103 protein-coding genes and 1 riboswitch are annotated in these 98,677 nt (G+C 76.4%); of the genes, 56 read left to right on the forward strand and 47 right to left on the reverse strand.

The window, feature by feature from the left end:
* Window positions 1-288 precede the first annotated feature (288 nt).
* The gene (locus VER05_RS00075) at window positions 289-882 is read right to left on the reverse strand and encodes a helix-turn-helix domain-containing protein (protein ID WP_324843368.1); all 594 of its coding nucleotides are present in this window, start codon (window positions 880-882) and stop codon (window positions 289-291) included.
* Window positions 883-1,027: 145 nt separating this feature from the next.
* Here VER05_RS00075 and VER05_RS00080 point away from each other — a divergent pair, with 145 nt between their 5' ends.
* Genes VER05_RS00080 through VER05_RS00095 form a run of 4 tightly spaced genes read left to right on the forward strand, consistent with a single transcriptional unit; the run spans window position 1,028 to window position 6,307 of the window.
* Window positions 1,028-2,680: an ABC transporter substrate-binding protein gene (locus VER05_RS00080; protein ID WP_324843369.1), complete on the forward strand. Its 1,653-nt coding sequence runs from the start codon at window positions 1,028-1,030 to the stop codon at window positions 2,678-2,680.
* A gap of 5 nt (window positions 2,681-2,685) precedes the next feature.
* On the forward strand, window positions 2,686-3,738 hold the full coding sequence (locus VER05_RS00085; protein ID WP_324843370.1) for an ABC transporter permease: 1,053 nt from the start codon (window positions 2,686-2,688) through the stop codon (window positions 3,736-3,738).
* Window positions 3,735-4,655 carry an ABC transporter permease gene (locus VER05_RS00090; RefSeq protein WP_324843371.1) on the forward strand — a complete coding sequence of 307 codons (921 nt, stop codon included), beginning with the start codon at window positions 3,735-3,737 and terminating at the stop codon, window positions 4,653-4,655. The genes VER05_RS00085 and VER05_RS00090 overlap by 4 nt, the downstream gene beginning before the upstream one ends.
* On the forward strand, window positions 4,652-6,307 hold the full coding sequence (locus VER05_RS00095; RefSeq protein ID WP_324843372.1) for an ABC transporter ATP-binding protein: 1,656 nt from the start codon (window positions 4,652-4,654) through the stop codon (window positions 6,305-6,307). The genes VER05_RS00090 and VER05_RS00095 overlap by 4 nt, the downstream gene beginning before the upstream one ends.
* Window positions 6,308-6,440: 133 nt before the next feature.
* On the opposite strand, the gene VER05_RS00100 is transcribed toward VER05_RS00095, so the two are convergent.
* On the reverse strand, window positions 6,441-7,364 hold the full coding sequence (locus VER05_RS00100; RefSeq protein ID WP_324843373.1) for an NADP-dependent oxidoreductase: 924 nt from the start codon (window positions 7,362-7,364) through the stop codon (window positions 6,441-6,443).
* A gap of 126 nt (window positions 7,365-7,490) precedes the next feature.
* Between VER05_RS00100 and VER05_RS00105 the strand changes: the two genes are divergently transcribed.
* The gene (locus VER05_RS00105) at window positions 7,491-7,955 is read left to right on the forward strand and encodes an SHOCT domain-containing protein (RefSeq protein ID WP_324843374.1); all 465 of its coding nucleotides are present in this window, start codon (window positions 7,491-7,493) and stop codon (window positions 7,953-7,955) included.
* A 13-nt stretch (window positions 7,956-7,968) separates the two neighbouring features.
* Here the strand turns inward: VER05_RS00105 and VER05_RS00110 are convergent, their stop codons facing one another.
* Together VER05_RS00110 and VER05_RS00115 are read right to left on the reverse strand one after the other, a co-directional pair.
* Window positions 7,969-8,508: a potassium channel family protein gene (locus VER05_RS00110; protein WP_324843375.1), complete on the reverse strand. Its 540-nt coding sequence runs from the start codon at window positions 8,506-8,508 to the stop codon at window positions 7,969-7,971.
* Window positions 8,509-8,697: 189 nt separating this feature from the next.
* Window positions 8,698-9,111 carry an ATP-binding protein gene (locus tag VER05_RS00115; protein ID WP_324843376.1) on the reverse strand — a complete coding sequence of 138 codons (414 nt, stop codon included), beginning with the start codon at window positions 9,109-9,111 and terminating at the stop codon, window positions 8,698-8,700.
* A gap of 256 nt (window positions 9,112-9,367) precedes the next feature.
* Between VER05_RS00115 and VER05_RS00120 the strand changes: the two genes are divergently transcribed.
* Window positions 9,368-9,970, forward strand: a complete 603-nt coding sequence (locus tag VER05_RS00120) for a hypothetical protein (RefSeq protein ID WP_324843377.1) — start codon at window positions 9,368-9,370, stop codon at window positions 9,968-9,970.
* 7 nt (window positions 9,971-9,977) lie between these two features.
* Here the strand turns inward: VER05_RS00120 and VER05_RS00125 are convergent, their stop codons facing one another.
* Window positions 9,978-11,303, reverse strand: coding sequence for a hemolysin family protein (locus VER05_RS00125; RefSeq protein WP_324843378.1), 1,326 nt, complete (start codon window positions 11,301-11,303; stop codon window positions 9,978-9,980).
* Between the two features lie 300 nt (window positions 11,304-11,603).
* Here VER05_RS00125 and VER05_RS00130 point away from each other — a divergent pair, with 300 nt between their 5' ends.
* Together VER05_RS00130 and VER05_RS00135 are read left to right on the forward strand one after the other, a co-directional pair.
* Window positions 11,604-13,541: a penicillin-binding transpeptidase domain-containing protein gene (locus tag VER05_RS00130; protein ID WP_324843379.1), complete on the forward strand. Its 1,938-nt coding sequence runs from the start codon at window positions 11,604-11,606 to the stop codon at window positions 13,539-13,541.
* Window positions 13,542-13,712: 171 nt separating this feature from the next.
* Window positions 13,713-13,788, forward strand: a riboswitch (cyclic di-GMP riboswitch).
* 13 nt (window positions 13,789-13,801) lie between these two features.
* On the forward strand, window positions 13,802-13,972 hold the full coding sequence (locus VER05_RS00135; RefSeq protein WP_324843380.1) for a hypothetical protein: 171 nt from the start codon (window positions 13,802-13,804) through the stop codon (window positions 13,970-13,972).
* A gap of 88 nt (window positions 13,973-14,060) precedes the next feature.
* On the opposite strand, the gene VER05_RS00140 is transcribed toward VER05_RS00135, so the two are convergent.
* A complete protein-coding gene (locus tag VER05_RS00140; RefSeq protein WP_324843381.1) occupies window positions 14,061-16,628 on the reverse strand; it encodes a lysylphosphatidylglycerol synthase transmembrane domain-containing protein in 2,568 nt (855 codons plus the stop codon).
* A gap of 190 nt (window positions 16,629-16,818) precedes the next feature.
* Between VER05_RS00140 and VER05_RS00145 the strand changes: the two genes are divergently transcribed.
* Window positions 16,819-17,424 (forward strand): HdeD family acid-resistance protein, encoded by a 606-nt coding sequence (locus VER05_RS00145; protein ID WP_324843382.1) that lies wholly within the window; start codon window positions 16,819-16,821, stop codon window positions 17,422-17,424.
* 15 nt (window positions 17,425-17,439) lie between these two features.
* Here the strand turns inward: VER05_RS00145 and VER05_RS00150 are convergent, their stop codons facing one another.
* Window positions 17,440-18,273 carry a CPBP family intramembrane glutamic endopeptidase gene (locus VER05_RS00150; RefSeq protein WP_414647526.1) on the reverse strand — a complete coding sequence of 278 codons (834 nt, stop codon included), beginning with the start codon at window positions 18,271-18,273 and terminating at the stop codon, window positions 17,440-17,442.
* A 245-nt stretch (window positions 18,274-18,518) separates the two neighbouring features.
* On the opposite strand from VER05_RS00150, the gene VER05_RS00155 reads away from it, so the two are divergent.
* From VER05_RS00155 to VER05_RS00175, 5 genes are all read left to right on the forward strand, one after another.
* On the forward strand, window positions 18,519-19,214 hold the full coding sequence (locus VER05_RS00155; RefSeq protein WP_324843383.1) for a hypothetical protein: 696 nt from the start codon (window positions 18,519-18,521) through the stop codon (window positions 19,212-19,214).
* Window positions 19,211-19,513 (forward strand): transcriptional regulator, encoded by a 303-nt coding sequence (locus VER05_RS00160; RefSeq protein ID WP_147794996.1) that lies wholly within the window; start codon window positions 19,211-19,213, stop codon window positions 19,511-19,513. The genes VER05_RS00155 and VER05_RS00160 overlap by 4 nt, the downstream gene beginning before the upstream one ends.
* Complete coding sequence (locus tag VER05_RS00165) at window positions 19,510-20,463, forward strand: ABC transporter ATP-binding protein (protein ID WP_324843384.1); 954 nt, start codon at window positions 19,510-19,512, stop codon at window positions 20,461-20,463. Before VER05_RS00160 ends, VER05_RS00165 begins: the two co-directional genes overlap by 4 nt.
* The gene (locus VER05_RS00170; RefSeq protein WP_324843385.1) at window positions 20,460-21,254 is read left to right on the forward strand and encodes an ABC transporter permease; all 795 of its coding nucleotides are present in this window, start codon (window positions 20,460-20,462) and stop codon (window positions 21,252-21,254) included. Before VER05_RS00165 ends, VER05_RS00170 begins: the two co-directional genes overlap by 4 nt.
* A gap of 65 nt (window positions 21,255-21,319) precedes the next feature.
* Window positions 21,320-22,060, forward strand: a complete 741-nt coding sequence (locus VER05_RS00175; protein WP_324843386.1) for a hypothetical protein — start codon at window positions 21,320-21,322, stop codon at window positions 22,058-22,060.
* An 86-nt stretch (window positions 22,061-22,146) separates the two neighbouring features.
* Here the strand turns inward: VER05_RS00175 and VER05_RS00180 are convergent, their stop codons facing one another.
* The 12 genes from VER05_RS00180 to VER05_RS00235 form a co-directional block, all read right to left on the reverse strand.
* Window positions 22,147-22,899, reverse strand: coding sequence for a copper homeostasis protein CutC (locus VER05_RS00180; RefSeq protein ID WP_324843387.1), 753 nt, complete (start codon window positions 22,897-22,899; stop codon window positions 22,147-22,149).
* 119 nt (window positions 22,900-23,018) lie between these two features.
* Window positions 23,019-25,616 carry a heavy metal translocating P-type ATPase gene (locus VER05_RS00185; protein WP_324843388.1) on the reverse strand — a complete coding sequence of 866 codons (2,598 nt, stop codon included), beginning with the start codon at window positions 25,614-25,616 and terminating at the stop codon, window positions 23,019-23,021.
* Window positions 25,613-25,846, reverse strand: a complete 234-nt coding sequence (locus VER05_RS00190; protein ID WP_324843389.1) for a heavy-metal-associated domain-containing protein — start codon at window positions 25,844-25,846, stop codon at window positions 25,613-25,615. Before VER05_RS00190 ends, VER05_RS00185 begins: the two co-directional genes overlap by 4 nt.
* Window positions 25,847-25,878: 32 nt before the next feature.
* Window positions 25,879-26,160, reverse strand: a complete 282-nt coding sequence (locus VER05_RS00195) for a metal-sensitive transcriptional regulator (RefSeq protein WP_203666717.1) — start codon at window positions 26,158-26,160, stop codon at window positions 25,879-25,881.
* Between the two features lie 242 nt (window positions 26,161-26,402).
* Entirely contained in the window at window positions 26,403-26,687 is a 285-nt protein-coding gene (locus VER05_RS00200) for a hypothetical protein (RefSeq protein ID WP_324843390.1), read from the reverse strand.
* Between the two features lie 47 nt (window positions 26,688-26,734).
* Window positions 26,735-26,983: a hypothetical protein gene (locus VER05_RS00205; RefSeq protein WP_324843391.1), complete on the reverse strand. Its 249-nt coding sequence runs from the start codon at window positions 26,981-26,983 to the stop codon at window positions 26,735-26,737.
* 420 nt (window positions 26,984-27,403) lie between these two features.
* Window positions 27,404-28,549 carry a type 2 isopentenyl-diphosphate Delta-isomerase gene (gene fni / locus VER05_RS00210; RefSeq protein WP_324843392.1) on the reverse strand — a complete coding sequence of 382 codons (1,146 nt, stop codon included), beginning with the start codon at window positions 28,547-28,549 and terminating at the stop codon, window positions 27,404-27,406.
* Window positions 28,546-29,673, reverse strand: a complete 1,128-nt coding sequence (locus VER05_RS00215) for a phosphomevalonate kinase (RefSeq protein ID WP_324843393.1) — start codon at window positions 29,671-29,673, stop codon at window positions 28,546-28,548. Before VER05_RS00215 ends, fni begins: the two co-directional genes overlap by 4 nt.
* Window positions 29,670-30,665 (reverse strand): diphosphomevalonate decarboxylase, encoded by a 996-nt coding sequence (gene mvaD, locus VER05_RS00220; protein ID WP_324843394.1) that lies wholly within the window; start codon window positions 30,663-30,665, stop codon window positions 29,670-29,672. Before mvaD ends, VER05_RS00215 begins: the two co-directional genes overlap by 4 nt.
* On the reverse strand, window positions 30,662-31,684 hold the full coding sequence (mvk, locus tag VER05_RS00225) for a mevalonate kinase (RefSeq protein WP_324843395.1): 1,023 nt from the start codon (window positions 31,682-31,684) through the stop codon (window positions 30,662-30,664). Before mvk ends, mvaD begins: the two co-directional genes overlap by 4 nt.
* Window positions 31,681-33,033, reverse strand: a complete 1,353-nt coding sequence (locus VER05_RS00230) for a tripartite tricarboxylate transporter permease (protein ID WP_324843396.1) — start codon at window positions 33,031-33,033, stop codon at window positions 31,681-31,683. Before VER05_RS00230 ends, mvk begins: the two co-directional genes overlap by 4 nt.
* A gap of 95 nt (window positions 33,034-33,128) precedes the next feature.
* Entirely contained in the window at window positions 33,129-33,389 is a 261-nt protein-coding gene (locus tag VER05_RS00235) for a hypothetical protein (protein ID WP_324843397.1), read from the reverse strand.
* 228 nt (window positions 33,390-33,617) lie between these two features.
* Between VER05_RS00235 and VER05_RS00240 the strand changes: the two genes are divergently transcribed.
* Window positions 33,618-34,511, forward strand: coding sequence for an SDR family oxidoreductase (locus VER05_RS00240; RefSeq protein WP_324843398.1), 894 nt, complete (start codon window positions 33,618-33,620; stop codon window positions 34,509-34,511).
* Between the two features lie 85 nt (window positions 34,512-34,596).
* Here the strand turns inward: VER05_RS00240 and VER05_RS00245 are convergent, their stop codons facing one another.
* The 4 genes from VER05_RS00245 to VER05_RS00260 all read right to left on the reverse strand — a co-directional run bounded on the left by VER05_RS00245 (window position 34,597) and on the right by VER05_RS00260 (window position 37,192).
* The gene (locus VER05_RS00245) at window positions 34,597-35,340 is read right to left on the reverse strand and encodes a uracil-DNA glycosylase (protein WP_324843399.1); all 744 of its coding nucleotides are present in this window, start codon (window positions 35,338-35,340) and stop codon (window positions 34,597-34,599) included.
* Between the two features lie 11 nt (window positions 35,341-35,351).
* The gene (locus VER05_RS00250) at window positions 35,352-35,972 is read right to left on the reverse strand and encodes an L-threonylcarbamoyladenylate synthase (RefSeq protein WP_324843400.1); all 621 of its coding nucleotides are present in this window, start codon (window positions 35,970-35,972) and stop codon (window positions 35,352-35,354) included.
* 71 nt (window positions 35,973-36,043) lie between these two features.
* A complete protein-coding gene (locus VER05_RS00255) occupies window positions 36,044-36,643 on the reverse strand; it encodes a class I SAM-dependent methyltransferase (protein ID WP_324843401.1) in 600 nt (199 codons plus the stop codon).
* An 84-nt stretch (window positions 36,644-36,727) separates the two neighbouring features.
* Window positions 36,728-37,192, reverse strand: a complete 465-nt coding sequence (locus VER05_RS00260; protein WP_324843402.1) for a DoxX family membrane protein — start codon at window positions 37,190-37,192, stop codon at window positions 36,728-36,730.
* Between the two features lie 190 nt (window positions 37,193-37,382).
* On the opposite strand from VER05_RS00260, the gene VER05_RS00265 reads away from it, so the two are divergent.
* Together VER05_RS00265 and VER05_RS00270 are read left to right on the forward strand one after the other, a co-directional pair.
* Window positions 37,383-38,321, forward strand: coding sequence for an aldo/keto reductase (locus VER05_RS00265; protein ID WP_414647524.1), 939 nt, complete (start codon window positions 37,383-37,385; stop codon window positions 38,319-38,321).
* 19 nt (window positions 38,322-38,340) lie between these two features.
* The gene (locus VER05_RS00270; protein ID WP_324843404.1) at window positions 38,341-38,751 is read left to right on the forward strand and encodes a MerR family transcriptional regulator; all 411 of its coding nucleotides are present in this window, start codon (window positions 38,341-38,343) and stop codon (window positions 38,749-38,751) included.
* 22 nt (window positions 38,752-38,773) lie between these two features.
* Here the strand turns inward: VER05_RS00270 and VER05_RS00275 are convergent, their stop codons facing one another.
* The 3 genes from VER05_RS00275 to VER05_RS00285 all read right to left on the reverse strand — a co-directional run bounded on the left by VER05_RS00275 (window position 38,774) and on the right by VER05_RS00285 (window position 42,399).
* A complete protein-coding gene (locus VER05_RS00275; protein WP_324843405.1) occupies window positions 38,774-40,855 on the reverse strand; it encodes an elongation factor G in 2,082 nt (693 codons plus the stop codon).
* Between the two features lie 123 nt (window positions 40,856-40,978).
* Window positions 40,979-41,908, reverse strand: coding sequence for an FKBP-type peptidyl-prolyl cis-trans isomerase (locus VER05_RS00280; protein ID WP_324843406.1), 930 nt, complete (start codon window positions 41,906-41,908; stop codon window positions 40,979-40,981).
* Window positions 41,909-42,003: 95 nt separating this feature from the next.
* A complete protein-coding gene (locus tag VER05_RS00285) occupies window positions 42,004-42,399 on the reverse strand; it encodes a helix-turn-helix domain-containing protein (protein ID WP_324843407.1) in 396 nt (131 codons plus the stop codon).
* Window positions 42,400-42,518: 119 nt separating this feature from the next.
* Between VER05_RS00285 and VER05_RS00290 the strand changes: the two genes are divergently transcribed.
* The 7 genes from VER05_RS00290 (at window position 42,519) to VER05_RS00320 (ending at window position 48,811) form a co-directional block, all read left to right on the forward strand.
* Window positions 42,519-43,382, forward strand: coding sequence for an SDR family oxidoreductase (locus tag VER05_RS00290; protein WP_324843408.1), 864 nt, complete (start codon window positions 42,519-42,521; stop codon window positions 43,380-43,382).
* A 149-nt stretch (window positions 43,383-43,531) separates the two neighbouring features.
* Window positions 43,532-44,542 carry a TIGR03557 family F420-dependent LLM class oxidoreductase gene (locus VER05_RS00295; protein WP_324843409.1) on the forward strand — a complete coding sequence of 337 codons (1,011 nt, stop codon included), beginning with the start codon at window positions 43,532-43,534 and terminating at the stop codon, window positions 44,540-44,542.
* A 61-nt stretch (window positions 44,543-44,603) separates the two neighbouring features.
* Entirely contained in the window at window positions 44,604-44,969 is a 366-nt protein-coding gene (locus tag VER05_RS00300; RefSeq protein ID WP_324843410.1) for a hypothetical protein, read from the forward strand.
* Window positions 44,970-45,130: 161 nt separating this feature from the next.
* Window positions 45,131-46,261 carry a VIT1/CCC1 family protein gene (locus VER05_RS00305; RefSeq protein ID WP_324843411.1) on the forward strand — a complete coding sequence of 377 codons (1,131 nt, stop codon included), beginning with the start codon at window positions 45,131-45,133 and terminating at the stop codon, window positions 46,259-46,261.
* A gap of 102 nt (window positions 46,262-46,363) precedes the next feature.
* Window positions 46,364-47,305 (forward strand): siderophore-interacting protein, encoded by a 942-nt coding sequence (locus tag VER05_RS00310; protein ID WP_324843412.1) that lies wholly within the window; start codon window positions 46,364-46,366, stop codon window positions 47,303-47,305.
* 70 nt (window positions 47,306-47,375) lie between these two features.
* Window positions 47,376-48,023 (forward strand): hypothetical protein, encoded by a 648-nt coding sequence (locus VER05_RS00315; protein WP_324843413.1) that lies wholly within the window; start codon window positions 47,376-47,378, stop codon window positions 48,021-48,023.
* Window positions 48,020-48,811 (forward strand): hypothetical protein, encoded by a 792-nt coding sequence (locus VER05_RS00320; protein WP_324843414.1) that lies wholly within the window; start codon window positions 48,020-48,022, stop codon window positions 48,809-48,811. The genes VER05_RS00315 and VER05_RS00320 overlap by 4 nt, the downstream gene beginning before the upstream one ends.
* A gap of 99 nt (window positions 48,812-48,910) precedes the next feature.
* Here VER05_RS00320 and VER05_RS00325 read toward each other — a convergent pair whose 3' ends face one another.
* Together VER05_RS00325 and bsh are read right to left on the reverse strand one after the other, a co-directional pair.
* Window positions 48,911-50,386 carry a DUF4041 domain-containing protein gene (locus VER05_RS00325; protein ID WP_324843415.1) on the reverse strand — a complete coding sequence of 492 codons (1,476 nt, stop codon included), beginning with the start codon at window positions 50,384-50,386 and terminating at the stop codon, window positions 48,911-48,913.
* 70 nt (window positions 50,387-50,456) lie between these two features.
* The gene (gene bsh, locus VER05_RS00330; RefSeq protein ID WP_324843416.1) at window positions 50,457-51,404 is read right to left on the reverse strand and encodes a choloylglycine hydrolase; all 948 of its coding nucleotides are present in this window, start codon (window positions 51,402-51,404) and stop codon (window positions 50,457-50,459) included.
* 182 nt (window positions 51,405-51,586) lie between these two features.
* Between bsh and VER05_RS00335 the strand changes: the two genes are divergently transcribed.
* Window positions 51,587-51,763 carry a hypothetical protein gene (locus VER05_RS00335; RefSeq protein WP_324843417.1) on the forward strand — a complete coding sequence of 59 codons (177 nt, stop codon included), beginning with the start codon at window positions 51,587-51,589 and terminating at the stop codon, window positions 51,761-51,763.
* 27 nt (window positions 51,764-51,790) lie between these two features.
* Here the strand turns inward: VER05_RS00335 and VER05_RS00340 are convergent, their stop codons facing one another.
* The 5 genes from VER05_RS00340 to VER05_RS00360 all read right to left on the reverse strand — a co-directional run bounded on the left by VER05_RS00340 (window position 51,791) and on the right by VER05_RS00360 (window position 55,559).
* Window positions 51,791-52,705 carry a sensor histidine kinase gene (locus tag VER05_RS00340; protein ID WP_324843418.1) on the reverse strand — a complete coding sequence of 305 codons (915 nt, stop codon included), beginning with the start codon at window positions 52,703-52,705 and terminating at the stop codon, window positions 51,791-51,793.
* A gap of 23 nt (window positions 52,706-52,728) precedes the next feature.
* A complete protein-coding gene (locus tag VER05_RS00345) occupies window positions 52,729-53,454 on the reverse strand; it encodes a response regulator transcription factor (RefSeq protein ID WP_324843419.1) in 726 nt (241 codons plus the stop codon).
* Window positions 53,451-53,735: a DUF4190 domain-containing protein gene (locus VER05_RS00350; RefSeq protein WP_324843420.1), complete on the reverse strand. Its 285-nt coding sequence runs from the start codon at window positions 53,733-53,735 to the stop codon at window positions 53,451-53,453. Before VER05_RS00350 ends, VER05_RS00345 begins: the two co-directional genes overlap by 4 nt.
* A gap of 73 nt (window positions 53,736-53,808) precedes the next feature.
* Entirely contained in the window at window positions 53,809-54,357 is a 549-nt protein-coding gene (locus VER05_RS00355; RefSeq protein WP_324843421.1) for a DUF3060 domain-containing protein, read from the reverse strand.
* Complete coding sequence (locus VER05_RS00360) at window positions 54,354-55,559, reverse strand: OmpA family protein (RefSeq protein ID WP_324843422.1); 1,206 nt, start codon at window positions 55,557-55,559, stop codon at window positions 54,354-54,356. The genes VER05_RS00355 and VER05_RS00360 overlap by 4 nt, the downstream gene beginning before the upstream one ends.
* A 132-nt stretch (window positions 55,560-55,691) precedes the next feature.
* On the opposite strand from VER05_RS00360, the gene VER05_RS00365 reads away from it, so the two are divergent.
* From VER05_RS00365 to VER05_RS00390, 6 genes are all read left to right on the forward strand, one after another.
* Window positions 55,692-56,729 (forward strand): LacI family DNA-binding transcriptional regulator, encoded by a 1,038-nt coding sequence (locus tag VER05_RS00365; protein ID WP_324843423.1) that lies wholly within the window; start codon window positions 55,692-55,694, stop codon window positions 56,727-56,729.
* A gap of 158 nt (window positions 56,730-56,887) precedes the next feature.
* Complete coding sequence (locus VER05_RS00370) at window positions 56,888-58,144, forward strand: ABC transporter substrate-binding protein (RefSeq protein ID WP_324843424.1); 1,257 nt, start codon at window positions 56,888-56,890, stop codon at window positions 58,142-58,144.
* 73 nt (window positions 58,145-58,217) lie between these two features.
* A complete protein-coding gene (locus tag VER05_RS00375) occupies window positions 58,218-59,186 on the forward strand; it encodes a sugar ABC transporter permease (protein WP_324843425.1) in 969 nt (322 codons plus the stop codon).
* The gene (locus tag VER05_RS00380) at window positions 59,186-60,070 is read left to right on the forward strand and encodes a carbohydrate ABC transporter permease (RefSeq protein ID WP_324843426.1); all 885 of its coding nucleotides are present in this window, start codon (window positions 59,186-59,188) and stop codon (window positions 60,068-60,070) included. The genes VER05_RS00375 and VER05_RS00380 overlap by 1 nt, the downstream gene beginning before the upstream one ends.
* Window positions 60,067-61,374 carry a family 1 glycosylhydrolase gene (locus tag VER05_RS00385; protein ID WP_324843427.1) on the forward strand — a complete coding sequence of 436 codons (1,308 nt, stop codon included), beginning with the start codon at window positions 60,067-60,069 and terminating at the stop codon, window positions 61,372-61,374. The genes VER05_RS00380 and VER05_RS00385 overlap by 4 nt, the downstream gene beginning before the upstream one ends.
* A 54-nt stretch (window positions 61,375-61,428) precedes the next feature.
* A complete protein-coding gene (locus VER05_RS00390; protein ID WP_324843428.1) occupies window positions 61,429-62,160 on the forward strand; it encodes an NYN domain-containing protein in 732 nt (243 codons plus the stop codon).
* Window positions 62,161-62,199: 39 nt separating this feature from the next.
* Here VER05_RS00390 and VER05_RS00395 read toward each other — a convergent pair whose 3' ends face one another.
* Both VER05_RS00395 and VER05_RS00400 read right to left on the reverse strand, forming a co-directional pair.
* Complete coding sequence (locus VER05_RS00395) at window positions 62,200-62,745, reverse strand: hypothetical protein (protein ID WP_324843429.1); 546 nt, start codon at window positions 62,743-62,745, stop codon at window positions 62,200-62,202.
* Window positions 62,736-63,284: an RNA polymerase sigma factor gene (locus VER05_RS00400; RefSeq protein ID WP_324843430.1), complete on the reverse strand. Its 549-nt coding sequence runs from the start codon at window positions 63,282-63,284 to the stop codon at window positions 62,736-62,738. Before VER05_RS00400 ends, VER05_RS00395 begins: the two co-directional genes overlap by 10 nt.
* Before the next feature lie 154 nt (window positions 63,285-63,438).
* On the opposite strand from VER05_RS00400, the gene VER05_RS00405 reads away from it, so the two are divergent.
* The 6 genes from VER05_RS00405 to VER05_RS00430 are packed head-to-tail and all read left to right on the forward strand — an operon-like array spanning window position 63,439 to window position 66,006.
* Window positions 63,439-63,927: an Asp23/Gls24 family envelope stress response protein gene (locus VER05_RS00405; protein ID WP_324843431.1), complete on the forward strand. Its 489-nt coding sequence runs from the start codon at window positions 63,439-63,441 to the stop codon at window positions 63,925-63,927.
* On the forward strand, window positions 63,924-64,304 hold the full coding sequence (locus tag VER05_RS00410) for a hypothetical protein (RefSeq protein WP_324843432.1): 381 nt from the start codon (window positions 63,924-63,926) through the stop codon (window positions 64,302-64,304). Before VER05_RS00405 ends, VER05_RS00410 begins: the two co-directional genes overlap by 4 nt.
* Window positions 64,304-64,486: a DUF2273 domain-containing protein gene (locus VER05_RS00415; protein ID WP_217614830.1), complete on the forward strand. Its 183-nt coding sequence runs from the start codon at window positions 64,304-64,306 to the stop codon at window positions 64,484-64,486. Before VER05_RS00410 ends, VER05_RS00415 begins: the two co-directional genes overlap by 1 nt.
* Window positions 64,479-64,853, forward strand: coding sequence for a hypothetical protein (locus tag VER05_RS00420; protein WP_324843433.1), 375 nt, complete (start codon window positions 64,479-64,481; stop codon window positions 64,851-64,853). The genes VER05_RS00415 and VER05_RS00420 overlap by 8 nt, the downstream gene beginning before the upstream one ends.
* A complete protein-coding gene (locus VER05_RS00425) occupies window positions 64,850-65,419 on the forward strand; it encodes a DUF6286 domain-containing protein (RefSeq protein WP_324843434.1) in 570 nt (189 codons plus the stop codon). Before VER05_RS00420 ends, VER05_RS00425 begins: the two co-directional genes overlap by 4 nt.
* On the forward strand, window positions 65,416-66,006 hold the full coding sequence (locus VER05_RS00430; protein ID WP_324843435.1) for a hypothetical protein: 591 nt from the start codon (window positions 65,416-65,418) through the stop codon (window positions 66,004-66,006). Before VER05_RS00425 ends, VER05_RS00430 begins: the two co-directional genes overlap by 4 nt.
* 22 nt (window positions 66,007-66,028) lie before the next feature.
* Here VER05_RS00430 and VER05_RS00435 read toward each other — a convergent pair whose 3' ends face one another.
* A complete protein-coding gene (locus VER05_RS00435) occupies window positions 66,029-67,129 on the reverse strand; it encodes a DNA glycosylase AlkZ-like family protein (RefSeq protein WP_324843436.1) in 1,101 nt (366 codons plus the stop codon).
* Window positions 67,130-67,246: 117 nt separating this feature from the next.
* Between VER05_RS00435 and VER05_RS00440 the strand changes: the two genes are divergently transcribed.
* Both VER05_RS00440 and VER05_RS00445 read left to right on the forward strand, forming a co-directional pair.
* Window positions 67,247-68,353: a DUF418 domain-containing protein gene (locus VER05_RS00440; RefSeq protein WP_324843437.1), complete on the forward strand. Its 1,107-nt coding sequence runs from the start codon at window positions 67,247-67,249 to the stop codon at window positions 68,351-68,353.
* 40 nt (window positions 68,354-68,393) lie between these two features.
* Window positions 68,394-69,875 carry an FGGY family carbohydrate kinase gene (locus VER05_RS00445; RefSeq protein WP_324843438.1) on the forward strand — a complete coding sequence of 494 codons (1,482 nt, stop codon included), beginning with the start codon at window positions 68,394-68,396 and terminating at the stop codon, window positions 69,873-69,875.
* 13 nt (window positions 69,876-69,888) lie between these two features.
* Here VER05_RS00445 and VER05_RS00450 read toward each other — a convergent pair whose 3' ends face one another.
* Window positions 69,889-70,314: a pyridoxamine 5'-phosphate oxidase family protein gene (locus VER05_RS00450; protein ID WP_324843439.1), complete on the reverse strand. Its 426-nt coding sequence runs from the start codon at window positions 70,312-70,314 to the stop codon at window positions 69,889-69,891.
* A 177-nt stretch (window positions 70,315-70,491) separates the two neighbouring features.
* On the opposite strand from VER05_RS00450, the gene VER05_RS00455 reads away from it, so the two are divergent.
* The 12 genes from VER05_RS00455 (at window position 70,492) to VER05_RS00510 (ending at window position 84,588) form a co-directional block, all read left to right on the forward strand.
* Window positions 70,492-71,064 (forward strand): pyridoxamine 5'-phosphate oxidase family protein, encoded by a 573-nt coding sequence (locus VER05_RS00455; protein ID WP_324843440.1) that lies wholly within the window; start codon window positions 70,492-70,494, stop codon window positions 71,062-71,064.
* 50 nt (window positions 71,065-71,114) lie between these two features.
* Window positions 71,115-71,675, forward strand: coding sequence for a dienelactone hydrolase family protein (locus tag VER05_RS00460; RefSeq protein WP_324843441.1), 561 nt, complete (start codon window positions 71,115-71,117; stop codon window positions 71,673-71,675).
* A gap of 37 nt (window positions 71,676-71,712) precedes the next feature.
* Entirely contained in the window at window positions 71,713-72,660 is a 948-nt protein-coding gene (locus tag VER05_RS00465) for a pseudouridine synthase (protein WP_324843442.1), read from the forward strand.
* Window positions 72,661-72,730: 70 nt separating this feature from the next.
* Complete coding sequence (gene nirB / locus VER05_RS00470) at window positions 72,731-75,322, forward strand: nitrite reductase large subunit NirB (protein WP_324843443.1); 2,592 nt, start codon at window positions 72,731-72,733, stop codon at window positions 75,320-75,322.
* On the forward strand, window positions 75,319-75,672 hold the full coding sequence (gene nirD, locus VER05_RS00475) for a nitrite reductase small subunit NirD (protein WP_324843444.1): 354 nt from the start codon (window positions 75,319-75,321) through the stop codon (window positions 75,670-75,672). Before nirB ends, nirD begins: the two co-directional genes overlap by 4 nt.
* Window positions 75,669-76,976: a uroporphyrinogen-III C-methyltransferase gene (gene cobA / locus VER05_RS00480; protein WP_324843445.1), complete on the forward strand. Its 1,308-nt coding sequence runs from the start codon at window positions 75,669-75,671 to the stop codon at window positions 76,974-76,976. Before nirD ends, cobA begins: the two co-directional genes overlap by 4 nt.
* Window positions 76,973-77,701 carry a sirohydrochlorin chelatase gene (locus VER05_RS00485; RefSeq protein WP_324843446.1) on the forward strand — a complete coding sequence of 243 codons (729 nt, stop codon included), beginning with the start codon at window positions 76,973-76,975 and terminating at the stop codon, window positions 77,699-77,701. The genes cobA and VER05_RS00485 overlap by 4 nt, the downstream gene beginning before the upstream one ends.
* A 56-nt stretch (window positions 77,702-77,757) precedes the next feature.
* Window positions 77,758-78,468: a helix-turn-helix transcriptional regulator gene (locus tag VER05_RS00490; protein WP_324843447.1), complete on the forward strand. Its 711-nt coding sequence runs from the start codon at window positions 77,758-77,760 to the stop codon at window positions 78,466-78,468.
* Between the two features lie 14 nt (window positions 78,469-78,482).
* Window positions 78,483-79,745, forward strand: coding sequence for a hypothetical protein (locus VER05_RS00495; protein ID WP_324843448.1), 1,263 nt, complete (start codon window positions 78,483-78,485; stop codon window positions 79,743-79,745).
* Window positions 79,742-82,444 (forward strand): multicopper oxidase domain-containing protein, encoded by a 2,703-nt coding sequence (locus VER05_RS00500; RefSeq protein WP_324843449.1) that lies wholly within the window; start codon window positions 79,742-79,744, stop codon window positions 82,442-82,444. Before VER05_RS00495 ends, VER05_RS00500 begins: the two co-directional genes overlap by 4 nt.
* 77 nt (window positions 82,445-82,521) lie before the next feature.
* The gene (locus VER05_RS00505; RefSeq protein WP_324843450.1) at window positions 82,522-82,884 is read left to right on the forward strand and encodes a DUF3817 domain-containing protein; all 363 of its coding nucleotides are present in this window, start codon (window positions 82,522-82,524) and stop codon (window positions 82,882-82,884) included.
* A 57-nt stretch (window positions 82,885-82,941) separates the two neighbouring features.
* Window positions 82,942-84,588 (forward strand): ABC-F family ATP-binding cassette domain-containing protein, encoded by a 1,647-nt coding sequence (locus tag VER05_RS00510; protein WP_324843451.1) that lies wholly within the window; start codon window positions 82,942-82,944, stop codon window positions 84,586-84,588.
* A gap of 58 nt (window positions 84,589-84,646) precedes the next feature.
* On the opposite strand, the gene VER05_RS00515 is transcribed toward VER05_RS00510, so the two are convergent.
* The 3 genes from VER05_RS00515 to VER05_RS00525 form a co-directional block, all read right to left on the reverse strand.
* Entirely contained in the window at window positions 84,647-85,228 is a 582-nt protein-coding gene (locus VER05_RS00515) for a hypothetical protein (RefSeq protein WP_324843452.1), read from the reverse strand.
* 235 nt (window positions 85,229-85,463) lie between these two features.
* A complete protein-coding gene (locus tag VER05_RS00520) occupies window positions 85,464-87,893 on the reverse strand; it encodes a glycosyl hydrolase 53 family protein (RefSeq protein ID WP_324843453.1) in 2,430 nt (809 codons plus the stop codon).
* 197 nt (window positions 87,894-88,090) lie between these two features.
* On the reverse strand, window positions 88,091-88,564 hold the full coding sequence (locus tag VER05_RS00525) for an ATP-binding protein (RefSeq protein WP_324843454.1): 474 nt from the start codon (window positions 88,562-88,564) through the stop codon (window positions 88,091-88,093).
* A 155-nt stretch (window positions 88,565-88,719) separates the two neighbouring features.
* Here VER05_RS00525 and VER05_RS00530 point away from each other — a divergent pair, with 155 nt between their 5' ends.
* On the forward strand, window positions 88,720-89,343 hold the full coding sequence (locus VER05_RS00530; RefSeq protein WP_324843455.1) for a sugar O-acetyltransferase: 624 nt from the start codon (window positions 88,720-88,722) through the stop codon (window positions 89,341-89,343).
* A gap of 16 nt (window positions 89,344-89,359) precedes the next feature.
* On the opposite strand, the gene VER05_RS00535 is transcribed toward VER05_RS00530, so the two are convergent.
* Genes VER05_RS00535 through VER05_RS00560 form a run of 6 tightly spaced genes read right to left on the reverse strand, consistent with a single transcriptional unit; the run spans window position 89,360 to window position 93,514 of the window.
* A complete protein-coding gene (locus tag VER05_RS00535; RefSeq protein ID WP_324843456.1) occupies window positions 89,360-89,857 on the reverse strand; it encodes a GNAT family N-acetyltransferase in 498 nt (165 codons plus the stop codon).
* A gap of 38 nt (window positions 89,858-89,895) precedes the next feature.
* Window positions 89,896-90,714, reverse strand: a complete 819-nt coding sequence (gene ppk2 / locus VER05_RS00540; RefSeq protein WP_324843457.1) for a polyphosphate kinase 2 — start codon at window positions 90,712-90,714, stop codon at window positions 89,896-89,898.
* Window positions 90,715-90,756: 42 nt separating this feature from the next.
* Complete coding sequence (locus VER05_RS00545; protein WP_324843458.1) at window positions 90,757-91,110, reverse strand: type II toxin-antitoxin system PemK/MazF family toxin; 354 nt, start codon at window positions 91,108-91,110, stop codon at window positions 90,757-90,759.
* On the reverse strand, window positions 91,107-91,346 hold the full coding sequence (locus tag VER05_RS00550) for an antitoxin (protein ID WP_324843459.1): 240 nt from the start codon (window positions 91,344-91,346) through the stop codon (window positions 91,107-91,109). Before VER05_RS00550 ends, VER05_RS00545 begins: the two co-directional genes overlap by 4 nt.
* A complete protein-coding gene (locus VER05_RS00555) occupies window positions 91,333-92,100 on the reverse strand; it encodes a nucleotidyltransferase domain-containing protein (protein WP_324843460.1) in 768 nt (255 codons plus the stop codon). Before VER05_RS00555 ends, VER05_RS00550 begins: the two co-directional genes overlap by 14 nt.
* 4 nt (window positions 92,101-92,104) lie before the next feature.
* Window positions 92,105-93,514 (reverse strand): APC family permease, encoded by a 1,410-nt coding sequence (locus tag VER05_RS00560; RefSeq protein ID WP_324843461.1) that lies wholly within the window; start codon window positions 93,512-93,514, stop codon window positions 92,105-92,107.
* A 141-nt stretch (window positions 93,515-93,655) separates the two neighbouring features.
* Between VER05_RS00560 and VER05_RS00565 the strand changes: the two genes are divergently transcribed.
* From VER05_RS00565 to lipA, 4 genes are read left to right on the forward strand one after another with little or no spacing between them, the layout of a single operon-like run.
* Window positions 93,656-93,985 (forward strand): YtxH domain-containing protein, encoded by a 330-nt coding sequence (locus VER05_RS00565; protein ID WP_324843462.1) that lies wholly within the window; start codon window positions 93,656-93,658, stop codon window positions 93,983-93,985.
* A 26-nt stretch (window positions 93,986-94,011) separates the two neighbouring features.
* Window positions 94,012-95,625 carry an FAD-dependent oxidoreductase gene (locus VER05_RS00570; RefSeq protein ID WP_324843463.1) on the forward strand — a complete coding sequence of 538 codons (1,614 nt, stop codon included), beginning with the start codon at window positions 94,012-94,014 and terminating at the stop codon, window positions 95,623-95,625.
* Between the two features lie 37 nt (window positions 95,626-95,662).
* Window positions 95,663-96,361 (forward strand): lipoyl(octanoyl) transferase LipB, encoded by a 699-nt coding sequence (gene lipB / locus VER05_RS00575; RefSeq protein ID WP_324843464.1) that lies wholly within the window; start codon window positions 95,663-95,665, stop codon window positions 96,359-96,361.
* Window positions 96,358-97,341, forward strand: a complete 984-nt coding sequence (gene lipA, locus VER05_RS00580) for a lipoyl synthase (protein WP_414647525.1) — start codon at window positions 96,358-96,360, stop codon at window positions 97,339-97,341. Before lipB ends, lipA begins: the two co-directional genes overlap by 4 nt.
* Before the next feature lie 73 nt (window positions 97,342-97,414).
* Here the strand turns inward: lipA and VER05_RS00585 are convergent.
* Window positions 97,415-98,677: gluconate:H+ symporter (locus VER05_RS00585; RefSeq protein WP_324843465.1), on the reverse strand; the 1,263-nt coding region annotated here is incomplete at its 5' end.

Here is a 98,677-nt window from a genome sequence, read left to right on the forward strand (position 1 = left end):
GAAGACGTCGATGGCGGTCGGGGCCACCCCGGCCGCCGCCATCTTGTCCTGGGCCTGCCGCAGTCCGGTGTCGCTCATGGGGTCGATCCTAGGAACACCGGGTGAGAGGTGGCCACATGCCGAGGTCCCGGCGCGCGGCGCTTCCCCCTGACGAGCGGATCGGTCTTGAGGCGGCCGTGGACGCGCCGCTAGCCTGGGGCCAGCTCGTCGCACTAGCGGCGGGAAGTGGACCCGAGACCCCTCCGGACGGTGTGGGCGCTCGGGTCTCGCGCCGCCGGGGCCGGGGTCTCAGGCCAGCGCGCCGCGCACCGGGGTCAGCGCCCGGTCCAGCAGGTCCGGCAGCCGCGTCCGCGAGGCGCCCGCCAGCGCCCACGCCTCCACCGCCGCCACCAGCGCGCCCGCCCAGGCCGCTCCGGCGACCCGCGCGTGCAGCGGCTCGACCCCGCGCCCGGCGGCGTAGGCCGCGATCGCGGCGCCGAGGTCCGCGGTGCGCCGCGCGGTCGCCAGCCGGAGGTCCTCGCCGAGGCCCATGGTGTCGGCCTGGGTGAAGGCGAGGGCGACGTGCTCGGCGGGGAGCCGGGCGGCGAGGTCCTGCAGGGCCGCCTCGACGACCGCGCCCGGCGTCGCTCCCGTCCCTGCGTCGGCGAGCGACGCGCGCAGCGCCTCGACCCGCTCGTCGAACGCCGCCCACAGCAGGTCGGACTTCGCGGTGAAGTAGTTGAAGAACGTGCTGCGGGAGACGCCGGCGCGCTGGGTGATGTCGGCGACCGAGGTGGTCGCGTACCCGCGCTCGAGGAACAGCTCGCCCGCCGCCTCCTCCAGCATCGCCCGCGAGGAGGCGTGCGGGCGCCCGGACCTGCGGGGGGCGGCGGGGCGGGGCACGCGCCCATGCTAGGCGGGCCGTGGGACCGGGATCACAGCCGGCGGGGCGGGATGCGCGCGGCACCTGCGCCTATTGTTGGACGCAGTGCAACAAACCGGTCGGCGGACGAGCCGCGGCCGGACCCCCGACGCCCGAGGTGGACCCGTGCCCCACGCCCTCCGTCCCGCCCGCGCGCGCACCGGCGCCGCGCTGGCCGCCGTCGCCGCCCTGGCCCTCGCGGCCTGCACCGGCTCCGGCGGGGACGCCGACGACGCCGCGTCCCCCCGGGACGGCGGCACGCTGGTCTACGCGACCGGCGACGCCGAGCCCACCTGCCTCGACCCGCACGTCGGCGGCAACTACCCGCAGGCGCTGATCAGCACGCAGTACCTGGAGCCGCTGGTCGGCCGGGACGCGGACGGCACGATCCTCCCGTGGCTGGCCAGCGAGTGGTCTGTCAGCGACGACCTGCTGACCTGGGACTTCACGCTCGTCGACGACGTGACGTTCACCGACGGCACGCCGTTCGACGCCGCGGCGGTCAAGGCGAACATCGAGCACCTGCAGGACCCCGACACCGGGTCGTCGACCGGCTACCTCGCGGTGCAGAAGGTCGAGTCGGTCGAGGTCGTGGACGCGACCCACGCCCGGTTCCACCTGACCGAGCCGGACTCCGCGCTGCTGGAGTCGCTGAGCCAGCAGTGGACCGCGATGGAGTCGCCCGCGGGCATCGAGCGCGGCACGGACGAGAACTGCGCCGCCCCGGTCGGCACGGGGCCGTTCGTCGTGGACGAGTGGGTGCCGCAGCAGCAGGTGACGCTGGTGCGCAACGACGAGTACGTGCCGCTGGACCCGCAGGCCGAGCACGACGGCCCCGCGTACCTGGACGAGATCGTCTGGCGGTTCATCCCGGACGCGGCCACCCGCTACGCGGCGCTGCGGTCCGGCGAGGTGCAGGTGATCGACAACCCGCAGCCCGACGCGATCGCCCAGGCCGACGCCGGCGGCGACATCACGCACGTCGACGCCCCGCGGCCCGGCTCGTCCAACCGCATCGAGCTGAACAGCGCGCAGCCGCCGTTCGACGACGTGCGGGTGCGCGAGGCGTTCGTCCGCGCGGCCGACCCGGACCCGGGCATCGAGACCCTGTTCGCCGGCACCGCGACCCGGTCGTACTCCCCGCTGTCGAGCGTCGAGCCCACCGCGTACGGCGACGAGGACCTGTTCACGACGGACACCGACCGCGCCGAGCAGCTGCTGGACGAGGCCGGCTGGACCGGCACCGACGACGAGGGCTACCGCACCAGGGACGGCCAGCGCCTGACCGTGCGGTTCCCGGTCAGCACCAACCAGTCGGTCGCGGCCGAGCAGTCGCTGTTCGAGCAGATCCAGGCGAACGCCAAGGCGGTCGGGTTCGAGGTCGTGCTGACGCCGTCCGACCTGTCCGCCTGGTACGCCGCGCTCGGCGCGAACGAGTACGAGGCCGTGTCCGCGCCGTACACGAAGGTCGGCCCGGACGTGCTGCGGATCCTCTACCACTCGGACGGCACCGTCCCGGCGCCGAGCGGCTACTTCGCCAACCACGCGCAGGTGCAGGACCCCGCGCTGGACGACCTGCTGGACCGCGCGTCAGCGACGGCCGACGACGCCGAGCGCGCCGACCTGTACCAGCAGGCGCAGCAGATCGTGCTGGAGGGCTACTACATCCTCCCGCTCTACGACCAGCAGAACCACTTCCTCACCCGCGGCGTCACGGGGATGCGGACGCTGGACACCGTGTCCACGCCGACGTTCCTCGACGCCCGACTCGGGTCCTGACCGCCGTGCGCGCCGTCGCCGCCGCGGCCCGGGCGGTCCGCCGCCCGTGGCTGCGGTGGCTGCTGGCGCGCGTCGGCGCGGCCGCCCTCGTGGCCTGGGTGGTCGCGACGGTCGTGTTCTTCGCGCTCCGGGCGGCCGGCGGCGACCCGACCGAGGCGATCCTCGGCGGGCCCGGCTCCCAGGCGGGGCCGGACGCGGTCGCGGCCGCGCGGGCGCAGTACGGGCTCGACCAGCCGCTGGTGGTGCAGTACCTGGTGCAGCTGTGGCGGGTGGCGACGTTCGACCTCGGCGACTCGTACGCGCGCCGGGTGCCGGTGTCGGACCTGCTCGCCGAGCAGCTGCCCGGGACGATGCTGCTCGCCGTGCTGTCCCTCGTCCTGGCGTGGGTGCTGGCGCTCGCGGTGGCGACGCTGGCGGTGCGGGCGACCGGGCCGGTCGGCCGGGCGTGCGCGGCGGCGCTGCGCGGGGCCGAGGTCGTGGCGGCGGTGCTGCCGCACTTCTGGCTCGGCGCGGTGCTGATCGTCGTCTTCTCGTCGACCCTCGGCTGGTTCCCCGCCACGAGCAGCGGCACCGACCCGGCGGGCCTGGTGCTGCCGACGGTGACGCTCGCGATCCCGGTCGCCGGGTTCCTCGGGCAGGTCATGCGCGACTCGCTCGAGGAGGCCGCTGTGGCGCCGTTCGCGACCAGCGCGCGGGCCCGTGGGGCGTCGCCGGTGCGGGTGCTCTGGCGGCACACGCTGCGGCACGGCGTGCTGCCCGCGGTGTCGCTGTCGGGGTGGGCGTTCGGCTCCCTGCTCAGCGGGGCCGTGGTCGTCGAGACGCTGTTCGGCCGGCCCGGGCTCGGGCGGCTGCTGCTCGACGCCACGATGCAGCGCGACGTGCCGGTGGTCGTCGGCGCCGTGGTGGTCGTCGCGCTGGCGTACGTCCTGGTGATGCTGCTCGTCGACGTGGCCGAGCGGCTGCTCGACCCGCGGCTGCGCGGCGCCGTCGAGGTGCCCGGGGCGCCGGGCGGGGCGGCACCGGCCGCGCGCGCGGGAGAGCCGGCGGTGCTCGGGTGACGGCCGTGGCGGCGGAGCGCCGGGGCGCGGCGGGCGGCGGGCGCGGCGGGCGCGGCCCGGGCGGCGCGGCGCGGTCCCGGGGCGCCGGCGCGCGGGTCGCGGCGGCGGGCGGCCGGGTCGTGCGCGGGCTCGGGGTGCCCGGCGTCCTCGCGGCGCTCGCGGTGCTGTGGATGGCGGTCGCGGTGCTGTGGCCCGACGTGCTCGCGCCCGGCGACCCGAACGCCATCGACGCGCGCGCGGCGTTCACCGCCCCGGAGCCCGGCCACTGGTTCGGCACCGACGAGTCCGGCCGCGACGTCTACACCCGCGTCGTGCACGGCGCGGCGGCGTCGCTCGGGATCGGCGCGGCGGCGACGGCGATCGGCGTGGGCGCGGGGCTGGTGCTCGGGTTCGCCGCGGGGCTCGGGCCGCGCTGGCTGGACGCCGCGATCGGGCGGGTGCTCGAGATGCTGTTCGCCCTGCCGACCCTGGTGCTCGCGCTGCTGCTGGTCGCGGTGCTCGGGGCGGGCGTCGAGGCGTCGGTGCTGGCGGTCGGCGCGGCGACGGCGCCCGGCTACGCGCGGATGCTGCGCGCGCGGGTGCGGTCGGTGGCGACCAGCGGGTACGTGGAGGCGGCGCGGCTCGAGGGGCACCCGCCGCTGACCGTGCTGCGCCGGCACGTGGTGCCGAACACGCTGTGGCCGCTGGTCTCGGTCGCGACCCTCGGCATCGGGCAGGCCGTGGTGTGGGTGTGCGCGCTGAGCTTCCTCGGGCTGGGGACGTTGCCGCCGTCGCCGGAGTGGGGCGCGATGCTGAACGCCGGGCGGGTGTACATCGACACGGCGTGGTGGCTGACGGTGTTCCCCGGGCTGGCGATCACGGTGACGGCGGCGGCGCTCACGGTGCTCGGCCGGCGGGTCGGGGCGGTGGCGTCGTGACGGGCCGGGCGGGGGCGGCCGGGGTGGCCGGCGGGGCCGACGCGGCCGGGGTGGCCGGCGGGGCGCCGGTGCTCGACGTCGCCGGGCTGCGCGTCGGGTTCCCGCGCGGCGGCGAGGTGCTGCACGGCGTCGACCTGCGGGTGGCCGCGGGGGAGTGCGTCGCGGTCGTCGGCGGGTCCGGCGCGGGCAAGTCGGTGCTGGCGCGGACGCTCGTCGGCCTGGCGGGCGAGGGGGCGCGCGCGGACGTCCGGGCCGACCGGCTGACCCTGCTGGGGCGGGACGCGCTGCGCTTCTCGGAGCGGGACTGGCGCGCGGCGCGCGGGCGGGACGTCGGCCTGGTGCTGCAGGACGCGCTGGGCTCCCTGGACCCGCTGCGCACGGTCGGGGCCGAGGTGGGCGAGGCGCTCGCGGTGGGCCGGCCGAGGGAAGCGGGGGCGCCGCGGGTCTCCCGGGTCGAGCGCGCCGAGCGCGTGATCGCCGCGCTGGACGAGGCCGGCCTGCCCGACCCCGCGCTGCGCGCGCGGCAGCGGCCCGGCGAGCTGTCCGGCGGCATGCGGCAGCGCGCGCTGATCGCGTCCGCGGTGGTCGCGCGGCCGCCCCTGCTGGTCGCCGACGAGCCCACGACGGCGCTCGACGCCACGGTCGCGGCCCGGGTGCTCGCGCTGCTCGGAGACCTGCGCGACGCGGGCACGGCGGTCGTGCTGGTCACGCACGACCTCGGCGCGGTGGCGCGGGTCGCGGACCGGGTCGTGGTACTGCGGGACGGGCGGGTCGTGGAGCAGGGGCCGACGGCCGCCGTGCTCGGCGCGCCCCGCGAGGCGTACACCCGCGAGCTGGTCGACGCGGCCAGGCTCGGCGACGGGCCGGGCGCGGTGCCGGAGGCGGGGGCGCCGCTGCTCGAGGGCCGTGGGCTGCTCCGGGCGTTCCCGCTGCCGGGCGGCGGCGCGGTGACCGCGGTCGACGGCGTGGACGTCGCGGTGCGCGCGGGCGAGGCCGTGGGCCTGGTGGGGGAGTCCGGGTCGGGCAAGACGACGCTCGCCCGGCTGCTGCTCGCCGCCGACGCCCCCGACGCGGGCGAGGTGCTGCTGGACGGCCGGCCGTGGTCGGGGATGCCCGAGCGCGACCGGCGCGCGCTGCGGTCGGGCGTGCGGCTGGTGCCGCAGGACCCGCTGGGGACGGTCGACCCGCGGCTGACGGTGCGGGCGGTGCTGCGGGCCGCGCTCGCGACGGGTCCGCGGCCGCCGGCGCGGGCCGACCGGGACCCCGCGGCCGCCGCGCTGCTCGCGCGGGTGCACCTGCCCCCCGAGGTGCTCGACCGCCGGCCCCGCACGCTGTCCGGGGGGCAGCGGCAGCGGGTGGCGATCGCGCGGGCGCTCGCGTCGGGGCCCCGGGTGCTGCTGCTGGACGAGCCGGTGTCGGCGCTCGACGTGCAGGTGCAGGCGGCGATCCTCGACCTGCTGGTCGAGCTGCGCCGGGACACCGGCGTGGCGATGGTGCTCGTGTCGCACGACCTCGGCGTGATCCGGCGGGTGTGCGACCGGGTGCTGGTGATGAGCGCCGGCCGGGTGGTCGAGCAGGGGCCGGTGCCGGACGTCTTCGGCGCCCCGGCCCACCCGGTCACCCGCGACCTCCTGGCGGCCCGCGCGGTCTGAGACGCGCGCCGGTCCAGCCGTTCCACCACTCCCGCCGAGATAGGACCGTGGTCGGCTATCTCGCGCGGGAGGCCCTATCTCGGCGGGTCAGGCGGCGCGCGGGCGGGTCAGGCGGCGCGCGGGCGGCGCGGCGTCAGACGGTGACGACGATCTTGCCGCGTGTGTGGCCCGTCTCCAGGGCGCGGTACGCCTCGGCGGCCTCCTCGAGCGGGTACGTCGCCGCGACCTCGACGCGCACGACGCCGCGCGCCGCGAGGTCGGCCAGGTGCGCCAGGTCGGCGCTGTCCGGGCGGACCCACACGTACTGCCCGCCGAGCTCGTCCCGGGCCCGGGCGTCCGTGATCGACGCGATCGTGCCGCCGGGGCGCAGCAGCGCGGGCGCGGTCTCGATCGCCTGGCCGCCGACGTAGTCCAGCACCACGTCGAACCCCTCCGGCGCGGCGGCGCGCGCGGCCTCGACCAGGCCGTCGCCGTACGCGACCGGCTCGGCGCCGAGCGAGCGCAGGTAGTCGTGGTTGCGCTCGGAGGCCGTGCCGACGACCCGCGCGCCCGCGTGCACGGCGAGCTGCACCGCGATCGAGCCGACGCCGCCGGCCGCGGCGTGCACCAGCACGGTCGACCCCTCGGCCACGCCCGCGCGCCGGATGCTCTGCAGCGCGGTGAGGCCGGCGAGCGGCAGCCCGGCGGCCTGGTCGAACGGCAGCCCCGCGGGCTTCTTCGCGGCGGTGCGCACCGGCACGGACACGTACTCGGCGAGCGTGCCGTCCTGCACCACGTCCTTGCGGGCGTAGGCGAGCACCTCGTCGCCGACCTCGAACTCGGGGGTGTCCAGGCCGACCTTCACGACGGTCCCGGCGACGTCCCAGCCCGGCACGGCCGGGAAGCGGGTGTCCATCAGGCCCTGCAGGTGGCCCGCGCGCAGGTGGTAGTCCACCGGGTTCAGGCCCGCGGCGGCCACCTCGACCACGACCGTGTCCGCGCCGATGTGCGGCTCCGGACGGTCGACGACCCGGAGCACGTCGGCCCCGCCGAACTCCTCGTACACGACAGCTCTCATACCGGTGCGAACCCGCCGCCGCGCCGCGGCATTCCGGGTGGTGGCGCGGCTCACGGCTCATCCCGACCGGGTGGTCCGGGCCGGGGGCGCCCGTCCTAGCGTCGGGAGCGCGGAGATCCTGACGGCGTGAGGAGCGTGGTGGCGGTGGAGTTCTGGTCCGACTTCTGGGACATCATCTGGTGGTTCGTCTGGGCGTTCGTGTTCATCGCCTACCTGTTCGCCCTGTTCGCGATCATCACGGACCTGTTCCGTGACCGCGATCTCAGCGGGTGGTGGAAGGCGGTGTGGCTGATCTTCCTGCTGGTGCTGCCGTTCGTGACCGCGCTGGTGTACCTGATCGCGCGCGGCCGCGGGATGGCCGAGCGCAGTGCCCGGTCCGCGGTCGCGGCGCGGAAGGCGGGCGACGCGTACATCCGGGACGTCGCCGGGTCGGGGTCGCCCGGGCAGCAGATCGCGCAGGCCAAGGCGCTGCTGGACGAGGGCGCGATCAGCGCGGAGGAGTTCGCCGCGCTCAAGGACCACGCGCTGGGGCAGGTGCGGGTCGCGGGCGCCGGGGCGGACGGGGCCGGCGCGCACCGGGCGCCCGCCTGACGGCGGGGCCGGGTCAGCGGCCGGCGGCGGGCGGCGCGGCGGGGGGTCGGGCGCCGCCCCCCGCGCCCCCGCCGCCCGCGCTCGCGCCCCCGCCGCCCTCGTCCCCGTCCTGCGCCCGGCGCACCGCGGCCAGGAACTCCCGCCCCACCAGCGCCGCGAACGCGAACCCGCAGATCATCTGCAGGGTCACCACGACCCGGGCGGGCCCGGTGACCGGGGTGATGTCGCCGAACCCGACCGTCGCCAGCACGGTCATCGTGAAGTAGATGGCGTCCAGGCGGTCGACCGGCTCGGTGAACGCCCCGGGCGTCGCGTCGGAGAGCGACGTGTACCCGGCGGCGAACAGCACGACGAAGAGCACGGTCGCGGTCACGAAGGCCTCGATCGCGCGGAGCACCGGGTACGGCGACCGGACCACGCTGCGGATCTGCCAGCCCAGCAGCGCGACGAGCAGCGTCAGGCCCGCCACGAGCAGCACGAGCGTCGCCGGGGTCGCGCGGTCGAGCGGGCGGCCGAGGTACAGGCCGACGATCAGCGCCGTGCTGCCGACCATGCGCAGCGCGGTGCGCAACCGGGCGCGGCGCCCCGACGGACGCCGGGCGTCGTGCGGCCCGGGTCGCGGTGCGGACGGTGCGGGCGTGGCCGGCTGCGCCTCCATCCGGCCATCGTGGCGGCGTGCCCGCGCCCGCGGCATCGCCCGCTGCGGGCGGTGTCGCCCCGGCCCGAGCCTCCCGCGCGACCGTCAGGCGGTGAGCCCGTGCCCGCGGGCGCCCGTGCCGGTCTCGAACCAGACGGTCTTGCCGCGCCCGGGGTGCAGCTCGATGCCCCACGCGGTGGCGAGCGCGTCGACCAGCCGCATGCCGTGGCCGCCGATCCGGCGGGCGTTCCCCGGCTTCACCAGGGGGAGCGTGGGGTCGGGGTCGGTGACCTCGACCCGGACGCAGTCGTCGTGGCACTCGGCGGTGAGCGCGATGTGCCGGTGCGCGCGGGTGTGCACGACGGCGTTGGTGAGGATCTCGCTGGTCAGCAGCTCGACGGTCCGCGCCGCCTCGGCGGTGGCGTGCCCGAGCTCGGCCTCGTGGGCGGCCCAGCGCCGGCCGGCGGCGACGGACCCGGGCTCGGGGTCGAGGACGAGGCGGTGCGGTCGGTGGCCCACGCGCGCTCCCTCCTTCTCGAGCCTGGTCCCGGCTGGCTGGGGACCAGGGTGGGCCAGGCGGGGCGCGCGCGCATCCCGAGCGCCCGGGGGGCGCCGCGCCGCACGGCGTCCGCACAGGTCCGGCCCGTTTCCTGTGCCGGACCTGTCGACCACCTGTCGATCACCTGTCGGTCGCGCGCGGACGCTGCACGCGCGCCCCGCGGGGCCGATGGGGCGGGCGTGCGGCGGACGGTCCGCCGCGCAGGAGGAGGTCACCATGAGCGTCGACGCCGTCAGCACGTCGTCCGCCCTCACCGCGCTGCTCGCCGCCCGGTCCGGCAGCACCGGCACGTCGGCGTCCCGGGCCGCCCCGCCCGCCCCGCCCGCGGGGGCCGTCGACGGCACCGCCACGTCCCGCGTCCCCGGCCACGTCGAGGCCGCCGCGGAGGCGCTCGGCCTGTCCACCGACGAGGTCGTCGAGGCGCTCCAGGACGGCGCGAGCCTCGCGGACCTCGCCGAGGAGCAGGGCGTCAGCCGGGACGACCTGGTCGCGGCCCTGGTCGCCGACGCGCCCGCCGACCTGCAGGCGATGGACGGCGTCGAGGACATGATCGGCGAGCTCGTCGACACGGCCGGGACGGCGGGCCCCGCCGGACCGCCGCCCGGCGGGTCGTCGGGCGTGTGGGGCGAGGCGCTGACCGCCGACCAGTCCGAGGCGCTGGACGCGGTGGCGTCGCTGCTGGGCACCGACGCGCCCGCCCTGCTGGACCGGCTCTACGGCGGCGCCTCGCTCACGGACCTGCTCGCCGACGCCGGCGTCTCCGCGTCGGACCTGTCCGGCGCGGTCACCGGCGGCCTGCTCATCGACACCACCGCCTGAGCCGTCGTCAGCCCGGGTCCGCCGCGGACCCGGGGCCCGCCGCCGCCGGCTCCTCCGGCGGCGGCACGACCCGCACCCGCGCGATGCGCCGGCCGTCGACGGCCGTGACCTCGACCCGGTGCCCGTCGACGTCGACCGCGTCGCCGACCTCGCCGAGCCGCCCGAGCTGGGCGATCACGAACCCCGCGACGGTCTCGTACGGCCCGTCGGCGAGCGGCACCCCGGTGAGCTCGGTGAACTCCTCGATGGTGATGCCCGCGTCGTAGGAGCCGGGCGCGCCCTCGCGGGCCTCGGCGCCGGAGGACCCGGGCATGTCGTACTCGTCGCGGATGTCGCCGACGAGCTCCTCGACCAGGTCCTCGAGCGTGACGATGCCGTCGGTGCCGCCGTACTCGTCGACGACGACCGCGATGTGCACGCCCTCGCGGCGCATCGAGGACAGCGACGGCAGCAGCTTGTTGGTGCCGGGCAGCACGACGATCTCGCGCATGACGTCCCGGACCCGGACGCCCGTGCGGTCGGTCGCCTCCAGCAGCTCGCGGATGTGCAGGAAGCCCAGCACGTCGTCGAAGTCCTCGCCGATGACGGGGTACCGGGACCAGGGCTGGTCGCGGACCCGGTCGAGCGCGTCGGCGAGCGCGAGGTCGGCCTCCAGGAAGTGCACCTCGGGCCGCGGGCGCATCACCTCCGCCACCGAGCGGTCGGTCGCGGCGAACACGTCGCCGAGGATCCGCCGCTCGTCCTCGGGCAGGCCCTGGTGCGCGATGACCAGGTCCCGGAGCTCGGCCTCCGACATCTCCTCGCTGGTCGCGTGCGGGTCCCCGCCGAACAGCCGGACGAGCAGGTTGGTCGACGTCGACAGCAGCCAGATCACCGGGCGCATGAGCGTCGCGAACCGGTCGAGCGGCGGCGCGACGGCCAGGGCCACCCGGCCGGACTGCTGCAGGGCGATGCGCTTGGGGACGAGCTCGCCCAGCACCAGCGACAGGTACGCGATGACGAGCGTCAGCACCACCAGGGCGATGGTGCGGGACAGCGCCTCCGAGGCGCCGAGCGCCTCGAAGACGGGCGCGAAGTCGGGCGCGATCGTCGACGCGCCGTACGCGGCGGAGAAGAAGCCGGCGACGGTGACGCCGATCTGCACGGCCGCGAGGAACCGGTTCGGGTCGCGGGCCACGGAGGCGACGCGCGCGCCGCGGGCGCTCTGCCGCTCGAGGCGGTTGATCTGGCTCTCCCGGAGCGAGACGAGCGCGATCTCCGTCCCGGCGAACACCCCGCCGATCAGGATGAAGAGCAGGACGAGGGCGATGTTGCCCCAGGTCTCGGAGTCCATCAGCGGCGAGCCCCCGTGCGGTCGGCGCGGGCCGCCGGGCCGGTGCGCGGGGTGGTGCGGGCTCGCCGCACGGGACTGCAGGGCTGGTCAGGAGGCGACATCGCACCATTCCAGGGGCGCCGGGGGCGATCGTCAACCGCAGGCGCGCCGGGCTCCGCGCACACAGGACGCGCACAGCACGTCCCGGCGATCACCGCCCGGAACGGCCCGTGCGTGTCGGGCGCGGTCCCTAGGCTGACCGTGCCGGCGGCGCGTCGCCCCGGGAGGCAGCGGGACGACGGGGTGAGGCGTGTGAGGTCGGTGCGGGTCGCAGGGGGTCGGGGAGCCGCGCGGCGCGGGGTCGCGGTCGGCGTCGTGCTCGCGCTGGTCGGCGTGCTCGCCGCGTGCTCGGGCGGGGGCGACGACCGGCAGCGGACCGCCGACGCCCTCGCCGACGCCCTCGCGTCGGGCGACTTCGCGGACGTCCCCCTGGACGGCGCCACCGCCGCCGAGGCGGGCGAGGCGCGCACCGCCGCCTACGCGGCCCTCGACCCGTGGCAGCCCGAGGTGGCGGCCGGTGACGTCGTGGCCGCGGCGGACGACGACGCGGCGGCGTCGGTCGAGCTGACCTTCACCTGGGACGTCGGCAGCAGCGCCGCGGCGTGGACGTACACCACGCACGCGAACCTGGCGAAGGTGGACGACGAGTGGCGGGCCCGCTGGTCGACGATGCTGCTGGCGCCGGACCTGGCGGCCGGCGAGACGCTCCAGGTGCACCGGGTGCAGGCCGAGCGCGCGGACGTCCTCGGCGCCGGGGACGCGGTGCTGGTGGAGTCCCGGCCGGTGTTCCGGATCGGCATCGACAAGACCCGGATCCCGGCGGAGCAGGCGGACGGGGCGGCGCGCGAGCTCGCGGCGGCCCTCGGCCTGGACGCCGAGGCCTACGCGGCCCAGGTCGCGGCGGCAGGCGAGAAGGCGTTCGTCGAGGCGATCGTCGTGCGCGCGGACGACCCGGCGTACGACCGCGGCGCGCTCGCGGTGCTGCCGGGCGTGAACATGATCGAGACCGCGCTGCCGCTGGCGCCGAACCGCGCCTTCGCCCGCCCGGTGCTCGGCACGGTCGGCCAGGCGACGGCGGAGGTCGTCGAGGACTCGGACGGCGCGGTCGTCGCCGGCGACCTGGCGGGCCTGAGCGGCCTGCAGGCGCAGTTCGACGCGCAGCTGCGCGGCGAGCCCGGGCTGACGGTGGTCGCGACGGCCGGCGGCGCGCAGGAGCGGCAGCTGTTCCACGTGGAACCGCAGGTGGGGGAGCCGCTGCGCACGACCATCGACCCGGCGGTGCAGCAGGCCGCCGAGGACCTCGTCGCCACGGTCACCGGCAGCGCGAGCGCGATCGTCGCGATCCGGCCGTCCACCGGCGACGTCCTCGCGGCGGCGAGCGGGCCGGGCGGCGGCGGCATGTCGACGGCCACGCTCGGCCTGTACGCCCCCGGGTCGACGTTCAAGGTCGCGTCGTCGCTCGCGCTGCTGCGCGCGGGGCTGACCCCGGACAGCACCGTCACCTGCCCGGAGACCGCCACCGTGGACGGCCGGTCGTTCCAGAACTACCCGGGGTACCCGGCCGACGCGCTCGGCGACATCACGCTGCGCACCGCGGTCGCCGAGTCGTGCAACACCGCGTTCCTCACCGCGGCGGGCACCGCGCCGCAGGAGGCGCTGGCCGACGCCGCGGCCTCGCTCGGCCTGGTCGCCGGCGCGGACCTCGGCTTCGCGGCGACGCTCGGCGAGGTGCCGGCCGAGGCGACCGGCGGCACCGACCACGCCGCGTCGATGATCGGCCAGGCCCGGGTGCAGGCGACGCCGCTCGGCATGGCGACGGTCGCGGCCTCGGTGGCCGCGGGCGCGCGGGTCACCCCGCGGCTGCTGCTCGGCACCGCGGGGGAGACCGCCACCCCGGCGCCGGACCCGGCGCAGCCGCTGACCACCGGCGAGGCCGACGCGCTGCGCTCGATGATGCGGGCCGTCGTGACCGAGGGCGGTGGCGACTTCCTGCAGGACGTGCCGGGCCCCGAGGTGATCGCGAAGTCCGGCACGGCGCAGTACGGGTCGGGCGACGACCTGCAGAACCACGCGTGGATGATCGCGGCGCAGGGTGACCTCGCGGTCGCGGTGTTCGTCGAGACCGGCGACTTCGGCTCGACGACGTCGGGCCCGCTCCTCGAGGCGTTCCTCCGCGCGGTGGCGGTGCCGGCGGCCTGATCCGGGCCCTGACCTGCGGGTCCACGGGAGCGACGCGGCCGGCGCGCGCCGACCCCGTCGCCGGTGCGTTTTGTCCGCTATGGCCCGAGTGGGTGAAATGGGTGTTCTGGGATGAAGTTTCCCGTCCGCCCCCTTCCGCTGCGCCCGGCGCCGGGCCTACAGTCGGGCTGTCAGCGACAAGGGCAAACCCTCCGCGAGGAGGGGACGCAAAGCCACGGGACCCCCGCAGGTCAGCCGGGCTGCCGAACGAAGGATCTCCCATGGAACAGCGCGGCTTCTTCGAGCCGGCCGAGCGCGACCGCTCGGACCTCCGCTCCGACGTGACGGGGCGCAGCGCGACCCGCCTCTCGTCCTGGTCCCGCATCGCGGCGACCCTCGCGACGCACGGCGACCTGGTCCCCGCGCAGCGCGAGTGCACCTCCGCCTCCTGACCGCACGCCCCCCGGGCGCCTGCGCCGGGCGCCCGTCGGCGTGCCCGGGCCCGGGCGCCCGCGCCCGGCGTGCCGGCCGCGGCCCGCGTCAGAGCTCGCCGACGCGCTGCATGTAGCGCATCGCGGCCCAGCCGACCGGGATGCGCAGCCAGTACGTGAGGACGCGGAACAGCACGGCGACCGAGGTCGCGACGCCGGGGTTCACGCCGATCACCGTGAGCGCGCCCGCGAGCGCGATCTCGGTCGTCCCGATGCCGCCCGGCGTCGGGGCGATCGAGCCGGCCGTGTTGCCCGCCAGGTAGACGATCGCGACCTGCACCAGCGACAGGTGCTGGCCGAACGCCAGCAGGCACACCTCGAATGCGAGGATGTAGCCGAACGTCGTGATGAGGTTGCCCGCGAGGCCGACCGCGAGCCGGAACGGCTGCCCGACCACCTCGATGAGCCGCGGCCAGGTCTGCTGCACGGTCGGCAGCGTCTTCGCGGCCACCCACTGCCGCACCTTCGGGATCAGCATCGCGGCGCCGATCATCGCCGCGAGCACGCCGACCACCACGACGACGGTCGGGGACACCGTGAACCGCTCGAGCTGGTTCGTGCCGGACGCGACCGACAGCACCAGCAGCATCGGCAGCGTCACGACGAAGTGCGACACCTGGACCAGCGCGACGGTGGCCGTCGCCAGCGACGCGGAGGTGCCGCGGCGGGTGAGCAGCCGGAGGTTGATCGCCGCCGGGCCGATGCCGGCCGGCGCGGCCAGCGCCACGAACGTCGACGCCGACTGCGCGACCGTCGCGCGCCACAGCGACAGCTTCACGGGGGAGAACGCGACCAGCGACAGCGCCGCCCCGAACAGCGTCGCCATGCCGAGCAGGAACGCCAGCACGCTCAGCCGCCAGTCCGTCGTCGACAGCGCGCTGAGGATGGTCTGCAGGTTGATCGACGTCAGCAGGATGATGACGGCGGCGGTGGTGAGCAGGATGGTCAGCACGGCGCGCGCGCCGAACCGGACCAGCTGCACCGGCTCGACGTCGGCCTCGGGCAGCCGCGCCACCAGCGCGGACCGGAGCTCGGCGAGCACCTCCTTGTGCGCGCGCAGCTCCTCGCGGGTGCGGCGGGGGAGGGTGATGGTCTGGAGCAGCGGGCCGATCGCGGCGATGTCGCCCTCCGGCAGCACCGCGACGGCCGACTCCAGGGCGCGGGCGGGCCCCACGCGGAGCGCGAGCAGCGCGACCATCTGCGTCCGGTCCATGCGCTGCGCGAGCTCCGAGGAGGCGACGTCGCCCTGGTCCCAGCCGACCAGCCAGACCGTGGGGTCGTCCGGGCCGTCGGCGACCAGGATCACGTCGCTGGTCAGCGCGCGGTGCGCGAGCCCCGCCTCGTGCGCCGTGCCGAGCTGGCCCCAGATCGCGCGGAGCACGTCGTCCGTGATGGCCTCGGGGTCGAGCTCGGCGAGCGACGTGGCCGCCGGCACGGGGTCCTGGACCAGCAGCATCGACGAGTCGGCCTCCGCGATCCCGCGCAGCGCGGGGTTGCGGACGCCCGCGGCGGTCGCGGTGTACGACAGCAGGGCGGCGCGCTCGGCGGCCTGGCGCAGCGAGACGACCGACCGGCCGTCCAGGCCGCGCAGCCGCAGCGAGCGCCAGAACCGGCTGAGGAAGCCGATCACCTGGCGGTCGCCGTCGAGCACGAGCACGTCGAGCTCCCGGCCGTCCTCGGTGACCATCTCGTAGGCGCGGTGCTCGGCGTACCGGACGGCCGCGCGGGCACCGGCGCTGGCGGGGACGGCGGGGGTGCCGGGCCGCGCCCCCAGCCCCGCGCGGCGGTGGTCGGCGTCGTCCGCCGCGTCGTCGTCCTCGTCGGGCACCCGGACCAGCACCCGCGGCTGCCAGCCCGCCCGTCGCACGCCCGCGACGAGGCTGGCGCCGTAGGCGCGCTCCGAGCGGACGCCCGACACGTACCGCACGGCGAGGCCGGACGCGCGCCCCAGCAGCAGCGCGACGGCGACGCCCGGCAGCGACGCGCCCGCCGTGATGACCATGACGCCGACCGCGACCCAGACCAGGTTCCACGACCAGGAGACGGTCCGCCGGCGGCTGCGCGGGCCGGTCGCGGTGAGCAGGCCCGCGATCAGCGCGAGGTACTCGGGGATGGACAGCGTCAGCTGGCCGTTGAGGCGCACCGACAGGCCCGCGACCAGCTGGTCCGACCCCAGGTGGTCGACGAGCCAGGCGACGCCCGCCGCGGCGAGCACCGCGACGATCGCGGCGATGGAGGCCTCGACCATCTGCCGGCCCAGCCGGCGCAGGGCGAGCTCCGCCAGCACGGCGATGGGCACGAGGTAGGTGACGACGGTCTCGAGCAGCGTGACCGGCACGACGAGGATCTGCCGGAGCAGCGAGGCGAAGCCCTGCACGTCCTCCGCGACGCCGGACGTGGTGTTGTGCGCGTAGGTCGCCAGCGCCATGACGGCGACGGCACCGAGCAGGCTGAGCACGACGCCGAGCAGGTCGCTCGGGTGGTGCACCCGCACCGCCGGGGTGTCGAGCACCTGGGGGCGGCCGAGCCCGTCGAGCGGCACCGGTGTGCGCTCGGCCGCGGCGGGCCCGTCGGGTCGACCGGGCGCCGCCGGCGCGCTGGTCGAGGCGTCGGGCATGGTCGCGAGTCTAGGCAGCGAGGGTCGTCCTGGGTGGCGCGTGCGCGCCCGTCGCGCGGAATCCGTCCTGGAGGATGACGCCTCCCGGGCGCGCTCTCCGTCGCGAGGATGACCCCCGGGGGCTAGCGTGACCGGCAGGGACGCCGCCGGACGGGCGGCGGGCCCGACCCTCGAGGACCGGGAGGCGCGCGTGGCTCAGGACGTGGAGGGCCGGGTCGCGGCGGTGCTGCGGTCGGTCTGGTGGCTGCCGGTGCTCCGGGGCGTGCTGATGATCGTGCTGGGCCTGCTGCTCCTGGTGGAGCCGCTCGGCACCCTGGTCGCGCTCGTCTGGGTGTTCGGCGTGTTCGCCGTCGTCGACGGGGCGGTCGTGCTGATGCAGGCGCTGCTCGCGCGCGGGCGGCCGGGGTTCGGCTGGCTCGTCGCCGAGGGCCTGGTCAGCATCGCGTTCGGCGCGCTCATCATGCTGTGGCCCGACGTCACGGCGCTGGTGCTGTTCTACCTGCTCGCGCTCTGGGTGCTGGTGCTGGGCGTCACCGCGGTGGTCGTCGCCGTCACCCAGTACCGGGCGCGGGACCTGGCGTGGTCCGGGACGCTGGTCTTCGGGCTGATCGGGTTCCTGTTCGGGCTGCTCCTGGCGATCAAGCCGCAGGGCACCGTGGACGTCATCCTCACCGTGTACGGGCTGTTCGCGTTCGTCGCCGGCGTCGTGATGCTGGTCTCCGGCTTCGCGACCCGGTCGCTGAGCCGGCAGCTCGCGGCGGACGGCCGCTCGGCGGGGTCGGCGCCGCTCTCCTGACGGCGGGCCCCGGCGTCAGCGGATGCCGAGCGCCTCGCGCCACGCCACCGGGATCAGCGCGTAGCCCACGAACGCGACCACGTCGAGCACCGTGTGCGCCACCACGAGCGGCATGGTCCGCCGCCTGCGCCGGTAGTACTCCGCGAACACCAGGCCCATCACGACGTTGCCCACGAACGGGCCGATGCCCTGGTACAGGTGGTACGACCCGCGCAGCACCGCGGACGTGACCAGGATGGCCGGGGTCCGCCAGCGCAGCTCGCGCAGCCGCTCCATCAGGTACCCGACGACGATCACCTCCTCCAGCAGCGCGTTCTGCAGGGCGGAGAGGATCAGCACCGGCACGGTCCACCACGCGGCGTTCAGCGCGGCGGCCTGCACCTCGACCGTGATGCCGACGGCCCGGCCGGCCACGTAGAGCGCGAGGCCCGGCAGCCCGATCAGCGCGGCGAGCCCGAACCCGACGCCGAGGTCGCGGCCCGGGCGCGAGCCGTCCATGCCGATCCGGCGGGCGGCGCTCCGGCCGTTCGCGGACAGCAGGTACAGCGCCAGGGCGACCGGGACCAGGGCGAACCCGATCGACAGCAGCTGGTAGGTCAGGTCCAGGTACGGCCGGGCGGACCGGCTGGCGTTGAGCGTGGCGCTCTGCGAGGCGAGCGGGGTGCCCGCGGTGAGGCGCGCCGCGATGTTGACGACGGCGTACACGGCGGACTGGCCGAGGGACAGCCCGAGGACGATCCAGATCTCGGCGGTGAGGCGGCGGCGCCGGGCGCGCTCCGAGACGGGCGGGGTGCCGGGGGCGGTCGCCGGCGCGGTGGCCGTACCCGGGGCGGGCGCCGTGGTCGCCACGAGCGCGGGCGGGGTGGCGCCGGGCCCCTCCGGGGCGGGCTCGGCGGTCGGGCGCGGGTCGCGGGCGGTCACGCCCGGCAGCGTAGGCCCCGCGGCTGACCGTCGGCTGGACGTGCTCTGTGCCGGTGGGCCTTGTGGTCGGGGGCGGCCCGCCGCTAGGTTTGCGACGCAAAGTAGTTGGCGAGCCGACCGGCCCGGTCGGTCCGCCGCCCCCAGCCGCACCGAGCGCACCGAGGACAGCCGCCATGCCGCACCCCGCCGACGCGCCCGACGCGCCCCGCGCCGCCGACGCCGCGGACCTCGCCGACGGCCCGCTCGACCCCGCGCTCGCGCGGGCGATCATCGAGGCCCAGCGCACCCGGGTCCGCACCACCGCCTACACCGACGACCGCGTGATCTTCGGCGTCTGGGCCGCCGCGTGGCTGGTCGGCTACGGGGTGCTCTGGGGGACGAGCGGCGACGGGGTGGCGGCCATCCCGTGGTGGGCGTGGGCGGTGTTCGGCGTCCTCATCCTCAGCGGCGTCGCCACGACCGTCCTGCACTCGGTGCGCCGGATGTCCGGGATGGACGGCGTGAGCCGTCGCACCGGGCAGCTCTACGGCTGGTCCTGGTTCGTCGCGTTCGCCGCGGGGCAGACGCTCGTCGGCGGGCTCGCCGGCGCGGGGCTGCCGGACGAGGCGGTGACCCTGGCCGCCAACGGCATCTCGGCGCTGATCGTCGCGGTGCTCTACATGGCGGGCGGCGCGCTCTGGCAGGACCGGGCGCAGTTCGCCCTCGGGGTGTGGATGGCCGTGGTCGCCGCGGCCGCCACCGTGGTGGGGCTGCCCGGCACGTTCGTCGTCATGGGGCTGGCGGGCGGCGGCGGGATGGCCGTCGGGGCCCTGCTCGCGCACGTCGCGCAGCGCCGGGGCCGCGCGGCCCGCCGCGGGGCGGTCGCGTGACGGACGCCGACCTCGACCCGGTGATCCACGCGCAGTCCCGGCTGCGGGTCGTCGCCACCCTCGCGGCCCTCGCCCCCGGCGACCGGCTCGCCTTCCCCCGGCTGCAGCAGCTCCTCGAGATGACCGCCGGCAACCTGTCCACGCACCTGCGCAAGCTGGAGGAGGCGGAGTACGTGACCGTCGAGAAGACCTTCGAGGGCCGCACGCCGGCCACGTACGTCGAGCTGTCGCCGGAGGGCCGGGCCGCGTTCGCCCGGTACACCCGCGCGCTCACCGACCTGCTGGGCGGTGCCCGGTGACCGCCGGCGCGCTGGTCGAGCTGGACGGCGTCACCCGCCGGTACGGCGACGTGGTCGCGCTGGACGACGTGTCGCTGGCCGTCGGCGCCGGGGAGATGGTCGGCCTGCTCGGCCCGAACGGTGCCGGGAAGTCGACGCTGCTGTCCCTGGTGAGCGGTCTGCGCCGCCCCGACGCCGGCACGGTGCGGCTGGCCGGGCGCGACCCCCGCGACCCCGCGGCGCGGGCCGGGCTGGGCACCACGCCGCAGGAGACCGGGCTGCCGTCGACGCTGCGGGTCGGCGAGGTCGTGGACCTGGTCGCCGGGCACTACGCCGACCCCATGCCGCGGGGCGAGGTGCTGGAGCGGTTCGGGCTCACGGACCTCGCGCGCCGGCAGACCGGTGGCCTGTCCGGCGGGCAGCGGCGCCGGCTCGCCGTGGCGCTGTCGCTGGTCGGGCGCCCGCGCGTCGTGCTGCTGGACGAGCCGACGACCGGGCTCGACGTCGAGGCGCGGCACGTGCTCTGGGAGGCCCTGCGCGACTACCAGTCCGGCGGGGCGACCGTGATCGTCACCAGCCACTACCTGGAGGAGATCGAGGCGCTCGCCCGCCGGGTGGTCGTGGTCGGCGCCGGCCGGGTGCTCGCCGACGACGACCTGCCGACGATCCTCGCGATGGCCGCCGCGCGCCGGGTGCTGGTCGAGGTGCCGGAGGCCGAGGAGCCCCGGCTCCGCGCGCTGGCCGGCGTGCTCGACGTGCGGCGCGAGGGCCGGCGCACGGTGCTGCTGGCCGGGGACGCCGACGCCGTCGTGCGGGCGCTGGTCCGCGAGGACGTGCCGTTCCGCGACCTCGAGGTCCGGGGCGCGTCGCTCGAGGAGGCGTTCCTCGCGCTCACGTCCGCGGCGTCGGCCGAGCCCGCGCCGTCCACGTCGGCCGCCACGTCCGTCACCACCGACCGGGAGCCCCGATGACCGCCACCGCGCCCGCCGCCCCCGCGTCCGCCGGGACCCGCTCCTGGCTCGCGCTCGCCCTGCTGCACACCCGGTTCCAGCTGCTGGAGTCCGTGCGGGTGCCGATCGCCGTCATCGGCAACCTGCTGTTCCCGTCGCTGGCGCTGCTGTTCTTCGTGGTGCCGCAGCGCGCGGTCGCCGACGACCCGCTGGCCTCGGTCGCGGCCGTCGCCCAGCTCGGGACGTTCGCCGTCATGTCGGCGTGCCTGTTCACGCTCGGCGCCGGGGTGTCCGAGGACCGGCAGCTCGCGTTCGACCCGTACGTCCGCACGCTGCCCGCGGGCGCCGGGCCCCGGCTGGCCGGGCGGATCGTCAACGCGATCGTGTTCTGCCTCGGCGCCCAGGTGCCGGTGATCCTCATCGCGGTGCTGCTGACCTCGGCGTCGGTGACCCCGGCGCGCGGCCTGGGTGGGCTCGCGATGGTGCCGGTGGTCGCGGTGCCGTTCACGCTGCTCGGCCTGGCGATCGGCTACGCGCTGTCGGCGAAGGCGGCGATCGCGGTCGTGCAGGCCGTGCTGTTCCCGCTCGCGTTCGCCGGCGGCCTGTTCCTGCCGCCCGAGGCGTTCCCGTCCTGGCTCGACGCGCTGTCCCAGGCGCTGCCGTCCCGGGCCGCCCGCGACCTGGTCGTCGAGGTGACGACCGGCATCGAGGGCTCGCCGTGGGCGCTGCCGGTGCTGCTGGCGTGGACGGCGGTCTTCGCGGCCCTGGCGGTCCTGGCGTACCGCCGCGACGAGGGCCGCCGCTTCCGCTGAGGGGGTGGCGCTGCCGGGTTGCTGAGCCCGCCGTAGGTGGTCACCTGGAGCCATAGCCTGACGTGATGACGCGGCGAGGTGACCGGGCGATCCGTTCATCGGCGACGGCGGCTCTGGCCGCGACGACGGGCCTCGTGGCGCTCGTCGGCTGCGTGGCATCGAGCGGAACCCTCGACGCCCCGATCGACTGGAGCACCGTCGACGGGAGCCCGGGCGAGTCGGTGTGCGGTCTACCGGCCGGCGACCAGAGCCCCCCGGAGACGCCCCCGGCGGTGACCTGGCAGGAGCGTGATGGCGTCGAGATTCCCGTGAGTCCGACGCTCGGGCCTGGGGACACCAGCGTGATGAACCGGTGCTACGCGCACTCACCGAGCGGAGCCCTGCTGGCTGCGGTGGGGCTGAGGGCGGACGAGATCCGGCACGGGAACGGCACCGTCATCGTCAACCGGGCGGCCAGGACGGGCGAGAGGCTGAGCGCCCTCGTCGACGGCGAGATACCGGACGTCTCGGATCTGCCCCACGACGCCACCGGGGAGCTCATCGGCTACCGGTTCGAGTCGGCACGCGACGACGACGTGACCGTGTCCCTGGCGTGGGCGTCCACCACGAGCGGCAGGTCGACGTCCGCGCGCATCCGCTTGCTCTGGGAGGACCAGGACTGGAAGGTCGTGATGCAGCCGAGCAACGGGATGTGGTCGGAGATCACGGCGGACGACCCGTTGGACCGCTTCGTCCGGTGGGGTGGTTCCCCGGGAGACTCGACCGACGCCCGAGCCTGGGCACCAGCAGCGCGCCCCGTGCGGTGAGGTCGTCACGGCATGACGAGGTCGGCGGAAACGAGTGACGACCTCGCGCGGTTGTGACGACCTCGCGAACTCGCGCGCGCAGCGGGTCAGGCTCGGGCGAGCGCCGCGACCGCCTGGGCCACGGTGTCCGGGTCCGTGACCGTGTGGCCGCCCGCGGCGCCCCCGCCGCCGGGGCCGCCGTCGCCGGCCACCGCGCGGCTCGCGGACAGGTGCACCGCGTCGACGCCGGCCGCGACGAGCACCCCGATGTCGACCGGCCGCACCCCGCCGCCGGCCATCACCTGCACGGCCCCCGCGGTGTGCTCGACCATCGCGGCCAACCGCCGCACGCCGTCGATGCTGCGGGCCTCGCCGCCCGAGGACAGCACGCGCGTCACGCCGGCGGCGGCCAGGGCGTCCAGCACCGCGAGCGGGTCCGCCACGGAGTCGACGGCCCGGTGGAACGTGACCTCGCGGCCGTCCGCGGCGGCGACCAGCGCGGCGAGCGCCCGATCGTCGACCCGGCCGTCCGCGGTCAGCGGGCCGACCACCACGCCGTCGACCCCGAGGCCGACCGCGGCGCGCACCTCGCGCACCTGGACGTCGAGCTCGTCGGCGTCGTAGACGAACGACCCCGGCCGCGGCCGGACCAGCACGTGCACGCCCGTCGGCGTGGCGCCGCCGGCGGCGCGGGCCTCGCGCTCGGCCACGAGAGCCGCGAGCAGGCCGGCGCCCGGGGTGAGCCCGCCGGTCGCGGCGAGCGCGGCGCACACCTCGACGCGCGCGGCTCCGGCGTCGGCGGCCACGCGGTAGCCCGCCAGGTCCTGGACGGCGATCTCGAGGACGGGACGGGTCGGCACGGGCTGCTCCTGGCGGGCGCGGGGCGGCGGTCGGTGCTGACGGTAGCGCCTCCGCGCGCGCCGGCCCCGGGACGTCCGTGGGGACGCCCCGGGGCCGGGGGTGCGGCGGGTGGCCGCGGTCAGGCGAACCGGCGCAGGCGGAGCGAGTTCGCCACCACCAGCACCGAGGAGAACGCCATCGCCGCGCCCGCGATCATCGGGTTCAGCAGCCCGAGCGCCGCGAGCGGGATCGCCGCGACGTTGTAGGCGAAGGCCCAGAACAGGTTCTGCTTGATGACCCGGAGCGTGCGGCGCGCCAGCCGGACCGCCTGCGGGGCGGAGCGGAGGTCGCCGCGGACGAGGGTCACGTCCGCGGCCTCGATGGCCACGTCCGTGCCGGTGCCCATCGCGAGGCCCAGGTCCGCGGTGGCGAGCGCCGCGGCGTCGTTCACGCCGTCGCCGACCATCGCGACCCGCCGGCCCTCGGCCTGCAGCCGCCGGACGACGTCCACCTTGTCGGCGGGCAGCACCTCGGCCACCACGTCCGCCTCGGGGATCCCGACCGACCGGGCCACCGCGCGGGCGGCACCCGCGTTGTCGCCGGTCAGCAGGACCGGGCGCAGCCCGAGGGCCCGCAGGTCCTCGACCGCGCGCCGGGAGCCGTCCTTCACCGGGTCGCGCAGGACGAGCACGCCACGGGCGGCGCCGTCCCACGCGACCAGCACGGCCGTGGCGCCGTCGGCCTCGGCGGCGGCGAACCGCGCGCCCAGATCGTCGTCGGCGGGCACGCCCTGCTGGGCCAGCCAGGCGGGCCGGCCGACCAGCACGCGCCGCGCCAGCCCGACGCCGGCGTGCGCCGTGCGGACCACGCCGCTCACGCCGCGGCCGGCCTCGGCCCGGAACTCGTGCACCTCGTCGGTGCCGATCCCGACGCCGTCGCCGCCGACGCCCGCCGCCCCCGGGGCGAGCCCGGCCGCGGCCTCGGCCACCGCGCGGGCGATCGGGTGCTCGGCGAGCGCCTCGACGGCGCCGGCGTACCGGAGCACCTCGCGCTGGGCCGCGGTGCGGGCCGGGCCGTCGGCGCCGTCCCCGGTGTCGGCGGTCGCGCCGGCGTCCCCGGGCGCGAGCAGGCCCACGAGCGCCATGCGCCCCTCGGTGACCGTGCCGGTCTTGTCGAGCACGACGGTGTCGACCGCGCGGGTCTGCTCGAGGATCTCCGGGCCCTTGATGAGCACGCCGAGCTGCGCGCCGCGGCCGGTCCCGACCAGCAGGGCCGTGGGCGTGGCGAGCCCGAGGGCGCAGGGGCAGGCGATGATCAGCACCGCGACCGCGGCCGTGAACGCCGTCTGCGCCGAGGCGCCGGACAGCAGCCAGACGGCCAGGGTCCCCGCCGCGAGCACGAGCACGATCGGCACGAACACGGCCGAGATCCGGTCCGCGAGCCGTTGCACCGGCGCCTTGCCGGTCTGGGCCGCCGCGACCAGTCGGCCGATCTGCGCGAGCCGGGTGTCCTCGCCGACGCGGGTCGCCCGGACCACCAGGTGGCCGCCGGTGTTGATCGTCGCGCCGGTCACCTCGTCGCCGGGGCCGACGTCGACGGGCACGGGCTCGCCCGTCAGCAGGCTGGTGTCGACGGCGCTGGTGCCGGTGACGACGACGCCGTCCGTGGCGACCTTCTCGCCCGGGCGCACGGCGAACTCGTCGCCGACGCCGAGCCGGTCCACGGGGACGCGCTGCTCGGTGCGCCGGCCGTCGGTGCCGGTCACGATGAGCGCGACGTCCTTGGCTCCGAGGTCCAGCAGCGAGCGCAGGGCGTCCCCGGCGCGGCGGCGCGAACGGTGCTCGGCGTACCGGCCGGCCAGCAGGAACGTCGTGACGACGGCCGCGACCTCGAAGTACAGCTCGGGCATGTGCGCGCCCGTGCCGTCGTCGGCGGCGGGCCAGAGCGTCGGCGTCATGGTCATGCCGAGCTCGCCCGCGCCCCCGAGGAGCAGCGCCCACAGCGACCAGCCGGTGGCCGCGACGATGCCGATCGACACCAAGGTGTCCATCGTCGAGGCGCCGTGCCGCGCGGCGCGGACCGCCGCGCGGTGGAACGGCCAGGCCGCCCAGGTGGCGACGGGGAGCGCGAGGACGGTGACCAGCCACTGCCAGCCGGTGAACTGCCACGCGGGCACCATCGACAGCAGCAGCACGGGGACCGTGAGGACGGCCGCGACCCGGAGCCGGCGGCGCAGGTCGGTGCCGCGCGCGTCGGTCGGCGCGGAGGTGTCCTCGTCGGGGTCCATGTCGTGGCCCGGGGCCATGCTGTGGCCGGACAGGGCGTGCTCGGTCGGGTCCGTGCCGGCCGTGCCGTGGCCGGCGTGCGGCGTGTCGGGCGGCGTCGTCGTGCCGTGCCCGGCGTGCTCCGCCGCGGACGCGGTCGTGGTCGCGGCGGGGCGCCCGGCGGGCGCCGCCAGGTCCCGGCGCCCGGTGACGGTGGCGTCGTACCCGGCGGCGCGCACCGCGGCCACCAGCGAGTCGACGTCCGGCGTGCTGCCGTCCTCGGCGGGGGACACCTCGACGTGCGCGCTCTCGAGCGCGAGGTTCACGGTCGCGCGGGCGCCCGGGACGCGGTTGAGCCGCTTCTCGACACGCGCGACGCAGGACGCGCAGGTCATGCCCTCGACGGCCAGGTCGACGGTGCCGACCGGCGCGACGGGCAGGTCGGCGGGGGTGCGCGGGTCGTCGGCTGTCACAGCAGCGACTTCCGCGGCGTGACGGCGTAGCCGGCCTCGTCGACGGCGGCGGCGATCGCCTCGTCGGTCAGCGGCGCGTCCGAGATGACGGTCACGGGCGACGACCCGCCGGCGACCAGGTCGACCTGCACGTCGGTGACGCCGGGCAGCGCGGTGAGCTCCTCGCTCACGTGGCGGACGCAGTTGCCGCAGGTCATGCCGTCGACGGAGAAGCTGGTGGTCTGGCTCATCGTGGTTCCTCTCGCGGTGCCGGTCGGGGGGTTCAGGAGCGGACGAGCCGGGCGATGGCCTCCGAGGCCTCGCGGACCTTCTCGGCGCCGGCCTCCGGGGACTGCCGGGCCGCGTCGACGACGCAGTGGCCCAGGTGGTCCTCGACGAGGCCGATGCTCACGGCCTGCAGCGCCTTGGTCACGGCGGCGACCTGGGTGAGGACGTCGATGCAGTACACGTCCTCGTCGACCATGCGCGCGATCCCGCGGACCTGGCCCTCGATGCGCTTGAGGCGCTTGAGGTAGTCGTCCTTGTCGCCGCTGTACCCGTGCATGTCCGCTCCTTCCGGGCGGGGCGCGACCGCACCCCGTCGTGGTCGGAACGCTATACCCCCTGGGGGTATTCCGCGAGGACCGAGGTCCCGGTCAGCCGAGGGCGAGGAAGTCCTCCAGGTAGACCGCGACCTCGGTCAGCGTGGCGGCGTCCGCGTAGCCGGCGCGGCCGGTGACCGCGACAGCCGGACCCACACGAGCTCGCCGTGCACGAGCGGGTCCACGCCGGTGCCGGGGAGCGTCGTCACGCGCGGGCCGAGCCGTACGGCGGCTCGCTCGCGAGCCCGTCCGCGGACACCGCGTCCCATGCCGCGGTCTCACGGCGGTAGGACTCCGCGAGGTCGTCGGAGGTCCGCGCCATCGCCTCGCGCATCGCGGCGAACCGCTGGTCCCGGAGCCACCGCTCGAAGAGCAGCTCCACGAACGACCCCGCCGTCACGCCCTGCTCGCGCGCCACCCCGTTGATCCGGTCCCGCAGCTCGGCGTCGATCCTGATCGTCGTCATGGTCATGGTCATGGTCATGGTCATGCGTCGAGGATGCGATCGGTATACCGGGTGCGTGGCTGTGCCGGCACCTACTCGGCCGGCGACGGCGAGGCGCGGATGCGGGCCGCCCACTCGTCGAGCGTCTCGACCTCGCGCGCGCCGGGGTTCTCCTCGAGCCGGCGGAGCAGCCGGAAGTCGTCCACCCCGATGAGCACGGCGACCAGCTCGCCGTACCGCCACAGCCCGACCCGCCCGCTCCCGAACGCGACCTCGTTCACCATCGACGCGAGGTGGGACCGGAACTCCCGCGCCGTCGCTTCCCTCGTGATCGTGTGCATGCCTCGACGCTAGGGCCCGCGAGCGGCGCGACGGCGGTCGTCCACAGGCCGACTTCGCGGGTGGCGGCGGTGCTGCGGACGGCTGCCGGTCGACCGCGTCCACGGTGTACCCCGGCGGGGGCGGGGTTCATTCTGAGCTTGAGTACACCGGGTACGCGGTGTACGCGCGCTCGGAGCGTGGTCTGGTTCTGGTGGGGTACGCGGTGTACGCACGCCGAGAACGGGGTCCGGTTCTGGCGGGGTACGTGGTGTACGCACGCCCGAGCGCGGTCCGGTTCTGCTGGGGTACGTGGCGTACGCGCGCCCGAGCGCGGTCCGGTTCTGCTGGGGTACGTGGTGTACGCGCGCTCGGAACGGGGTCCGCTTCTGGCGGGGCCCCCCGTACGCGTGCCCCGTCGGCCCGCGGCGGCGGCCGCGGGGCTAGAGCCCGCTGCGGCGCGCGTACGCGCGGGCGTCGACGCCGCGCAGGTCGCAGAACTCGCGCACGGGGCCGGTCAGCAGCAGGTCCACGTGGCGCAGGTCGGCCACGGTGCGGGCGCCCAGCAGCGTCATGATGTCGCCCACCTGGGTCAGCCAGGACTCGATGCGGGCGACCAGGGCGGCCTCGCCGTCGGTGAGCAGGGTGCGCAGGAAGCCGCCCGCGACGCCGACCGCGGTCGCCCCGAGGGCGAGCGCCCGGACGACGTCGAGCGGGTGCCGGACGCCGCCGGACGCCAGCAGGTCGACGCCGTCGACGGGCGAGGCGTCGAGCAGGCCCTCGACGGCGGACTGGCCCCAGGACGCCAGGTAGTCCATGCCGCCGTCCGTGCGGCGGGCGGACTCGATCGCGGTGAAGTCGGTGCCACCGCGGCCCGAGACGTCGACGGCGGCGACGCCGAGGTCGCGCAGCCGCGCGACGGTGCCGCGGCTCATGCCGGCGCCGACCTCCTTGACGACGACCGGGACGTCCACGCCGTCGACGATCGCGGCGATGTTGTCGGCCCAGCGCGTGAAGTCGCGGTCGCCCTCGGGCATGACGATCTCCTGCGCAGGGTTCACGTGCACCTGGAGGCCGTCGGCGCCGAGGATCTCGACCGAGCGGCGCGCCTGGGCGGGCGTGAGGTTCGCGTTGACGTTCGCCAGCACGAAGCCGTCGGGGTTGAGGTCGCGCAGGACCCGGAACGACGGGATGGCGGCGGGCTCGCGGTGCAGGATGCCCGTGGACCCGGACGCGATCGGGACGCCGGTCTCGCGGGCGGCGATCGCGAGGGCCCGGTTGATCGTCGCGGTGTGGGCGGTGCCGCCGGTCATGCCGTTGATGTAGAGCGGCACGGGCCAGTCGAGCACCCGGCCCGTGGCCCGCAGGGACACCCGCGCGCGGTCGCCCGCGGCGAGCGGGTGGTTCATCGGGCGCACGTGGTCGAAGTCGCTCGGGCCGGGCTCGGCGTGCTGGGCGACGGCCAGGCGGACGTGGTCGTCCTTGCGGCGGGCGTCCTGCTCGGCGGGCGTCGCGCCGGCGGCGGCCCCGTGCTCGGTCCCGGCCGCCGGCTGGTCCTGACCGGACAGGTGTGCGTCGTCGCGGGTCATCGGGCGTCCCCGGCGTCGCACGGCTGCTGGACCCGCAGCGACAGGTGCCGCACGTCGGACAGCTCCCAGTCGCGCAGCATGGGCGCGAGGTCGGTGTCGGCGTCGACCAGCACGATGCCGCAGTCGCCGCCGCCGGCGCCCGACGACTTGGCGGCCGCGCCGACGCTCTCGGCGGTCTCGCACAGCGTGCGGAGCGCGGGGGTCTCGATGTCGACGCCGGCGGCGCGGGCGAGGGAGGTGAGCAGGCCGCGGGCGCGGTGGATCTGCGCCTTCGCGGCGGGGGCGTCGTCGCGCTCGATGGCGTCGGCCAGCGCGTCCACGCACTCCCGGGAGGCGGCGAGGAAGTCGGGGTAGTGGCTCTCCGCGGCCCCCTTGCGGGACTGCATGCGCTCGACGAGCCGGGTGGTCGACGCGGGGACGCCGGTCCAGCCGACGACGAGGCGCATGGTGCGCGGGGTCGGCAGCCGGCGGACGGACAGGCCGGGCCAGTCGGCGTCGAGCAGCGCGGACAGCGGCCGCACGGCGCCGGAGGACTCCGCGGCGGCCTGGGCGGTGCGCAGCCAGTCGCGGTCGAGCGCGGCGTACCGGATCCACCCGCCGTACAGGCTCGCCGCGACGTCGCCGCCGGAGCCCATCGGGTTCACCGCGACGGTCGCGAGCAGCGCGAGCCGCAGCAGCCGCTCGGTCGGCAGGTCGAGCGCGTAGAACCGATCGAGGGCACGCACGGTGGCCGCGGTGACGGCGGCCGACGAGCCGAGCCCGAACTTCCGGCCCGACTGGTCGTCGAGCTCGGAGGTGATCGTGATGTCGTAGAAGCCGAGCTCGCGGCCCTGCTCCGCGGCGAACCGCTCCACGACGTCGATGGCCGCGAGCACGTAGTCGAACGGGCGGCTGTCGTGGTCGAGCACCACGCGGCCGCCGTCCCGCCGCCACACGACCGGCAGCCGGCCGTACTGGTCGGACGCGATGGACCCGGCGCCCTCGGCGCGCGCGAGCCGCACCGTGACGTGCCGGTCGACGGCGACGAGGACCGCCGGGTAGCCGGCCTCGACGACGGCGTACTCGCCGGCGACGAACAGCTTGCCGGGGGCGCTGACCTCGATGGGGGCGGTGGGCGTGGTCACGCGGCACCCCCCGCCGTGACGCGCAGGTCCGGCCCGGGGCGCGCGGTCACCACGCGGCGGGTGCCGCCCTCGGACAGCGCCGCGGCGACGGCGGGCAGGTCGCGGCCGGCGCACAGCACCTTGACGTTCGGGCCGGCGTCGATGGTCGCCCAGCAGGGCAGGCCGTCCGCGCGCAGCGCCTGCACCTGGTCCAGCACGCCGACCGTGTGCGCGGTCCAGTACCGGACCGGCGGCCGGGCGCCGAGCATCGTGGCGTGCATCCGCAGGGCGTTCGACTCGGCGAGCGCGCCCAGCGCGGAGAGGTCGCCGGCGCGCACGGCGTCCAGCATCAGCGCGACGTCCACCTCGGTCGACTCGGTCCAGGACGGGAAGAACGGGGACGTCTCGACGGTGCGGCGCATGGCCTCGCGCGACGAGATCGACTTGGGGCCGGCGTCCAGCACGACCACCGCCATCGCCGGGTCGAGCGCGCCGCCGGCCTCGCCGCCGGGGACGGGCTCGGCGAAGGACGTGGCGTCGTCGGTGCCGGCGTGCCACACGACCAGGCCGCCGAACACGGAGCGCGCCGCCGACCCGGAGCCGCGGCGGGCCAGCCGGGACAGCGCGCGCGGGTCGAGGTCCAGGCCGTACGCGGCGGCCGCGGCGCCGGCGAGCGCGGCGAACCCGCTCGCGGACGAGGCCAGGCCCGCGCCGGTCGGCACGGTCGACACCGAGGTGACCGTCGCACGGGCCGACGACCCGGCCAGCGCGCGGACCAGGTCGAGGAACCGGCGCACGCGCGCGACCTCGCCGTCCGACATCGGCCGGCCGTCGAGCGAGCCGGTGTCCTCGGTCGCGGCGGGGTCGAGCGTCACCGTGGTCGTGGCGTGGAACGCGTCGAGCGTCAGCGACAGGCTGGACGTCGCGGGCAGCGCCAGTGCCTCGTCGCGCTTGCCCCAGTACTTGGCGAGCGCGATGTTCGCGTGCGCGACGGCGGTCGCGGAGTCAGTCATCCGAGGGGCACCTGGGCGGAGGGGGCGGCGGGGCGCCGCGCGTCGGTCCGGTGCAGCCACGTGCGCGCCGCTCCCGCGCGGCGCAGGGCAGCGGCGATCGTACCAGCGGACGCCGCGTCGGCCGCGAGCGCCAGCATGCATCCGCCCTGGCCACCGCCCGTGAGCTTGGCGCCCAGCGCGCCGGCCGCGAGGGCCGCGCCGACCAGCCGGTCGAGCTCCGGGGAGGAGACGCCGAGCTCCGCCAGCGCCCCGTGCGCGCGGGTCATCCGGGCGCCGAGCTCGGTCGGCCGGTCCAGGGCGAGGTCGTCGACCACGTCCCGGGTGATGGCGCCGAGCTCCGCGACCAGCTCCGCGCCGCGCGCCGGGTGCCGGTCCCGGAACGACCGGACGTCCGCGACCGCGACCCGGGTCCGGCCGTGCACGCCGGTGTCGGCGACGACGAGGTGCGCGCGCAGGGCGAGGTCGAGCGGCCGGATCTCCCCGGCCTGGAACCACACCGGCTCGGTCGAGGCGGTGGTGCGGGCGTCGAGCCCGCTGGGGTTGCCGTGCGCGACCCGCTCGCCGACCTGGACCAGGTCGAAGTGCTCCTGCGCGGTGAGCGTGCGACCCGCCAGGTCCGCCAGCGCGAGCGCGAGCGCCCCGGCGGTGGCGGCGCTGGAGCCGAGGCCGCGGGCCGCGGGGATGGTCGACTCGGTGGACAGCACGATGTCGCGGTGCGGCAGGCCGAGGTGGTCGAGCGTCGCCTCGACCGCGGCGACCGGCGCGGCGAGCTGCTCGGGGGCGTCGGACAGGGCGCCCGAGTACAGGACGGACTCGAGCGCCAGCGGGCCCTCCTCGCGGCGGGCGACGGCGCGCATCGGCAGGCTGGCGAGCGGCAGCGCGATCGCGGGCTCGCCGTACACGACGGCGTGCTCGCCGACCAGGATCGCCTTCGCGCGCGTGTGCCCCGTCCCCGTGGCGCGCGGGGCGCCCGGGCCGGTGCTGCGCGGGTTCGAGCTCGAGATGGTCCGACTCCTCACATCAGGTGGGCGACGAACCACGGGGCCGCGTACAGCGACATGAACTGCACCCCGAAGTTGACGCCCAACCGGTTCAGCGTGCCGCAGGTCAGCCCGACCAGCAGCACGGCGAAGACGTTGACGAGCCCCGCGTCCAGGTAGGCCAGGAGCAGGACGAAGACGACGAACAGCGCCAGCACGGCCTCGTGCGGCACGTACCGGGTGACCAGCGCGGTGAGCCGGAACGAGTACCGCACCGCCAGCACGTACGAGAGCACCAGGGCGAGGGCCCCGCCCACGACCACCGCGACCACGAACTGCGAGGTGGACAGCAGCTGGTGCAGGTTGTTGTCCAGGGTCAGGACGGGCGGCGCGTTGAACAGCGCGTTCGCGGGGCCGACGGCGACCGGCGACAGCGGGAGCCCGACCGCGAGCAGCGGGATGATCACGCCGGCCAGGTAGGTCGAGTGCGCCAGCGCGGCCATCGAGGTGATCGCCCGGGACGACCGCTCGGTGGGCTCCTTCGCCCGGGCGCCGGACGCCTCGCCCATGAGCAGCGTCAGGGCGACCGGGCTGAGGAAGAACAGCGGCGTCGACGCCGCGGAGACCGTCGCCGAGGCGCCGAGCTCGGCGCGGGTCAGCAGCCGCCGCGGGCTGAGCGGCGCGCCCTTCAGCTCCGACCGCGTGATGACCACCGGCGTGCGGCCGGCGCGGGGGAGCGCGGCCCGCAGCGTCGGGTTGAGCAGCGTCGCCAGGCTGAGCAGCAGCGGGCCGGCGGTGATCGACAGGAAGAACGACACCGTGATCGTGCCGTCCTCGGGCAGCACGCCGGTCTGCCGGTAGAGCGCCTGCACGCCCTGGAACAGCAGGCCGAGCGGGATGATCGCCAGCAGCGACAGCACCTTGTTCTTCCCGATCAGCGCCAGGACCACCGCGCCGCCGACGAACAGCAGCGACCCGTACTCCCGGAGCTGGTCGGCGAACGGCGTGATCGCGCTCGCGATGAGCAGCGCCAGCGGCACCGAGATCAGCGTGCCGACCACCGACCCGGCGGCCATCTTGCGGATCGTCTCCGCCGCCCGGCCCTCCCGCTTCAGCAGCAGCGCGTGGTCGATCATCGGCGCCGACAGCACCCCGCCGGGCAGGCCGACCAGCGCCGTCGGGATCGAGTTGGTCAGGTTCAGGGTGACGACGGCGGCGATGAAGAACGCCAGCACGACCTGCGGGTCGGTGCCCGCGAGCACGAGCGCGAGCGTCACGGGCAGCAGCACCGACGTCTCGTCGGTGCCGGGGATGAACCCGATCAGCGTGTACAGCGCGACGGCCGCGAGGGCGGCGGCGACCATCGGCAGCAGCAGGGAGAGGTCCACGGAGGTCTTTCGGTGCGGGGCGCCCGCCCGGATGGGTGGCGGCGGGTGCGGCGGCTGGCGCGCGGGGGTGGGCGCGCGGCGGGGAGCGGGCGGCGTCAGGCCGGTGGCGGCCCCGCGTCGACGTCCTCGTCGGCCACGATCCGCACGTCCCGCTTGGGCCGGATCAGCGCCATCGCGGCGACGAACCCGACCACGGCACCGCCGAGGCCCCAGAAGAACTCCGAGGACCCGAGCGCCCGCCCGACGACGACCGCGGCGACCGTGGCGGCCGCCGTGACCGCGAGCGCCAGGACGAGGTCGCGCATCGACACGCGGTCGCCCCAGATCTCGACGTACTGCTCGTCGTCGCTGCTCACGTTCCTCCTCGGAGTCCGGACCGCCACCCTAGGACGTCCCCTGCGGGAAGCCTGTGCGGCGGTTGTGCGCGCGACGTGGACGTGCGGGTCGGAGCGCGGGTGGCCGACGGCCACTGTGGGGTGACCGCCCCCGACGCGGCAACTCGGGGCGACGCGCCGGGGGCCGACACGCCGAGGGTTCACCCGCTCCGGTGGCGGTGGGCCGAACCGTGCGGACGATGGATGAGCATGAGCGACCAGACGACGCCCCAGGACCCGCAGACCCAGCACCCGGAGCCGGAGCAGCCGGCCCAGAACATCCCGCACCCCGGTCTCACGGACGACATGCGGCAGCAGCCCGACCACGGCGAGGAGTCGTACGTCGGCTCCGGCCGGCTCGAGGGCAAGCGCGCCCTCATCACCGGCGGCGACTCCGGCATCGGCCGGGCCGTCGCCCTGGCGTTCGCCCGCGAGGGCGCGGACGTCGCCATCTCCTACCTCCCGGACGAGGAGGAGGACGCGCAGGAGACCGTGCGGCTGGTCGAGGACGCCGGCCGCCGCGCGCTGACCCTGCCCGGCGACATCCGCGACGAGGCGTTCTGCGCGCAGCTCGTCGAGCGCACGGTCGCCGAGCTCGGCGGGCTCGACGTGCTCGTCAACAACGCCGCGTTCCAGATGTCCCAGGAGAACGGGCTGCTGGACCTCACGACCGAGCAGCTCGACCGCACGTTCAAGACCAACCTGTACGCGATGTTCTGGATCACCAAGGCCGCGCTCCCGCACCTGCAGCCGGGGTCGAGCATCATCAACACCACCTCGGTGCAGGCCTACGAGCCCAGCCCGCAGCTCATCGACTACGCGACCACCAAGGCCGGCATCCTCAACTTCACGAAGGCGCTGGCGCAGCAGGTCGCCGAGCAGGGCATCCGGGTCAACGCCGTGGCGCCGGGGCCGATCTGGACCCCGCTGATCCCGGCGACGATGCCGGCGGAGAAGGTCAAGGAGTTCGGCGCGGACACCCCGCTGGGCCGCGCGGGCCAGCCGGCCGAGCTGGCCCCGGCGTACGTGTTCTTCGCGAGCCAGGAGAGCAGCTACATCACGGGCGAGCGCATCGGCGTCACGGGCGGCCGCTCGCTGGCCTGACGCTCCCTCCGCCGAGTTCGGCACCTCTGCACCCAGTTCGGCACCTCCAGGTGCCGAACTGGGCAGCGGAGTGCCGAACTCGGCGTCAGCCCGCGAGGGTGCGGGCGCGGAGCAGGACCGCGTCGAGCATCTCCTCCGTCAGGCGGCCGGTGAAGGTGTTCTGCTGGCTCACGTGGAAGCAGCCCAGCAGGGTCAGGCGCTCGCCGGTCGCCGGGCGGTCCAGGACGACCTCGGCGCCGTGGCCGAACCGCGGGCGCGGGCGCGGCACCGCCCAGCCCTGCTCGCCGAGCGTCCGCAGCAGCGCGTCCCAGCCGAACGCGCCCAGCACCAGCGCGACCCGCGGCCGGACGAGCTCCAGCTCGCGCGCGAGCCACGGCCCGCACCGGTGCCGCTCCTCGGGCAGTGGCTTGTTGTCCGGTGGCGCGCAGTGCACCGGCGCGGTGATCCGGACGCCGGTCAGGGTCAGCCCGTCGCCGGCGTGCGTCGACGTGGGCTGGGACGCCATGCCGACGCGGTGCATCGCGGCGAACAGGAAGTCGCCCGACCGGTCGCCGGTGAACATCCGGCCCGTCCGGTTGGCGCCGTGCGCGGCGGGCGCGAGCCCGACGACCAGCACGGGTGCCGCGGGGTCGCCGAAGCCGGGCGCCGGCCGGGCCCAGTACTCCTGGTCCCGGTAGGCGGCGCGCTTCACGGTCGCGACGTGCTCGCGCCAGGCGACGAGCCGCGGGCAGGCGCGGCACTCGACCACGGCGCCGTCGAGCTCGGCGAGGTCGCGCGCGCCGGGCGCGGTCGCGGCGGGGAACCCGGGGTCGTCGGGCAGCGCGGGCACGGCGACGCGGCTCAGGCGAACCGGTCCGGGTCGCCCGCGCCCGCGCGGACCACCTCGGGGTAGCCCTCGGACCAGTCCACGACCGTCGTCGGCTCGGCGGACACCTCGCCCGCCTCGATCACGGCGTCGACCACGTGGTCGAGCTCCTCCTTGACCGTCCAGCCGTCGGTCTGCGGCTCGGTGTCGCCCGGCAGGATCAGCGTCGAGGACAGCAGCGGCTCGCCGAGCTCGTGCAGGATCGCCTGCACCACCCGGCTGTCGGGGATGCGCACGCCGACGGTCTTCTTCTTGGGGTGCGCGAGCCGCCGCGGCACCTCCTTGGTCGCCGGCAGGATGAACGTGTACGGCCCCGGCGTCGCCGCCTTGATCGCCCGGAACGGCGCGTTGTCGAGCCGCACGAGCTGCCCGAGCTGGGCGAAGTCCGTGCACATGAGCGTGAAGTGGTGCTTGTCGGTCAGGTGCCGGATCGCGCGGATGCGGTCGGCGCCGGTGTGGCTCTCCATCCGGCAGCCGAGCGCGTACCCGGAGTCGGTGGGGTAGGCGATCAGCGCGTCGTCGCGCAGCAGCTGCACGACCTGGCCGATCGACCGGGCCTGCGGGTCGTGGGGGTGGACGTCGAAGAACCGGGCCATGCGCACGAGGGTGGCACGGCGCCCGCGCGCCGACCACCCCGGGATCGCGGGGCACGCGCCGGCGCGCGGAGTCAGCCCAGGACCGCCACCAGGAAGTCGGCCTCCGGCCCGAACGGCCGCAGGTCCCAGGTCGCGAACCGCTGCTGCACGGCGAACCCCGCGGCCGCGGCGTCGGCGTCGAGCGCCTCGAACGCGTACCCGCGACCCGCCCCGAACCCGACGACCAGCCGCCCGCCCGGCGCGAGGTGCGCGCGGATCCGCCGCAGCACCTCGGCCTCCGTCCCCGGCGCGACGAACGTCAGGACGTTGCCCGCCATGACCGCGACGTCGAACGGCTCGGCGACGCCCGCGGCGGGCAGGTCGAGCTCGGCCAGGTCGCCGACGTGCCACTCGCCCTCGGGGTGGTCGGCGCGCGCGGCCTCGACCAGCAGCGGGTCGACGTCGACCCCGACCACGGCGTGCCCGCGCCGCGCGAGCTCGCCGCCGACCCGGCCGGGTCCGCAGCCGGCGTCCAGGACCCGCGACCCGCGCGGCAGCATGGCGTCGACCAGCCGCGCCTCGCCGGCCAGGTCCGCGCCCTCGGCCGCCATCGAGCGGAACCGCTCGACGTACCAGGCGGACCGGTCGGGGTTCTGCTGGCCGATCTGCTCCCAGCGGGTGGGCTGGCGCATGACGCTCCTCCGGACGGCGGCTGACGACGGGGCGGCTCCGAGCCTAGGGCCCGGTCCGCCCCGTCGTCCGGGACCGCCGGCGCGTCAGCGGCGGACGGCCTTCGTCGCCTTCTTGGCCGCCTTCGCGCCGGCCTTCTTGGCCGACGACGTCAGGGTGTCGATCAGGTACGACGCCGCGGCGCCCAGGATGACGACGTCCTTCGCGATCCCGACGCCGTCCGGGTTCGGCCGCGGGTCGCCCTCGCCGCGGTGCAGCGCGGGGGTGCGGAGGTACATGCCGACGAGCGCCGCGGAGAACGCGGTGAACCCGGTGGCGACGACGACGCGGGGCAGCACCGGGACCAGCAGCGCCGTGCCCAGGCCGACCTCCGCGGCGCCCAGCGCCGTCGCGAACGTCTTCGGCTCTACGCCGGACAGGAGCGGGTACGCGCCCGCGGCGGTGCCGTGCAGGCCCGTGGCCGTGTCCTCGTCGGCGCCGAGCTTGTCGAGGCCGGAGTTCAGGATGTACGCGCCGGCGCCCAGGCGCAGCGGCAGGTGGCGGAGCTTCACGCGGTCCTCCTCGAAGTGGGTGTGCCTCGACGCTACGGCGGCGCGCCCGGGCCCGCAGGGCGACGCCTTGACTTCGAGCGCGCTCCAAGGAGGACCGTCCTGTCCCATAAGCCTCACGACCCGCACCCTCGGCAGCGCCGCGCACGGCACCGCGCTCACCGTCTCCGCCCTCGGGCTCGGCTGCATGGGCATGTCCGAGTTCTACGGCGCGACCTCCACCCCCGGCTCCGACCAGGAGCGCGAGTCGGTCGCGACGATCCACCGCGCGCTCGACCTCGGCGTCACGCTGCTGGACACGGCCGACATCTACGGCCCGCACACCAACGAGCGCCTGGTCGGCCGCGCGATCGCCGGCCGCCGCGACGAGGTCGTGCTCGCCACCAAGTTCGGCATCGTCCGCGACCCGGACCCGACGGTGACCCGCCGCGGCGTCGACGGCCGGCCCGCGTACGTCCGGGCGGCGCTGGACGCCAGCCTGCAGCGGCTCGGCGTCGACCACGTGGACCTGTACTACATGCACCGGATGGACCCGGCGGTCCCCGTCGAGGACACCGTGGGCGCGCTCGCGGAGGCGGTGCAGGCGGGCAAGGTGCGGCACCTCGGGCTGTCCGAGGCCGGCCCGGCCACGATCCGCCGCGCGCACGCCGTGCACCCGATCACCGCGGTGCAGACCGAGTACTCGCTGTGGACCCGGGACGTCGAGGCCGAGGTGCTGCCCACGCTGCGCGAGCTCGGCATCGGCCTGGTGCCGTACTCGCCGCTCGGCCGCGGCATGCTCACCGGCGCGATCACCGCGGCCTCGGACCTCGCGGCCGACGACTTCCGCCGGGCCAACCCGCGGTTCGCCGGGGAGGCCTTCGACGCCAACCGCGCGCTGGTCGAGCGGGTGCAGGCGCTCGCGGCCGAGCGCGGCGTCACGGCGGCGCAGCTCGCGCTCGCCTGGGTGCTGGCCCAGGGCGAGGACGTCGTGCCGATCCCGGGCACCCGCCGGGTCCGCTACCTCGAGCAGAACGTCGGCGCGGCGGACGTGCGGCTCACCGCCGAGGACCTCGCGGCGCTCGCGGACGCCGTCCGGCCGCAGGACGTCGTCGGCGACCGGTACCCCGACATGTCGACCATCGGGCGGTGAGCGGCGCATGCTGAGGGGCGTGACCGAGGACAGCCGCACCCTCACCATCGCCGAGGCCGCCGCGGCGACCGGGCTGACGCCGCACACGCTCCGGTACTACGAGCGCGACGGGCTGCTGCTCGACGCAGTCGAGCGCGCGTCCTCGGGGCACCGCCGGTACACCGAGCGCGACCTCGGCTGGATCCACCTGCTGACCCGGCTGCGCGCGACCGGCATGCCGATCCGGGAGATCCGGGAGTACGCCGAGCTGGTCCGGCAGGGCGAGGGCACGGAGCCGCAGCGGATGGCGCTGCTGCAGGCGCACCGGGACGCCGTGCGGGCGCAGCTGGCGGAGGTGACCGAGCACCTGGCGGCGATCGAGATGAAGATCGACGTCTACGCGGGGCGGCTCGGGTCGGGGGCGCCGGTGCCGGAGGCGGCGGTGGGCTGACCGCGTGCCCCGGCGCGCCGCCTCACACCGGCGCCAGGTGCCCCGGCCGGACCTCGTAGTCCCCGGGCGCGAGCACCACCTCGCCCCGCCCGCCGGTCAGGGCGCGCAGGTCGAGCGCGTACCGGACGACCTCGGCCTCCGGCACCACCGCCTCGATCCGCACCCGACCGTCGTCGATGGTGCTGCTCGCGCTGATCCGCCCGCGCCGCCCGGACAGGTCGCCGAGCACGTCGCCCTGCGCCTCGGGCGGCACGACGACCGTGACCCGCAGCGTCGGCTCCAGCAGCACGGTGCCGGCGGAGGCGAGCGCGGCGCGGACGCCGGCGGCGGTGGCGGTGCGGAACGCCATGTCGGACGAGTCGACGGCGTGCGCCTTGCCGTCGTACACCTCGACCTGGACGTCGACCACGGGGTGCCCGAGCGGGCCGCCCGCGGCCAGCGCCTCCGCGGCGCCGCGCTCGACGGCGGCCAGGTAGGACCGCGGCACCGCGCCGCCGACCACGGAGTCGACGAACGCGAACCCCGACCCCGGGGGCAGCGGGCTGAGCCGGAGCTGCACGACGGCGAACTGCCCGTGGCCGCCGGACTGCTTCTTGAGCCGGCCCTCGGCCTCCGCGGCCCGGGCGATCGTCTCCCGGTACGCGATCCGCACCGGCTCGGTGGTGACGTGCACGCCGAACACCCGGGCCAGCCGCTCGACCGCGACCGCGAGGTGGGCGTCGCCGAGCCCGCGCAGCACGGCCTGGTGCGCGGTGCGCTCGACCACCAGCGTCGGGTCCTCGGCGGCGAGCCGGGTGAGCGCGCCGGACAGCTTGTCGTCGTCGGCCTGGCTGACCGGGACCAGCGCGAGACCGATCACGGGCGGCCGGGCGGGCAGGGTCGCGGGGCGGACCGGCTGGGCGCGCGCGGCGAGCAGCGTGCCCGTCGGGGCGGAGCCGAGCTTGGCGACCGCGGCGATCCCGCCGGCGGCGACCGCGTCGACCGGCAGGTGCTCCCGGCCCCGGAGGCGGAACAGGCCGTGCAGCCGCTCCTCGCCGCCGGTGGGGGTCGCCAGCCGGTCCCCGGAGCGCACCGTGCCGGACAGCACCTTGAACACCGACACCTGCCCCACGAACGGGTCGGCCACCGTGCGGAACACGTGCAGCACCGTCTCGCCGGCGGGGTCCGCGGGCAGATCGGTCTCCGCGCCGTCGTCGGGGCCGCCGCCCCCGACCCGCAGCCGCGCGGGCCGGTCCGCCGGCGCCGGGCCGATCTCGCACACCAGATCGGCCAGCCGGTCGATGCCGACCCCGGTGGCCGCGGACGCGACCAGCACGGGCACGGCCCCACCGGACGCGACCTCGCGGGCGAGCGTGCGCTCCAGGTCGACGGGGCCGGGCTCGTCGCCGGACAGGTACCGCTCCAGCTGGTCGTCGTCGTGGGCGACGATCTCCTCCGTCACCTCGCCGTGCAGCCGGTGCTCCTCCTCGGCGACGTCGGCGGGCAGGTCGCAGTCGCGGTGCCGGCCGTCGGCGCCGTAGTCGAACCCGCGGTCGGACAGCACGTCGGCGACCCCGTGCAGCGCCTGCTCCTCGCCGAGCGGCAGCTCCAGCGGCAGCACCGCGGCGGCGTCGTGCCCGGTGCGGACGGCCAGGTCGCGGACCTGGTCGAGCACCCGGTGGAAGTCGGCGCGGGCGCGGTCCTCCTGGGAGACGACGACGAGGCGGGGGATCCCCGCCTCGTCGCACCGCCGCCACGCCGCCTCCGTCCCGGACTGGACCCCGTCGACGGCGCTCACCACCACCACCGCGAGGTCCGCGACCGCGAGGGCCGCGTCCACCGCCCCCGCGAAGTCGGGCGCCCCCGGGGTGTCCAGGAGGGTCATCCGGTGCGGGCGGCCCTGGCTGCACGTCCAGTCGAGGTCGGCCACGCCGAGCGCCACGGAGGAGCCGCGGGCCACCTCCTCGGGCTCGTGGTCGCAGACCGTCGAGCCGTCCTCGACCCGGCCGGCGCGGGGGACGGCCCCCGCGCGCAGCAGCAGGGCCTCGGCGAGTGTCGTCTTGCCGGATCCGGCGTGGCCGACGAGCGCCACGTTCCGGACCGTCGGCGTCGTTGCCGCGTCCATCGCACGTCCTTCGAGGATCAGGTGCCGGGACGGCCAGGCTAACCACGCCGGTCGCGGGAAAGACAGGGACCTCGGCCGCTGGTGCGACCGAGGTCCCTGTGCTGCGTGCCCCGCCGGGTGCGATCAGGACGCGGCGAGGATGTCCACCACGAAGATCAGCGTCGAGTTGGCCGGGATGCTGCCCGACTCCTGGTCGCCGTAGCCGAGGTCCGGCGGGACGATCAGCAGCACCTGGCTGCCGACGGTCTGGCCGACCAGGCCCTGCTGCCAGCCCTGGATGACGTTCGTCAGCGGGAAGGTCGTGGCCGAGCCGCGGTCCCAGGACGAGTCGAACGAGGTGCCGTCCCACAGCCAGCCGCTGTACTGCACGGTCAGGGTCTGGCCGGCCTCGACCGCCGCGCCGGCGCCCTGGATCAGCGGCTGCACGACGAGCTCGGTCGGCGGGTCGGTGTCGAGCGGCTCGATCGACGGCGCGCCGTCCTCGTCGAGGGTGACGGTCGGCAGGCCCTCGGGCAGCGGGGTCACCGCGGTGCCCTCGGCGCGGGTCGGGACCGCCTGGGTGCCGGCGATCTCGACGGCGAGCAGCGACGTCGTGCCGTTGGCCGGGTTCGCGAACAGGACGCGGGCGCCGACCTGCTGGCCGACGAGCTCGTCGAGCAGCGCCTGCGGCAGGTTGTCGCTGGTCGCGAGGTAGTCCTGCGGCTCGGCGCCGTAGGTGCCGCCCAGGGTGCTGCCGTCCTCGCCGCTCACCGCGGCGATGTTGACGGTGACCAGGTCGCCCTCGGCCACGGGGTCGCCCGTGCCGGGGGTGACGACCCGCGCGACCGGCGCCGAGACCGTGAACGGCTGCTCGAAGTCGAAGGTGGGCTCCTGGCCGGCGTCGCCGGTGAGGGTCACGGCCTCGAGGGCGGCGACGTCCTCGGCGGACGCCGTGGCCGCGGCCGTGGCGGTCGCGGAGGAGCTGGGGGAGGCGGAGTCGTCGGAGCCCCCGTCGCTGCACGCGGCGAGCAGCAGCAGGGACGCGGCGAGGAGGGTGGCGGCCGTACGGCGCACGTGCTCGTCCTTCGGTCGGGTGCGGGGGTTGCGGTGGGCCATCGTAGGCGCCCTGGCTGGGACACCCCTGGGGCCGGGGTCGCGGGCGGCCTGCGTCAGGGCCGGGCGACCATCGCGTCCGCGTGCCGCACGATCCAGCCCATCAGCGGGAGCAGGTGGTCCGCCAGGTCCCGGCCGAGCGGCGTGAGCGAGTAGTCGACCCGGGGCGGGATGGACGGGGTGGCCTCGCGGAGCACCAGGCCGTCGGCCTCCAGCGTGCGGAGCGTCGAGGCGAGCATCTTCTCGCTGATGCCCTCGACCAGGCGGCGCAGCTCGCCCCAGCGCAGCGTCCGCTCGGACAGGGCGACCAGGACGAGGACGCCCCACTTGCTGGTGACGTGGTCGAGCACCACCCGGCTCGGGCACGCGGAGGCCAGCACGCCGTCGGTGAGCAGGTCGCCCAGGACCGATCCGGGGGTGGTCGGGGCCGTGTCCTCGATGCTTACCGCCATGCCAGTACCTTACGCGAAAGTGGGTACCGGCGATCGGGAAGGGTGGGCGGGCGACCGCGGTTGCGGGAGGTGCCGGACGCGTCAGGCGGCCGGCCACCGCCCTACCTCGGAGGAACCTCATGTCGATCGTCGTCACCGGCGCCACGGGCCACCTCGGCCGCCTCGTCGTCACCCACCTGCTCGCGGACGGCGTGCCGGCCGACCAGGTCGTGGCCGCCGGCCGCCGCACGGAGACGCTCGCCGACCTGGCGGAGCGCGGGGTGCGCGTCGCGGCCCTCGACTACGGCGAGCCGGAGACGATCGCCGCTGCACTCGAGGGCGCCGAGACCGTCCTGCTGGTGTCCGGCAGCGAGGTCGGGCAGCGCGTCGAGCAGCACCGCGCGGTCATCGAGGCGGCGAAGGCCGCCGGCGTCCGCCGCCTCGTCTACACGTCCGCCCCGAAGGCGGACACCTCGCCGCTGGTGCTGGCGCCCGAGCACAAGGCCACCGAGGAGATCCTGCGCGCCTCCGGCCTCACCTTCACCATCCTGCGCAACGGCTGGTACACCGAGAACTACGTCGGCGACGTGCAGCGCGCGGCCGAGACCGGCGAGATCGTCGGCGCCTACGGCGACGGCCGGGTGGCCTCCGCGCCGCGCGACGACTTCGCCGCGGCCGCCGCCGTCGTGCTGCGCACCGAGGGCCACGACGGCGCCGTGTACGAGCTGTCCGGCGACGAGGCCTGGGGCTTCGACGAGCTCGCCGCCGCCGCGTCCGAGGTGCTGGGCCGCCCGGTGACCTACCGCGCGGTGTCGTCCGAGCAGCGCGCGGCCGACCTGGCCGCCGCCGGGCTGGACGAGGGCACGGTCGGCTTCGTCGTCGCGCTGGAGGAGAACACCCGCGACGGCCTGCTCGCCGAGACCTCCGGCGACCTGTCCCGCCTGATCGGCCGCCCGACCACGCCGCTGGTCGACGCCCTGCGCGCGGCGCTCGCCGCGGCCTGACGGCCCGGTCTCCTCGTCGAGATAGGGCCGCCCCGCCGAGATAGGTCCCGAGGTGGTCCTATCTCGGCGCGCAGGCCCTATCTCGGCGGGGGCTGGGGAGAGGAGCGCTCCGGATGCCGGGGCGGCCGGTCGGTGTGAGGCTCGATCGCATGACGCGATTCGGGTACACCCTCATGACCGAGCAGTCCGGGCCCAAGCAGCTCGTGGGGTACGCGGCCGACGCCGAGAAGACCGGCTTCGACTTCGTGGTCTCCTCCGACCACTACTTCCCGTGGCTCGACGAGCAGGGGCACGCGCCGTACGCCTGGTCGCTGCTCGGCGCCGTGTCGCAGGTGACGTCCCGCGTCGACCTGATGACCTACGTGACCTGCCCGACCGTCCGGTACCACCCGGCCGTGGTCGCGCAGAAGGCCGCCACCCTCGGCGTGCTGTCCGACGGCCGGTTCACCCTCGGCCTCGGCGCGGGCGAGAACCTCAACGAGCACGTCGTCGGCGAGCGCTGGCCCGCGGTCGGCGAGCGGCACGACATGCTCGAGGAGGCGATCGAGATCATCCGGTCGCTGCTCGACGGCGACCGGCTGACGTTCGACGGCGTGCACTTCCGCACCGACTCCGCGCAGCTCTGGGACCTCCCGGAGTCCCCGGTCGAGATCGGCGTGGCGGTGTCCGGCGCGCAGTCGGTGTCCCGGTTCGCCCCGCTGGCCGACCACCTGGTGGCGACGGACCCCGAGGCGGACCTGCTGCGGTCCTGGGACGAGGCCCGCGCGCAGGCCGCGGACGCGATCGGGGGCCAGGCGCCGCCGCCGTCGCGCAAGATCGGCCAGATCCCGATCTCGTGGGACCCTGATGCGGCCACCGCGAAGGAGCGCGCGCACGAGCAGTTCCGCTGGTTCGCCGGCGGGTGGGGCGTGAACGCCGACCTGCCGACGACCGAGGCGTTCGCCGCGGCGAGCCAGTACGTGCGGCCGGACGACGTCGCGGAGACCATCCCGTGCGGGCCCGACCTGGACGCGATCGTCGCAAAGATCCAGCCCTACTGGGAGGCCGGGTTCACGGACATCGCGCTGGTCCAGGTCGGCGACCAGGCGCAGCAGCGGTTCCTCGACGAGGTCGCCGAGCCGCTGCTGGCGAAGCTCCGGGACGCCGCGCCGTCCTCCTGAACCCCCCGCTTGCGCAACCGTCAGGTTTCTCACCCGATCAGTTGAGAGGGAGGTGCGGCCGATGGCCGTCACCGCGTTCCAGGACCTGCCGCTGGCCGACCGCGACCGCGCGTGGGACGGCGCCGCCGCCGAGAAGCGCGTCCGCGCGTGGGCGGACGCCGAGGACGAGCCGAACCCGAAGTACCGCGACGCGCACGTCTGGTACGACGCCGACGCCAAGCAGAACTTCACCGCCTACAAGCTGCTGATCGCCGACGTCGTGGGCGGGAAGCTCGTCGCGGTGCCGCGGGGCGTGTTCGCCGCGGCGGCCGTCATGCAGGGCTCGCGCGGCGGGGTCGACCTGCCGGCGAAGGACGTCGACCGGGTCAAGAGCCACCTCGCGAAGTACTACGCGAAGCTCGACGAGACCCCGCCCTGGGAGGACTGAGGGCGGGTCGGTTCCCCGGTGCGGCGCGCGACCCCTCGCCGCACCCCCGCGCGGGGGCGTCCGCGGCCCCGCTCGCCGGGGCTGCGGACGCCCCGATTCGGGTGCCCGAATCGGCGCGGATCGCGTGACTCCGGGCTCCGGGGCGCCCACCATGGAGCACCGTGCCACCCACCGACCGGGCCCCCGGGGCCCCCGCCGTCGCGCCCACCGCCCGTCAGATCCGCCGCTGGCGCCGCTACCTCGCCGACGAGCGCGCCGAGGCCGCCGCCTACCGTGATCTCGCCTCCCGCCGCACCGGCGAGGAGCGCGCGATCCTGCTCGCGCTCGCCGACGCGGAGAAGCGGCACGAGCAGCACTGGCTCGACCTGCTGGGCGACAGGGTCGGCCGCCCGCTGCCCGGCGACGTCCGGTCCCGCGTGCTCGGCGCGCTCGCCCGGCGGTTCGGCGGGGTCTTCGTGCTGGCGCTCGCGCAGCGCGCCGAGGCCCGGTCGACCTACGGCGACGACGTCGACGCCACGCCCACGATGGCCGCCGACGAGCGGATCCACGAGGAGGTGGTCCGCAGCCTCGCGATGCGCGGCCGCAGCCGGATGTCCGGCACCTTCCGCGCGGCGGTGTTCGGCGCGAACGACGGCCTGGTGAGCAACCTGGCGCTGGTGCTCGGCATCGGCGCGAGCGGCGTCGCCACGTCGACCGTCCTGCTGACCGGGCTCGCCGGCCTGCTCGCGGGCGCGCTGTCGATGGGTGCCGGCGAGTACGTCTCCGTGCGGTCGCAGCGCGAGCTGCTCGAGGCGTCGCGGCCGAGCGCCCAGGCGCGGGACGCGCTGCCGCACCTCGACCTCGACGCGAACGAGCTCGCCCTGGTCTACCGGGCCCGCGGCATGGGCGCCGACGAGGCCCAGGCCCGGGCGGCCACCGTGCTCGCGGACCTGTCGGCCGCCGGCGGGGCGTCCGCGGCGCTGCCCGCCCAGGAGGCGGCGAGCGCGGGCGAGGAGGTCGACGAGCACGAGACCGTCGGCAGCGCGATGGGCGCCGCGCTGGCGTCCTTCTGCTTCTTCGCCGGCGGCGCCATCGTGCCCGTCGTGCCGTACCTGATGGGCCTCGAGGGGTGGGCCGCCGTCGCGCTGGCCTCCGGGCTGGTCGGCATCGCGCTGCTCGGCACCGGGGCCACGGTCGGCGTGCTGTCGGGGTCGTCGCCCGCCAAGCGGGCGCTGCGGCAGCTGGCGATCGGGTTCGGCGCCGCGGCGGCGACGTACCTGCTGGGGCTGGCGTTCGGGACGTCGGCGGCCTGACGTGCCGGGGCGCCGCGCCCCGCGGCGCCCCGGGATGTCCACCCTGTGGGATGTGTCACACAGGGGGTGAGGTAAGCCTTGCCTTCGGGTTACGGTGGCGGCATGACAGCGTCCACCGCCGCGCCGGCCGTCACCACGCCGTTCCGGTTCTTCGACGTCCGGGTGTCGCGGATCGTGGACCTCAGCCCGTCGTTCCGCCGGTTCACGTTCACCGGCGAGGACCTCGACCAGTTCGCCGACAACGGCTTCGACCAGCGGATCAAGCTGCTGCTCCCGCTGCCGTGCGGCTACGACGTCGTCCCGACCGGCGAGTCCTGGTACCTGCAGTGGCGCGAGCTCCCGGACGAGCTCCGGCACCCGATCCGCACCTACACGGCGCGGACGGCCCGGAACGACCTGCGCGAGCTCGACGTCGACATGGTGCTGCACGGCGACGCCGGCCCGGCGTCCGCGTGGGCCGGCTGCGCCCAGGTCGGCGACTCGCTCGTCATCCTCGGCCCGAACCGCGAGCACGAGGGCCCGTCGGGCGGCATCGACTTCGTCCCGCCGGCGCACGCGGACCGCCTGCTGCTCGCCGGCGACGAGACCGCCGCGCCCGCGATCGCCGGCATCCTGGAGCGGCTGACCCGCGACGCCCGCGGCGAGGCGCTCATCGAGGTCCCGGTCACGGGCGACGCGATCCCGGTCGACGCCCCCGCCGGCGTGACCGTCCGCTGGCTGCCGCGCGACGGCGCCGCGCACGGCTCGCTGCTGGTGCCGGCCGTGCAGGCCGCCTGCAAGCGGCTCATGCCGCACGACGCCCCGCTGCCCGAGGGCATGGAGCTCGAGGACGTCGACATCGACTCCGGCATCCTGTGGGAGGTGCCCGTCGACTGGTCGACCGGCGAGCCGTACCGGCAGTCCGCCGCGCTGTACGCGTGGCTCGCGGGGGAGGCTGGGGCGATCAAGACGCTGCGCCGGCACCTCGTCGGCACGTGCGGGGTGGACCGGAAGGCCGTGGCGTTCATGGGGTACTGGCGCGAGGGGCGGGCCGAAGGGAACTGAGGGCCCCACCTCGCACGAGACCTAGACAAGTAGGTTCGGTTTTGGGAACTTACTTGTCATGAGTGGGATCGTGAGCACGGGAGACGCAGCGCAGCGCCTCGGGCTGTCCACCCGCCAGGTCCGCAAGCTGGTCGTGGCCGGTGCGATCAAAGAAGCGGCCCGCGGCGTGCTCGACGCCACGTCCGTCGATCATTACGCAGCCATCGACCGCAGCGGCACCAAGGCATGGGCGCCCGAGACGGCGTGGGCCGCCGTCGCCCTGCTCGCAGGCCTGGACGCTCCGTGGCTCGGGCGCGACCAGACCGCTCGCCTGCGACGCCGCCTGCGTGACGTGACCCCGGAGCAGCTCGTCGAGCGCGCCCGGGATCGCGCGACCGTCGTCCACTACAGCGCTCACCGCTCGGTGCTGCCCCGCATCGGCGCGCAGATCGCTCGTCCTCCACGCGAAGCACTGGGGCTCGCGGCGACCATGGACGGCAGCACGGACGGCTATCTCGCCGCAGCCTCCCTCGACCGGATCGTCCGCGACAACGCCCTGAAGGAGGACCCGGACGGCAACCTCACGCTGCGTGCCACCGCCGTGGAGATCGACGCGATCGAGACCCTCGTCGCGACCGACGTGCTGGCCGCGCTCGACCTCGCAGCCTCCCTCGACACCCGTGAGCGGTACGTCGCCCTCACCTACCTGCGGGAGGCGCTGGCGAGGCGGCGCCCGTGACCGATCGGCTCACCCTGGGCGTGATGACACCACCGGGAGGCTGGGGACCGCCTTGGCCGAACGTCGCCGAGATCGAGTCGGTCCTCCCGCACGACAAGTGGACCCTCGTCGGTGGGCTCATGACGCAGCTCCATGCGGCGAGGAACGGCATCTACACCGTGCGACCCACGGACGACGTCGACATCGTGCTGCACATCGAGACGACCCGTGGCTTGCCGGCGAGGGCCGCAGCGGCCCTCGAGGGGATCGGCTACGAGCTCGTGCTCCCGCTCGACCCGCGAGAGAGGACCGCGCACCGGTTCAAGCGCGCCGGACAGCTCGTCGACCTGGTGACCGCGCACAGGGAGACGTCGGTCGTCGAGCCCGGGGTGGTCGACGTGCTGATCGCCGACCATCCGGCGCCGAGCGTCGTCGGGACGTTGCGGGGCAAGGACATGGTCGCGATCGAGGGCGGTACGCAGGCTCTGCGCCGGACCGTGCTGGCGACGCTCGCGATCCGCGAGGCGCACCTCACCACGATCAGCACCCCCTCAGTGTTCGGGGCGCTGGTCCTCAAGGCAGCGGCGTTCCGAACCGACTCGCGCGACCCGCAGCGACATCTGCAGGACGCGGCGATCCTGCTGGCCTGCCTGGACAGTCCGCTTGCCGCCCGCGAGCAGTACACCGGATCGGACCTCTCCCGGATGCAGACGCTGCAGCGGAACCTGCCGGATGACGCGCCGCAGTGGCGGCTGCTCGGCGGGAGGGCAGCCGACGGGCAGGCCGCGCTGCGACTGCTCGTCGCCTAGCAGCGCAGGCACCACGAGCGTCACCGGTGGTCGAGTGGGGTCTCACTCGATGTCGTGAGCGGTGGCCGCGGAGCAGAGCGGTGCTCGACTTCCTCTCTCTCAGGCGGTGCCGATCGAGGCGGGTGCCTGGTCGCGCATCGCCTGCGAGGCACGGAACTCCGGGGCTTCCGCATCGGTGCGGTACTCGACGACCGCGATCTTGTGCTCGCGGAGCGCTTCCAGGACCTGGTCGGGCGTGGCGTAGAAGAACTCGCGACGCAGGTTGATCCGATTGACGCGACGATCCGCGAAATGGCGGTGCAGCATCGCCTCGATGCCGTACGCGTCCTCGGAGAAGAACAGTGCGTGGACGTCGAAGTTGAACGGGACGGATGCGTCCGACAGCTCCTTGACGCGGTCCATCGGGTCCAGGCGCCGGGTCATCCCGATCTTGACGACGTGCTCGCCCATCGACCCCTGGTTCGAGATCACGTACACGTAGCCGGCCCGGACGTTCGCGGCCCGGTAGTCGACGTCGGCGATCGACTGGTCGAGCTCCGCGAGCTTGGCGCGGAGCTCCGCAGCGCCCCGCTCGTCACCGCGGGCCTCGAGCGCCGCCAGAGCGTTGGCGTAGTGGTCGCGTTCCTTGTCCAGCTTCTCGCGCTCGCGCCGCAGCTCGTCCTCGGCGCGCTTGGCCTCACGGAGCTCCTCGCGGTGAGCGCGTTCGGCCTCCTTCACCGCCTGGACCGCCGCGAGGTGCCGGACGGCCAGCTCGAGCTCGCGCATCCGCAGCTGGTGGTACTCCCTGGTGATCGCCAGGGCGATCATCTTCCCGTTCTTCGCGACCCGTTCCGCCGACTTCTCCAGCCGTGCCTGCGCCGTGGACAGGCCGCCGGCACGGGCGGTCTTGATCGCGTTCTCCGCCTCGGCGTTGTACGCCGCCAGGAGCATCTTCGACATGTCGTTGACGAACGCCCGGCCTTTGGCGGCCGAGTTGTTGAACGTGAAGTTCGGCGCGGCGGTCGTCGCTCGCTTGGCAGCCATGCAGCTCTTGATCTGGGTACGGATCGCGGACAGCTCGGCAGCGAGGTGCGCGGAGTCCTCAGCGGGGTGCGGGAAGTCGTAGAGCCCGAACTCGGTGACGTCGATGGCGTTGCGGACGTCGATGGTCTGCGCTCGCAGCGTGGCGACCTCCCGGCGTGCCGCCTCGACCTGCGCGGCGACGGCGTCGAGCTCGTCGCGGGCCGCGGAGAGCTGGAGGCGGATCTGGGCGAGGTCCAGCGACCCGGTCTGCTGCAAGGTGCGGCGGAGCTCGTCGTTCTCGCGGGTGAGGTCCCTCGCCGCTGCTCGCGCTCCGAAGAGTCCGATCTTGCGCGGCGCGGCCTCGACGTCGGGGGCTGGCCCCAGACCGGCCGTCTGCGCCGGAACCGGTGGCACGGCACCGGGGGCCGCGGTGGGCGCAGCCGGCAGCTGCTGGACCGGGCGCGTGTGCTCGGTCCACCGATAGCCGTCCCACCATCGGACGACGGCCGGGTCCTGCGGGTCGGGGTACCAGCTCGGTGGCGTCGAACGCAGGCAACGTAGCGGGCCCGACACCGCGAGCAGGGCCGTTCCCGGACGGGACGCCGCAGATGAGTGACAACCACGCCGAGGGGGCCGTGCGGCCCTACACCGCCACCAGCTCCGCGCCGTCGGTCGGCTGGTCGCCCAGAGCCACGCCGCGGATCGCCGGGTCGTCGTACGTGCTCCAGTAGTACGTCGAGGTCCGCGACGAGAACAGCCCGGTGTAGATCGTCTTCTCGAACTCGCCGGACGCCATGGCCGCGCAGCCGTCCACCATCGCCACCTGCTGCAGCGTGTGGAACGCGCGACTGACGTTCTCCTCCTCCGTGGCCTTCTCCGGGTAGTGCGCGTTCACGTAGGCCGCCCGGACGAACCGCGACGGCGAGGAGTAGTCGCCCGGGACCCCGCGCATGTGCGACCCCGAGCCGAACGGGGCCAGCTTCGCCCGCCCGAGCACCGTCTCGTCGGGGAACTCGGGCGAGACGTTCAGGTAGTTCCGCAGGTTCTCGTGGTGCCAGCCGAAGCCCGGCTGGTTCGCCAGGACGTCGACGTCGTCGTCGAACACGCGCAGGCCGTCGGCCGTCTGCTCGAGGACGATCGCGCGGTCCGCGTCCCCGACGACCCAGTGCAGCAGCGAGCTCGGATAGCGCTCGTCGACCGGCCGGTCCACGATCACGACGTCGCGGAGCGCCGCCTCGACCTCGTCGACCGTGGAGAACTGCGCGGCCACCCAGAACGGGACCTCGAAGGCGGCGACGTTCGTCGCGCCCTCGACCGGTCCCGGCGCGTACTGCGCGTACCCCGGGAAGTTGAGGCCCGCGACGGCCAGCCCGGCGGCGTTGCCGCAGTCGAAGTACAGCGGCGTGCCCGCCTCCACGATCCCCATGCCGATGACCGCGTGGCGGACCTCCGCGACGGCGCCGAACGGCGACCGCGGGCGGTACCCCGTCGGCGTCACCACCACGCGTTCGCCGTAGCCGCTGGTCCAGTCGAGATTGCGCGCCAGGTAGAGATGTCCCTGGCCGTCCGAGAACCGGATTCCTGTGCACATGTCGTGGCCCCCTGCCGGAGCGGTGCCTCGACCGGAGCGCCTCACGGCCGCGGTCGGGCTCGCTCGTCGTCGGCGCCCGAGCCCCCTGCGTACCGCCCGGACGCGCGTCGAGCATCCCGCGGGACGGCGCCCACGGCATCTGGGCGGCTGCGCCGACGGGCGCGGAGGGCCACAGTGGTCCCGTGAGACGGAAGCACCAGCGGCTGCTCGGCGCGATCGGCGCCGTCGTGTTCGCGTGCCTGGCGGTGACGTTCGTGCTGCGCGGCGGGACGCTCGACCTCGTGATGGCGGTGCTCGCGACGGCGGTGGCGGTCGCCCACGCGTACACCGCGATCACCGCACCGAGGCGCGAGCGCTGACCCGCCCGGCGCGGCCACCCCGCGCGATCACGCCGCCGGCACCCGCAGCCGCGCGCTCGTGCCCTGCCCCGGCCGCGACCGCAGGTCCACCGACCCGCCGTGCCGCTCCGCGACGACGCGCACCAGCGCCAGCCCGAGCCCCGACCCCGGGGTGCCCCGGGCCTGCTCGCCGCGCGCGAGCTCGTCGAAGACCGTGTCGAGCTCGTGCGCGGGGATGCCGGTGCCGGAGTCGGCGACCTCGACCTCCACGACCCCGTCGTCGTCCCGCCCGCGGACCTCGACCGTCGAGCCGGCCGGCGAGAACTTCAGCGCGTTCGCGAGCAGGTTGTAGACCGCCAGGTAGAGCAGGTCGACGTCGCCGCGGACGTGCGGCAGCGGCCAGGGCGCCTGCGGCAGCTGCACGGTGATGGCGCGCGGGACGCCCGCCGCGGCGGCCTGGTCCGTCAGGTCGGCCGCCGCGTCCTGCACCACCTGGGCGAGGTCGACGTCCTCGCGCTCCAGCGGGCGGGTCTCCAGCTCGGCGATCTTGCGCAGCTCGGCGACGAGCGCGGACAGCCGGGCGGTCTGCTGCCGGAGGGTGTCGTGGGCGCGGGCGGCGGCCGGGTCGAGCGCGGCGGGGTCCGGGACGACGCCCGGCAGGGCGGCGCGCAGGGCGGTCACCGGGTTCTTCATCTCGTGGTCCAGGCGGAGCAGGAACCGGCGGTGCGCGGCGCGCTCCTCCTCGCGCCCCGCGCGCTCGGCCGCCTCCGCGGCGGCGGCCACGGCGCGGCGCCGGTCCCGCGCGACGGCCAGCGCCAGCAGGACGACGGCGGTCAGCAGCAGGCCCGGCACGGCGAGCGCGACCGGCAGCGGCGTGCCGACCACCACGCGGAGCGAGCGGCCCGACGCGAGCGCGACGCCCGCCCCGAGCAGCCCCAGGGCGGCGGGGACCAGCGCCAGCATCAGCGCGAGCCGAGCCCGGCCCCTCACGGCCGGGTCCCGCGCTGCACGGCGCCGCAGAACCGGTAGCCGCCCGCCGGCACCGTCTCGACGTACCGCGGCGCGGCCGCGTCGTCGCCGAGGACGCGGCGGATCTCCGCCACCCGGTGGTCCACCGCGCGGCTGCTGACGGCGAGCTCGAACCCCCACAGCGCCTGGAGCAGCCGCTCGCGGGTGTGCAGCTCGTCGGGGTGCGTCATCAGGTAGTCGAGCAGCAGCGACGCCTTGGGGGTGAGCGTGACCTCCCGGCCGGCGACCCACACCCGCCGCGCGGTCCGGTCCAGGACCAGGTCGCCGCTGACCAGCCGCTCCGCCGAGGCCAGGGACGGCTGACCCGGGACCGCCCGGCGGAGGACGGCGCGGACCCGGGCGTGCAGCTCCTGGGGGTCGAACGGCTTGTTCAGGTAGTCGTCGGCGCCCTCGTCGAGCGCCGCGGACCGCTCGGAGGACTCGCCGACCTGGGTCAGCAGGACCACGGGCGTCCAGTCGCCGGCCGCGCGCAGCCGGCGGACCACCGACCGGCCGTCGAGCCGCGGCATGAGCACGTCGCACACCAGGATGTCGGGGCGCCACCGCGCGTGCACCGCGAGGGCGGCCTCGCCGTCGGCGGCGGTCTCGACCTCCAGCCCGCTGCGGGTGAGGAACGACGCGAGGCCGTCGCGGATCGCCTCCTCGTCGTCGACCAGCAGGACGCGCGGCGCGCCCGCGGTCACCGCGTCCCGCCCCAGACGAGGAAGCCGGTGACGACGAGCGCGACGACCAGGTAGGTCGCGAGCGCGAGGTAGCCGAGGACCAGGCCGATGACCGCGCACGCGGTGCCGCCCTCGCCGCGCGTCCGGATCTGGCGCAGCGCGACGTGCCCGGTGACGACGGGGACGACGGCGAACCCCAGCAGGCCGAGCACGAGGGTGACGACGGCGAGGGCGTTGGTCGGCCGGACGACGACCTGCGGGTACGGCTGCGGCGCGGGCTGGTACGGCTGCGGGGTGCTCATCGGGGGCTCCTGGCGTCGGCGCTGGTCGGGCGGGGACGGGGCGGGTGGGGACGGGTGGCCCGGGCGGCGCGGGTCATCCCGGGGCCACCGCGCCGGTCGCGCTGCCCGGGGTGTCGCCGGACACCGCCGGGGTGCCCTCCTCCCAGGTCACGGTGACGGCGGAGGCCTCGACGGTCACGGTGGTGACGCTGCGGAGGGCGACCTGCGCCCCCGCGCCGGAGACCACCAGGTGCCCGACGTCGCCGGCCACGACCACCGCGGCCGCGCCGCCGACCGTGAGGGTGTCGCAGTCGTCCGTGACCTCGACTGCCGCCCCCGCCCGGCTCACGGCCGCGTCGCCGCCCGCGCAGGTGACCTGGGCGGTGGTGAAGGGGAGGAGCGCGGCGCGCCCGGGGAGCGCGGTGCCGCCCGGGCCGTCGCCGGTCGCGGGGCCCCGGGTCTTCGTGCCGCCCGACGGGCTCGCCCCGGCCGCCGGCTCCGTCCCGGCCGCGTCCGGCGTCCCGTCGGACGTCGCGCGCGGCGGCGCCGGCGTCGCGTCCGCGTCGACCACCTCGACGCTGCACCCCGCCAGGCCGAGGGCGACGACGCCCGCGAGGACCGCCAGGGCCGGGCGGCGCCTCACGACGCCACCCCGGGCAGCAGGATCTCCACGCGCCGGTTCAGCTGCCGGCCCGCCGGGTTGTCCTGCCCGTCGACCTCGTTCGGCGCGACGGGGAGGTCCTCGCCGTGCCCGACGACGTCGAACGCGGTGCCGACGCCGCTGCGGGCGAGGTGGTCGGCCACCGCCCGCGCGCGGTACTCGGACAGCCGCTGGTTGAACTCGGCCGACGAGACGGAGTCGGTGTGCCCCTCGACCGACCCGGCCGGCGCCGCGACGGTCGCGAGGGCCGCGGCCAGCGCGTCGAGCGCGTCCTCGGCGTCGGGCCGGAGCTCCGCGGACCCGAAGTCGAACAGCACCCCGGCGTCCAGGGTGAGCGTGGCGCCGCACGAGGGCACCGGGGCGATCGTGCCCATCGACGGGAACGCGCCGAGCCGGGGCACGCGCGGCAGCGGGTCGACCTCGACCGGCACGCCGTCCACCGTCCCGGTGCCGTCGCCGAAGTTCTGCACCGTCAGCGTGCCGTCGGAGTACATCCCGGAGCCGTCGCCGTAGTTGACGATCCGGGTGTCCCCGTCGGACGCGACGCCGGACCCGTCCCCGTAGTTCACCACCGACCGGTCGCCGCGGGACCAGCCCCCGCCGCCGTCGGTGTGCACGTACACGCGCGTCGTGCCGTCGTCGTACACCCCCGACCCGTCGCCGTAGCTCACGACCGACACCCCGTCGGCGGCGTAGGTGCCCGAGCCGTCGCCGTAGACGGTGACGGTGGTGCCGTTCAGCACGTAGGTGCCCGAGCCGTCGCCGTAGTTCACCACCGACCCGTCCGGCGCGGTGAACACGCCCGACCCGTCGCCGTAGGCCAGCAGCGCACCGCGCCCGACCTCGACGGCGCCGCTCGCGTCGCAGCGCGTCGGCGTCACCGTCACGCCGGGGATGTCGCCGACGGCCGCGTCGACGCCGAGCGCGAACCCGGCGAGCGAGGCGTCGAGCATCGACAGGTCCGGCAGCACGACGAGCGGGACGGGCGGGATCTCTCCCGGCTCGTACCCGGCGACCGCGGGGAGCGCGGGCGTGGGCGCGGGGGCGCGGGTGGTCGCGGCGGGCGAGGCGGCGGGGCGCTCCCGCTCCCCGGCGGTCTCCGGCGCGTCGGTGCCGCAGCCGGTCAGGACGACCAGGGCGGCGGCGGTGAGCAGGGCGTGGCGGCCTCGCGGCTGAAGCGGCATGGCAGCACCGTAGGGGAGCGCGCGTCGCGGCGGGTCGCCGGTCTGTCGCAGCGGTGTCGCAGGTCTGCGACACGTCCGGCGCCGCGCGCGGAGGCCCCCCGTCGTCGGTTGCAACGTTGTAACCTCGCTCCCGTGGCGATCGAACCCGAGGGCAGGGCCGCCCCGACGCTGCGCGACGTCGCGCAGGTGGCGGGCGTGTCGTTCAAGACCGTGTCCAACGTGCTCAACGACCACCCGCAGGTGCGGGAGGCGACCCGGGCCAGGGTGCTCGCCGCCGTCGAGCAGGTCGGCTACCGCCCGAACCTGGCCGCCCGGAACCTGCGGCTCGGTCGGAGCGGCGTCATCGGCCTCGCGGTCCCCGAGCTGAGCCAGGCGTTCTTCGCCCAGCTCGCGGACGAGGTGATCCGGGTCGCGGCGGAGCAGGACCTGGTCGTCCTGGTCGAGCAGACCGGTGGGCTGCGCGAGCGCGAGCTCGAGGCGCTGCGGAACCCCCGGCTGTCGCTGACCGACGGCCTGCTGCTCGCCCCGCTCGGGCTCACGCACGAGGACGTCACCCCGGACCCGGCGGGCCGGCCGCTGGTGGTGCTCGGCGAGCCGCTGTTCCCGGGCCCCGTCGACCACGTGACGATGCAGCACGAGGCGGCGGCGCGCGCCGCGACGGAGCACCTGCTCGGGCTCGGGCGGCGGCGGGTGATGCTGCTCGGCGCGCACGCCGCGGAGGAGACGGGCGTGGCGGCGCTGCGGTACGCCGGGTACCGGGCCGCGATCGAGGCGGCCGGGCTCGAGGTCGACGACGCGCTGGTGGTGCCGATCGAGACGTGGGACCGCAGCAGCGGGGCCGAGGCGATGGCGCGGGTGCTGGACGCGGGCGTGCGGATGGACGCGGTGTTCGCGATGAACGACGACCTCGCGCTCGGGGCGCTGCGCTCGCTCCAGGAGCGCGGGGTGGCGGTGCCGGCGGACGTCGCGCTGGTCGGGTTCGACGACGTCGCCGACGGCCGGTACACCTTCCCGAGCCTCACGACGGTCGAGCCCGGGCGGCACGACATCGCGCGCGAAGCGGTGCGGCTGCTGCGCGAGCGGATCGACGACCGCGCCCGCGGCGAGCTCGAGCCCCGCGTGATCGCGCCGGGATTCCGGCTGGTCGTCCGGGAGTCGACGGGCTCCTGACCCGCGGCTCCGCGCCGCCGGTCGCCGCGCGGCCGCCGCCGGCGCGCGCGGTCACCCGGCGCCGGGGTTGACACGCCGCCGCCCCGCCCCGCAAGATCGCACTTACAACGTTGTCTTACAACGTTGTAAGCGGGCTCATCCCGAAAGGACACCACGCAATGAAGCGCACCCCCGCCCTCGTCGTCGCGCCGGTCTGCCTGGCGCTCGCCCTCGCCGCCTGCTCCGGCGGCGGTTCCTCCGACTCCGACGGCCCCGTCGAGCTGAACTTCTGGCACGGGTACACCGAGGCCGACGGGGACGTGCTCCAGCAGATCGTCGACGACTTCAACGCCGCCCACGACGGCGAGATCACGATCACCACGCAGGTGAACCCCTGGGACGTCATCGACGACACGTTCCTGCCGGCCCTCTCCGCGGACAACGGCCCGGAGATCGTCGCGATGCCGGCCGAGCGGCTGCCGGTGTACGCCGACCGCGGCGCGTTCGTCGACCTGGACGACTTCTACGCCGGCGACGACGCCACGCCCCACCTCAACGCCGGCGCGCTCGACATGGTGACGGTCGACGGCACCGCGTACGGCGTCCCGACCGGCTTCGTGCCGCTGGCGATGTTCTACAACCAGGCCCTGTTCGACGCCGCGGGCGTCGCGGTGCCGACGACCTGGGACGAGTGGGTCGCCGCCGCCGAGGCGCTCACCGTCGACCAGGACGGCGACGGCACGCCCGAGCAGTACGGCCTCGCGCTCGCCGACCACGCCACGGTGGGCAACGGGGTGTGGCCGTCGCTGTTCTACGGCAACGGCGGCGCGATCGTCGAGGACGGCCAGGCGGTCGTCGACTCCCCGGAGAACGCCGAGACGCTCGAGTTCTGGCACGACGCGATCACCGCCGGGAAGATCAGCCCGACCGGCGTCGACGGCGTGAGCGGCGACAGCCTGTTCAGCAGCGGCCGGGTCGCGATGTACATCGGCGGCCCGTGGATGGCGACCGTCTCCGAGGAGAACGGGATCGACTACGGCATCGCGCCGATCCCGGCCGGCCCCGAGGCGCAGGCCGCGTCCGCGATCGGCGTCTCCATGGCGCTCACCCGGCAGGCCGACCAGGCCCAGCAGCAGGCCGCGCAGGAGTTCTTCTCCTACTTCCTGTCCCGCGAGGAGTCCGTCGCCTGGGCGCTCGGCTCGGGCTGGCCCCCGCTGCGCACCGACGTCGCCGCCGACGAGGTGGACGAGAACCCGGTCGTCGCGGCGCTCACCGAGCAGGCCGAGCTGGGCCGCCCGCTGCTGCCCGGCGTGGTGAACAGCACCGACGTGCTCACGGCCGTCGACGACCTGACCCAGCGGGCGATGGCCGGCGAGCCGGTCGACGACCTGCTCGCCGAGGCGCAGACCGCGATCCAGGCCGCGCTGGACGACTGACCGACCCACCCGGACCGGCCGTCCCCGGGGCAGCGACCCCGGGGACGGCCTCACTCCCGAGAGGTACCGCCCCATGACCACCGCGCACGCGACGGGATCCCGCACGCGGGCCTACCGTGCCCCCGCCCCCCTCGGCGGGCGCCCGGACCGGAGCCTGCAGCGCACGCGCACCGGCGGGCGCCGGAACCGCGCCGCCCTCGCCTTCCTCGCCCCGGCGCTGCTCATCATGGCGGTGTTCGTCGCCTGGCCGATGATCTCGGCGCTGCAGCTCTCGTTCACCGACGCCAGCGGCTTCGGCGAGGCGCAGTGGGTGGGGCTGGACAACTACGCCCGGATCTTCACGGACGCCGACATCCGCGACGCGGTCGTCAACACCGTCGTCTACGCGGTGCTGTTCACCCCGACCGCCGTGATCGTGGCGCTCGCGCTGGCCCTGCTGCTGACGAACGACCGGCTGCCGTTCCGGGGGCTGTTCCGCACGTCCCTGTTCCTGCCGTTCATCATCTCGCTGGCCGTGGCCGCCCTGGCCTGGTCGTACCTCATCGACCCGCAGGTCGGGCTGCTGCACTACTGGCTGCGCGGGATGGGGATCGACCTCGGCAACGTGCTGCAGGACCCGACGCTGGCGATGCCGGCGGTCGCGCTGGTCGCGGTGTGGAAGAACTTCGGCTTCTACATGGTGATCTTCATGGCGGGGCTCCAGGAGATCCCGGGCTCGCTGTACGAGGCCGCCAAGATGGACGGCGCCGGCGCCTGGTCCCGGTTCCGGCACATCACGCTGCCGATGCTGTCGAGCACCATGGCGTTCGTCCTGATCTTCGCGATGATCGCCGCGCTCCAGGCGTTCGACCAGATCTACGTGATGACCGGCGGCGGCCCCTACGGGAACACCCAGACCGTCGTCATGGAGATCTACGAGTCCGGCTTCCGGAAGCTCGAGCTCGGGTTCGCCTCCGCCCTGTCCTACGTCCTGCTGCTCGCGACGCTGGTGCTGAGCGTCGTCCAGTTCGTGTTCTTCGGGCGCCGCGAGAAGGAGTCCTGATGTCCGCCGCCACCCTCGCGCCGGCCACCGCGCCGCAGCGCCCCGCCGTGCGGGCCGGGCGCCGCCGCGTCCGCGTCTCGACCGTCCTCATGACGGCCGCCGTCGCGGTCACCACGCTGATCGTCCTGCTGCCGCTGTTCATCGTCCTGTTCACCGCGTTCAAGCCGACGGCGGAGGTCAACGCCTACCCGCCGACGCTGCTGCCCGACGCCTGGACCATGGCGAACTTCGAGCGGATCTTCTCCGACCTGCCGTTCGCCCGGCTGATCGGGAACAGCTTCCTGTTCGCCGGCGGCGTCACGCTGTTCGCCGTGGCGTTCGACGCGCTGGCCGCGTACGCGCTCGCCCGGATCGACTTCCGGGGGCGGCAGGTGCTCCTGATCGCGATCATCGCGACCCTGATGATCCCGTTCCAGGCGACGCTGATCCCCGTCTACCAGATCGTCACCGACCTGGGCTGGGTCAACACGTTCGCGGGCCTGATCGTCCCGCGCGCCGCCGACGCGTTCGGCATCTTCTTCCTGCGGCAGTTCTTCATCGGCCTGCCGCGGGACCTCGACAACGCCGCGCGCATCGACGGCGCGTCCGAGCTGCGCGTGTTCTGGCAGATCGTCCTGCCGAACGCCCGGCCCGCGATCCTCACCCTGGCGATCTACATCTTCGTCAACAACTGGAACGACCTGCTCTGGCCGCTGGTCTTCACGACGCAACAGGAGATGGGCACCATCACATCCGGACTCACCCAGCTCACCGGCCCCGGCGGCATCGTGCCGTACGGCGTCATGATGGCCGGCGCGCTCGTCGCGGTCGTCCCGCTGGTCCTCGCCTTCATGCTCGTGCAGCGCAAGTTCATCGAGTCCATCGCCACCACGGGGCTCAAGTGACGGGGGTCGCGGCCGGCGGCCGCTGGTTCGAGGACGGGGCCCTGCACTTCGGGCTCGGCATCGAGGACACGTTCGTGCCGCAGGGCGGCCCGGGCGAGCGCCCGATCGACGAGTACGCGCTCACCGACCACTACGCGCGGTACGCCGAGGACCTCGGCCTGGCGTCGGACGCCGGGGCGACGTTCCTGCGCTGGGGCGTGCCGTGGCACCGGGTCAACCCCGGGCGCGGGGTCTGGGACTGGTCCTGGGTGGACCGGGTGGTCGACCGGTTCGGCGAGCTCGGGTTGCGGCCGGTGATCGACCTGCTGCACTACGGGACGCCGCTGTGGCTCGACGGGCAGTTCGCGCACCCCGACTACCCGCAGGTGGTGGCCGAGTACGGCGTCGCGTTCGCGGAGCGCTACGGCGACCGGGTCACGGACTACACGCCGGTCAACGAGCCGATGATCCACGCGCTGTTCTGCGGCGTGTACGGCTACTGGCCGCCCTACCTCACGGGGGACGCCGGCCTGACGACGATGGTCCGCGCGCTGGGCGAGGGCTTCGTCCGGACGCAGCGGGGGATCGCGGACGTGCTCGGCGACCGGGCGACGTTCATGCACGTCGACGCCTCGATGCGGTACGCCGGGGACGTCCACGGCGAGCACCGCGCGCAGGCCGAGCGCCTGACCCACCAGGCGCACCTCGTCGAGGACCTGGTGACCGGGCGCGTGGACGACGCGCACCCCCTGGTCGGCGTGCTGCGCGCGCACGGGACGTCGGACGACGCGCTCGCGTGGTTCGCGGACCACGCCGTGCGGCCGGACGTGATGGGGGTCAACTACTACCCGCGCATCTCGACCGAGGTGTTCGAGGAGGGCGTGCACCACGGCGGCGGGTTCGCCGACCCCCGCCCCGCGCAGGACGCCGGGGTCGCGGGTCTCGTGGAGGTGCTGCTCGAGGCCGAGCGCCGGCACGGGGCGCCCGTCATGCTGACGGAGACCGCCGTGACCGCCCCCGTCGCGGACCGGGTGGCCTGGCTGCACGAGTCGGTGGCCGCGATCCGCACGCTGCGCTCGGTGGGGCACCGGGTGGTCGGCTACACCTGGTGGCCGGTGTTCGACATGTACGAGTGGACGTACCGGCACGGCACGGCCGAGCGGGAGGAGTACCTGCTGACGATGGGGCTGTGGGACCTGGTCGAGGACGGCGCGGGCGGGCTCGACCGGCGGCGGACGCCGGTGGCGGACACCTACCGCGCGCTGGCGACGGACGCCCGCGCCAACGGGGCGCCCGCGGAGGCGGAGCGCCGCTGGGCGGCGTGACGGCGGGACGGCGGCGTCCCTGAGTGGTCGCCGAGCGCGGCTAGCGTCCGTCGCATGCGGGTGGGCGTCTACGTCGACGGGTTCAACCTGTACTACGGCGCGCGCGGGCTCTGCGGCCGGTCGACCCCGGGGTGGCGGTGGTTGGACCTCCGGGCCCTGGCCGCGCACCTCGTCGCGGGGCGGCCGGGGTGGACCGACGCCTCGATCGCCCGAGTCGTGTACTGCAGCGCCAGGATCAGCGGGGCGGGCAACCCGGAGGGGCAGCGCGAGCAGGACACGTACCTCCGCGCGCTGCAGCGGTCGGGCTCCGTCGACGAGCTGTCGATGGGCCAGTACGTCGCGCGCGTGTCCTGCGCCCCGCTGGCGGTCGCGGGGCCGCGAGGGAAGCCGGTTCTCGCGCACCCGCAGTGGCCGCTGATGGTGAAGGACGGCGCGGGGGCCGGCGCCCCGGACGCCACGTTCATGGCGTCGGTGGCGCGACGTGAGGAGAAGGGCTCCGACGTGAACGTGGCGTCGCACCTGCTGATCGACCTGTACGAGCGGCGCATCGACGCCGCCGTCGTGGTGAGCAACGACTCGGATCTGGCCTATCCCGTCCAGCACGCGCGGACCCGGATCCCGGTCGGACTGGTCAACCCCTCGCGCAACTACCTCGCGGGCAAGCTCGCGGGACGCCCGGACGACGGAGTCGGCGCGCACTGGTGGTGCCAGCTCCGGGCCGAGGACCTGACCCGGGCCCAGCTCCCGTCGAGGGTCGGGGCGCTGACGAAGCCGTCGCCCTGGTGACGTCGCTCGAGGCGCGGTGACACGGGGCGATGCCGACGGCTACGCTGGCGGCACACCACCCGGCCCCTCTGGGGTCGGGTTTTCTCGTCCCCGGGGTCGGGGCGGTCGGGTCTCGGTGACGTGCACGTCCGCGATGTGCACGTCGACCGTCACCCGCTCCGGGACCAGCGCCGTGCCGAGCGTCCGCTGGACCTCCGCCAGCACCGCCGACCGCGCGGCCGCGGCGTCCGGCCCGATCGGGGACCCGTAGGCCACGCTCAGCCGGAGCGCCACGCCGGCCAGCTCGGCGTCGGGGGCGACGTCGACCTGGACGTCGAGCACCCGCGCCGGCGTCGCACCGTCGACCGCGCGGCGCAGCACGTCGACGAGCACGGGCGTCGCGACGGTGAACCGGCCGTCCGCGCTCCGCCCGGCGACGTGCGGACCCGGGCGGAGCGTGCGCCGGACCCGCTCGAGCACGGCTTCGCGCGCGCGGACCCAGCCCGCGTCGGTGATCTCCCGCAGCGTGCCGGCCGCGCGCGCGACCACCTCGTCCGGGTGGTCGTGGTCCTCCGGGCGGCCGGAGGGGTCGCGGTCTACCGCCATGGCGCCAGCCTCCTCCCCAGCGTGGTCCGCGCCCGGTGCACCGCACCCCGCACCGCGTCGACCGTCGTCGCCTGCACCCGCGCGACGTCGGCGTAGGGCATGCGCTCCACCTCCACCAGCATCCAGCACGCCCGCTGCATCGGGGGCAGCTCCCGCAGGGCGATCTCGAGGGCGTCGCGCAGGTCGGCGGCCTCGACCGCGGAGATCGGGTCGCCCGGGGCCGCGGGCAGCGCCGCCTCCTCGGGCAGCGGGGCCGCCGGGTGCCGCGCCTCGGTCCGGACCCGGCGCCGCACGGTGTTGGTCAGGATGCCGAACAGCCAGGTGCGGACGGCCGCCTCGCCCCGGAACCGGTCGGCCGACAGCCACGCGGAGACGAGCGCCTCCTGGACGCAGTCCTCGGCCGCGCCGTCGTCGTGCAGCATCCGCCGGGCGTACCGGTACATGGCCGCGCCGTGCCGCTCGACCAGGGCCGCGAACGCGTCCCGGTCGCCGAGCCGTGCGCGCCGGACCAGCTCGGCGTCGTGCTCACCGGGCCTCACGGGCGCCAACCTAGCCTGTGACCCAGATCACAGCGACCGCACCGTGACGACCCGGCCGCCGCGGGCACCCACACGTGTCAGGACGGTGCGGCCGAGCCGCCATCCGGGCCCGCGACCGGCGGGCCGGGCCGCCGCGCCGGACGAGGAGGACGACATGACCGGCACCACGCCCGCCCAGGCCGGGACCGTGAACGACGCCCAGGAGCTGACGCCCAAGGACCGCACCCGCGCCGCCGCGAGCGCGCTCAGCACCGAGCGCGGGACCACCACGATCGCCGACACGGTGGTCAGCAAGATCGCCGGGATCGCGGCGCGCGACGTCGCCGGCGTGCACGACGTCGGCGGCGGCGCCCAGCGCGCCTTCGGCGCCCTCCGCGAGCGCATCCCGGGCGGGTCGACCAACTACTCGCAGGGCGTCAGCGTCGAGGTCGGCCAGTCCGAGGCGGCCGTCGACGTCGACATCGTGGCGGAGTACGGGGTCGCGATCGCCGACGTGGCGGAGGCGGTGCGCCGCTCGATCGTCACCGGCATCGAGCGGATGACCGGGCTCCGCGTCATCGAGGTGAACGTCAGCGTGAACGACGTCTGGCTGCCGCAGGACGACGAGCAGGACGGCGAGCCCGCGCAGCCGCGGGTCCAGTGACCGGGCGCGCGCTGCCGGCGCCGGCGGCGGACCCGGCGGCGGACCCGGCGGCTGCGGCCGCCCACGCCGTGCGGGCCGCCGCGCTCGCGGTGCCGGGCGTGGTCCGGCTCAGCGCCGGCCCGCTCGGCGAGGTCGGGACGTACCTGGCGGGGGAGCGGGTCGCCGGCGTGCGCCTGGCGCCGGACGGCGTGCACGTGCACGTCGTCGTGGTCGCCGACCTGCCGATCCCGGGGACCGCCGCCGCGGTGCGGGCCGCGGTCGCGGCGGCCGCCGGGGACGGGTCGCCGGTGCACGTGCACGTCGAGGACGTGGACCCCGCGGGGCAGCAGCCCCGCGGGTCGCAGGTCCCGCACCGCGGGACCGGGAAGGACGCGTGATGAGCTCGATGACGACGACCGGCCTGCTGGCCGGCCTGCTGCTGGCGGTGGCGATCACCACCGGCGGCCTGGTGGGCTTCCTGCTGGCCCTGGTGCTCGGCGGCCTCGGCCTGGTGGTGGGGGCGCACGCCGACGGGCGGATCGACCTCGGGGCGGTGCTCGGGGGGCGGCGCCGTGGCTGACGTCCTGGTCCCCGCGCGGACTCAGGTGCCGACCGCGGCGCACGCGGTCGGCGGCCGGGTGACGATCGCGGACCGCGTCGTGGCCCGGGTGGCCCACCGCGCGGCCGCGCGCGCCTCGACGCCGGTCCGCCGGGGTCCCGTGGGCACGGACCTCCCGCACGTCGACGTCGAGGTGGCCGGCCGGCGGGTGCGGGTGGCGGCGCGGGTGGCCGGGGCCTGGCCCGAGCCGGCCGCCGACGTCGCCGCGCGGGTCGCGGGCGCGGTGCGCGCGGAGCTGGAGGGGCTGGTCGGGGTCCGGGTCGACGACGTGCTCGTCACCGTCGAGGCCGTCGTGGCCGCGACCGAGGCGCGCCGGAGGGTGTCGTGAGCGCGGCCGCGGCCCACGTGGCCCCGCCGGTCCCGGCGGCGCGGCCGGCCCGGCGCGCGGGCGCCGCCCGGGTGCTGGGGGTGGTGCTGGCGGTGCTGCTGGTCCTCGCCGGCCTGGTGCTGGCGCGCGAGGCGCTGGCCGCCGCGTCGCGGCTGGGCCTGCGCCCGTCCCAGGCGTGGCTGCCCGGCGTGCTCCGGGCGGTCGACGGCCGCCCGGTCGACACCACCGTCGCGGTGGTCGGCGGTGTGCTCGCGCTGCTGGGCCTCCTGCTGCTGGTCGCCGCGTGGCGGCGTGGCCCGGCCGACGTGGGGCTGCGCGAGGCGCCGGCCGCGCGGCTGGGTCCGGAGGACGTCGCGCGGCTGTCGTCCGCGACGGCGGAGGACGTCGACGGGGTGCTGCGGGTCGCGTCGACGGCGACGGCGCGCGCCGTGCAGGTCCGTGTGCTCGGGACGGGGTCGCCGGGCCTGGCCGAGGAGGTGCGCTCCGCCGTCGAGGACCGGCTGGCCGGGCTCGACCCGGTGCCGCGGGTGCGCGTCGCCGTGCGGGACAGCGGGGCCGGGCGGTGAGCGCGCGGCGCGGCACCGGCCTCGACCGCACGGTGCTCACCGTGCTCGGCCTGGTGCTGCTCGTCGCGGGCGGGCTCGCGCTCGCCGCCGGCGCGGGCTGGACGTCCGGGGCCCGGGTGGGGTCGGTCGGCCTCGACCCGTCGACGGTGGACGTGAGCGGCGCGGTCACGGCGACGGGCCGCTCCTGGTGGGCCGGTGCGTGCGCGGTCGCCGCGGTCGGGCTGGTCGTCCTCGGCATGCTCTGGCTGCTCCGGCACCTGCCGCCGGGCGGCCTGCCCGACCAGGCGCTCCCCGGGTCGCGCACCGGCGAGCGGCTGCGCGTGGATCCCGGCGCGGTGGCCCGGGGCGCGGAGGACCGGCTGGAGGCGGACCCGCGGGTCCGCGGCGCCCGGCTCGCCGTGCGGCGCGAGCGCGCGGGGCTGGTGCTCGCCGGGGAGGTGAAGGTCGACGCCCGGGTCGACCTGCCAGAGGTGGCGGCGCTGGTCGACCGGGTGCTGCGCGAGGCGGCGGGGGTCCTCGGGTCGCCGCTGGCCGGGCGGGTGCGGCTGCGGGTCGGCCGGCGTCGGGCGCGCGGGCCGGTGGCCTGACCGCGGCGCCGGCGCCCGCCCGTCAGCCCACGGACAGGCGGAGGTCGCCCGGGTGACCGAGCAGCCCGCCCAGGCGGGCGGCCTCCGCCGCGAGCGCGTCGGCGGGGGGCGCCCCGGCCTCGGGGAACCACGTCACCTCGACCGCCCCCGGCCGCGCGGCCCACGTCCCCGCCACCACCCCGCCGCGCAGCACGAGCGGCGCGCCGCGCGTGACGCCCGGCCGTCGGGCCGCGGGCACGACCCGGGTGTCGGCGGTCCCCGGCCCGAGCACCCACTGGTCGTGCCCGGCGAGCAGCGTGACCGCGTCGGTCGGCTCCGCCGCCTCGACCTCGGCCACGTGCTCGCGCAGCAGCAGCGCCGGCTCCCCGTCGACGGCCACCTCGGCCGCGGCGTCCGCCAGCACCTCGTCCGTCCAGCGCTCGACCCGCCGGCGGCCCGCGCTGAGGCCGTCGGCGAGCCAGTAGTGCAGGTTCGCCCGGGTCGCGGGCCCGTACGCGGCGAGGTAGCCGGCGACGGCCCTGCGCCCCGCCTCGTCCAGGTCGGGCAGGCCGCGCCACGCCGGGCTCGCGGCCGGCGAGGCGAGCGTCGGGCGGCCGTCCACCGCCGGCCCGAAGCACAGCTCGCCGTGCCAGGCCATCGGCTTGAGCAGCGTCATGCTCGGGTGCAGCAGCGCCGGCCCGAGGTGGGCGAACCGCGGGACCGCGGCCACCGCGGCGGCGAACGCCTCGCGGTCCAGCGGGCCGTCGGCGAGCGCGGCGCGGACCGCGTCGAGCAGCGCCGGCCAGTCGTCGGGCCGGAGGTCGTAGTGCTCCTGCCAGCTGCGCAGCGCCCACTGCCGGCTCGCGGTCCGGACGGCGAGCAGCACGCCCGCCTCGTCGGCGGCGAGCAGGTGCGTCGAGCCGCGGAGGGCGAAGGTGCGGATCAGCTCGCCCGAGGCGACGGCGGCGGCGACGGCGTCCGGGGCCGGGTCGGCCAGCCGCCGGCGCACCGCGAGGTCGGGGTCCCCGGACCAGGCGGGGACCGCCCCGAGGTGGCGCACGACGTCGGCGGCGGTCGCCGCGCCGGGACCGAGGTGCTGCCGGCCGAGCCGCCACGCCAGCGCCTGCGCCGACGAGATCGTCATGCCCGCCAGCGTAGGACCGGGGACCGACACCCGGTCGTGCCGCGGGGGGACCCCGCCCGCCCGGGCCGGTCCCGCGGGCGGATCCGCGCGGGTCGCCCGTGGTGGTGACCTGGGGGCATGCCGCACCCGTCCCCGTCGCGCGCCGTCCCCGCGCCCGCCGTGCCCGCCCCCGCCGTGCCCGCCGGAGCCGCCGCACCCGCCCCGCCCGCCCCGGGCCCGCAGCCGACCCGCTGGCGGTTCCTCGACTCGCTCCGCGGGTTCGCGCTCCTCGGGATCCTGCTGGTCAACGCCGTCGACCTCACCGAGGTGACGATGCACCGCGCGGGCGGCGCCGCCGTCGCCGACCCGGTCCGCGACGCGCTGCACCTCGCCGTGCAGACCCGGTTCGTGCCGATCTTCGAGCTGCTGTTCGGCATGAGCCTGTGGTTCGTGCTGTCGGGCGCCCGGCGGCGCGCGGCACGGGCCTGGGTGGTGCCCGCGCGGCGGATGGCGGCGGTGGCGCTGATCGGCGCGGCGCTCATGGCCGTCTACCCGGGCAACATCCTCGTCGAGTACGGCGTGGTCGGCCTGCTCGTCCTGCCCGTCGTGGCGCTCGCCCCCCGCGGGGTGGTGCTCGGCCTGGGGGTGGTGCTGACGGGCGCGGCGTACGCGTTCGCGGGCGGCGGGCTCGCCGCGACGCCCGGCCTGGTGCTCGCCGGCGCGGGGGCCGCGGCGTACGGGCTGCCCCGGGCGCTCGAGACCCGCACCCGGGGCGTCGCGCTCGTGTGCGCCGCCGCCGCGGTGCTCGCGGTGCCCGCCCTGGCGTGGCAGCTGACCCAGCCCGGCGACCCGCGGTTCACCACCGCCGGCGGGGTCGCCGGCCTCGTGGTGGCGGTGCTCTGGACGACCGGGCTGGCCCTGCTCTGGCGCACCCCGGCGCGGCGCGCGATCGCCTGGTTCTTCGAGCCGCTGGGCCGGATGGCGCTCAGCGGGTACGTCGGGGCGGCGGTCGTCCTGGCGCTCGCGGCCCGGGTGGTCGACTTCGGGTCGATGGCGACGGTGACGCCGGTGGTGCTGCTGTGCGTCCCGCTGATCGTCGCGCAGTCCGTGCTCAGCCGGCTGTGGCTGCGCCGGTGCGCGTACGGCCCGGTCGAGTGGGCGCTGCGGTGCGCGACCTGGTGGCGTGCGGTGCCCCTGCGCGCCGACCCCGCCGCTCGGCAGGAGCCGCGCCCGGCCCGCGGCTAGGCTCGAGGGCACCCGCGCCGCCGACGACGAGGACACCCCGATGGCCCGGACCAGTGACGACGTCGCCCTCGAGGACGCGCTCGACCCCCTCGTGGTGGCGATGGACATCGGCTCCACCGCGACCCGCGGCGGCGTGCACGACGCCGCCGGCCGTCCGGTGCACGGGCTGCAGCACAAGGTGCCGCACGCGTTCACCGTCGCGCCGGACGGCACCTCGGTCATCGACCCCGACCAGGTCGTCGACGAGGTCGGGCGGGTGCTGGACGCCGTGGCCGGTGACCGGAGGCTCGGGACCCGCGTGGCGGGCGTCGCGCTCGACACGTTCGCCGCGTCCCTGATCGCGGTCGACGCCGCGGGCCGCGCGCTGACCCCGTGCCTCACGTACGCCGACGCGCGCAGCGCCGCCGCCGTGGCCGCGCTGCGCGCGGAGCTGGACGAGCGCGCGGTGCAGCAGCGCACCGGGACCCGGATCCACACGAGCTACCACGCGCCCCGGCTGCGCTGGCTCGCGACCGCCGAGCCGCGGGTCGCCGCCGCCGCGGCCGCGTGGTGGTCGCTCGGCGAGTACGTGTACGCGCGGCTCGTGGGGGAGCCGCTGGCCGGCACCTCGACCGTGGCGTGGACCGGGCTGCTCGACCGGCGCACGGGCGCCCTGGACGCCGAGCTGCTGGCGGCGGCGGGCGCGGGGCCCGGCGCGTTCTCCCCGCCGCGCGACACGTCCGCCCCCGCGACGCCCGTCGCCCCGGCCCGCTGGCCCGCCCTCGCCCGCGCCGCCTGGTTCCCGGTGGTCACCGACGGCTACGCCAGCAACGTCGGGTCCGGCGCGACGGACGCGACCGTGATGACCGCGTCGACGGCGACCTCCGGCGCGCTCCGGGTGCTGCTCGACGGGCCGGCCGACCCGCTGCCCTTCGGGCTGTGGAACTACCGCGTCGAGGCGGGCCGGACGCTGCTGGGCGGGGCGATCAACGACGTCGGCCGCGCGGTGAGCTGGGCGCAGGCGACCCTGCGGCTGGGCGAGGACCTCGCGCCGGTGCTCGCCGCCGCGCCCGCGGACGGCACGCCGCTCGTGCTGCCGTACCTCACCGGCGAGCGCGCGCCGGGCTGGGCGGGCGGGGCCCGCGCCGCGTTCACGGGCGTCTCGGCGGCCACGACCCCCGACGTCCTGTACCGCGGGATCGTCGAGGGCGTCGCGCTCACGTACGCGCGGGTCGCCGACGAGCTGCACCCCGCGGCGCCCGACGTGGTCGAGGTCGCCGCCTCCGGGCGGGTCAGCGGCGAGCAGCCGGGGTGGTTGCAGGTCCTCGCGGACGTCCTCGGCCGGCCGGTCACGCACGTGACGCGGAAGCGGGCGACGCAGCGCGGGACGGCGCTGCTGGCGCTGGGGGTCCTCGCTCCCGACGTCGAGCGGGCGCCGCGCGCCACCGGGGCGACGTACGAGCCGCGCGCCGAGCACGCGGACCACTACGCCGACCGCGCGGCGCGGTTCGGTGCGGCGTACGACGCGCTGGTCGGGGGCTGAGCCGCGCCGGCGGTCAGTACACCAGCCGCCGCACGTCCTCCGGGTGCAGCACGAGCCGGACCTGGTCGTCGGCGAGCACGCCCGCCAGGTCCGCCCGGCGGGCGGGGTCGTCGAGGTCCCAGTACCGGTGCGCCAGCCGCTCGGCGAGCTCGTGCGCGCCGTCGGGCTCGATCGTGACCCGGCCCGCGATCGCCACCCAGTGCTCCCGCTCGGCGACCGGGGCGGCGACGACGAGCGAGGCGCGCGGGTCGCGGCGCAGCCGCCGGACCTTGAGGGCGTCCGCCTCGCTGAACAGCTGCACGGTGCCGTCGTCGGCGACCTCGAACCAGACGGGGCGCGGCTGCGGCGGCGTGGGCCCCGCGGCGACGGTGAGGAACCCGTGCAGCGGGCGGCGCAGCAGGTCGAGGTCCTCGGCGGTCAGGGTGGCGTCGGTGCTCATCACGGCCTCTCGGGTCGGCGGCGGTCGGCGGCGTCGTCCGCCTCCATCCCACCGGCGGCGGCCGGGCACCGCAACCGCCGCGCCCCGCCGCACCCCGCCGCGCCCGTCCGGCCGGTCCCGGCGCGCCCGCCCGCCCCGGCCGCGCGATGCTGGCACCCCCCGACCCCGAGGAGCGCCGTGGACACCGCCCCCGACCTGCCGCCCGTGCTCCGCCCGGTCTGGGCCGCGCTCGGCGCCGCGACCACCCGCCGCACGGGGTTCACCCTGGCCGGTCTCGCCACCGCGTCCGCCGACGGCGCCGCGCAGGTGCGCTCGGTGATCCTGCGCGCCTGGGACCCCGGCCGCGGCGTGCTCGCGTTCGCGACGGACGGGCGGTCCGCGAAGGTGCGCGAGCTCCGGGCGGACCCCCGGGTGGCGCTGGTGCTGTGGGACGACGACGCCCAGGTGCAGGTGCGCCTCGCGGGCCGCGCGGCGGTCGTGACCGATCCCGGGGAGCGGCGGCGCCGGTGGGACGGGCTCGGGGCGCGCAGCCGCCGCGGGTACGCCACGACGACGCCCCCGGGCGCGCCGGTCGCCGGGGACGGCGCCGTCGGCCAGGACGAGGACGAGGCGGCGTGGTTCGACCGGTTCGCCTGGGTCGAGGTCGTCGTGGACCGGGTCGACCGGCTCGACCTGGCGGCCGACCCGCACGACCGGGTGGTCGCCGCGCGGGACGCCGCGGGCTGGCACGCCCGGCGCGTCGCGCCGTGACGCGCCGGGACCCCTGTCGGACGGCACCCGTCCGCGCGTAGCCTCGCCGCATGGCCGACGTCGTCCTCTTCCACCACTCCGGCGGCCTGACCGCGGGCGTCCGCGGGTTCGCCGACCTGCTCCGGGAGCGGGGGCACACCGTGCACACGCCCGACCTGTTCGAGGGCCGCACGTTCGCCGACGTGGCCGAGGGCGTCGCGTTCGTGGAGTCCGTGGGCGAGGACGTGTTCGCGCGCCGGGCCGCCGAGGCGGTCGCCGGGCTGCCGGCCGAGGTCGCGTACGGCGGCATGTCCTTCGGCGCGGCGCGGGCGGGCGAGCAGGCGCTCGCGCGGCCCGGCGCGCGGGGCGCGTTCTTCCTCTACGGCGCGGTGGCCCCGTCGTGGTGGGACGCCACCTGGCCGGACGAGGTCCCCGCGCAGGCGCACGTCGCCGAGGGCGACCCGTGGCGCGAGCCGGAGGCGGAGGACGAGCTGGTCGGGTTCGGCGGGGAGCTGTTCGTGTACCCGTGCGCGGGCCACCTGTTCGCGGAGGCCGGGCACCCCGACCACGACCCGGCCTGCGCCGAGCTCGCGACCGAGCGGGTGCTCACGTTCCTCGACGGCCTGGACTGACGCCGCCGGCGGGCGGGCGCGCTCGTACCATCGGCCGGTGCCCCCTCGCTCCCCGCTGCCGCCGCGCCACGGCCTGGCCGCCGCGTGGCTGCGCACCCCGGACCGGGACCGCGCGCGGCCGGTCTCCTGGACCACGATGGGCGCCTGGCTCCGCGACCGGCTGCCGGAGCAGGTCGACGTGGCCGCGATGCTCGCGGACGGTCGGTTCGTCGCCGAGGACGGCCGCCCCGTCCGCGCCGACGACCCGTACGGGCCGCACCGGTTCGTCTGGTTCCACCGCGACCTGCGCGACGAGCCCGAGGTGCCCGGCGCGATCCACGTGGTGCACCGGGACGAGCGGCTCGTCGTGGTCGACAAGCCGCCGTTCCTGTCGTCGATCCCGCGGGGCCGGCACGTGCTGCAGAGCGTGGTGGTCCGGCTGCGCGCCGAGCTCGGGCTGCCCGAGCTGTCGCCGCTGCACCGGCTGGACCGGGTGACCTCGGGGCTGCTGATGCTCGCGACCGAGCAGCGCTGGCGCGGGGCGTACCAGACCGTGTTCGAGCGGCGGGAGGTGCGCAAGACCTACCGGGCGCTCGCGCCGGTGCGGGCCGACCTGGACCTGCCCGTCGACGTGCGGAACCACATCCGCAAGGAGCGGGGCGTGTGGCAGGCGGAGGTGGTGCCGGGCGCGCCGGTGAACGCGGAGACCCGGGTGGAGCTGGAGTCCACCGGGCCCGACGGCCTCGGGGTCTACCGCCTCAGCCCGCGCACCGGGCAGACGCACCAGCTGCGGCTGCACCTGCTCGGGCTCGGCATCCCGATCGTCGGGGACCCGCTCTACCCGGTGGTGCGGGACGTGGCGGTCGACGACTTCGGCACGCCCCTGCAGCTGCTGGCGGCGGAGATCGGGTTCGCCGACCCGGTGGACGGAACCGAGCGGCGGTTCGCCAGCGTCCGGCGGCTGCCGCTGGCGCCGGAGGTCGAGAACCGGGTCACCGGCGGCTGACCTGCGGAAAGACCCCGCCCTGGGTCGTTCGGCCCAATAGTCACGGGCTGATCCGTCGAAAACTTGCCGCATGCGCAGCGAGGGGACGGGCCGCACGGGTCCGGGACGTGTGGTGGTCGTGGGCGGCGGGATGGTCGCGCACCGGTTCGCGGAGCAGCTCGCCGCGCGCGCCGACGCCGGGGACTGGCACCTGACCGTGATCGGCGAGGAGCCGCACCTGCCGTACGACCGGGTGCACCTGTCGGAGGTGTTCGCCGGCCGGGCCGACGGGGACCTGGCGCTCGCGCCGGGGGTGTGGGCGGACCCGCGGGTCGACCTGGTGACCGGGGACCCCGTGGTCGCCCTCGACCTCGCCGCGCAGACCGTGACCACCGGCGCCGGCCGGGTCGAGCCGTACGACGCGCTCGTGCTGGCCACCGGGTCCCGGGCCTGGGTCCCGCGCACCGAGGGCGTCGACCTGCCGGGGGTGCTCTGCTACCGGACGCTCGGCGACGTCACGGACCTGCGGGCCTGGGTCGCCGACCGGGCCGCCGCGCTGGGCCGCCCGCTGCGGGGCGCCGTCGTCGGCGGCGGGGTGCTGGGGCTCGAGGCCGCCGCGGCGCTGCAGACCCTGGACGTCGCGCCGACCGTCGTGGAGTTCGCCGACCGGCTGATGGCCGTGCAGCTCGACGCGGGCGGCGGCGAGGCGCTGCGCGTCCTGGTGACGGACCTCGGGATGGACGTGCGGACCTCCGCCGCCGCGACCCGGGTGGTCGCCGGGGAGGACGGCCGGGTCGCGGGCCTGGAGCTCTCGACCGGCGAGACGGTGCCGGCGGACGTCGTCGTCTACTCGACCGGCATCCGGCCCCGCGACGGCCTGGCGCGGGCGGCGGGCCTCGTGGTCGCCGAGCGCGGCGGCGTCGTGGTCGGGCCCGCCTGCCGCACCTCCGACCCGGCGGTGTGGGCGATCGGCGAGTGCGCCTCCTACGAGGGCGAGTGCGCGGGCCTGGTCGCGCCGGGCAACGCGATGGCCGACGTCGTCGTCGACCAGCTGTGCGGCGGCGTGAAGGGGTACAGCAAGGCCGCCGACGGGACGAAGCTCAAGGGCGTCGGGGTCGACGCGGCCAGCTTCGGGGACGTGCTGGCGCTCGCGCCCGGCGCGCTCGAGGTGACGTTCGCCGACCCGGTCGCGAAGACGTACCGCAAGCTCGTCGTGTCGGACGACGCCCGGGTGCTGCTCGGTGGCGTGTTCGTCGGGGACATCGAGCTGTACTCGTCGCTGCGCCCGATGCTCGGCCGCCCGCTCGGCGCCGACCCGTCGGCGTTCCTCGCCCCGCAGGGCGGCGGGGCGCCGGTGCAGACCGACGTGCCGGACGACGTGGTGCTGTGCTCCTGCTCGAACGTGTCGGCCGGGACGGTGCGGGCGGCGGTCACCGAGCACGGCTGCACCAGCGTCGCCGAGGTCAAGACGTGCACCCGGGCCGGCACCGTCTGCGGCTCCTGCGTGCCGCTGCTGACCACGGTCGTGAACCGCACGCTGGAGCAGGCCGGCATCGCGGTGTCCTCGGCGATGTGCGAGCACTTCGCGATGTCCCGCGCCGAGCTCTACGCGCTGGTCCGGGCCGAGGGGCTGCGCACGTTCACCGAGGTGGTGGCGGCGCACGGCACGGGCCGCGGCTGCGCGGTCTGCCGCCCGGTCGTCGCGTCGATCCTGTCCTCGCTCGGCATCGGGCACGTGCTGCAGCCGGACCAGGCGCCGCTGCAGGACACCAACGACCACCTGCTGGCGAACCTGCAGAAGGACGGCACGTACTCGGTGGTCCCGCGGATGCCCGGCGGCGAGGTCACGCCCGAGCGGCTGCTCGTGCTGGCGGAGGTCGCCCGCGACTTCGGCCTGTTCACCCGGGTCACGGGCGCGCAGCGGATCGCGATGTTCGGCGCCCGCCAGGACCAGCTCCCGGCGATCTGGCGGCGGCTGGTCGACGCCGGGTTCGAGTCCGGCCAGGCCTACGGCAAGTCGCTGCGCGCGGTGAAGACGTGCGTCGGCCAGGCGTGGTGCCGGTTCGGCGTGCAGGACTCCGCGAGCATGGCGGTCCGCCTGGAGCTCCGGTACCGGGGCCTGCGGTCGCCGCACAAGTTCAAGGTCGGCGTGTCCGGCTGCGCCCGGGAGTGCGCCGAGGCGCGCGGCAAGGACGTCGGCGTCATCGCGACCGAGAAGGGCTGGAACGTGTACGTCGGCGGCAACGGCGGATTCACGCCCCGGCACGCCGACCTGCTGGCCGAGGACCTGGACGACGACCGGCTGGTCCAGGTGGTCGACCGGTTCCTCGCCCTGTACGTGCGCAGCGCGGACCGGCTGCAGCGCACCGCGCCCTGGGTGGCGGCCTACCCGGGCGGGCTCGAGGAGCTGCGCCGCGTGCTGGTCGAGGACTCGCTCGGCATCGGCGCGGAGCTCGACGCGGAGGTCGAGCGGCACGTGTCCGGGTACGTCGACGAGTGGCGCGCCACCCTCGACGACCCGGAGAAGCTGCGCAGGTTCACCCCCTACCTGAACGACCCCGACGCCGCCGACCCCGACCTGGCCTACGTGCCGCAGCGGGGCCAGGCGCGCCCGGCCCGACCCGGCGAGCACGGCCACCACGACCTGCGCGTCGCCCGCACCCTCGAGGAGGCCCCGCTGTGACCAGCGACGTCGTGGCGGACGAGGTCCGCGTCTGCCGGCTGGACGACCTGCTGCCCGAGCGCGGCGCCGGCGCCCTGGTCGGCGAGCACCGGATCGCGGTGTTCCGGCTGGCCGACGACCGGCTGCTCGCGGTGCAGCAGCGCGACCCGTACTCCGGGGCGAACGTGCTGAGCCGCGGCATCGTCGGGGACGTCGGCGGGGCGCCCACGGTGACCTCGCCGATGTTCAAGCAGGTGTGGGACCTGGCGACCGGCGCCTGCCTGGACCCGGTCGGCAAGGAGCCCGTGGACCTGCGCACCTACCCGGTGCGGCTGGTCGGCGACGAGGTGCGCGTGGCGGTGGCCCCGTGAGCCTGCTCCTGGGCCTCGACCTGGCCGGTCGCGCGGTGCTGGTGGCCGGCGGCGGGCCGGTGGCGGCGCGCCGGGCCCGGGCCGCGGTGGACGCCGGGGCCGACGTGCGGGTGGTCGCGCCGGACGTGGTCGACGACCTGGTGGCGCTCGCGGGCGCCGGCCGGCTGACCGTGCACCGGCGCCCCGTCGCGGAGGCGGACCTCGCGGACGTGTGGCTCGTGCACGCGTGCACCGGCGACCCGGTCGTCGACGGCGCGGCCGCGGGCTGGGCGGAGGAGCGGCGGGTGTTCTGCGTCGTCGCGGCGGACGCCGACCGCGGCACCGCGCGCACCCCGGCGACCGTCACGGCGGCAGGCGTGCAGGTGGGGGTGCTGTCGGCGGGCCGGCCCGACCCGGCGCGGGCGGCGGCCGTCCGGGACCACGTGGCGGCCGAGCTGCTGCACGGCCGCGCCGACCTGCGCCCGTCCCGGCCGGCGTCCGGCGGGCCGGACCTGCTGCTGCCGGGCGAGGTCGCCCTGGTCGGCGGCGGCACCGGCGACCCGGCGCTGATGACGGTGCGGTCCCGCGCGCTGCTGGCGCAGGCCGACGTCGTGGTCACGGACCGGCTCGGCCCGACCGCCGTACTGGCCGACCTGCGGGACGACGTCGAGGTGATCGCCGTCGGCAAGGCGCCCGGCGTGCACCAGGTGGCGCAGGAGGAGATTAACGCGGTGCTCGTGGCGCAGGCGCGCCTGGGCCGCCGGGTCGTGCGGCTCAAGGGCGGGGACCCGTTCCTGTTCGGCCGCGGCGGCGAGGAGGTGCTGGCGTGCCGCGCGGCGGGCGTCCCGGTGCGGGTGGTGCCCGGCGTGACCTCCGCGGTCGCGGCGGCGGAGGCGGCCGGGATCCCGGTGACGCACCGCGGCACGGCCGACCGGGTGCACGTCGTCAACGGGCACGGCGCGCTGACCGAGGTCGACCTCGCGGCGCTGCGGGCGCCGGGGGTCACCGCGGTGGTGCTCATGGGCATGGCGGGGCTGGGCCGGCTGACCGCGCAGGCGCTGGCCGCCGGGGTCGACCCCGAGACGCCGGTCGCCGTGGTGCACGCGGCGACGCTGCCCGGCGAGCGGGTGGTGCGCGGGCCGCTCTGGGAGGTGGCCGCGCGGTGCGCCGAGGAGGGCGTCGGGTCCCCGGCGGTGGTCGTGGTCGGGGAGGTGGCGCGCGAGGGGTTCCTCGAGCCTGGGCACCCCGGAGCGGCGCACGCGGTGCCGGCGCGGCGGACGGCCGCGGCGACCGCACCGGCCGGGGCCGGGCTGGTGCCGGCGTGACCGGGGCGCCGGTGCTGGTGGCCTGCGCGCACGGGACGCGGAGCGCCGCGGGGCGGGCGGTGGTGCGCGCGCTGGTCGAGGACGTGCGGCGGCTGCGGCCGGGGCTGGACGTGCGCGAGGCGTTCGTCGACGTGCAGGAGCCCGCGGTGGGGGACGCGGTGCGGGACGCGGTGGGGGACGCGGTCCGGGCCGCGGCGCCGGCGGCGGGCGGGCCGGCGGCGGGCGGCGTCGCCGCCGTCGTCACGCCGCTGCTGCTGTCCACCGGCGTGCACGTCCGGCACGACATCGGCGCCGCGGTCGCCGGCCGGCCCGCCGTGGCCGCCGAGCCGCTCGGGCCCGACGACCGGCTGGCCGGGGTGCTCGTCGACCGCCTGGTCGAGGCGGGCGCGACGGCGGCCGACGCCGTGGTGCTGGCGGCCGCCGGCTCCAGCGACCCGGCGGCGGTGGTCGCCGTCGGGGCGGTGCTGGACGCGCTCCGCGCGCGCTGGCCGGGGCCGGTCACGGTGGGCTACGGCGCCGCGGCGCGCCCGGACGTCGCCACGGCGGTCGCCGACGCGCGGGCCGCGGGCGCCCGGCGGGTGGTCGTCGCGTCGTACCTGCTGGCGCCCGGGCACTTCCACGGCGCGCTGGAGGCGGCGGGCGCGGACGTCGTGACGGCACCGCTCGCGCCGCACCCGGACCTGGCCCGGATCGTGCTCGACCGGTACGACGCGGCGCTGCGCTGACGGCCGTGGCGATCGCGGGGGCCCGCGGGGCGGCCGGAGGGGAGCAGGATGGCGGGGTGACCGTCGACGCCGCGACCCGGCACCGGGCCCTGTCCTCCCCGAGCCGCACCGCGATCCTCGCCGTGCTCCGGGCGGAGGGCGCGGCCCTGGCGGTCGAGCGGGTCGCCGAGCGGGTCGGGCTGCACGTGAACACCACGCGCGAGCACCTGGAGGTCCTCGTCGCCGCTGGCCTGGCGTCCCGGACCGCCGAGGCGCGCGCGACCCGGGGCCGGCCGCGGACGCTGTACGCCGCGCGCGGCCCGGCGGAGCCGGACGGGGAGCCCTGGCTGCGCGACCAGCTGAGCCGAGTGCTGCTCGCGGGGTACGGCCGGCCGATCGCGGAGCCCGGCGCGGAGGCGGAGCGGGCGGCCGAGGGGCTGGCGGCGGAGCTCGCGGCCGCGGGGCCGGGCGGGGCGCCGGCGGACGCGGGCGACCGGCAGCTCGCCGCGCTTCGCGAGCACTTCGCCCGGCTCGGCTTCGACCCCGAGCTCCGCGGCGCCGAGGTGCGGCTGCGGCGCTGCCCGGTGCTCGACCTGGCGCACGAGCGCACCGAGGTCGTCTGCGGTGTGCACCTCGGGCTGGCCCGCGGCGTGCTCGCGCGGGTCGGCGGGCCGGTGCGGGCGGCCGGCATCGTGCCGTTCGCCGGGCCGGGCTACTGCGTCCTCCGGCTCGCCGGGACCGCCCCCGCACCGGGACCTACGTCCGAGGCCGCACCCCTCCCGGGATAAATACGCTCGACACCGTGCATAACCCTCCGCGCGTCGGCCTCCGGCTCACGGTCCTCGTGCCGGCCGGGGTGGCGGTGCTCGCGGGCCTCGACGGCGCGCTGCTGCTGCTCGGCCTGTCGGCGCCCGTGCGCTCCGCCCGCCTCGAGCAGGTGCACGGGCCCCTGATGGTGCTCGGCTTCGTCGGCACCGTCGTCGCGCTGGAGCGGGCGGTCGCCGTGGGCGGCCGCCGCGCCCTGCTCGCGCCGGGCTGCCTCGCGGCGGGCGCGCTGCTGCTGCTCAGCCCCGCGCCGGTGGTCGCCGGGGCGGTGGCCCTGGTCGCGGGGACGGTCGGCCTGTGCGCGGTCTACGCCGTCGTGTGGCGCCGGCAGCCGTCGACCGCCCTGGCGGTGCAGGCGCTCGGTGCCGGGCTGGCGGTCGTCGCCGCCGGGCTGTGGGCGCGCGGCGTCCCGGTGCCGTACCTCGCGCCGGCGCTCGCGGGGTTCCTGGTGCTGACCGTCGCCGGCGAGCGCCTCGAGCTCGGCCGGGTCGGCGGTCTCCCGCGCCGGGCGGAGGACGCGGTGCTGGGCTGCGCGGTCGCCTGGTGGGCCGCGGCCGTCGCCGGGCTGCTCTGGCCCGGGCCGGCCCACGTGGCGCTGGGCGCCGTGCTGCTCGTCCTGGTCGCGGTGCTGGTGCGGCACGACGTGGCGCGCCGGACGGTCCGGGCGGCCGGGCTGCCGCGGTTCATGGCGGCGGCGATGCTCGGCGGGTACGCGTGGCTGGCCGTCGCGGGCGCGATCTGGCTCGCCGCCGGGCGGGTGCTCGCCGGGCCGGCGTACGACGCGGTGCTGCACGCGGTGTTCCTCGGGTTCGTGGTGTCGATGCTGATGGCGCACGCCCCGGTGGTGCTGCCCGCGGTGCTGCGGCGGCCGCTGCCGTACCGGCCGGTGATGTACGCGCCGCTGGTGCTGCTGCACGCCACGCTCGCGCTGCGGCTGCTGGTCGGCGACGCGCACGGGCAGGTGTGGGCGGTCCGGGCCGGCGGCGTCGGGAACGTGGTGGCGCTGCTGTCGTTCCTGGCGGTCGCCGCCGGGAGCACGCTGCTCGGCCCGGCGCGGCGGGGGCGCCCGGCGGGAACCGGCCGGCCGCCGGCGGGTGCGTCCGCGCCGCCCGCCTCGCCCGCGCCGCGCGTGGCCGTCGGCCCGCCCGGCACGTCCGCCGGAGCGCCCGCGTCCGCCGGGGCGCCCGCGTCCGCCGGAGCGCCCGCGTCCCTCACGACGCCCGCGGGGGCGGCGTCGTGAGGCGCGCGGACTGGCACCTGCGCGCGCACGTCCTCGTGCTCGCGTGGGGCGTCGCGGCGGCCGCGGTCGCGCTCGCGCACCGCTGGGCGCCCGCGTCCGGCTGGCTGATGGTGCACCTGCTGCTGCTGGGCGCGGCGAGCACCGCGATCCTCGTCTGGAGCCAGCACTTCGCCGACACGCTGATCCGCCGCGCGGCGCCGCGCCGCGCCCTGCTGGTCCGGCTCGCCGTGCACACCGGCGGGGCGCTGCTCGTGGTGGCGGGGGTCGTCGGGCGGTGGACCCCCGCCGTCGTGCTCGGCGGGGCGCTGGTGGCCGGCGCCGCCGTGGACCAGGCGGTGCGGATCGCGCGGCAGAGCCGCGGCGGGCTGCCGACCCGGTTCGGCCACCTCGCGCGGTACTACGTCGCGGCGGGTGCGCTGCTGGTGCCCGGCGTCGCGTGCGGGGTGCTGATGGCGCGGTTCCCGGTCGGCCCGGAGCTGCACGGGCGGCTCGCCGTCGCGCACGTGGCGCTGTCGGTGCTCGGCTGGATCGGCGTCACGGTGGCGGGCACGCTCGTCGTGCTGTGGCCGACGGTGCTGCACGTCCGGATCGACGACCCGACCGAGCGCGCCGCCCGGCGGGCGCTGCCGGTGCTGGTGGCCGGGGTGCTCGTGCTCGCGGCGGGGGCGCTCGCGGGCGTGCCGGCCGCGGCCGGGCTCGGTGCCGCGGTGGTGGTCGCCGGGATCGGGCTGCTCGCGGTGCCGCTCGCCCGGCTGGTGCGCGGGGCCCGGGCCGGGACGTTCGCGGTGCTCTCGCTCGCCGCGGCGGTGGCCTGGTGGGTCGGGTCGACGGTGGCGCTCGGGGTCCGGGTGGTCGCCGCGCCGTCGTGGGAGGCGGCCGCGGCCGGGGTGTCGGCGCTGACGCCCGCGCTGGTCGTCGGGTTCGCCGCGCAGGTGCTGGTCGGGTCGCTGTCCCAGCTGCTGCCGGTGGTGCTCGGCGGCGGCCCGGCGGTGTCGCGGGAGACGTCGGGCCTGCTGAACCGCGCGGCGGAGGCGCGGGTCGTGCTGCTCAACGGCGCGCTCGCGCTGTTCCTCGCCCCCGCGCCGAGCCTGGTCCGCGTCGGGGTGTCGGTCGTCGGCCTGGGCGCGCTGGTCGCGTTCCTGGTGCTCGCGGCGCGGGCGGTGCTGACCGCGCGCCGGCTGCGCGCGGACGCGGTGCCGGGGGTGGCGCCGCTGCCCGCGCCCGCGCGCCGCGACGCCGCGGGCGGTCCGGCCGACCCGGTCGCGGGGGCGCGCCGCCGCGGCGCCGCGGGCGTGGCGGTCGCGGGGCTGCTCGGGGTCGTGGTGCTCGGCGTCGGGCTGGACCCGGCCGCGGCGGGGCTCACCTCCGGCGTCGTCGCCGCCGCGGGGGACGGCGCGCCCGTCGCCGCCACCGGCCGCACCACCACCGTCGACGTCGAGGCGCAGGACATGCGGTTCGTGCCCGACCGGGTCGAGGTGCCCGCGGGCGACCGGCTGGTGATCCGGGTGACCAACGCCGACGCGGCGGTGCACGACCTGGTGCTCGCGAACGGGGCGACGTCCGGCCGGCTGGGCCCCGGCGAGTCGGCGGACGTCGACGCGGGCGTGGTCGGGGCGGACCTCGACGGGTGGTGCTCGGTCGCCGGGCACCGGCTGATGGGGATGACGCTGGACGTGGTCGTGACCGGCGGCGCCGCGGCGGCGGACGGCACCGACGGGGCCGGCGGCGCCGACGAGGGTGCCGGCGCGACCGACCACGCCGCGATGGGCCACGGCGGGACCGGCGACGGCGCGCCGTCCGCGGCCGAGGACGTCGACCTGTCGGGCACCGCGGGCACCGCGGCGGGCGCGCGCGACGCGGTGCTGCCGCCGTTGCCGGAGACGGGCCCGACGACCCGCCGCGTCACGCTGCGCGTCCAGGAGCAGGAGCAGGAGGTCGCGCCGGGCGTCGTCCAGACGGTGTGGACGTTCGGCGGCACCGCCCCCGGGCCGGTGCTGCACGGCCGGGTCGGCGACACCTTCGAGATCACGCTGGTGAACGACGGCAGCATCGGCCACTCGGTCGACTTCCACGCGGGCTCGCTCGCGCCCGACGACGTCATGCGCACGATCGCGCCGGGCGAGACGCTGACGTACACGTTCACCGCCACGCGCTCGGGCATCTGGATGTACCACTGCTCGACCATGCCGATGAGCCTGCACATCGCGAACGGCATGGCCGGCGCGGTCGTGATCGAGCCCGCGGGGCTGCCCGAGGTGGACCGGCAGTACGTGCTGGTGCAGTCGGAGCTGTACCTCGGGCCGCAGGGCGGCACGGCGGACGAGCAGAAGCTCCTCGACGGCGCCGCGGACCTCGTCGTGTTCAACGGCGTCGCCGACCAGTACCGGCACGAGCCGCTGCCCGCGGCCGTCGGCGAGCGGGTGCGGGTCTGGGTGCTCGACGCCGGGCCGTCCCGGGCGAGCGCGTTCCACGTCGTCGGCGGGCAGTTCGACTCCGTGTTCCGGGAGGGCGACTGGACGCTGCGGGACGGCGGCAGCACCGGCACCGGGGGCGCGCAGGTGCTCGCCCTGCAACCCGCGGAGGGCGGCTTCGTGGAGCTCACGTTCCCCGAGGCGGGCCACTACCCGTTCGTCTCGCACGTCATGACCGACGCCGAGCGCGGGGCCCGCGGGGTGTTCGAGGTCGCGGCGGCCCCCTGACCCGGGTCCGCCGCGGGGCGCGCGCCGGGTTACCGTCGTGCCGTCCCGTCGACGATCCGCCGCAGGAGCACCGCCGCATGAAGCGAGTCACCCACCCGGACGCCCAGGCGTTCCGGATCGCCGCGTTCCTCGAGGCCGCGACCTGGGCCGGGCTGCTCGTCGGCATGTTCCTCAAGTACGTCACGAAGACGACCGAGGTCGGCGTGCAGGTGTTCGGGCAGGCGCACGGCCTCGTGTTCCTCGCCTACGCGGCGCTCACGGTCGTCGCCGGCATCCGGCTGCGCTGGGGCTGGTGGCCGACGCTGGTGGCGCTCGCGGCCTCGGTGCCGCCGATGTTCACCCTGCTCGCCGAGCGCTGGCTGCACCGGACGGGCCGCCTGGAGGCGCCGGCGGACCGCGGGGCCCGGCCCGCGCCGGAGGGCGAGCCGGCCGACCGCTGACCCCCGCCCGGGCGGAACGCGGGTGAGCCGGGGACGGGCAGGCCCGACAATGGGGCCATGAGCGCGACCGTGCAGGCCAAGGGCGTGGGGGCCGCGTTCGGCGACCGCGAGCTGTTCTCCGGCGTCGACCTGGTGGTCGCGCCGGGCGACGTCGTCGGGCTGGTCGGCCCGAACGGGGCGGGGAAGTCGACCCTGCTGCGGATCCTCGCCGGGACCCGCGCGCCCGACGACGGCGCCGTGGCGGTGTCCCCGCCGGCCGCGCAGCTCGGCTACCTCGCCCAGGAGATCGAGCGCCGGGCGGACGAGTCCGTGCGCGCGCACCTGGAGCGGCGCACCGGCGTCGGCCCCGCGCAGGCGGCGATGGATGCCGCGGCGGAGCGGCTGGGCGCCGGCGAGCCGGGGGCGGACGACGAGTTCGCCGAGGCCCTGGAGCGGTGGATGGGGCTGGGCGGCGCGGACCTGGAGGCCCGCACGGGCTCGGTGCTCGCCGACCTCGGCCTCGACGTCGACCCGGACCTGCCGATGACCGCGCTGTCGGGCGGCCAGGCGGCGCGGGTCGGCCTGGCGGCGCTGCTGCTGTCCCGGTACGACCTGTACCTGCTGGACGAGCCGACCAACGACCTCGACCTGGAGGGGCTCGCGCTGCTGGAGGACTTCGTCGACCGGTCGACCGCGCCGGTGGTGGTCGTGAGCCACGACCGCGAGTTCCTCAGCCGCACGGTCACGTCCGTCGTGGAGATCGACCGCAGCCTGCAGCGGGTGGCCGTGTACGGCGGCTCGTACGACGCGTACCTGGAGGAGCGGTCGACCGCCCGGCGCCAGGCGCGCGAGGCCTACGAGGACTACGCCGCCCGCCGCGACGCGCTGTCCGCCCGCGCCCGGATGCAGCGCGCGTGGATGGACAAGGGCGTGAAGAACGCCCGGCGCAAGGCGTCCGACAACGACAAGATCGGCCGCAAGTTCCGCGCGGACGCCTCCGAGAAGCAGGCGGCCAAGGCCCGGCAGACGGAGCGGCTGATGGAGCGGCTGGAGGTGGTCGCGGAGCCGCGCAAGGAGTGGCAGCTCCAGATGAGCATCGCCGCCGCCCCCCGGTCCGGCGCCGTCGTGGCGGCCGCCCGGGCCGCCGTCGTCCGCCGGGGCGGCTTCACCCTCGGCCCGGTCGACGTCCAGCTCGACTGGCAGGACCGGGTGGCCGTCACCGGCCCGAACGGCGCCGGCAAGACGACGCTGCTCGCGCTGCTGCTCGGCCGGCTCGCGCCCGACGAGGGCCGGGTCGACCTCGGCTCCGGCGTGCTCGTCGGCGAGGTGGACCAGGCGCGGGCCGCGTTCGAGGGCGACGCCCCGCTCGCCGACGCGTTCTCCCGGGAGGTCCCGGACTGGACCACGGCGGACGTGCGGACGCTGCTGGCCAAGTTCGGCCTGGGCGGCCACCACGTCCACCGGGCCGCGGCGTCGCTGTCGCCGGGCGAGCGGACCCGCGCGGCCCTCGCCCTGCTCCAGGCCCGCGGGGTCAACCTGCTGGTCCTCGACGAGCCGACCAACCACCTCGACCTGCCGGCGATCGAGCAGCTGGAGCAGGCGCTGGAGTCGTTCGACGGCACGGTGCTGCTGGTGACCCACGACCGCCGGATGCTCGACAGCGTGCGGCTGACGCGCCGGTGGCACGTCGAGGACGGCCGCGTCACGGAGGTCACCGCGGACTGAGGCGGGGCGGGGCCGACGCGGGTGCCGGCGGGGCCGGCGCAGGCGCCGCGCGCCGTCGTCAGGTCGTCGCGGACGAGTCGGTCGCCGACGAGCCGTCGTCGGTCGTGCCGGAGTCGGCGCCGCCCGACCCCTGGTCGGTCCCGTCCGCGGAGCCGCCGCCCTGGCGGTCCGACGGCGGCTGCGGCATCTCGCCGTCGCCGCTGCCGCCGCCGGGCAGCTGGCCGCCGGGGCCGCCGCCCTCGAACGTCGGGAAGGTCGGGTCGGGCGCGGTGGCCCGGCCGATCGCGAAGCCGCCCCCGCCGCCGACGAGCAGCACGCCCGCGAGCACGAGCGCGGCGACCGCGCGGCGGCCGAGGCGGCGGCGCGGCTTCGCGGGTGCGGGCGCCGGAGGCGCGTCCGCCGCCGCGTCCTGCCCGGGCGCGGGGGACGGGGTGGCGCCGGCGGGCGGGCCGGGCGCTGGGTACGGGGCGGCGGGGTACGCCTGGGTCGTGGCCGTGGGGGTCGTGGCCGCGGGGGACGCGGCGGCACCCGGGGTGCCCGCCGACGCGGTGGTCGGGGTGGCCGCCGGGCCGGGCGTGGTGGTCGCCGCCGGGGGCGCGGGCTCGGCCGGGGTGCGGGTGGTGTCGGAGTTCTCGGTCATGGCCACGACCCTCGCGCCCGATCCCGTGCACCGCGCCGGTCCCCGCTGTGCGGTTGCTGAGCGTGCGCCCCGTGCCCCGTGCCCCGTGCCCCGTGCCCCGTGCCCGTGCGCGCCGCGTCGTCGACGCGCTCGTCCGCCCGGGCGCGACTCCACCCCGGGTCCTGGGTCTTCCCCGATTCTCGCGCCGCCCCCCTGATCGAGAGGGGTACGGCGCGAGAATCGGGGGAGGGTCCCGTCAGGTGGCGCGCGCCGCCCGCCCCACCCGGGCCGCGCGGGCGCGGTGCCGGCGCGCCAGCACCAGCGCCCCGCCGGCCGCGAGCAGCAGGGCCGACAGCAGCGCCGCCCCCGCGGGGTCGGCGCCCGTGGCCGCCAGCGCGCCGTCGCCCAGCACCACGATCCGCACCTGGGCGAGCACCGCGCCGTCGAGCGACCGGACCTGGACGTGGTGCACGCCCGGGGCCAGGTCGGTCGGCAGCGTGACCGTCGCGGTGACCGAGCCGTCCGTGACCGCGGCCCGGGCGAGCGCGCGGTAGGTGCTGGCGACGCCGATCTCGACCTCGCCGACCGTCAGGCCGTGCGCGGTCACCGTGACCGGGTCGCCGGGGCGGAGCGTGCGGTCGCTGACGGTGACCGTGGGCGCGACCGGCGTCCCGGTGCCCGGGGCCGGCGTCGTGCCGGGATCGACCGGCGTGCCGGGCGTCGGCGGCGTCCCCGGGTCCACCGGCTGCCCGGCGTCCCGCACCAGCCGCACCTCGTCGACCGTGCCCCACGCGCCGCCGGACAGCGTCGCCGTGACCGACACGGTCGCCACCCCGTCCGCCCCGACGGTCAGCGGCACCGACGGCGTCGACCACGCCTTCCACCCGGTGAGCGCGAACGGCGCCGAGGCCGACCTCGCGGACGTCGTCGCGCCGAGCAGCACCTGGTCTCCGGCCGACGTGCCGCCGCCCTGCGCGGTGGCCGTCAGCGTGTAGGTCCCGGGCTCGAGCCCGGTCACCTGCTGGGAGAGCGCGAACCTGAACGCGGCGCCGTCCCAGAACGACAGCGCCCGCGCGCCCGCGGCGGCGTCCCCGGTCGCGGTGATCTGCGCGCCCGACCCGGTCAGCGCCCACATCGACGTGTCGGGGTCCTCGAAGCCGGGGTTCCGCACGTGGTTCACGGCCTCGACCACGACCGTGGCCGTCGCGGCGATGCCGGCCGCCGTCGTCCCGGGCACCGGGTACGTCCCTGGCCCGTCGACCGCCGCCAGCGCCGCGGCGTCCCAGGTCACCGCCTGGGCCTCGACCGACCCGTCGTTGTACGTGACCTGCACCGTCGCCGGCAGGACCACCGGGGAGCCGTCGGTCACCGTGACGCGGACCTGCTCGACCGACGACACCGCGCGCGGCGCGGTCGCGCCGGTGCGCACGTAGGAGAACACCCGCAGGGACTCGAGCGCCGTGCCGTCGTCGGCGAACAGCGCCTGGTTGTCCCACGCCGAGCCGCCGTAGTACTGCCCGGCGTCGTCGGGGTCGTACTCGCCGGCGTACGAGGACGCCCAGCCCGAGCCGTGCGCCTCCCAGAGCGCCTTGTTGGCGTCGAGCGCGGCGGGCGGGCCGACCGGCGTCCACGCCGGCTCCCAGTAGAAGACGCCGATGCCCGCGTCCCCGACCGCCGCGACCGCGGCGACGACGTCCCGCACCGCCGTGGCCTGGCCCTGCACCGAGATCGGGTACTGGTGCGTGGTGGTGTCGGCGGTGATGACGTTCGGGTGTCCGTCGCCGTCGTCCAGCGTCCGGGCCCACGAGGTCTCGGCGACCATGACCTGCTTGCCGTAGTCGTCGGCGACCTGCTTCAGCACCGAGGTGAGGTTGCCGAGCGTGCCGTGCCAGTACGGGTAGTACGAGCTCGCGAACACGTCGTAGTCCACGCCCCGGGCGTCCAGCGCCGCGGCGGCGGTGGCGTACCGGCCGGCCGTCTCGGGGTTGGTGAGGTGCACCGCGACCAGCGCGTCCGGCAGCACGGCGCGCACCGCGGAGCTGCCGGCGGAGAACAGCTGCGCCATGCCGTCCCAGCCGGAGACGCCGGCGACCGCGTTGTTGGTCTCGTTGCCGACCTGCACCATGCCGACGTCGACGCCCGCGTCGCGGAACTCGGTCAGCGCCGCCGCGGTCCAGTCGTGCAGCGCGGCGGCCTTGTCCGCGACCGGCAGCCCCTCCCACGCCTTCGGCGCGTGCTGCTTGGCCGGGTCGGCCCAGAAGTCGGAGTAGTGGAAGTCGACGAGCACCCGCAGGCCGTGCGCGGTGGCCCGCTCACCGATCTGGACGGCGCGCGCGACGTCGACCGTGCCGCCGCCGTAGCCCCGGCCCTGCGTGTCGTACGGGTCGTTCCACACCCGGACCCGCACGTAGTTCACGCCGGAGTCGGCGAGCACCTCGAACAGGTCGGCGGGCTGCCCGGACGCGTCGCGGTACACCACCCCGCTGGCCTCTTGGGACAGCACGGACGACACGTCGACGCCGGTGATGAAGTCGTCGGCCAGGCCGTCGACCTTCGCCACGACGATGCCGGCGTCCACCGGTCCGTCGTCGGGCGCGGCCGCGGCGGCCGGCGGGGCGGTGGTCAGCAGCGCGGCCACGGCGGCGAGCGCCGCCAGCCGTCCGGTGCCTCGGGGGAGTGCGTGCACGGGCGGTCCCTCTCCGTGATCGTCGTCGTTCGCGGGGTGCGGCGACTGTAAACGATCACAGTCCGAGGAGACCAGGACTGTGCGGGAATTGGGGCGCGGACTGCGTCATCTGCGGGCGAAGGACTGTGATCGTGCACAGTCCAGCACCGCGAAAGCGCCCCGAGGCGGCCACCGTCCGGCCGGCCCGGGGCGCGAGGTCAGCGCTGGGCGGGGAAGGTCGCCCAGACGTGCTTGGTCTCGTCGGTGGTGTACCAGCCGACCTCCTGCGACAGCCGGTGCGCGATCAGCAGGCCGAAGCCGCCGGCGCCGGAGGGCCGCTCGCCGGCGATCACCGGCGTGGTCTCCAGGTCGGCGTCGCACACGTCCAGGAGGTAGTCGAGGTCGTCCGCGAGCAGCGACAGCACGGTCGGCGGCCGGCCGTGCTGGAGCGCGTTCGTGGCGAGCTCGGACGCGACGAGCACCATGTTCTCGGGGACCCGGCCGAGGACGTCCTGCGGGGCGGCGTGCGGCGCGGTGATCTCCTCGAGCAGCTCGCGGCGCACCCGCGACAGGTCGGTCACCGAGTCGAGGCTCCACGACCGCACGGGCCGGAACCTCTCGGGGGGACGCGACGACGCGATGCCGGCGTCCTCCTGCGGCCGCGCGGCCGCCTCGTCTGCGGGGTGCGCCACGGTGTCCTCCATGGTCGGTGCGGGTCGGGACCGGATTCGACGTTAGGTGGCCCTTCTCGGCCCCGCCACCGGAGGGCGCGGCCCCGCCCGCGCGCAGGGCAGGATGGCCCGGGGCGCCCGGCACGCGGGTCCCCGACGCCGACGAAGGGGTGGCGATGGACGACCGCGAGCGCGAGGTGCGCCGCCGCATGGCCGAGCACGAGCCGTACACCGACTACGGGCCCGGGCTGGAGCAGCTGGAGGAGGAGCGGACCCGCGGCAAGGAGCTGGTCCACGAGTTCAACGCCTCGCACCCGCGGGACCACGAGGGCCGGCAGAAGCTGCTGCGGGAGCTGCTCGGCTCGGTGGGCGAGCGCGTCTGGGTCGAGCCGCCGCTGCGCGCCATGTACGGCAACCGCGTGCACCTGGGCGACGACGTGTACGTCAACGTCGGCCTGACGCTGGTGGACGACGTCGAGGTGCACGTCGGCAGCCGGGTCATGTTCGCCCCGAACGTCACCGTCATCACGACCGGCCACCCGGTGCACCCGGACCTGCGCCGGGACGGGACGCAGTTCTCCGCGCCGGTCCGGATCGAGGACGACGTGTGGATCGGCGCCGGCGCGACGATCCTGCCGGGCGTCACGGTGGGCGAGGGGTCGGTCGTCGGCGCGGGCGCGGTCGTCACGGGGAACGTGCCGCCGCGCACGGTCGTCGCGGGCGTCCCGGCGCGGGTGCTCCGGGAGATCACCGACGCGGACCTCGAGTTCCGCTACCGGCCGCCGCGCGACCTGGCCTGAGGCCCCGGCCGCTGGGTCAGCGCCCGGCGGCCAGGTCCAGCGTCATGAACGTGGAGGCGTCGCTCGGCTCGTAGTCCGCGAACGGCGGGCACGCCACGAAGCCGGCGCGGGCGTACAGGGCGCGGGCCGCGGCGAAGTGCTCGTCGCTGCCGGTCTCCAGGCTGAGCCGCGCGTGCCCGCGGTCGACGGCGAGGCCCACCAGGTGCGCGAGCATCGAGCCGGCCACGCCCCGGCGCCGGGCCGCCTCGGCGGTGTGCATCGACTTGATCTGGCCGTGCCCGGGCGCGATCTCCGCGAGCGCCCCGACGCCGAGCAGCGTCCCGTCGGAGCCGTCCCGCGCGCTGACGAACGTGATGTGCGGCGCGGTCAGCGCGTCCACGTCGAGCGCGTGCACGTCCTCCGGGTCGCTCTGCGCGTGCATGAGCTCCAGGTGCCGGGTGAGCAGCGCGTGCACGTCGGCGGCGCGGGGGTCATCGGGGGCGATGGCGGGCGGGGCCGCGGGGGTCGTGGTCATCGGGGCGTGACGGTACTCCCGGCCCGCCCCGGCGCGCGTCAGGCGTCCGCCTCCGGGTCCCCCGCGAGCCGGGCGGCGTGGTCCGGGACGGACGTGAACAGCTCGCGCGGGGGGCGCTCGTAGTCGTCGGCCGGCGGCCGCTTGGGCAGCTTCACCTTCTGCTGCTTCACCTCCCGGTACGGGATCGTCGACAGCAGGTGGGCGATCATGTTGAGCCGCGCGTTCCGCTTGATGTCGGACTCGACGACGTACCAGGGGCTGTCCGGGGTGTCGGTGTGCGCGAACATCTCGTCCTTGGCCCGCGAGTAGTCCTCCCAGCGCGCGATCGACTCCAGGTCCATCGGGCTCAGCTTCCACCGCCGGACCGGGTCGTCCAGCCGGGACCGGAACCGGCGCAGCTGCTCCTTGTCGGACACCGAGAACCAGTACTTCCGCAGCAGGATGCCGTCGTCGATGAGCATCCGCTCGAACACCGGGGCCTGCTGCAGGAACCGGGCGTGCTCCTCGGGGGTGCAGAACCCCATGACCTTCTCGACGCCCGCGCGGTTGTACCAGGACCGGTCGAACAGGACGATCTCCCCGCCCGCGGGCAGGTGCGTCGCGTACCGCTGGAAGTACCACTCGGTGCGCTCGCGCTCCGTGGGAGCCGGCAGCGCGGCGATGCGCGCGACGCGGGGGCTGAGGTACTCGGAGATCCGCTTGATCGTGCCGCCCTTGCCGGCCGCGTCGCGGCCCTCGAACACCACGGCCACCCGGGTCCCGGTCGAGCGCACCCACTCCTGCAGGGTGACGAGCTCGGACTGCAGGCGGAACAGCTCGGCCTCGTACACGTCCTTGGGCACCTTCGGCGTCGTCATCCCCGGACCGTACGCCCGTGACCAGCCCGAGGGGGAGGGGGACTACAGGGCGAGGTGGATCAGCAGGGCCTCGTCGAGGGCGGCGACCTGCTCCGGCGCGAGCGTCCCCAGCCGCTCGCCGAACCGTGACAGGTCGACCGCGCGGATCTGCTCGGCCTGTGCCTTCGAGTCGGACGTGAGGCCGTTGCGCCGGTCGGCGGGGACGAGCACCTGGAACGCCAGGACGCGCGCGGTGTTCGAGGTCAGCGGGACGACCGTGATGACCCCGCGTCCCGAGCGCTCGGACGCCTTGTTGCGGCCGTCGCCCGAGACGATGATCGCGGGCCGGGCTCGCTTGGTCGCCTCGTGCCCGATGACGGGATCGAGGTCGACGGTCCAGATCTCGCCGCGCCTCACCCGGTGCCACCGAGTCCGTCACCGGAGGTCTGATCCCAGGCCGCCGCGTCGTCGGAGGCGTACCACTCCTCGTCGGCTTCGAGGTACTGGCTCTCGAGCTCCTTCTCCCGGAGCGCGGCGATGGCGGCGTGGAATGCGGCGGACCGAGAGGCCAGGCCGTGCGAGCGCTCGTACTCCCGGAGGAAGTCGAGGTCGGGCACGGGAACCGTGACGGTCACGCGCTCACTCAGACTCATACTGGTGATCATACCGGTCGTCGCCCAGCCCTCGCGCCGCCGCCACCGCGGCCAGCAGCGCCTCCGGCTCCGGCGTCAGCCCGAGCACGAGGTCGTCGACCCCGCGCAGCCCCGCCCGGTCCAGCAGCCGCTTCTCGTTCGTCGCCCACTCCCCGCGCCCCGCGAGCACCGCGTGCGCCCGCTGCGTCACCGCCACCGCGATCAGCCCCGCGCACTGCGCCACCCGCCCGGCGCGCGCGTGCTGCTCGGCGCCGTCGAGCGTGAAGTCGGCCCGCGCGCCCCACACCTCGGGGGCCGTCCGGCGCAGGGCGGCGGGGAACCCCGGCCGGGGGAGCGCGCCGCGCAGCACCCGGTGCCCGGCCAGCTCGGCGACCACGACGTACGTGGGGAACCCGGCGAGGTGGAACAGCAGCGGCTCGATGTCGAACTCCCCGCGCTCGGCCCGGTCGACCTCCCGCTCCACGACGTCGAGGTCCCGGTAGTGCACGTCGACCCGCCGGCCCTCGACCGTCAGCCACGCCCCGCCGTTGAACACGCCGCCGCCCCAGCCGCCGACCTCGAACACGTGGCCGTCCCACCCGACGTCGCGCAGGTGCTGCGGGTCGAACGCGCCGCGGTAGTAGATCGCCAGGTCCCAGTCGCTGTCGGGCCGGTGCGTGCCGTGCGCCCGGGACCCGCCGAGGGAGACGGCCTCGACGCCGGGCAGGGCGGCGAGGGTGTCCGCGACGTGGTCGAGGAAGGCGTCGTCGTCCACGCGGTCAGCCTGCCAGCGCGGAGTCGTCCGCGTCGACCCTCCCCACCACCAGCCGGTTCACCACGTACAGCACCACCCCGATCGCCAGCAGCACCGCGGCCCGCAGGTACACCGACCCCTCCCGCCCGGTGAGCGGCGACGCCAGCACCAGCGACACCACCGCGCCGACCACCGGCGCCCAGGTCGGCGCCCGGAACGACCGCGCGGAGTCGCCCTCGACCTTCTCGACCTCGCCGCCGTCGGAGTCGGGGCCCGAGGCCGGCCGGCGCCGCAGCACCAGCACCGCCACGTTCACCACCGCGAACACCAGCAGCAGGAGCAGCACGGTCGTGTCCGCGAGGTCCCCGAGGTCGCCGGTCGCCGTGAGCGTCAGCGCGAGCACCACGGTGAACGCGATCGCGACGACCGGGGTCCGGCGCCGCGCCTGCACCCGCCCGAACAGCGCGGGGATGATCCGCTCCCGCGCCATCCCGTAGACCAGGCGGGACGCCATCATCATGTTGATCAGCGCGGTGTTCATGACCGCGAGCAGGGCGATCAGCGCGAACAGCCAGGCGGGGAAGACCAGCCCCGCGACCTTCACCACCTCGAGCAGCGGCCCCGTGGAGCCGACCAGCACGTCCGTCTCGACCAGCATCGACGCGGTGAACGCGACGGCCAGGTAGATGGCGCCGGCGATGGCGAGGCCGCCGAACAGCGCCCGCGGGTAGTCGCGCCGCGGGTGCTTCGCCTCCTCGGCCAGGTTGACCGAGTCCTCGAACCCGAGCAGCGCGTAGAACGCCAGCGCCGCGCCGCCCAGCACGCCCATCCAGGCCGCGCCCTCCGTGTTCAGCTCCAGCGCGCGGCCCGGGTCGCCCTCGCCGCGGACCAGCGCGACGACGCCGATGCCGATGATCACCAGCAGCCCGGTCGCCTCGATCAGCGTGAGCACGACGTTGACCCGCACGGACTCCGAGACGCCCAGGACGTTCACGAGCGTGATGAGCCCGAGGAACACCCACGCGGCGACGACGGTCGGGACGCCGAACGGCAGCAGCTCCGCGAGGTAGTCGCCGCCGAACGCCCGGGCGGCGGCCGAGGCGCTGGTGATGCCGGACATCATCACGGCGAACGCCACCAGGAACGTGAGGAACGGCCGGCGGAACGCCCGGTTCACGTACAGCGCGGCGCCGGCGGCGCGCGGGTACCGCGCGACCAGCTCCGCGTACGCGGTCGCGGTGAGCGCGGCCAGCACGAACGCGAGCAGGAACGGCAGCCAGATCGCCCCGCCCACCTCGGCCGCGACCGTGCCGGTCAGCGCGTAGATCCCGGCGCCGAGGATGTCCCCGACGACGAACAGCAGCAGGACCGTGCGCCCGATCGACCGCTGGAGCGCGGGCTGCTGGTCCTGGGTCACCTGCGTGGACTCCGCCATCGGCCACCTCCCCCTCGCGGGCCACTGTGCTCCCGGGCGGGCACGCGCGCGCGTCGAGCGCCGCCGCGGCCCTCGTCGGGCGCGCGGCGACCCCCGCGCCTACGCTCGATCGGACCACCAGGACATCTCGGGAGGTCAGGCATGAAGGGCAAGCTGGCATTCGTGGTCGGCGCCGGCGTCGGCTACGTGATCGGGACCCGCGCGGGCCGGGCGCAGTTCGAGAAGATCAAGGGCTGGGCGTCCGACGCCTGGAACGACCCGCGGGTGCAGTCGACGGTCGACGACCTGGAGTCGAAGGCCGCGGGCTTCGCCAAGGAGCAGGGCGCCGCGCTGAAGGACAAGGCGGTCGACGCCGTGAAGGGCGCCGTGTCGCGCACCTCCGACGAGGACACCGAGGCCACGGGCGCGACGCGCAGCACGCCGCCGGCCGGGACGACGCCCACGACGCCGGTCACGCCGCCCGGGGCCTGAGCAGGGGCCGGGGCAGGGGGGGCGTCGTGGTCGCCCGGACCTCGCTGTGGTGGGACCGGCGCGAGCCCGCGTCCCACCCGCACCACCGCGCGCCGGGGGCGGTCCCGCACCCGGGCGACGAGCCCGCCGACGTGGTCGTGGTCGGCGCCGGGCTGACCGGGCTGACCACCGCCCTCCTGCTGACCCGCGCCGGCTGCCGGGTGCTCGTCCTCGAGGCCCGGGCGGTCGGCGCGGGCACGACCGGGCGCAGCACGGCGAAGGTCAGCCTGCTGCAGGGCGACCGGCTCGCGCGGCTGTCCGAGCGGCACGACGACCGGGTGGTCCGGGCGTACGCCGAGGGCAGCGCCGAGGGCATGGACTGGCTGCTGCGCTACCTCGACGACCACGACGTGCCGTACCAGCGGCGCGAGGCGCTCACCTTCGCCACGACCGCCGAGGGGCGCGCCCGCGTCGAGGCGGAGCTCGAGGCCGCCCGCCGCGCCGGGGTCCCCGTCGGCTGGCGGCGCCGCACCGACCTGCCGCTGCCGGTGACCGGCGCGATCGGCCTGGCGGACCAGGCGCAGGTCGACCCGCTGGACGTGCTCGGCGCGCTCGCGGCGGACGTCGTCGCGCGCGGCGGCCGGGTCGCCGAGGGCGTGCGGGTGCTCGGGATGCACCACGGCGCCGAGCTCGGCGGGCTGAGCCGGCGCACGGTGCTCCGGACCACGGCGGGCGACGTCGCCGCGGACGCGGTGGTGCTCGCGACGGGCACTCCGATCCTCGACCGCGGCGGGACGTTCGCGCGGCTGCACGCCCTCCGGTCGTACGCGTGCGCGTTCCGGGTGCCGGCGCCGCCGCCGACCAGCATGGCGCTGTCGGTCGACGCCGACCCGCGCTCGATCCGCTCCGTGCCGGCCCTCGCGGGGGCGGGGCTGGTGCGGGGCCCGGTGGTGCCGGGCGAGCCGACGACGCCGGTGGGGGCGGCCGTGCCGGACCTGCTGCTGGTCGGCGGCGCCGGTCACCCGGTCGGCCGGCGGCCGCGGACCGGGGAGTCGGTGCGCGCACTGGTCGAGTGGACGCGCGCGCACGTCCCGGGCGCCGAGCTGACCCACGTGTGGTCGGCGCAGGACTACGCGACCACCGACGGGCTGCCGCTGGTGGGCCGGCTGCTGCCGCTCGACCCGCGGCTGTACGTCGCCACCGGCTACGCGAAGTGGGGGATGACGACCGCGGTCGCCGCCGCGCTGGTGCTGGCCGCCGACATCCTCAACGACCGGGCGCCGCGCTGGGCGGAGTCGTGGCGGCCGTGGGGCCGGCACGAGCTCAGCGGGCTGGGGGACGCGGCGCGGCTGAACGGCTCCGTGGCGCGGTGGCTCGCGGGCGGCTGGACGGCCCCGCGGCCGGCGGCCGGCACCCGGGCCGACCCGCCGGAGGGGCAGGGCGGGGTCGAGCGGGCCGGCGCGCGGCCGGAGGCGGTCTGCACGGTCGGCGGCGTCACGCGGCGGGTGTCCGGCGTGTGCACGCACCTCGGCGGCGTGGTGACGTGGAACGAGGTCGAGCGGTCCTGGGACTGCCCGCTGCACGGCAGCCGGTTCGCCCCGGACGGCGCGCCCCTGGAGGGCCCGGCGACGCAGCCGCTCGCGCCGGTCGACCCGAGGTAATTCTTGGACTCAGTCCAACAATGCTACGGTCGGGCGCATGATCGCCGTCCTGGAGCACGGGCTCGACGGGTCGCCGCTGGACTTCCACGAGGGCTGGCGCCTGCAGCGCCGCCTGCACGCCGAGGTCGTCGCGGGGGACCGGCCGGGGGCGCTGCTGCTCTGCCAGCACGCGCCCGTCTACACCGCCGGCCGCCGGACGCGCCGCGACGAGCTGCCGGCCGACCCGGGCGGCACCCCGGTGGTCGACGTCGACCGCGGCGGGAAGATCACCTGGCACGGCCCCGGCCAGCTCGTCGGCTACCCGGTCGTGCGGCTGAGGACGCCCGTCGACGTCGTGGCCTACGTCCGCGCGCTGGAGGAGGCGCTGATCGCGGTCGCGGGCCGGTACGGGGTGCGCGGTGAGCGGGTCGCGGGCCGGTCGGGCGTGTGGGTCCCGCCGGCGGCCGGCGTCGACGGGCCGGCCGCCAAGGTCGCCGCGATCGGCGTCCGGGTCGCCGAGGGCGTCACGATGCACGGCTTCGCGCTCAACGTCGCGAACGACCTCGCGCCCTACGACCGGATCGTGCCGTGCGGCATCGACGACGCGGGGGTGACGACGCTGAGCCGCGAGGCGCGGCGCGCCCTCACCCCGCGGGACGTGCTGCCGGCGGTGGTCGCGGCGCTCGCCGGGGCCCTGCCCGGCGTCGCCGACGTCCCGGCCGCGGTCGCCGTCGCGGGCGCGGGGGCCGCCGCGTGACCGCGCCCGACGGCCGGCGGCTGCTCCGGCTCGAGGTCCGGAACATGGAGACCCCGATCGAGCGCAAGCCCGAGTGGATCAGGACCCGCGCCCGCATGGGCCCGGAGTACCGGCAGCTCCAGGACCTGGTGCGCGGCGAGGGGCTGCACACCGTCTGCCAGGAGGCCGGCTGCCCCAACATCTTCGAGTGCTGGGAGGACCGCGAGGCCACCTTCCTCATCGGCGGCGCGCAGTGCACCCGGCGGTGCGACTTCTGCCAGATCGACACCGGGAGGCCCGCGGACTACGACGTCGACGAGCCCCGGCGGGTGGCGGAGTCCGTGGCGCGGATGGGCCTGCGGTACGCGACCGTCACCGGCGTCGCCCGCGACGACCTGCCCGACGAGGGCGCCTGGCTGTACGCCGAGACGATCCGCCAGATCCACCGGCAGGCCGCGGGCACCGGCGTCGAGATCCTCGTCCCGGACTTCACGGGGCGCCCGGAGCACCTGGCGCAGGTGTTCGACGCCGCGCCGGAGGTGTTCGCGCATAACGTCGAGACGGTGCCGCGCCTCTTCCGGCGGATCCGGCCGGCGTTCCGGTACGAGCGGTCGCTGGACGTGCTCACCCGGGGCCGGGCGGCCGGGATGATCACCAAGTCGAACCTCATCCTCGGCATGGGCGAGGAGCGGGCGGAGGTGTCGGGCGCGCTGCGCGACCTGCGGGACGCGGGCACCGACATCATCACCGTCACGCAGTACCTGCGGCCCTCGCCGCGGCACCTGCCCGTCGCGCGCTGGGTGCACCCGGACGAGTTCGCCGAGATCGCGGACGAGGCGGAGGAGCTCGGGTTCCTCGGGGTGCTCGCGGGGCCGCTCGTCCGGTCGTCCTACCGAGCGGGCCGGCTGTGGGCCCGGTCGATGGCGGCGCACGGCCGGGAGGTGCCGGCGCACCTGCGGCACCTGGCCGAGGCGGCGCTGCCGGCGCAGGCGGTGCGCTGACCCTTCGGCCCCGGACGCGCGCGAGCCCCCGTCGACCTCGGTCGGCGGGGGCTCGCGGGCGGGTGGCGCGGCGCTAGATGACCAGGCTCAGGAGCAGGACCACCACCAGCGCCGTGACGGACAGGACGCACTCCATGAGGGACCACGTCTTGAACGTCTGGCCGACCGTCATCTTGAAGTACTCCTTGACCAGCCAGAACCCGGCGTCGTTCACGTGGCTGAGGAACACCGAGCCGGCGCCGATCGCCAGCACCATCAGCGCGACGTGCGTCGGGGACAGGCCCTCGGCCAGGGGCGCGACGATGCCGGCCGCGGTGACCGTGGCGACGGTCGCGGAGCCGGTGGCGACGCGGATCAGCACGGCGACCAGCCACGCCGCGAGCAGCGGGGAGATCGGCGCGTTCGCGAGGCCCTTGGCGATGACGTCGCCGACGCCGGAGTCGACCAGGGTCTGCTTGAAGCCGCCGCCCGCGCCGACGATGAGCAGGATGCTCGCGATCGGGGCGAAGGAGGAGTCGACGAGCTTGCTCACCATGCTGCGGTCGCGACCCTGGCGGGTGCCGAGCAGGACGAGCGACACCAGCGCGGTGATGAGCAGCGCGACCAGCGGGGTGCCCACGAAGTCGAGCACCTGGCCGACGCCCGAGTCCTGGAACCCGACGGTCTCGGCGAGCGTGCGGGCCAGCATGAGGACGACCGGCAGCAGCACGACGGTGAGCGCGGTGGCGAACGACGGGCGGCGGGCGTCGTCCGCGCGCTCCGAGCCGCCGAGGATCTCGGTCGGCGGGTCGAGCGGGACCCAGCGCGCCATCGGCTTCGCGAGCAGCGGGCCGGCGACCGCGACGGTCGGGATCGCGACCAGGAGGCCGAGGCCGAGGGTCAGGCCGAGGTCGGCGCCCAGGGCGTCGATCGCGATCAGCGGGCCGGGGTGCGGCGGCACCAGGCCGTGCAGGGCGGACAGGCCGGCGAGGGCCGGGATGCCGACGACGATCATCGACACCTTGGACCGGCGCGCGACGAGCATGACGACCGGGATCAGCAGGACGACGCCGACCTCGAAGAACAGCGGGATGCCGATGATGAACGCGGCGAAGGCCATGGCCCACGGGAGCCGTTGGACCGGCGTCCTCGCGAGGATCGAGTCGACGATCTGGTCGGCTCCGCCGGAGTCGATCAGCATCTTGCCGATGATCGCGCCGAGGGCGATGAGGATGCCGACGCCGGCGACGGTCTCGCCGAGGCCCTTCGTGAACGAGGTGAAGGCGTCGACGTAGGGCAGGCCGGCGGCCACGGCGAGCACGCCGGCGCCGAGCATGAGCGCGAGGAACGGGTGCAG

The organism is Cellulomonas sp. (genome assembly GCF_035634735.1).
Classification (GTDB): domain Bacteria; phylum Actinomycetota; class Actinomycetes; order Actinomycetales; family Cellulomonadaceae; genus Cellulomonas.

Coding starts and splice junctions, on each gene's coding strand:
- VER05_RS00510 (WP_324843451.1), top strand. CDS start 82,942: ATGAGCGCGACCGTGCAGGCCAAGGGCGTGGGGGCCGCGTTCGGCGAC.
- VER05_RS00415 (WP_217614830.1), top strand. CDS start 64,304: ATGAGCTCGATGACGACGACCGGCCTGCTGGCCGGCCTGCTGCTGGCG.
- ppk2 (WP_324843457.1), bottom strand. CDS start 90,714: ATGACGACGCCGAAGGTGCCCAAGGACGTGTACGAGGCCGAGCTGTTC.
- nirB (WP_324843443.1), top strand. CDS start 72,731: ATGCGCAGCGAGGGGACGGGCCGCACGGGTCCGGGACGTGTGGTGGTC.
- VER05_RS00380 (WP_324843426.1), top strand. CDS start 59,186: ATGTCCGCCGCCACCCTCGCGCCGGCCACCGCGCCGCAGCGCCCCGCC.
- VER05_RS00370 (WP_324843424.1), top strand. CDS start 56,888: ATGAAGCGCACCCCCGCCCTCGTCGTCGCGCCGGTCTGCCTGGCGCTC.
- bsh (WP_324843416.1), bottom strand. CDS start 51,404: ATGTGCACAGGAATCCGGTTCTCGGACGGCCAGGGACATCTCTACCTG.
- VER05_RS00460 (WP_324843441.1), top strand. CDS start 71,115: ATGGCCGACGTCGTCCTCTTCCACCACTCCGGCGGCCTGACCGCGGGC.
- VER05_RS00300 (WP_324843410.1), top strand. CDS start 44,604: ATGGCCGTCACCGCGTTCCAGGACCTGCCGCTGGCCGACCGCGACCGC.
- VER05_RS00265 (WP_414647524.1), top strand. CDS start 37,383: ATGTCCGAGTTCTACGGCGCGACCTCCACCCCCGGCTCCGACCAGGAG.
- VER05_RS00565 (WP_324843462.1), top strand. CDS start 93,656: ATGAAGGGCAAGCTGGCATTCGTGGTCGGCGCCGGCGTCGGCTACGTG.
- VER05_RS00310 (WP_324843412.1), top strand. CDS start 46,364: ATGACAGCGTCCACCGCCGCGCCGGCCGTCACCACGCCGTTCCGGTTC.
- VER05_RS00255 (WP_324843401.1), bottom strand. CDS start 36,643: ATGCGCCAGCCCACCCGCTGGGAGCAGATCGGCCAGCAGAACCCCGAC.
- VER05_RS00100 (WP_324843373.1), bottom strand. CDS start 7,364: ATGAGAGCTGTCGTGTACGAGGAGTTCGGCGGGGCCGACGTGCTCCGG.
- VER05_RS00560 (WP_324843461.1), bottom strand. CDS start 93,514: ATGGCGGAGTCCACGCAGGTGACCCAGGACCAGCAGCCCGCGCTCCAG.
- VER05_RS00375 (WP_324843425.1), top strand. CDS start 58,218: ATGACCACCGCGCACGCGACGGGATCCCGCACGCGGGCCTACCGTGCC.
- VER05_RS00450 (WP_324843439.1), bottom strand. CDS start 70,314: ATGAGCACCGACGCCACCCTGACCGCCGAGGACCTCGACCTGCTGCGC.
- VER05_RS00515 (WP_324843452.1), bottom strand. CDS start 85,228: ATGACCGAGAACTCCGACACCACCCGCACCCCGGCCGAGCCCGCGCCC.
- VER05_RS00125 (WP_324843378.1), bottom strand. CDS start 11,303: ATGGACTCCGAGACCTGGGGCAACATCGCCCTCGTCCTGCTCTTCATC.
- VER05_RS00505 (WP_324843450.1), top strand. CDS start 82,522: ATGAAGCGAGTCACCCACCCGGACGCCCAGGCGTTCCGGATCGCCGCG.
- VER05_RS00295 (WP_324843409.1), top strand. CDS start 43,532: ATGACGCGATTCGGGTACACCCTCATGACCGAGCAGTCCGGGCCCAAG.
- VER05_RS00195 (WP_203666717.1), bottom strand. CDS start 26,160: ATGCACGGGTACAGCGGCGACAAGGACGACTACCTCAAGCGCCTCAAG.
- mvaD (WP_324843394.1), bottom strand. CDS start 30,665: ATGACTGACTCCGCGACCGCCGTCGCGCACGCGAACATCGCGCTCGCC.
- VER05_RS00110 (WP_324843375.1), bottom strand. CDS start 8,508: ATGGTCGGCAGCACGGCGCTGATCGTCGGCCTGTACCTCGGCCGCCCG.
- VER05_RS00155 (WP_324843383.1), top strand. CDS start 18,519: ATGCCGCACCCCGCCGACGCGCCCGACGCGCCCCGCGCCGCCGACGCC.
- VER05_RS00140 (WP_324843381.1), bottom strand. CDS start 16,628: ATGCCCGACGCCTCGACCAGCGCGCCGGCGGCGCCCGGTCGACCCGAC.
- VER05_RS00240 (WP_324843398.1), top strand. CDS start 33,618: ATGAGCGACCAGACGACGCCCCAGGACCCGCAGACCCAGCACCCGGAG.
- VER05_RS00175 (WP_324843386.1), top strand. CDS start 21,320: ATGACGCGGCGAGGTGACCGGGCGATCCGTTCATCGGCGACGGCGGCT.
- lipB (WP_324843464.1), top strand. CDS start 95,663: ATGATCGCCGTCCTGGAGCACGGGCTCGACGGGTCGCCGCTGGACTTC.
- VER05_RS00290 (WP_324843408.1), top strand. CDS start 42,519: ATGTCGATCGTCGTCACCGGCGCCACGGGCCACCTCGGCCGCCTCGTC.
- VER05_RS00440 (WP_324843437.1), top strand. CDS start 67,247: ATGCCGCACCCGTCCCCGTCGCGCGCCGTCCCCGCGCCCGCCGTGCCC.
- VER05_RS00405 (WP_324843431.1), top strand. CDS start 63,439: ATGACCGGCACCACGCCCGCCCAGGCCGGGACCGTGAACGACGCCCAG.
- VER05_RS00205 (WP_324843391.1), bottom strand. CDS start 26,983: ATGCACACGATCACGAGGGAAGCGACGGCGCGGGAGTTCCGGTCCCAC.
- VER05_RS00350 (WP_324843420.1), bottom strand. CDS start 53,735: ATGAGCACCCCGCAGCCGTACCAGCCCGCGCCGCAGCCGTACCCGCAG.
- VER05_RS00435 (WP_324843436.1), bottom strand. CDS start 67,129: ATGACGATCTCGTCGGCGCAGGCGCTGGCGTGGCGGCTCGGCCGGCAG.
- VER05_RS00170 (WP_324843385.1), top strand. CDS start 20,460: ATGACCGCCACCGCGCCCGCCGCCCCCGCGTCCGCCGGGACCCGCTCC.
- VER05_RS00120 (WP_324843377.1), top strand. CDS start 9,368: ATGAGCGTCGACGCCGTCAGCACGTCGTCCGCCCTCACCGCGCTGCTC.
- VER05_RS00395 (WP_324843429.1), bottom strand. CDS start 62,745: ATGGCGGTAGACCGCGACCCCTCCGGCCGCCCGGAGGACCACGACCAC.
- VER05_RS00275 (WP_324843405.1), bottom strand. CDS start 40,855: ATGGACGCGGCAACGACGCCGACGGTCCGGAACGTGGCGCTCGTCGGC.
- VER05_RS00340 (WP_324843418.1), bottom strand. CDS start 52,705: ATGCTGGCGCTGGTCCCCGCCGCCCTGGGGCTGCTCGGGGCGGGCGTC.
- VER05_RS00285 (WP_324843407.1), bottom strand. CDS start 42,399: ATGGCGGTAAGCATCGAGGACACGGCCCCGACCACCCCCGGATCGGTC.
- VER05_RS00550 (WP_324843459.1), bottom strand. CDS start 91,346: ATGAGTCTGAGTGAGCGCGTGACCGTCACGGTTCCCGTGCCCGACCTC.
- VER05_RS00445 (WP_324843438.1), top strand. CDS start 68,394: ATGGCCCGGACCAGTGACGACGTCGCCCTCGAGGACGCGCTCGACCCC.
- VER05_RS00530 (WP_324843455.1), top strand. CDS start 88,720: ATGGACGACCGCGAGCGCGAGGTGCGCCGCCGCATGGCCGAGCACGAG.
- VER05_RS00250 (WP_324843400.1), bottom strand. CDS start 35,972: ATGGCCCGGTTCTTCGACGTCCACCCCCACGACCCGCAGGCCCGGTCG.
- VER05_RS00190 (WP_324843389.1), bottom strand. CDS start 25,846: ATGAGCCAGACCACCAGCTTCTCCGTCGACGGCATGACCTGCGGCAAC.
- VER05_RS00535 (WP_324843456.1), bottom strand. CDS start 89,857: ATGACCACGACCCCCGCGGCCCCGCCCGCCATCGCCCCCGATGACCCC.
- VER05_RS00390 (WP_324843428.1), top strand. CDS start 61,429: ATGCGGGTGGGCGTCTACGTCGACGGGTTCAACCTGTACTACGGCGCG.
- VER05_RS00200 (WP_324843390.1), bottom strand. CDS start 26,687: ATGACCATGACCATGACCATGACCATGACGACGATCAGGATCGACGCC.
- fni (WP_324843392.1), bottom strand. CDS start 28,549: ATGACCCGCGACGACGCACACCTGTCCGGTCAGGACCAGCCGGCGGCC.
- VER05_RS00360 (WP_324843422.1), bottom strand. CDS start 55,559: ATGCCGCTTCAGCCGCGAGGCCGCCACGCCCTGCTCACCGCCGCCGCC.
- VER05_RS00135 (WP_324843380.1), top strand. CDS start 13,802: ATGGAACAGCGCGGCTTCTTCGAGCCGGCCGAGCGCGACCGCTCGGAC.